107 protein-coding genes and 2 tRNA genes are annotated in these 107,160 nt (G+C 60.0%); 59 read left to right on the forward strand and 50 right to left on the reverse strand.

Annotated features, from left to right (window positions below):
- The first annotated feature begins 220 nt into the window (after positions 1 to 220).
- From WNY61_RS15530 to WNY61_RS15560, 7 genes are all read left to right on the forward strand, one after another.
- Positions 221 to 607, forward strand: a complete 387-nt coding sequence (locus WNY61_RS15530; protein ID WP_342852365.1) for a hypothetical protein — start codon at positions 221 to 223, stop codon at positions 605 to 607.
- Positions 608 to 1,413: 806 nt separating this feature from the next.
- The gene (locus WNY61_RS15535; RefSeq protein WP_342852366.1) at positions 1,414 to 2,403 is read left to right on the forward strand and encodes a DctP family TRAP transporter solute-binding subunit; all 990 of its coding nucleotides are present in this window, start codon (positions 1,414 to 1,416) and stop codon (positions 2,401 to 2,403) included.
- Positions 2,400 to 2,774, forward strand: a complete 375-nt coding sequence (locus tag WNY61_RS15540; RefSeq protein ID WP_342852367.1) for a cupin domain-containing protein — start codon at positions 2,400 to 2,402, stop codon at positions 2,772 to 2,774. The genes WNY61_RS15535 and WNY61_RS15540 overlap by 4 nt, the downstream gene beginning before the upstream one ends.
- On the forward strand, positions 2,771 to 3,244 hold the full coding sequence (locus WNY61_RS15545) for a TRAP transporter small permease (protein WP_342852368.1): 474 nt from the start codon (positions 2,771 to 2,773) through the stop codon (positions 3,242 to 3,244). Before WNY61_RS15540 ends, WNY61_RS15545 begins: the two co-directional genes overlap by 4 nt.
- On the forward strand, positions 3,241 to 4,524 hold the full coding sequence (locus WNY61_RS15550) for a TRAP transporter large permease (RefSeq protein ID WP_342852369.1): 1,284 nt from the start codon (positions 3,241 to 3,243) through the stop codon (positions 4,522 to 4,524). The genes WNY61_RS15545 and WNY61_RS15550 overlap by 4 nt, the downstream gene beginning before the upstream one ends.
- Before the next feature lie 28 nt (positions 4,525 to 4,552).
- Complete coding sequence (locus WNY61_RS15555) at positions 4,553 to 5,797, forward strand: Zn-dependent hydrolase (protein WP_342852370.1); 1,245 nt, start codon at positions 4,553 to 4,555, stop codon at positions 5,795 to 5,797.
- On the forward strand, positions 5,794 to 6,741 hold the full coding sequence (locus tag WNY61_RS15560) for an ornithine cyclodeaminase family protein (RefSeq protein WP_342852371.1): 948 nt from the start codon (positions 5,794 to 5,796) through the stop codon (positions 6,739 to 6,741). The genes WNY61_RS15555 and WNY61_RS15560 overlap by 4 nt, the downstream gene beginning before the upstream one ends.
- Here WNY61_RS15560 and WNY61_RS15565 read toward each other — a convergent pair.
- Entirely contained in the window at positions 6,723 to 7,655 is a 933-nt protein-coding gene (locus tag WNY61_RS15565) for a LysR family transcriptional regulator (RefSeq protein ID WP_342852372.1), read from the reverse strand. The genes WNY61_RS15560 and WNY61_RS15565 overlap by 19 nt on opposite strands.
- A 164-nt stretch (positions 7,656 to 7,819) precedes the next feature.
- On the opposite strand from WNY61_RS15565, the gene WNY61_RS15570 reads away from it, so the two are divergent.
- The 3 genes from WNY61_RS15570 to WNY61_RS15580 all read left to right on the forward strand — a co-directional run bounded on the left by WNY61_RS15570 (position 7,820) and on the right by WNY61_RS15580 (position 9,146).
- Positions 7,820 to 8,164, forward strand: coding sequence for a RidA family protein (locus WNY61_RS15570; RefSeq protein WP_342852373.1), 345 nt, complete (start codon positions 7,820 to 7,822; stop codon positions 8,162 to 8,164).
- Between the two features lie 107 nt (positions 8,165 to 8,271).
- The gene (locus WNY61_RS15575) at positions 8,272 to 8,886 is read left to right on the forward strand and encodes an RraA family protein (RefSeq protein WP_342852374.1); all 615 of its coding nucleotides are present in this window, start codon (positions 8,272 to 8,274) and stop codon (positions 8,884 to 8,886) included.
- 53 nt (positions 8,887 to 8,939) lie between these two features.
- On the forward strand, positions 8,940 to 9,146 hold the full coding sequence (locus WNY61_RS15580) for a hypothetical protein (RefSeq protein WP_342852375.1): 207 nt from the start codon (positions 8,940 to 8,942) through the stop codon (positions 9,144 to 9,146).
- 75 nt (positions 9,147 to 9,221) lie between these two features.
- Here WNY61_RS15580 and WNY61_RS15585 read toward each other — a convergent pair whose 3' ends face one another.
- Complete coding sequence (locus WNY61_RS15585) at positions 9,222 to 15,068, reverse strand: GEVED domain-containing protein (protein WP_342852376.1); 5,847 nt, start codon at positions 15,066 to 15,068, stop codon at positions 9,222 to 9,224.
- A gap of 354 nt (positions 15,069 to 15,422) precedes the next feature.
- Between WNY61_RS15585 and WNY61_RS15590 the strand changes: the two genes are divergently transcribed.
- On the forward strand, positions 15,423 to 15,761 hold the full coding sequence (locus tag WNY61_RS15590; protein ID WP_342852377.1) for a hypothetical protein: 339 nt from the start codon (positions 15,423 to 15,425) through the stop codon (positions 15,759 to 15,761).
- 27 nt (positions 15,762 to 15,788) lie between these two features.
- On the opposite strand, the gene WNY61_RS15595 is transcribed toward WNY61_RS15590, so the two are convergent.
- The gene (locus WNY61_RS15595) at positions 15,789 to 16,499 is read right to left on the reverse strand and encodes an endonuclease/exonuclease/phosphatase family protein (protein WP_342852378.1); all 711 of its coding nucleotides are present in this window, start codon (positions 16,497 to 16,499) and stop codon (positions 15,789 to 15,791) included.
- Positions 16,496 to 17,866, reverse strand: coding sequence for a phospholipase D-like domain-containing protein (locus WNY61_RS15600; RefSeq protein WP_342852379.1), 1,371 nt, complete (start codon positions 17,864 to 17,866; stop codon positions 16,496 to 16,498). Before WNY61_RS15600 ends, WNY61_RS15595 begins: the two co-directional genes overlap by 4 nt.
- A 240-nt stretch (positions 17,867 to 18,106) precedes the next feature.
- On the opposite strand from WNY61_RS15600, the gene WNY61_RS15605 reads away from it, so the two are divergent.
- The 6 genes from WNY61_RS15605 to WNY61_RS15630 all read left to right on the forward strand — a co-directional run bounded on the left by WNY61_RS15605 (position 18,107) and on the right by WNY61_RS15630 (position 24,514).
- Positions 18,107 to 18,610 carry a pyridoxamine 5'-phosphate oxidase family protein gene (locus WNY61_RS15605; RefSeq protein WP_342852380.1) on the forward strand — a complete coding sequence of 168 codons (504 nt, stop codon included), beginning with the start codon at positions 18,107 to 18,109 and terminating at the stop codon, positions 18,608 to 18,610.
- Between the two features lie 524 nt (positions 18,611 to 19,134).
- The gene (locus WNY61_RS15610; RefSeq protein ID WP_342852381.1) at positions 19,135 to 19,740 is read left to right on the forward strand and encodes a porin family protein; all 606 of its coding nucleotides are present in this window, start codon (positions 19,135 to 19,137) and stop codon (positions 19,738 to 19,740) included.
- 313 nt (positions 19,741 to 20,053) lie between these two features.
- Positions 20,054 to 21,424, forward strand: coding sequence for a cysteine--tRNA ligase (gene cysS / locus WNY61_RS15615; protein ID WP_342852382.1), 1,371 nt, complete (start codon positions 20,054 to 20,056; stop codon positions 21,422 to 21,424).
- Complete coding sequence (gene cimA / locus WNY61_RS15620; protein WP_342852383.1) at positions 21,421 to 23,037, forward strand: citramalate synthase; 1,617 nt, start codon at positions 21,421 to 21,423, stop codon at positions 23,035 to 23,037. The genes cysS and cimA overlap by 4 nt, the downstream gene beginning before the upstream one ends.
- Positions 23,034 to 23,753, forward strand: coding sequence for a class I SAM-dependent methyltransferase (locus WNY61_RS15625; RefSeq protein ID WP_342852384.1), 720 nt, complete (start codon positions 23,034 to 23,036; stop codon positions 23,751 to 23,753). Before cimA ends, WNY61_RS15625 begins: the two co-directional genes overlap by 4 nt.
- Positions 23,750 to 24,514 (forward strand): squalene/phytoene synthase family protein, encoded by a 765-nt coding sequence (locus WNY61_RS15630; RefSeq protein WP_342852385.1) that lies wholly within the window; start codon positions 23,750 to 23,752, stop codon positions 24,512 to 24,514. Before WNY61_RS15625 ends, WNY61_RS15630 begins: the two co-directional genes overlap by 4 nt.
- A gap of 4 nt (positions 24,515 to 24,518) precedes the next feature.
- Here WNY61_RS15630 and WNY61_RS15635 read toward each other — a convergent pair whose 3' ends face one another.
- A complete protein-coding gene (locus WNY61_RS15635) occupies positions 24,519 to 25,730 on the reverse strand; it encodes an MFS transporter (RefSeq protein ID WP_342852386.1) in 1,212 nt (403 codons plus the stop codon).
- 124 nt (positions 25,731 to 25,854) lie between these two features.
- Here WNY61_RS15635 and WNY61_RS15640 point away from each other — a divergent pair, with 124 nt between their 5' ends.
- From WNY61_RS15640 to WNY61_RS15650, 3 genes are read left to right on the forward strand one after another with little or no spacing between them, the layout of a single operon-like run.
- Entirely contained in the window at positions 25,855 to 26,601 is a 747-nt protein-coding gene (locus WNY61_RS15640; protein ID WP_342852387.1) for a precorrin-6A/cobalt-precorrin-6A reductase, read from the forward strand.
- Positions 26,598 to 27,230, forward strand: coding sequence for a DNA-3-methyladenine glycosylase 2 family protein (locus tag WNY61_RS15645; RefSeq protein WP_342852388.1), 633 nt, complete (start codon positions 26,598 to 26,600; stop codon positions 27,228 to 27,230). The genes WNY61_RS15640 and WNY61_RS15645 overlap by 4 nt, the downstream gene beginning before the upstream one ends.
- Positions 27,227 to 27,892: an alpha/beta fold hydrolase gene (locus WNY61_RS15650; protein WP_120350989.1), complete on the forward strand. Its 666-nt coding sequence runs from the start codon at positions 27,227 to 27,229 to the stop codon at positions 27,890 to 27,892. Before WNY61_RS15645 ends, WNY61_RS15650 begins: the two co-directional genes overlap by 4 nt.
- On the opposite strand, the gene WNY61_RS15655 is transcribed toward WNY61_RS15650, so the two are convergent.
- Positions 27,889 to 28,332: a VOC family protein gene (locus tag WNY61_RS15655; protein ID WP_342852389.1), complete on the reverse strand. Its 444-nt coding sequence runs from the start codon at positions 28,330 to 28,332 to the stop codon at positions 27,889 to 27,891. The genes WNY61_RS15650 and WNY61_RS15655 overlap by 4 nt on opposite strands.
- A gap of 145 nt (positions 28,333 to 28,477) precedes the next feature.
- Here WNY61_RS15655 and WNY61_RS15660 point away from each other — a divergent pair, with 145 nt between their 5' ends.
- On the forward strand, positions 28,478 to 29,062 hold the full coding sequence (locus tag WNY61_RS15660) for an HNH endonuclease (RefSeq protein ID WP_342852390.1): 585 nt from the start codon (positions 28,478 to 28,480) through the stop codon (positions 29,060 to 29,062).
- A 3-nt stretch (positions 29,063 to 29,065) separates the two neighbouring features.
- Here the strand turns inward: WNY61_RS15660 and xth are convergent, their stop codons facing one another.
- Positions 29,066 to 29,848: an exodeoxyribonuclease III gene (xth, locus tag WNY61_RS15665; RefSeq protein ID WP_342852391.1), complete on the reverse strand. Its 783-nt coding sequence runs from the start codon at positions 29,846 to 29,848 to the stop codon at positions 29,066 to 29,068.
- Positions 29,849 to 30,196: 348 nt separating this feature from the next.
- Here xth and WNY61_RS15670 point away from each other — a divergent pair, with 348 nt between their 5' ends.
- The gene (locus WNY61_RS15670; RefSeq protein WP_342852392.1) at positions 30,197 to 30,460 is read left to right on the forward strand and encodes a hypothetical protein; all 264 of its coding nucleotides are present in this window, start codon (positions 30,197 to 30,199) and stop codon (positions 30,458 to 30,460) included.
- 56 nt (positions 30,461 to 30,516) lie between these two features.
- Positions 30,517 to 31,572, forward strand: a complete 1,056-nt coding sequence (locus WNY61_RS15675) for a hypothetical protein (RefSeq protein ID WP_342852393.1) — start codon at positions 30,517 to 30,519, stop codon at positions 31,570 to 31,572.
- Positions 31,573 to 31,588: 16 nt separating this feature from the next.
- Here WNY61_RS15675 and WNY61_RS15680 read toward each other — a convergent pair whose 3' ends face one another.
- The gene (locus WNY61_RS15680; protein WP_342852394.1) at positions 31,589 to 31,912 is read right to left on the reverse strand and encodes an iron-sulfur cluster assembly accessory protein; all 324 of its coding nucleotides are present in this window, start codon (positions 31,910 to 31,912) and stop codon (positions 31,589 to 31,591) included.
- A gap of 96 nt (positions 31,913 to 32,008) precedes the next feature.
- Here WNY61_RS15680 and WNY61_RS15685 point away from each other — a divergent pair, with 96 nt between their 5' ends.
- The 8 genes from WNY61_RS15685 (at position 32,009) to WNY61_RS15720 (ending at position 39,466) form a co-directional block, all read left to right on the forward strand.
- Positions 32,009 to 33,166, forward strand: coding sequence for a deoxyguanosinetriphosphate triphosphohydrolase (locus WNY61_RS15685; RefSeq protein WP_342852395.1), 1,158 nt, complete (start codon positions 32,009 to 32,011; stop codon positions 33,164 to 33,166).
- Between the two features lie 48 nt (positions 33,167 to 33,214).
- Positions 33,215 to 33,835: a hypothetical protein gene (locus WNY61_RS15690; RefSeq protein WP_342852396.1), complete on the forward strand. Its 621-nt coding sequence runs from the start codon at positions 33,215 to 33,217 to the stop codon at positions 33,833 to 33,835.
- A 106-nt stretch (positions 33,836 to 33,941) separates the two neighbouring features.
- Positions 33,942 to 35,687 (forward strand): arginine--tRNA ligase, encoded by a 1,746-nt coding sequence (gene argS / locus WNY61_RS15695; RefSeq protein ID WP_342852397.1) that lies wholly within the window; start codon positions 33,942 to 33,944, stop codon positions 35,685 to 35,687.
- A gap of 31 nt (positions 35,688 to 35,718) precedes the next feature.
- Positions 35,719 to 36,768, forward strand: coding sequence for an SPOR domain-containing protein (locus WNY61_RS15700; RefSeq protein ID WP_342852398.1), 1,050 nt, complete (start codon positions 35,719 to 35,721; stop codon positions 36,766 to 36,768).
- A complete protein-coding gene (gene nagZ, locus WNY61_RS15705) occupies positions 36,768 to 37,775 on the forward strand; it encodes a beta-N-acetylhexosaminidase (protein ID WP_342852399.1) in 1,008 nt (335 codons plus the stop codon). Before WNY61_RS15700 ends, nagZ begins: the two co-directional genes overlap by 1 nt.
- The gene (locus WNY61_RS15710; RefSeq protein WP_007119784.1) at positions 37,768 to 38,562 is read left to right on the forward strand and encodes a ScpA family protein; all 795 of its coding nucleotides are present in this window, start codon (positions 37,768 to 37,770) and stop codon (positions 38,560 to 38,562) included. The genes nagZ and WNY61_RS15710 overlap by 8 nt, the downstream gene beginning before the upstream one ends.
- Positions 38,563 to 38,565: 3 nt before the next feature.
- Positions 38,566 to 39,222, forward strand: coding sequence for an SMC-Scp complex subunit ScpB (scpB, locus tag WNY61_RS15715; protein ID WP_007119783.1), 657 nt, complete (start codon positions 38,566 to 38,568; stop codon positions 39,220 to 39,222).
- 67 nt (positions 39,223 to 39,289) lie between these two features.
- On the forward strand, positions 39,290 to 39,466 hold the full coding sequence (locus WNY61_RS15720) for a hypothetical protein (protein WP_342852400.1): 177 nt from the start codon (positions 39,290 to 39,292) through the stop codon (positions 39,464 to 39,466).
- A 12-nt stretch (positions 39,467 to 39,478) separates the two neighbouring features.
- Here the strand turns inward: WNY61_RS15720 and WNY61_RS15725 are convergent, their stop codons facing one another.
- The 8 genes from WNY61_RS15725 to WNY61_RS15760 form a co-directional block, all read right to left on the reverse strand.
- Positions 39,479 to 40,555 carry a 2'-deoxycytidine 5'-triphosphate deaminase gene (locus WNY61_RS15725; protein ID WP_342852463.1) on the reverse strand — a complete coding sequence of 359 codons (1,077 nt, stop codon included), beginning with the start codon at positions 40,553 to 40,555 and terminating at the stop codon, positions 39,479 to 39,481.
- 79 nt (positions 40,556 to 40,634) lie between these two features.
- A tRNA-Pro gene (locus WNY61_RS15730) sits at positions 40,635 to 40,711 on the reverse strand.
- A 67-nt stretch (positions 40,712 to 40,778) separates the two neighbouring features.
- Positions 40,779 to 41,768, reverse strand: coding sequence for a MerR family transcriptional regulator (locus WNY61_RS15735; protein ID WP_342852401.1), 990 nt, complete (start codon positions 41,766 to 41,768; stop codon positions 40,779 to 40,781).
- Positions 41,769 to 41,771: 3 nt separating this feature from the next.
- A complete protein-coding gene (gene ihfA / locus WNY61_RS15740; protein WP_040701172.1) occupies positions 41,772 to 42,074 on the reverse strand; it encodes an integration host factor subunit alpha in 303 nt (100 codons plus the stop codon).
- A 109-nt stretch (positions 42,075 to 42,183) separates the two neighbouring features.
- Positions 42,184 to 43,155 (reverse strand): beta-ketoacyl-ACP synthase III, encoded by a 972-nt coding sequence (locus WNY61_RS15745; protein WP_007119778.1) that lies wholly within the window; start codon positions 43,153 to 43,155, stop codon positions 42,184 to 42,186.
- Positions 43,152 to 44,228: a phosphate acyltransferase PlsX gene (gene plsX, locus WNY61_RS15750; RefSeq protein WP_342852402.1), complete on the reverse strand. Its 1,077-nt coding sequence runs from the start codon at positions 44,226 to 44,228 to the stop codon at positions 43,152 to 43,154. The genes WNY61_RS15745 and plsX overlap by 4 nt, the downstream gene beginning before the upstream one ends.
- A gap of 50 nt (positions 44,229 to 44,278) precedes the next feature.
- The gene (rpmF, locus tag WNY61_RS15755; protein WP_007119776.1) at positions 44,279 to 44,485 is read right to left on the reverse strand and encodes a 50S ribosomal protein L32; all 207 of its coding nucleotides are present in this window, start codon (positions 44,483 to 44,485) and stop codon (positions 44,279 to 44,281) included.
- A gap of 201 nt (positions 44,486 to 44,686) precedes the next feature.
- On the reverse strand, positions 44,687 to 45,238 hold the full coding sequence (locus WNY61_RS15760; RefSeq protein WP_342852403.1) for a DUF177 domain-containing protein: 552 nt from the start codon (positions 45,236 to 45,238) through the stop codon (positions 44,687 to 44,689).
- A gap of 90 nt (positions 45,239 to 45,328) precedes the next feature.
- Between WNY61_RS15760 and WNY61_RS15765 the strand changes: the two genes are divergently transcribed.
- The 3 genes from WNY61_RS15765 (at position 45,329) to WNY61_RS15775 (ending at position 48,467) form a co-directional block, all read left to right on the forward strand.
- Entirely contained in the window at positions 45,329 to 45,793 is a 465-nt protein-coding gene (locus WNY61_RS15765; RefSeq protein WP_342852404.1) for an outer membrane protein assembly factor BamE, read from the forward strand.
- Positions 45,794 to 45,863: 70 nt separating this feature from the next.
- Entirely contained in the window at positions 45,864 to 46,586 is a 723-nt protein-coding gene (locus WNY61_RS15770; RefSeq protein WP_342852405.1) for a GNAT family N-acyltransferase, read from the forward strand.
- A 69-nt stretch (positions 46,587 to 46,655) separates the two neighbouring features.
- The gene (locus WNY61_RS15775; protein WP_342852406.1) at positions 46,656 to 48,467 is read left to right on the forward strand and encodes an ATP-binding cassette domain-containing protein; all 1,812 of its coding nucleotides are present in this window, start codon (positions 46,656 to 46,658) and stop codon (positions 48,465 to 48,467) included.
- On the opposite strand, the gene WNY61_RS15780 is transcribed toward WNY61_RS15775, so the two are convergent.
- The 3 genes from WNY61_RS15780 to tyrS all read right to left on the reverse strand — a co-directional run bounded on the left by WNY61_RS15780 (position 48,464) and on the right by tyrS (position 51,208).
- The gene (locus WNY61_RS15780; RefSeq protein WP_342852407.1) at positions 48,464 to 49,075 is read right to left on the reverse strand and encodes a hypothetical protein; all 612 of its coding nucleotides are present in this window, start codon (positions 49,073 to 49,075) and stop codon (positions 48,464 to 48,466) included. The two genes, WNY61_RS15775 and WNY61_RS15780, sit on opposite strands and share 4 nt — an antisense overlap.
- A complete protein-coding gene (locus tag WNY61_RS15785) occupies positions 49,075 to 49,830 on the reverse strand; it encodes a 3-hydroxyacyl-CoA dehydrogenase (RefSeq protein ID WP_342852408.1) in 756 nt (251 codons plus the stop codon). Before WNY61_RS15785 ends, WNY61_RS15780 begins: the two co-directional genes overlap by 1 nt.
- 127 nt (positions 49,831 to 49,957) lie before the next feature.
- A complete protein-coding gene (gene tyrS, locus WNY61_RS15790) occupies positions 49,958 to 51,208 on the reverse strand; it encodes a tyrosine--tRNA ligase (RefSeq protein ID WP_342852409.1) in 1,251 nt (416 codons plus the stop codon).
- Positions 51,209 to 51,274: 66 nt separating this feature from the next.
- On the opposite strand from tyrS, the gene WNY61_RS15795 reads away from it, so the two are divergent.
- The gene (locus WNY61_RS15795; protein ID WP_342852410.1) at positions 51,275 to 52,402 is read left to right on the forward strand and encodes an anhydro-N-acetylmuramic acid kinase; all 1,128 of its coding nucleotides are present in this window, start codon (positions 51,275 to 51,277) and stop codon (positions 52,400 to 52,402) included.
- A gap of 4 nt (positions 52,403 to 52,406) precedes the next feature.
- Here WNY61_RS15795 and WNY61_RS15800 read toward each other — a convergent pair whose 3' ends face one another.
- The 3 genes from WNY61_RS15800 to WNY61_RS15810 are packed head-to-tail and all read right to left on the reverse strand — an operon-like array spanning position 52,407 to position 55,162.
- Positions 52,407 to 52,949: a GNAT family N-acetyltransferase gene (locus WNY61_RS15800; RefSeq protein WP_342852411.1), complete on the reverse strand. Its 543-nt coding sequence runs from the start codon at positions 52,947 to 52,949 to the stop codon at positions 52,407 to 52,409.
- Complete coding sequence (eno, locus tag WNY61_RS15805) at positions 52,949 to 54,226, reverse strand: phosphopyruvate hydratase (RefSeq protein ID WP_342852412.1); 1,278 nt, start codon at positions 54,224 to 54,226, stop codon at positions 52,949 to 52,951. Before eno ends, WNY61_RS15800 begins: the two co-directional genes overlap by 1 nt.
- 33 nt (positions 54,227 to 54,259) lie before the next feature.
- Positions 54,260 to 55,162: a DMT family transporter gene (locus tag WNY61_RS15810; protein ID WP_342852413.1), complete on the reverse strand. Its 903-nt coding sequence runs from the start codon at positions 55,160 to 55,162 to the stop codon at positions 54,260 to 54,262.
- Positions 55,163 to 55,291: 129 nt separating this feature from the next.
- Between WNY61_RS15810 and WNY61_RS15815 the strand changes: the two genes are divergently transcribed.
- Positions 55,292 to 56,353 carry an AbrB family transcriptional regulator gene (locus tag WNY61_RS15815; protein WP_342852414.1) on the forward strand — a complete coding sequence of 354 codons (1,062 nt, stop codon included), beginning with the start codon at positions 55,292 to 55,294 and terminating at the stop codon, positions 56,351 to 56,353.
- Between the two features lie 10 nt (positions 56,354 to 56,363).
- Here WNY61_RS15815 and WNY61_RS15820 read toward each other — a convergent pair whose 3' ends face one another.
- Both WNY61_RS15820 and WNY61_RS15825 read right to left on the reverse strand, forming a co-directional pair.
- On the reverse strand, positions 56,364 to 57,062 hold the full coding sequence (locus tag WNY61_RS15820; RefSeq protein ID WP_342852415.1) for an NYN domain-containing protein: 699 nt from the start codon (positions 57,060 to 57,062) through the stop codon (positions 56,364 to 56,366).
- Between the two features lie 3 nt (positions 57,063 to 57,065).
- Positions 57,066 to 57,479 carry a Fur family transcriptional regulator gene (locus tag WNY61_RS15825; RefSeq protein WP_342852416.1) on the reverse strand — a complete coding sequence of 138 codons (414 nt, stop codon included), beginning with the start codon at positions 57,477 to 57,479 and terminating at the stop codon, positions 57,066 to 57,068.
- Between the two features lie 346 nt (positions 57,480 to 57,825).
- Between WNY61_RS15825 and WNY61_RS15830 the strand changes: the two genes are divergently transcribed.
- Positions 57,826 to 59,133, forward strand: coding sequence for a DEAD/DEAH box helicase (locus tag WNY61_RS15830; protein ID WP_342852417.1), 1,308 nt, complete (start codon positions 57,826 to 57,828; stop codon positions 59,131 to 59,133).
- Positions 59,134 to 59,225: 92 nt separating this feature from the next.
- Positions 59,226 to 60,113, forward strand: a complete 888-nt coding sequence (locus WNY61_RS15835) for a DMT family transporter (RefSeq protein WP_342852418.1) — start codon at positions 59,226 to 59,228, stop codon at positions 60,111 to 60,113.
- A gap of 3 nt (positions 60,114 to 60,116) precedes the next feature.
- Here WNY61_RS15835 and WNY61_RS15840 read toward each other — a convergent pair whose 3' ends face one another.
- From WNY61_RS15840 to mazG, 4 genes are all read right to left on the reverse strand, one after another.
- Positions 60,117 to 61,526, reverse strand: a complete 1,410-nt coding sequence (locus WNY61_RS15840; protein WP_342852419.1) for a YdiU family protein — start codon at positions 61,524 to 61,526, stop codon at positions 60,117 to 60,119.
- On the reverse strand, positions 61,526 to 61,975 hold the full coding sequence (locus WNY61_RS15845) for a GNAT family N-acetyltransferase (RefSeq protein ID WP_342852420.1): 450 nt from the start codon (positions 61,973 to 61,975) through the stop codon (positions 61,526 to 61,528). The genes WNY61_RS15840 and WNY61_RS15845 overlap by 1 nt, the downstream gene beginning before the upstream one ends.
- Entirely contained in the window at positions 61,972 to 62,913 is a 942-nt protein-coding gene (locus WNY61_RS15850) for a nucleoside hydrolase (protein ID WP_342852421.1), read from the reverse strand. Before WNY61_RS15850 ends, WNY61_RS15845 begins: the two co-directional genes overlap by 4 nt.
- Before the next feature lie 77 nt (positions 62,914 to 62,990).
- Positions 62,991 to 63,815, reverse strand: coding sequence for a nucleoside triphosphate pyrophosphohydrolase (mazG, locus tag WNY61_RS15855; RefSeq protein WP_342852422.1), 825 nt, complete (start codon positions 63,813 to 63,815; stop codon positions 62,991 to 62,993).
- A gap of 64 nt (positions 63,816 to 63,879) precedes the next feature.
- Between mazG and WNY61_RS15860 the strand changes: the two genes are divergently transcribed.
- The 3 genes from WNY61_RS15860 to WNY61_RS15870 all read left to right on the forward strand — a co-directional run bounded on the left by WNY61_RS15860 (position 63,880) and on the right by WNY61_RS15870 (position 66,545).
- Positions 63,880 to 65,049, forward strand: coding sequence for a M20 aminoacylase family protein (locus tag WNY61_RS15860; RefSeq protein WP_342852423.1), 1,170 nt, complete (start codon positions 63,880 to 63,882; stop codon positions 65,047 to 65,049).
- Complete coding sequence (speB, locus tag WNY61_RS15865) at positions 65,049 to 66,014, forward strand: agmatinase (protein WP_342852424.1); 966 nt, start codon at positions 65,049 to 65,051, stop codon at positions 66,012 to 66,014. The genes WNY61_RS15860 and speB overlap by 1 nt, the downstream gene beginning before the upstream one ends.
- Before the next feature lie 105 nt (positions 66,015 to 66,119).
- Positions 66,120 to 66,545: a DUF1499 domain-containing protein gene (locus tag WNY61_RS15870; RefSeq protein WP_342852425.1), complete on the forward strand. Its 426-nt coding sequence runs from the start codon at positions 66,120 to 66,122 to the stop codon at positions 66,543 to 66,545.
- Here the strand turns inward: WNY61_RS15870 and WNY61_RS15875 are convergent.
- Positions 66,483 to 66,782: a hypothetical protein gene (locus tag WNY61_RS15875; RefSeq protein WP_342852426.1), complete on the reverse strand. Its 300-nt coding sequence runs from the start codon at positions 66,780 to 66,782 to the stop codon at positions 66,483 to 66,485. The genes WNY61_RS15870 and WNY61_RS15875 overlap by 63 nt on opposite strands.
- 60 nt (positions 66,783 to 66,842) lie before the next feature.
- Between WNY61_RS15875 and prfA the strand changes: the two genes are divergently transcribed.
- From prfA to WNY61_RS15890, 3 genes are all read left to right on the forward strand, one after another.
- Positions 66,843 to 67,898: a peptide chain release factor 1 gene (gene prfA / locus WNY61_RS15880; RefSeq protein WP_342852427.1), complete on the forward strand. Its 1,056-nt coding sequence runs from the start codon at positions 66,843 to 66,845 to the stop codon at positions 67,896 to 67,898.
- Positions 67,895 to 68,737: a peptide chain release factor N(5)-glutamine methyltransferase gene (prmC, locus tag WNY61_RS15885; RefSeq protein ID WP_342852428.1), complete on the forward strand. Its 843-nt coding sequence runs from the start codon at positions 67,895 to 67,897 to the stop codon at positions 68,735 to 68,737. The genes prfA and prmC overlap by 4 nt, the downstream gene beginning before the upstream one ends.
- Positions 68,738 to 68,945: 208 nt before the next feature.
- The gene (locus tag WNY61_RS15890) at positions 68,946 to 69,569 is read left to right on the forward strand and encodes a DUF4167 domain-containing protein (RefSeq protein WP_342852429.1); all 624 of its coding nucleotides are present in this window, start codon (positions 68,946 to 68,948) and stop codon (positions 69,567 to 69,569) included.
- Positions 69,570 to 69,626: 57 nt separating this feature from the next.
- On the opposite strand, the gene WNY61_RS15895 is transcribed toward WNY61_RS15890, so the two are convergent.
- From WNY61_RS15895 to lptF, 7 genes are read right to left on the reverse strand one after another with little or no spacing between them, the layout of a single operon-like run.
- A complete protein-coding gene (locus tag WNY61_RS15895) occupies positions 69,627 to 70,205 on the reverse strand; it encodes a hypothetical protein (RefSeq protein WP_342852430.1) in 579 nt (192 codons plus the stop codon).
- A gap of 2 nt (positions 70,206 to 70,207) precedes the next feature.
- The gene (gene rsmA, locus WNY61_RS15900; RefSeq protein ID WP_342852431.1) at positions 70,208 to 71,050 is read right to left on the reverse strand and encodes a 16S rRNA (adenine(1518)-N(6)/adenine(1519)-N(6))-dimethyltransferase RsmA; all 843 of its coding nucleotides are present in this window, start codon (positions 71,048 to 71,050) and stop codon (positions 70,208 to 70,210) included.
- Positions 71,047 to 72,021 (reverse strand): 4-hydroxythreonine-4-phosphate dehydrogenase PdxA, encoded by a 975-nt coding sequence (pdxA, locus tag WNY61_RS15905; protein WP_342852432.1) that lies wholly within the window; start codon positions 72,019 to 72,021, stop codon positions 71,047 to 71,049. Before pdxA ends, rsmA begins: the two co-directional genes overlap by 4 nt.
- Entirely contained in the window at positions 72,018 to 73,256 is a 1,239-nt protein-coding gene (locus tag WNY61_RS15910; protein WP_342852433.1) for a peptidylprolyl isomerase, read from the reverse strand. The genes pdxA and WNY61_RS15910 overlap by 4 nt, the downstream gene beginning before the upstream one ends.
- Positions 73,244 to 75,394: an LPS assembly protein LptD gene (gene lptD, locus WNY61_RS15915; RefSeq protein ID WP_342852434.1), complete on the reverse strand. Its 2,151-nt coding sequence runs from the start codon at positions 75,392 to 75,394 to the stop codon at positions 73,244 to 73,246. The genes WNY61_RS15910 and lptD overlap by 13 nt, the downstream gene beginning before the upstream one ends.
- Position 75,395: 1 nt before the next feature.
- Positions 75,396 to 76,493 (reverse strand): LPS export ABC transporter permease LptG, encoded by a 1,098-nt coding sequence (lptG, locus tag WNY61_RS15920; RefSeq protein WP_342852435.1) that lies wholly within the window; start codon positions 76,491 to 76,493, stop codon positions 75,396 to 75,398.
- Positions 76,490 to 77,623, reverse strand: coding sequence for an LPS export ABC transporter permease LptF (gene lptF / locus WNY61_RS15925; protein WP_342852436.1), 1,134 nt, complete (start codon positions 77,621 to 77,623; stop codon positions 76,490 to 76,492). The genes lptG and lptF overlap by 4 nt, the downstream gene beginning before the upstream one ends.
- Before the next feature lie 130 nt (positions 77,624 to 77,753).
- On the opposite strand from lptF, the gene WNY61_RS15930 reads away from it, so the two are divergent.
- The gene (locus WNY61_RS15930) at positions 77,754 to 79,226 is read left to right on the forward strand and encodes a leucyl aminopeptidase (protein ID WP_342852437.1); all 1,473 of its coding nucleotides are present in this window, start codon (positions 77,754 to 77,756) and stop codon (positions 79,224 to 79,226) included.
- Positions 79,227 to 79,233: 7 nt separating this feature from the next.
- On the forward strand, positions 79,234 to 79,692 hold the full coding sequence (locus tag WNY61_RS15935) for a DNA polymerase III subunit chi (protein WP_342852438.1): 459 nt from the start codon (positions 79,234 to 79,236) through the stop codon (positions 79,690 to 79,692).
- A 52-nt stretch (positions 79,693 to 79,744) separates the two neighbouring features.
- Here the strand turns inward: WNY61_RS15935 and WNY61_RS15940 are convergent, their stop codons facing one another.
- The 4 genes from WNY61_RS15940 to WNY61_RS15955 form a co-directional block, all read right to left on the reverse strand.
- The gene (locus WNY61_RS15940; RefSeq protein WP_342852439.1) at positions 79,745 to 80,191 is read right to left on the reverse strand and encodes a hypothetical protein; all 447 of its coding nucleotides are present in this window, start codon (positions 80,189 to 80,191) and stop codon (positions 79,745 to 79,747) included.
- 149 nt (positions 80,192 to 80,340) lie between these two features.
- A complete protein-coding gene (locus WNY61_RS15945) occupies positions 80,341 to 80,922 on the reverse strand; it encodes a TIGR02281 family clan AA aspartic protease (protein ID WP_342852440.1) in 582 nt (193 codons plus the stop codon).
- A 45-nt stretch (positions 80,923 to 80,967) separates the two neighbouring features.
- On the reverse strand, positions 80,968 to 81,606 hold the full coding sequence (locus WNY61_RS15950; RefSeq protein WP_007119735.1) for a MarC family protein: 639 nt from the start codon (positions 81,604 to 81,606) through the stop codon (positions 80,968 to 80,970).
- Between the two features lie 91 nt (positions 81,607 to 81,697).
- Positions 81,698 to 83,560 carry an ABC-F family ATP-binding cassette domain-containing protein gene (locus tag WNY61_RS15955; RefSeq protein ID WP_342852441.1) on the reverse strand — a complete coding sequence of 621 codons (1,863 nt, stop codon included), beginning with the start codon at positions 83,558 to 83,560 and terminating at the stop codon, positions 81,698 to 81,700.
- A 106-nt stretch (positions 83,561 to 83,666) separates the two neighbouring features.
- Between WNY61_RS15955 and ndk the strand changes: the two genes are divergently transcribed.
- Positions 83,667 to 84,089 (forward strand): nucleoside-diphosphate kinase, encoded by a 423-nt coding sequence (gene ndk, locus WNY61_RS15960; protein WP_342852442.1) that lies wholly within the window; start codon positions 83,667 to 83,669, stop codon positions 84,087 to 84,089.
- A gap of 57 nt (positions 84,090 to 84,146) precedes the next feature.
- On the opposite strand, the gene WNY61_RS15965 is transcribed toward ndk, so the two are convergent.
- Together WNY61_RS15965 and WNY61_RS15970 are read right to left on the reverse strand one after the other, a co-directional pair.
- The gene (locus WNY61_RS15965) at positions 84,147 to 84,569 is read right to left on the reverse strand and encodes a DUF4112 domain-containing protein (RefSeq protein WP_007119732.1); all 423 of its coding nucleotides are present in this window, start codon (positions 84,567 to 84,569) and stop codon (positions 84,147 to 84,149) included.
- 366 nt (positions 84,570 to 84,935) lie between these two features.
- The gene (locus WNY61_RS15970) at positions 84,936 to 85,850 is read right to left on the reverse strand and encodes an MBL fold metallo-hydrolase (RefSeq protein ID WP_342852443.1); all 915 of its coding nucleotides are present in this window, start codon (positions 85,848 to 85,850) and stop codon (positions 84,936 to 84,938) included.
- A gap of 44 nt (positions 85,851 to 85,894) precedes the next feature.
- Between WNY61_RS15970 and WNY61_RS15975 the strand changes: the two genes are divergently transcribed.
- Together WNY61_RS15975 and WNY61_RS15980 are read left to right on the forward strand one after the other, a co-directional pair.
- A complete protein-coding gene (locus WNY61_RS15975; RefSeq protein ID WP_342852444.1) occupies positions 85,895 to 87,217 on the forward strand; it encodes an ATP-binding protein in 1,323 nt (440 codons plus the stop codon).
- A 69-nt stretch (positions 87,218 to 87,286) separates the two neighbouring features.
- Complete coding sequence (locus WNY61_RS15980; RefSeq protein ID WP_342852445.1) at positions 87,287 to 87,736, forward strand: DUF4442 domain-containing protein; 450 nt, start codon at positions 87,287 to 87,289, stop codon at positions 87,734 to 87,736.
- 199 nt (positions 87,737 to 87,935) lie between these two features.
- Here WNY61_RS15980 and purU read toward each other — a convergent pair whose 3' ends face one another.
- The 7 genes from purU to WNY61_RS16015 all read right to left on the reverse strand — a co-directional run bounded on the left by purU (position 87,936) and on the right by WNY61_RS16015 (position 94,619).
- Entirely contained in the window at positions 87,936 to 88,820 is an 885-nt protein-coding gene (purU, locus tag WNY61_RS15985) for a formyltetrahydrofolate deformylase (protein ID WP_342852446.1), read from the reverse strand.
- A gap of 22 nt (positions 88,821 to 88,842) precedes the next feature.
- Positions 88,843 to 89,730, reverse strand: a complete 888-nt coding sequence (folD, locus tag WNY61_RS15990) for a bifunctional methylenetetrahydrofolate dehydrogenase/methenyltetrahydrofolate cyclohydrolase FolD (protein ID WP_342852447.1) — start codon at positions 89,728 to 89,730, stop codon at positions 88,843 to 88,845.
- Positions 89,727 to 90,653, reverse strand: coding sequence for an FAD-binding protein (locus WNY61_RS15995; RefSeq protein ID WP_342852448.1), 927 nt, complete (start codon positions 90,651 to 90,653; stop codon positions 89,727 to 89,729). The genes folD and WNY61_RS15995 overlap by 4 nt, the downstream gene beginning before the upstream one ends.
- 2 nt (positions 90,654 to 90,655) lie before the next feature.
- Positions 90,656 to 91,417 (reverse strand): electron transfer flavoprotein subunit beta/FixA family protein, encoded by a 762-nt coding sequence (locus WNY61_RS16000; protein ID WP_342852449.1) that lies wholly within the window; start codon positions 91,415 to 91,417, stop codon positions 90,656 to 90,658.
- Between the two features lie 71 nt (positions 91,418 to 91,488).
- Positions 91,489 to 92,538: a betaine/proline/choline family ABC transporter ATP-binding protein gene (locus WNY61_RS16005; RefSeq protein ID WP_342852450.1), complete on the reverse strand. Its 1,050-nt coding sequence runs from the start codon at positions 92,536 to 92,538 to the stop codon at positions 91,489 to 91,491.
- 7 nt (positions 92,539 to 92,545) lie between these two features.
- Positions 92,546 to 93,574, reverse strand: a complete 1,029-nt coding sequence (locus tag WNY61_RS16010; protein WP_342852451.1) for an ABC transporter permease subunit — start codon at positions 93,572 to 93,574, stop codon at positions 92,546 to 92,548.
- 82 nt (positions 93,575 to 93,656) lie between these two features.
- On the reverse strand, positions 93,657 to 94,619 hold the full coding sequence (locus WNY61_RS16015) for an ABC transporter substrate-binding protein (protein ID WP_342852452.1): 963 nt from the start codon (positions 94,617 to 94,619) through the stop codon (positions 93,657 to 93,659).
- 160 nt (positions 94,620 to 94,779) lie between these two features.
- Here WNY61_RS16015 and WNY61_RS16020 point away from each other — a divergent pair, with 160 nt between their 5' ends.
- From WNY61_RS16020 to WNY61_RS16050, 7 genes are all read left to right on the forward strand, one after another.
- Entirely contained in the window at positions 94,780 to 95,757 is a 978-nt protein-coding gene (locus tag WNY61_RS16020; RefSeq protein ID WP_342852453.1) for a LysR family transcriptional regulator, read from the forward strand.
- A 183-nt stretch (positions 95,758 to 95,940) separates the two neighbouring features.
- Positions 95,941 to 98,379: an FAD-dependent oxidoreductase gene (locus WNY61_RS16025; protein WP_342852454.1), complete on the forward strand. Its 2,439-nt coding sequence runs from the start codon at positions 95,941 to 95,943 to the stop codon at positions 98,377 to 98,379.
- A 116-nt stretch (positions 98,380 to 98,495) separates the two neighbouring features.
- Positions 98,496 to 99,509, forward strand: a complete 1,014-nt coding sequence (locus WNY61_RS16030) for a D-cysteine desulfhydrase (protein WP_342852455.1) — start codon at positions 98,496 to 98,498, stop codon at positions 99,507 to 99,509.
- Positions 99,510 to 99,524: 15 nt separating this feature from the next.
- Positions 99,525 to 100,718 carry an aminotransferase class I/II-fold pyridoxal phosphate-dependent enzyme gene (locus WNY61_RS16035; protein ID WP_342852456.1) on the forward strand — a complete coding sequence of 398 codons (1,194 nt, stop codon included), beginning with the start codon at positions 99,525 to 99,527 and terminating at the stop codon, positions 100,716 to 100,718.
- A complete protein-coding gene (locus WNY61_RS16040) occupies positions 100,715 to 101,416 on the forward strand; it encodes an amino acid racemase (RefSeq protein ID WP_342852457.1) in 702 nt (233 codons plus the stop codon). Before WNY61_RS16035 ends, WNY61_RS16040 begins: the two co-directional genes overlap by 4 nt.
- 4 nt (positions 101,417 to 101,420) lie before the next feature.
- The gene (gene hisD / locus WNY61_RS16045; protein ID WP_342852458.1) at positions 101,421 to 102,698 is read left to right on the forward strand and encodes a histidinol dehydrogenase; all 1,278 of its coding nucleotides are present in this window, start codon (positions 101,421 to 101,423) and stop codon (positions 102,696 to 102,698) included.
- Between the two features lie 25 nt (positions 102,699 to 102,723).
- Complete coding sequence (locus WNY61_RS16050) at positions 102,724 to 103,710, forward strand: putative sulfate exporter family transporter (RefSeq protein WP_342852459.1); 987 nt, start codon at positions 102,724 to 102,726, stop codon at positions 103,708 to 103,710.
- A gap of 343 nt (positions 103,711 to 104,053) precedes the next feature.
- Here WNY61_RS16050 and WNY61_RS16055 read toward each other — a convergent pair.
- Positions 104,054 to 104,130, reverse strand: a tRNA-Ile gene (locus WNY61_RS16055).
- 127 nt (positions 104,131 to 104,257) lie between these two features.
- Between WNY61_RS16055 and purM the strand changes: the two genes are divergently transcribed.
- The 3 genes from purM (at position 104,258) to rnd (ending at position 107,134) form a co-directional block, all read left to right on the forward strand.
- A complete protein-coding gene (purM, locus tag WNY61_RS16060; protein WP_342852460.1) occupies positions 104,258 to 105,304 on the forward strand; it encodes a phosphoribosylformylglycinamidine cyclo-ligase in 1,047 nt (348 codons plus the stop codon).
- Positions 105,301 to 105,897, forward strand: coding sequence for a phosphoribosylglycinamide formyltransferase (gene purN, locus WNY61_RS16065; RefSeq protein WP_342852461.1), 597 nt, complete (start codon positions 105,301 to 105,303; stop codon positions 105,895 to 105,897). Before purM ends, purN begins: the two co-directional genes overlap by 4 nt.
- Before the next feature lie 79 nt (positions 105,898 to 105,976).
- Positions 105,977 to 107,134 carry a ribonuclease D gene (rnd, locus tag WNY61_RS16070; protein WP_342852462.1) on the forward strand — a complete coding sequence of 386 codons (1,158 nt, stop codon included), beginning with the start codon at positions 105,977 to 105,979 and terminating at the stop codon, positions 107,132 to 107,134.
- The last annotated feature ends 26 nt before the right edge of the window (positions 107,135 to 107,160 follow it).

Genomic DNA, 107,160 nt, shown 5'->3' on the forward strand with positions numbered 1-107,160 from the left:
TTCGGCGACAAGTCGCGGCTCGTCGTCGGTGAGCGGAAAAGTTCCCTTCGGTTGCATTTTACCTCTGCTCGCCCCCACAACGGGGTAGAAAACTTAAGTATCAAATTTCTTATGTTGACTTGCGTCCCCGAGGGTTCTGCGAGCAATGCATTTTAATAAGTCCTTTCCATATCTATTTACATCGTATCTGCGGATCTTGAGAAGAATATGCACAACAAAAATGATCATCGCGACGTTTATGTTGGCGAGCTCTACACAAGTCGCAGCTCAAAATGAGCCAACGCTTGTCGCGCGACTTTCGACCGTTGACGAGATGATCGATTTCGAAATCGAGGATATTGCGGGCCTTGAAATTAGTCTTGATGGCAAAGACAGCGCAATTTCACTTTCTCTCGGCACCGATGCGAAGCAGGCTCTCGCAGAATTAACAAGACGTAATTTGAATCGAAAAATGACGTTCACTGTATGCGAAAAAGAAATCTTCCACGCTATTATTAACGCTACCATCAATTCTGGCTTGATTTACGCTACGTCAATAGAATCGAATGTTTTATCAATGTCAAAAGTGCTAAGCGGCGAAATAAGTTGCGTTGAGTATCTCCGGTAGCGAACGGCCCGGACCGGCCATTCGTGCCTGCGCAACGAAGGACCGCATCCCGCCCTTCGAACTGGTGACCTTCGAGATCGCAGCGCAAATGGAGCGCCAGCTCTGGGATATCGTGCTCCGGCGCCCTGAAAGCATCGTCGCGATAGAACAGAGGCCGACCATGCACTAACAATCAAATCGGACCATTTGATGGGGGCAAACCAAGAATGCCTGACCGATTTCGACCGTGTCCCGCGCGAGGTGCGCGCCATTTCCGGCATTACGAACAGCGAAACCTCAATCCTACTGAGTTCAGCATAGCGCTGTGGGCACGACTTGGCCTAAGGCAAAGTTAGCGTATCGAACAAAACCAAGGCATGCGTTCCCAGAAACCGGACGGCGGGTAGATCCGCACTCCTGACATCCGACCCTTTTCTAACTTAGCAGGTCCAGCGAATGTTTCCTTCGACGGGCCCCCGCCGCGGAAGCGCTAACGCTCGTGAATGGTAAGGGTCGGGGCAGTGGGCAGCATCGGTCTTAATCCTGTCCTAAGCATACCCAAAAACCATGCTTATCAAAGCAAGGCTACTCCCACATCTCTACCATGCCGGCAAAGAAGTGCGGAACCACGGAAGGCGCTAGGGCAATCCCAATACCTACAGTAATTAGTCTCTGACCCTTTTACCAATGACCGCAGGCGCACCTGAAGCGGGCCTCCGGGGCGGGCATTCAGAAAAGCTGTTCCAACTATAGGCTCCACCTATTTGCGCGGAATCCGCGATCGGTATTTCCTCTGCTGCAATCAGTACACAACAGGAAAGACTAAAATGAAATCACCCAGCACTCTGATCAAAGGCGGCCTACTGGCTGCCAGCCTCGCGGCTTTTGCGCCAGTTGCCGCGTTGGCCGCCGACGTGTCGATCCGCCTTGGCCACGTCCTGCCGGAGAGCCACAGCTGGCACACAGCTGCAACTGGGTTCGCAGATGAGGTCAACAGCCGCACCGAGGGCCGCGTCGCAATTGAGGTCTTCCCGTCCGGCCAACTTGGCAGCGAAAAAGAAGTGATCGAGGGCCTACAATTCGGCTCGGTTCAGGCCGGACTGATCGGCTCAGGGTCGTTTCAAGGGATCGAGCCGCGTATGGGGATTATCGAGATGCCCTACGCATGGGGCGCCCGCGAACAGGCGTTTGCCGCGCTCGACGGCGATCTGGGTGTCGCGCTGGCCGATATGATGGACGACAAAGGCATCAAGGTTCTGGGGTGGTGGGAAAATGGCTTCCGCAACATTACCAACAATGTCCGCCCAATCGAAAAGCCCGAAGACCTCGCTGGTTTGAAAATCCGCGTCACACCCGACAAGGTGCGGCTAGCCACGTTTGAAGGTCTGGGTGCGGAGCCTGCACCCCTGTCTTTTGGCGAGCTTTACTCCGCGCTGCAACAAGGCCTATTTGACGCGCAGGAAAACCCGCTTGCGATCATCTACTCGGCCTCCTTTTTCGAAGTTCAGAAGTACGTCTCGCTGTCTGAGCACATCTGGGGTGCCGCGACGCTGACCATGTCGAGCGCGACGTGGGATGAAATCTCGCCTGAGGATCAGACTATAGTGATGGAGGCCGCCACTACCTGGGGTCTGAAGCAGCGCGATATGGTTGCCGCCGCGAATGACGAGTTGATTGCGCAGCTTGAAGCAAAGGGCATGGCGTTCAACGAGGTCGACAAAGCGGCCTTTATCGCAGCCGTCGCGCCGATCTGGGAAAGCCAGAAGGACGTCTATGGCGAAGATCTTCTGAACATCCTCGATCAGTACCGCAAATGACCCTGCGGCCTGAGATCACAGAAGTTGCATCGGTGGAGCCGGTGCAACTTTTCGACTTCACCCAAAAGGTGCTGTTTTCACCTGCGGCACGCGGCGAGGGCTTTATCAAGCTTTCCGTAACCACCGGCCGGAAGGGGGCGAAGTCCACCGCGCACAGCCATCCCCGTGACGAGGTTACGCTCACACTTAAAGGAGAAGCGATCCTACGGGCAGGGGGCGAGGAATTCCACATGACCGAAGGCACCGCCGTGCGCTTGCCGCCGGGGCTTAACCACACGGTCGAAGTGATCTCGGAGGAATGGGTTGTTGTGGCCGCATATTGCGATGAATGCATGCTCTGCCGCGGCCCAGAAGGATTTTTGAAGCCATGACACTTGAGACCGGGTCGCTGAGAGCGGCCATTCTTATCGACCGCGCCGCCCGTTGGTTTGGCGCAGCACTGGTGGCGACGTTTGCGGCGCTGGTCGTTTATGTCGTGATCTCACGCTACCTGTTCTCGTCTACGCCACGCTGGGCCGAAGAATTGCCCCGCCTAGCGCTGGTGTGGCTGACCTTCGTGGGGGCGATCTCGGGTTTCGTGCGCGGCTCGCATTTTCGCGCAGGGTTGCTTGATCTGGTCACCATGCCACCGATGCTGCGTCGTGGACTGGCCGTTCTAGCTTGGCTGGCGAGCTTTGTTTTTCTTGCGGTGTTCATCTGGACCGGCTGGAAACTGACCGCAATCACATGGTCGCATCAGACAACCGCGCTCTCGCTTCCCGTAGGGCTGTTTTATCTCTCCTTGCCGGTCTGCTGTGGTCTGGCCCTTTTGGGTCTCGTCTTGAAAGGGGGCAGGACATGAGCGTTGCGCTTGCACTTCTGCTCGTAGTCTTCGTGGTACTGGTACTGCTGGATGCCCCGATTGCCGTTGCCTTGGGCCTGTCGTCGATGTTTTACCTGCTGATTGCCGATGCTGCGCCGATGATTGTTGTGGCCCAGCGGGCCGTGGCAGGGATCAACAGCTTTACGCTGCTGGCAATCCCACTGTTCCTCCTTGCCGGGCTGTTAATGGTCCATGGCGGGCTCGCACCCCGGATCATCGCGCTTTGTTCGGCGCTCATCGGGCGGCGCACTGGCGGGCTGGCGATGGTCATGATCATTGCATGCATGATGTTCGGCTCGCTTTCCGGGTCTGGCGTGGCTGACGTGGTGGCGATCGGGACGATGATGCTGCCTGCAATGCGCGACCAAGGCTATGCGCCAGGGTTCAGCGCGGCGGCTCTGGGCTGCGCGGGATCTCTCGGCACCGTGATACCGCCCTCAATCGTGCTGATTGTCTATGGCACCGCCACCAACAGCTCAATCGGCCAACTTTTCGTGGCCGCGATCATACCCGGCATCCTTCTGGGCCTCGGGCTGATGCTGGTCGCCTGGTGGATTTCGCGCCGCAATGGATGGCAGGGCGGAGAACCATTTTCTTGGGGTGAACTTGGCCGTGCCGCAAAGGGCTCGATCCTCGCGATGCTAGCACCGATCATCATTGTCGGTGGGATCCGACTGGGGATATTTACCCCCACCGAAGCCGCTGGCATCGGCGTGGCCTATGCGCTTTTTGTCGGCATTTTTGTCTATCGCGCGCTGAGCCTCAAGATGCTGGCCCAACTCTTGCGTGAGACTACGGAAATGACCGGTGTGATCTTGCTGGTGATTGCCGCGGCCTCGGTCTTTGGCTGGATCCTCGCTGCCGAACAGGTGCCGCAGATGGCTGTTGCAGGGATCACGCAGGCGACCGAAAGCGGCACTGTTGCCCTGTTGATGATGATGGCGGTCTTGTTGATCCTTGGCACGTTCATGGAAAGCATCGCGATCATCTTGATCCTCGCGCCGGTCTTCCTGCCAATCCTTGGCCACTACGGTATCGACCCCGTCTACTTTGGCATTCTGCTGACCATCAACCTTGCCATCGGCGCGAACACCCCACCGCTTGGCATTGACCTGATGGCCGCCTGTCGTGTTGGGGAAATCCCACTCAGCGACTCGTTTAAATACCTCGTGCCGCTGCTTGGTGTGATGGTCGGCGTGCTCCTGCTGCTTGTCCTGTTTCCTGCATTAATTACCGATCTTCCGGGCCTCCTGTTCTGATCCCGGCTCTCAAGAAAGAAAGTTTCCCATGTCAATAACTCCCGATACCCGCGCTGACCTCGATCGGTTCTGGTCGACCATTGAAGCCTCGGCAGAGATCGGCAAGGGCCGCCCGGGCGGGTTGTCGCGCCTGACGCTGAGCGATGACGACCAAGCCATGCGCGACCTGTTCCGAAAATGGTGCGCAGATGCGGGGCTTTCGGTCGAAGTGGACGCCGCGGGCAACATCTTTGGCCGCCGCGATGGCACTGACAATGACCTGCCGCCAATTCTGATCGGCAGCCATCTGGACACCCAGATCAACGGAGGACGGTTCGATGGGATCGCAGGGGTGCTGGCCGGGCTGGAAGTGATCCGCAGCCTCAACGATGCTGGTCATGTCACCAAACGCCCCATCGTTGTTGTCGACTGGACAAATGAGGAAGGCGCGCGGTTCTCGCCACCGATGGTCGCGTCGGGCTGTTTCATCGGAAAATATGACATCGACTGGGTGCATGATTTGATCGGCGACGATGGCGCGCGCTTTGGGGATGAGCTGGAGCGGATCGGCTACAAAGGCGAGCGGCACTGCAAGGCAGGCGAGATCGACGCCTATTTCGAGCTGCATATCGAGCAGGGGCCGATCCTTGACGCGGAAAATCGACAGGTGGGCATTGTCACTGGCGGTTACCCTGTGCGCGGCATGCGGGCGTCGTTCAAGGGCCAGACCGCGCATACCGGACCGACACCGATGGACCTGCGTAAAAACGCACTGGCCGCGGGCGCGCGCTGGCTGACGGCAGTAGATGACATTGGCTGGGATTTCGCGGTGCATGATGGCAAGGCCACAGCCGCGCGGCTGACCGCCTGGCCTAATAAACCGGGTATCCTTTCGGACACCGCCGAAGCGGTTTGCGATGTCCGGCATCCCGATCCGATCACGACCCGTGCGATGGCAGAAAAGATGCGCCGTGCGCTTTATGAATCAGCCGCGCGCTGTGGCTGCGAGGCGCAGATCGAAGATGAATGGGAATGGGGCGGCGACATCTTCGATCACGAGATAATTGAAGACCTCCGCAATGAGGCGATACGTATGGAGTTCAACTGGCGCGACATCGAAAGTCAGGCGGGCCATGACGCCTACTTCTTGGCCACCCACTGCCCGACGGCGATGATCTTTACGCCTTGCGAAAACGGCATCACCCACAACAACGAGGAAAACTGCACCCCGGAGAGCTTTGTCGCTGGGCTCAATATCCTGTTGCACGCGGTCGTTAAACGGGCCGACAGATGACCGCCCTGATTGGTCACGCGGCGCTGGAAACGGCGTTGGACTGGACTGCGCTGATCGCGGAATTGCGCTGCTGGTACAAGGAAGGGCGCGTTGAGGCACCAGAGCGGCAGGTGCTGCGCATCCCCCAGCCAGATGGCAGCGAGGCATCGCTGCTCATCATGCCCGCCTGGGTGCCAGGAGAGAGCATCGGCGTGAAGGTGGTGACCTTCTTTCCCGCCAACGCTACCAAGGGTCAGCCTACGATCAACGCGGGCTACCTATTGTTCGATGGCGAAACCGGCCAGATGAAAGCGGCGCTTGATGGCGACGCGCTGACCGCGCGACGCACGGCGGCGGCCTCGGCCTTGGCTGCGGATTATCTTGCGCGGCGCGATGCAAAGCGGCTGCTCGTGGTCGGAACAGGACAACTCGCGGCGGCAGTTGCGCAGGCCCACGCCGCGGTGCGCCCCTATGAGGCGATAACGATCTGGGGCCGCAGTCTGGACAGGGCGGCAAAGGTGGCGTGGGAGTTGGCGCAGATGGGTCTGCCCGCGACGGCGAGCGATGATCTGGAAGCCGCTTGCCGCGCGGCGGACGTGGTCAGTACCGTCACCGCCTCTACTCGGCCGTTGGTTCAGGGCGCATGGCTAAAGCCGGGGTGTCACCTTGACCTGATCGGCGCGTTCAAGAGCGACATGCGTGAAAGCGACGATATGGCCGTGATGCAGGCGCAAATCTTTGTTGATCGGCGCGACGGGGCCAGCCTTGCTGGCGATCTTGCCCAGCCCTTGGCCGAGGCCAAGATCGCGATCATAGACCTGCTCGCCGACCTTCAAGAGTTGTGCCAAGGCAGTCATCCTGGACGGCGCGACAGTCAAGCGCATACCGTCTTCAAATCAGCGGGCATGGCGCTCCAAGATCTCGCGTCTGCAAATCTTGCGGCCTCTCAGGCCATGTCAGGGTAAAGCGCCAGCAGTTCTTCAACCGTCTGTACGAATTTTCGCTCCGACGAAGACAGTTTCTCTGTCGGGGCGTGGACAAGATAGACATCCGCCCCAAGCGGTTCATCGGTGATTTTTAACGGCCACAGGTCGCCCCGGCGAATGTCTTCCTTTGTCGTGGCAAGTGGCAGAATGCCGATGCCCATGCCCGCCACGATCATACGGCGCACCTCTTCGATACTGGTACTTAACCCATTAATCCGGTTCCCCAGCCGCGTGCCTTCACGCAGCACCGACATCGGCTCAAGACCCATGCCCTCGGTCGCGCAAGCGAATGAGATGAAGGGCTCGCGTTGAAGATCGCGCAGTTCCAGTTCTTCCTGTCCAAACAGCGGGTGCTCTGCGCCGCAGAAGACGCGGAATTCTTCTCGGAACAATCGGATCGAGCGCAGGTTGACCAATGGCTTTGCCAGCAGGCAGAAGCCCAACGTCGCGCGCCCTTGCTGGATCAGGCGCACAATGGACTGACTGTTCTGGATCTCACTTTGAAAGATTACCGAGGGGTGACGCTGGTGAAACAGCCGCATTGCCTCATCGATCAGCGGTGAAACGAGGTTTGAGATGATCTGATAGCGGACCTGTCCGCGCTCTTCGTCCTCGGCATCGCGCACCAATAGCGAGATCCGCTCGGCACTGTGAAAGATGTCCCGGCACTCCTGAAAAATTTTGTCCCCGCGTGTTGTCAGCTCGAAATGGCGGCTGTCGCGGAAGACCAACTGGCAGTCAAGCTGCGCCTCCAGTTTCTGGAGTGCATTGCTGACCGAAGGCTGGCTAAGACCCAGCCGCTTGGCGGCCCTCGTTATGCTCTGCTCCTTCGCGATCATGTAGAACATGCGGAGAAGGTTCCAGTTGAGGTCGGCTTGGAGGAGGCTGTCCATTATGTGGGTCCGAAGTGAACGACGATGTGAAACACTGCCTGTTTATCCAGCGGATCCAAAATAGCAAAGGACTATAGTTGTCATCGGTCTGAGCTATACCCCACGTCTGTGCGGACTGCCCGGGCCCGGATATGGTCACCGAAACATCATCTGAAAGGAAACTCATGACCATCAAACGCCTTCACCCCGGCCCCCGCATGAGCCAAGCCGTCATTCACAATGGAACCGTTTATCTCGCCGGTCAGGTCGGCACTGCCGGTGCTGATGTCGCGACCCAGACCCAAGACTGCCTGGACGCCATCGACCGCCTTCTGGAGGAGGTGGGGAGCAGCAAATCCAACCTGTTGCAGGTCATCATTTGGCTGGCCGACATGGCTGATTTTAAGGTGATGAATGGCGTCTACGACGCTTGGATCGACCCGGCCAACCCGGCTGCCCGGGCTTGTGGCGAAGCCAAGCTGGCCACGCCCGACTACAAGGTGGAATTCATCGTCACCGCGGCGGTCTGATCTGCCTCTTGGCCGGGGGGGCTATGCCAGTCATAACTCCCGGCTATTTGCTCACTGCTCTCTCCTGCGGCTTCATTCGAGGAAGCTGAAACACGTCAGGACAGGGCATGCCATCAACACTCGACCTCCGAGATATAGAAACCGCCACGCTGGGTCATTTCCTTGAATCCGGTTTTATGGCGCCGTCCATACAGGGGGTGTTGTCCAATGCGCGGTCCTTTGGTCCGGCGCTGACCGTGCGAATGCAAGGCGACGACGGTGCGCCCCTCGTTGAGGCGCTTTCCGAGGCCAAGCCTGGCCAGGTGATCGTCATCGACCGCTGCGGTGATCTGCGCCACGCTTGCTGGGGTGCCGTGACCACTGCCGCCGCGCAAGCCCAAGGCGTTGTTGGCACAGTTATCGACGGTTTTATGACCGACCGCTCCGCTATCCTAGCCGCAGATTACCCGGTCTGGTGCCGGGGCCGATCTCCAGTCACCACCAAGCCGCGCGGCCTCGGCGGAGACGTTAACGTCACTGTCAACTGCGGCGGCGTCGCCGTGCGCCCCGGCGATGTTGTGCTGGCCGATGAAAGTGGGGTCGTCGTGCTCGATCCTGCACAGGTCGCCGGTCATGTGGCGCGCGCCCGGCAGTTGCAGGCTGACGAGATCACTGTACTGGCCCGCCTGAAGGCAGGGGAGACGCTCGCTGAGATTACACACAAGACCAAGCAACCCGCGTAGAACCGGAAAACCGGCATGCATTTCCACCGCTCACATACGACAGAGAGAAACATATGACTTCATTTACTTCCAAGGTCGTCACCGGTCTGACCGCGCTGGCAGCTGGTACCACGATGACGCTGGCCACCCCCGCGCTGGCCGATAAGGCGTCCAATACGCTCAACGTGGCCTTCGCCGCCGAGCCTGAGCCGCTCGACACCTACAAGATCGCTGGCCGCCAAGGTCTGATCCCATATCGCTGGATTGAGAGAAATTGTTAGGGGCAAAAAATGATCTGCCCCTAACCGTTTTTCACATGCACAAGACAACCATGAACGCGCCTTTATGAGTCTTGCTCACGGGGTAACCTGCACCTTGAACCACACGCTTCCTTCGGCTCCTGCGCCATGCGTTCCGCTGCAATCCCACCTTAGGGGCCCCATATACCCTGGAACGTTTGCAGTGGGGTCTGCCACGTCGCAGACCAGCGAGGGGCTTACAATCTGGGGTGTGGTTATTGCCTCTGCTAACTGTGTATAGGGTGGCGTTCGGTCATGGATGGTGATGGCGGATGCATTCCTCTGACTTGGGTTCACGAGGGTGATGCGATAGATAAGTACATCGCCAGGCGACGCTTGATTTGAGTAACCTTCGTCCGTGTCTTGAGTTTCGTTCTGAACAGTTTTTACCAAGACGAGCTGACTGCCTCCGACTTCGACGGTCACGCGGTCCGTATCTGTCAAAACATGCGAAACCGTGGTACCGGAAAAGTCAGTTACGGCTTGAACCTCATAGGTCACAGTAATGCCCGGGGGAAGGCCGCCGCCCGCGGATACTCTCGAAATCAGACAGAGCTCATCACCTGCCTGAACAGAAATAGGGACGGTGAGCGGTGTGTCGGGTGCGCCGTCGCAATCGTTGTCCAAAAAGAGTGCAATTGAGAATGCGCCGACCGCTGGTTCAGAAATATTCTCAACCGTGAAGGTGGCAGTTCCGGTTGAGCTCGCCCGATAAAGATGGGGAAGTAGCGTGATTTGGCCAGCACCGATGCGTGCATCCCGATCCTCGCTTAGGGTTGGAAGTGGAACGATACCCAATATGAGCCCGCTGTAATCCGTATCCGGAGCGGGAGTAAAGCTGAATGAGCCGTCATGTGGGTCGCTGTTGACCAGACTTGGCAATGCGCCCGGCGTCTCGGAAATTGCCCGCCAACCCTCTGGCGGCACCGTGGAAACGGTCAGAGTACCGGTGTAATCCGGCGCGAGCCGATAGGCCCATTGTCCGTCGGCACCGATCTGCGGATTGGCCAAAAGCGCGCCGCTATCGTCCAGCAGAAGAATGCTACCTGCATTGGTCCCAACCTCATTTCCAGTTGCCAACCCATCATGCGCAACGCCGCCGCGGCCATCATCTTGGATCAACCGGCCAGAGATCTCCCCTCCCGTAGTGGCAAGCGTGATCGTGACGCTGGCTTCGTCATCATCGGCGATGCCGTCCCGCAGATCGTCCTGCGCCAACCCAACATTTGGATCACTGTCGAGATCCGGAAGGGAACTACTCACGATCTCGACAACGTTTGTGTAGTTGCCACCCGAGGTTACACGTACCCGTATGGTGAGGGTTTCAGTCGCGCCCGGCAAAATTTCATCGACAAACCAAAGGCCTGTGCTTGGATCAAAATAATCTCCGGTCTGAGGGGCAGTGTCGCTGATATAGGCAAAACCCGCCGGAATGCTTTCGATGACCTTGACCCCAGAAGGTGAGCCGGGCCCGTCATTTGTCACGCTGATCACCCAATCAATGATATCGCCTTCGACCGCGGTTGTGACGGGGGAGGTGGTCCCCGCCCGAAACGCTTGTTTGGTGATCGATAGGTCAGAAAATTGCGGGTCGAACCCGAAATCGTAGGACACTGTAAACGCACCAGAATCTGCTTTGACCCCGACAAGGGGGTTTGACGTTCCGATTTGCGCGCCGGCGGGAAGGTCTGCGTCGTTCACATCCACCTCTAATCGGTAAGTGGCGCCAGCCGGCAAGCCAACGAAAGCAAAAGTGCCATCCGGATCCGTATCGACAGTGCTGATGAAGCTATCGTCACTCAGATCATTCGGCGTCGCATTGTCAGAGTACAGATCAACCCGAATGCCCCCCCCCAAATTTACTTCCGACCCGTCTTTTATGTCCGAAGCGTCTTGGTCGACGTAGATATTGCCGCCAAAGCCGGACAGTGCAAAAGGGGTGCCGCCCCGGCACGACGTGCCATCGCTGAAACCACCCTCATCTGTCCCTGTCGCCAATCTCAATCTATTGCCTGTCGAGGTGTCGATTAGGTATATTGAGTTTGATACCTCTTCATAAGCAAACATCTGGCCGTTTTCGTCGAAGAAGACCGCAGACCAAATGCCTGCGTAAACGCTGGGTCCAAACTCCACCAAAGTGGTGAAGCCGGCGATACCGTTGTTCGCGAAGGCGCGAAACAAGCTGCCCGTGTCTTCGTTGATGCCGTAGATGAAGCCATCCAACGGATTGACGGCGAAATCGGACACGGTGACCGGTTGTGAAAGGGTAAGTTGCCCGGCATCGAGAGGGTTGTTCGGGTCCGTCAGGTCCAGCAACTGCCATGTGACATCGTCAGCTTCGTACACCATGATGCCGTTGGGAAGAATATCGCCTGCATCCTCGGCGCGCTCCGCGCTGCCTGGAAATTGGGGCATTTCGACAAAATTTCCGGTGCCATCCACGCGCCAAAGTTCGTCTTTTCCGGACCGAACACCGTAAATATAGCCATCACTTTCATTGTACCCCCAGCCGGCTTCCACCCGGCGCGGCGCTGTCCCAACCGTTTGGGATGACATGGAATACTCTGAACCCGTGTCGGTAAATCGCAGCTTGCTTAGTCGCGTCGGATCGTCGGACAGCAAGTATAAGCCACTGTCGCATGAGACCGGAGGCACATCGTTTGATATCGACAGCACGTAGTCCTCGACCTCTCCGTCAAGTGCGACGGGAACGACGCCTTCGGTTGTTGACCATCGGAACCGGGCGAATGTCGGGGTCAGAACGGCAGTTCCGGGCACAACCACGTCAAATCGGATCTCGCCATTAAGCGTGTTGTCTTTATCGCCTGCGCTGCCATCCTGAAGATCTGATGCGATCTGTTCAGAGGCGTCGAACACACCGTTGCCGTTAAAATCGATCCACGCTTGAAGATATGCCACACCACCTGTCAGACTTCCGACACCGCCAGTCACCTCATTGACGAAAACCGATATTTCGGTGGTGCCGCCCGCATAGAGTTGGGGCAAGGTAACCCCATCTTCATCGTCGTTACCGTCGAGATCATCACCTGACGCGTCCGGGCTCGCTTGAGAGGCCGCCTCGGGATCGGGAGAGAGAGTACCTAAATAAGTGCCTGCAATGCCGGTTTCAGCGATGATATGCAAAGGGTCGCCATAGCTCGCCGGGGCATCACCACGATCGACCAAAGGCGCCGCGCCGATGTTGATCGGGTAATCTTCAACTTCTCCATCCAGCGAAATATCTGCCACGCCAACGACCGGGGTGGTAGACCATCGAAACCGCGCAAAGGTCTGATCCAATACCGCATCACCCGGCACGATTGCTTCAAACTGAATTAGGCCATCACCAGCGACCGCATCTCCGCCCGTACCGTCGTCTTGTAAATCGCGCGCGATCTCTTCGGCCGTGGCAAGCGCCATGACATCGTTACCGTCGTAGTCGATCCAAGCCGTCAAGAAACCGCCGTCGCCTTGCACGCGTGCTTCGATTGTTGCGGGGAAACCTTGGACAAGCAGGGGGATATCTACGCCATCGTCATTGTCAGAACTGGCGTCATCCGCGTTCCCCGGTCCTGCATCGCTCGTAACGGCATCGCCTAAGTAGACACTCGGCTCTTGCCCCATCGTATGCAGTGCGTCCCCATAGATTGATGGGGCATCGGTGAAGTCGGCGCAGGCCTGAATGTCCGTTAGCTGCAGCGAACCTGCGAAATTTGCACTGTTATTTTTGCGCGTCCCATGATCGATTACGATCCGATCAATCGGGGCACCAAACCCGACTACTACGGCAAAGTTCTCTGGGAAAGCGGCGTTCGAGAATGTGCTGTTACGCTCTGCCAGGACTGAACCGTCTACGTTGGCCAAACGCAACATGGGCGCTGAAAGTGAACCATCTGCAACAGCAGGCTGCATGCGGACACCGTTACGTTCGCCGTAAATCGTTACAGATTCATCAAGATCCAGACTTGTGACATCGATAAGAACCGAACTCATGGGGCTATCAAAATTCACGTCCAAAGTGGCATATTGCTGGGTCAAAACGCCAACGGTTCCGGTAGAATAAACAACCTGTGCGGTTCCGATTTCTGCCGGACGGAAAACACTTGCATCTGCGTTTGCCGTCGCGGTGACCGTACCGCTGACGCCGTACCGTGAGAAAGCAGCTGTTGCGCCAATCGCTGCAGGACTGTCAGATGTCCAGTCGACGACAGAGAACCGCGTACCAGAACAGACTGGAAGCGTTTCGGTAGGCACTGCAGTCACGTTTACGCTGACGCTGTCTGTATCGGCGCCACCTTCGTCGCTGGAGTTGGCAGCGTCCGCGGTTATCGTGCCTCCCGCTGCTGTTGAGACATAGGCGTCGAACTCGATCGCGCCGAATCCAAGGCCGTTCAAGTTAGGCAGGGGAAGGAGCGAGAATGTGCCGTTCGTTGGTTCGGTGGCGGGGCGGATATCCTCGCCTGAGATAACTTGAAAATTTGCGGTGCCAGAAATTTCCGGCGGCAGGGTAACGGTTGTTTGTACATTCGTCATAGGGCTCAGAGATGTGTTCACATAGCTGATACGGTAGGTGAGCGTGGCACCTTGCGGAATGTCGCCGCCCGAATAGGGGGTGCCATTCACTGCAGAGATTGCGATCAACACAAATAGATCGTCAGGCCCCGCAGGTGAAACGGCAGATGTTCCGGCGACCCAATAGCGCCAAGGGTTATCGTTCCCGGCTGCGGCACCTTCAGCTGAATCCCCGCCGTGACCCTCTGCATTGAAATAGCCGATGTTTTCGGTGTCAGTGATCTTTACTTCCATCACGGCGAAATAGGTTTCACCCTGTGCGATCCCCCCGAACGCGTAGCGCACCGCATTTGTGTCACTTGGCAGAGCCGTCGCACTGCTACTATTTAGGTTAAAGCCAGATGTCGTTTCGGTGCAGACTTCGAAGGAATTGACGCCCGGATCCAACGTTTCGGGAAAAACGGAACCGTCGCCCGTGGCAGGCCCATCTGGCCCCACCAGTAACGGGTCATTCGCTTCGCAGGAACCGGGATAACTAATGCGGTTCCATGGGCCGGTAGTGCCGTAGCGGTCCCAATCCGACCCAGATTCGGGGCCGGCAACGGGGCTGCCCGACCGAAAAGGCGTCGCACCACGACCGCCTGTTACCGATGTTTCCTCTTGCGTGGAAAAACCGTTTGGATCGATTGTGCCACCCGAGCCAAAGGCGTTGATCTGAACCGCATCCCATTTGTTATGAACCCGTGCCGTGCCGGCGCCACCAACACTGGGCCAAGGACTGCCATTTGTGGGATTAACAAGATATCCATTTTCCAACGTTGCGATATCCGAACCGTTCGCAAACAATTGAGTATCCGAGCGCGTAGAGTAAAAAATGCCAGTGTCGCCATAGATATAGGCCAGACCCGCGTTGCAATCGGCAATCGAAAAACCTGCGGCTTGACACTGCGCAGTATCAGATGGGGACCATCCGTTGGGTGAAATATCAAACGTCTGCTGTCCTTTCGGACCCCATCCCTTTGACACGCCGGACCCTGTAGAGGCGCGGGCAGGGCGCGCGTCTAGCGGCGCGCCTGTGGCGTCTGTAATGTAAGTGGAGGTGACTTCGGTGCCTGCGGGAACATATAGCGTGGCATACCCCCCCGGACCATCGAGCGTACCTTCGGCTATGACTGGAAAGTCGGCGATTACAGCGACTGTATCACCCGCCGAAAGCGGGGCCAGACCCGCCGCGACATTATCCGCAATCTGCTGCCGGCTGGCATCCGTTAATGAGATTCCGCCACCGCCCAGCCAAGCGCCGTGCGATAGGACCATTGTCGAGAAGCATAGCCAAAAGAACGCGCCCAAGACTGCCTTATAGCTCTTGTAGAAAAATCTAGCCAAATCCATAACTTACTCTCATTCAATCAGCGTTAAGGCTGTCATCGGGCACCTTTTGCGTCAATCGGGGCAAGGGGAGCGTGGGCATATGCTTTCGGCTAATGGGCATAGCCTTTGGATAAATTTCTTAACCTTGCGGGGTTAACTATCAATTAATGGCAATCAGGGCGGAGGTCCGAACCCGTTTGGTTTTTAGGCCAGAGAGTGCAGATTTCGCGATATCGGCCTTCGAAGACAAAGCTGAGCAGTCGGTTTGCGCGGCGCGATTGAGCGTTCGTCTGGGGAACCAATAGGCGGCGAATACGGGCATTAACCAAAAATAAACCCTTGTCTCCTTATCGTTTTGAAGAAGAGGAGCATTTTATGAAATACACTTTATTGATCGGGCTGCTTCCGCTTTGGTTAGCGGGTTGCATAGAGCCGCCGGCGTCTCCGATGGAGTTCGCCGCGCGAAAGGCGGCTGCGGCGGAACTGACCGCGAAACAATGCGCAGGGCAGGCCGGTGGCTATGATAGTGTTCGCAAACTGAGGCAAGACGCCAACCAGAGTGTAGCTACGGCACGTGGGCTAGGCGCGACTGACGCCACCATCGCCAAAGCCCGCGCGGATGTACGGACCGTATTTGACATGCAAGTCGCCTTCACCGACCAGCAGCAAGCCTGCAACGCAATGGTCGGAGAACTGGCTTGGGCAACCGGTTAAATCCGAATTGCCGGACAGGCGATCATGTTAGTGATGTGCGACGTCAAGCCAGATTGGCAGATGGTCAGACGCACGCCGCGTCTGGGGGGTTTCCACAACGCCGCCCTGTAACACGGTAAGATGCTGATCCAACGCGATCCGGTCCAGATGAGCAACAGGCATCCGCGCATGATAACTTTTTCCGGGCGCGTGAATGGTAAAGCGTTTTGCCAGCCGTCCAAGCCCCACTTTTTGCGACCATTCATTAAGGTCACCTGCAATCAGCGTGGGGCAGGCGGCGCAGGCATCCAGATGGGAGATCATCGCGCTTAGTTGCTCCTTTCGCGACGGTCGCAAAAGGCCAAGATGCGAAGCAATCACACGCAACTGCCGTGCGCCGATATGCAAGTCGGCCACCATCGCTCCGCGCGGTTCCACGCCCGGCAGGGTAAGGTGCTCAACCCGGTCAATTTTGGCCGAAGGGCGGACCAGAACGGCATTGCCATGCCAGCCAATGCTCACGTCACTCGGCGTCGGTACAGCACGCAAACCGGTCTCTTTTTCGATCCGATCAAGCGGCAACGCTGAGGGGCGCGGCGCGCGGCGACGGTCGGCTTCTTGGAGGACCACCACATCGGCGTGCAGGCTGTGGATGATGCGCATAATCCGCTCAGGATCGCGCCGTCGGTCGGTGCCCATGGCCTTGCGGATGTTATAGCTGACAATGCGCAGCGATTGTGGAGCAACGGCAGGGATCATAGCACCGGGGCTCCAAGGCGAAACAGCCCTTCGGCCACTTTGCGGACCATACCGGTGGGCGGCTTTTCCATGGCACAGTGCTCTGACAGATGCTCGAACCAGTCATGTAGCTTTGCCACCGAGCCTGCATCATAAACAAACAACGTCACTTCGAAATTCAGCAACATGCTGCGCACATCGAAATTGGCAGAGCCAACCAGTCCCATATCATCGATTATCCCAGCTTTTGCGTGGATCATGCCTGGCTGATAATACAGCACCTGGCCGCCAGCCTCATGCAGATCGCGTAAATAGGCCCCACGGGCGAAATCGGCAAGACGCTGGTTGGATCGTTCGGGCACCAGAACACGCACATCTACCCCGCGCCGTGCGGCCGTGGTTAATGCAGCCCCGAGCGCTTCAGTCGGCACAAAGTAGGGGGTGACCAACCAGATCCGCGCCTCGGCCAGATGCAGCGCGCGGATCAAACCATCATGCAGCGGGTCTTCGGCGATATCGGGGCCAGAGGGGACCAATTGCACCGTCGCCGTACCGCCCGTGCCAGCCGCAACCGACGGCGCAGGCTCAAGCGTTTCGCCGCTAGCCACCTCCCAATCAGAGCGGAAGACATCCCCAAAGCTTTGCACCGCGCGTCCCTCAAGCAGATAGGCCAGATCGGCCCAGCCATCTTCGCGCGCCACGGGGCCGAGGTAGTGCGCCCCAATATTCATGCCCCCGGAAAAGACACGCGCGTCATCGGCTATGATCATTTTGCGGTGGTTGCGCAGGTTTAAATGGCCCGAGCCCGGCACCTGCAGCAGCGGGGAGTAAAATCGGACCTCGCCCCCCGCGTTCCGCAGACGGCGCAGGGCAGACGCGGGCCCGCGCAGGGTGCCAAGACGGTCCATCAGCAAACGGACCTTCACCCCCGCCTTAGCCCGTTCGGTCAGCGCATCGACAAAAATCCGCCCAGTCTCATCGTTTGCGACGATGTAAAACAGCACATCCAGCCGTTCCTCCGCCCCTTGAATCAGCGCTATGACCGCTTCGTGAGCAGCAGTCGGATCGCCCAAAAGCCGCAGGTCTTGCCCGTGGGCGGCGGCCGGTAAGCCGAAATACTGCATCGTCGCATCGAGTGTATGCACCGGGCGGGGCGGGGGGCCGCCAGTGTCACCCTTGAGAAAATGCACAGGAGAATAGCGTGAGGATTGTTTGCGAAAGCCAAGACCTAGAAACAGTGGCACCGCGACCCACGGAAGGGCGATGATGAACAAAAGCCACGCCGCGGTCGATTGTGGCGTGCGGCGCTGCTGCAAGATCACGATTGCCGCCAATAGCGTCAGCACCACGATAATAACAATTTCTAGATGTGTGGTGATCCAAGACATGAGGTCCGGCCTGCTCCTTATCGCTGCCAAGACAAGCAGATAACCCTTTCGGCCTTAACAGCAAGCCTCGTCGCTCTTCGCCTCCTTCTGAATGTTTAATGTTGCCCTCAGCTGTCGTTTGCACGGCTCTGTTTATGTTTTGCTTTGGGCATGCCCGCAAACCGTGTTGGTCCGCATCGGTACGATAATGACTGCCCCGAGCGAGACCTCTATAGACTCAAATGCTGCGTCGGGCGCGTGATGGACACCGTTGCAGTTTCGCATTTAGATTGTGCCATGGGATACAAATTCGACCCGCACGCTTTGCTATCAGAACCGCTCATGGCGAACCTTTGCACGTCAGGCAACGAGGGGCCACGCAACGCGCCAGTCTGGTTCCTATGGGAAGATGAGGCGATCTGGATGTTGGGGTCGAAGAACGGCAGCTCGGTGAGCCGCCTGAAGGCAGATCCAAGATGCGCAGTGGAAATCGTGCATTTCGACAATGAGGCTGGCATCCTGCTACACCTTGGCCTGCGGGGACGGGCCTCCATTGAGTCGATGAACGCCATGCGGTTCAGGCGGCTCCTTGCAAAGTATCTCGGACCGGACGAGGAGTGCTGGAACCCGTGGTTCATTCAGAACGTGGCAGCGATTGACGACCAAGATGGGCGCATAATCAAGCTCACCCCTGCAACAACCTATACCAACAACGTTTCTTACTTCCGCACGGGTCCAGCCCTGGCGTGGCCGTCGGAGGAGTAGGACCCGACTTTCCAAGTGCGTTTCGATCATACCGGCACGCGAAGCAGCCTCTCGCGACGATTGCGGAAAGTTTTTTCGGTCAGTTTCATCTCGGGAGTGTCAAACTGCCCATAAGGGTTTGCGGACGCCCCTCTTTTTTTTGCCATGCCATGCCGGGCTATCTGCATCGTACCACTTATGGGGAAGTCACTGGCGCAGTGAGCAAAAGGTTCTAACCCCCTTGCGCGGATGGGGACTTGATAGTGGCGCTCAAAAACAACCAAGAACGAAGCCGCGGCAGTTAGAATGTATATTGTATTCTTAACTATCTGATATATATTCTTAATTACTGGATGGTCTCTGGGTCGCAAAGCAATTTACACATAACTTAAGCGGCGGTTGGCCGACCCTTTGTTGCAAATGTGCGACAATCAGCGCATCGCAAATCTGTGAAGTGCTTTTCCTGAAACCGAATACTAGATGAGGCGTTGCTTGAGTGACCCTGCGGCGAGGATCGCAGGTCACCTGTATTTAAGGAGCAGAACATGAAACGCACGACAAAAATCGCCAGCATCGCCTTGATCGCATCCAGCGCATTCGCTGGTGCAGCTGCAGCTGGCTCGTTGGAAAACACCACTGTTGAGGCACCGGTTTTCACACCAGCACCAATGCCGGCACCTGTGGCTGTTGATGGCAACTGGACAGGCTTCTACACCGGTCTTCAAGTAGGCAAGACCGACATCGACAGCGACAGCGGCACGCTTGACGGTGACGACACTTCTTACGGTTTCCACGCCGGTTACGACTATGACTTCGGTAAGTTCGTACTGGGTGGTGAACTCGACTATGACAAAACCGACATCGATCTGGGCGGCGGCGCAGGCGACGTGGATTCCGTAGCCCGTGCGAAAGTGAAAGCCGGTTACGACTTCGGCAACACACTGGTTTACGCAACAGCTGGTGCGGCCCGTGCCGACACAAGTGTTGGTGACGAAACTGGCCCCTTCGCCGGTCTGGGTGTCACATACAAAGTGACCGACCGTTACACTGTCGGTGGCGAAGTTCTGCAGCACAAATTTGATGACGTAGGCGGCACAGGCGACGATCTGGACGCGACCACGATCTCCCTGCGCGGTTCCATGCGCTTCTAAATCGTTTAAGCGAGGTTTCTCGCTTGGATTTGGCCGGCTTCCAAAAGGAGGCCGGCCTTTTTTATGCGCGCATGTCGCATGGCTGATTGTTGCACAAGCGGCTCGCATGCCCGTCGCGTGCTGTTTAAAGCTTATCCAGCAAAGTGCTTGGCGCAGGGCGGCGCGCTTGCTACAAGCCTGTCATGAACACCGCAACGCTTATTATCTGCTGCATTACCCGCTGAGACATTCTCGCGGGCCGCTGTTCACGTCATTCCCATTTTGACAAAACTATGCCAAGCCCGCGTCACACCCGCGCAAGGACGCCTGCCCAATGACCCGTGACCTGACGATCAAGCTGCACAACACCGCCACCCGGAAGAGAGAGGATTTCACGCCGATTGATGCGGACAACGTGCAGATGTATGTCTGTGGCCCCACCGTCTATGACCGGGCGCATCTGGGCAACGCGCGGCCTGTGATCGTGTTTGACGTACTCTATCGTCTATTGCGCCACGTCTATGGCAGCGATCACGTCACCTATGTGCGCAACTTCACGGATGTCGACGACAAGATAAATGCCCGCGCCGCGACAAGCGGGCGCAGCATCGGTGAGATCACCGCCGAGACGACGCAGTGGTATCTTGACGATATGGCCGCAGTCGGTGCGCTGGAGCCTGATCATATGCCCCGCGCCACGCAATACATCCCGCAGATGGTCGCGATGATCCGCGGCTTGATCGATGAGGGTTACGCCTATGAGGCCGAGGGCCATGTGCTGTTCCGGGTGCGCAAATATGCCGAATACGGCGCGCTTTCAGGCCGCTCGGTCGATGATATGATCGCAGGCGCGCGGGTTGAGGTGGCGCCCTACAAAGAAGACCCAATGGATTTCGTGCTGTGGAAACCTTCGGATGAGGGCACGCCGGGCTGGCCATCACCTTGGGGGCAGGGGCGTCCGGGCTGGCACATTGAATGCTCGGCCATGGCGCATGATCTTCTAGGCGCGCGGTTCGACATCCACGGCGGCGGCATCGACCTGCAATTCCCGCACCATGAGAATGAGATCGCCCAGTCGAAATGTGCAGGCCACGGCTTTGCCAACTACTGGCTGCACAACGAGATGTTGCAGGTTGAGGGCAAGAAGATGTCCAAGTCTTTGGGCAATTTCTTTACCGTGCGTGATCTGCTGGACCAAGGCGTGCAGGGCGAGGTGATCCGTTTCGTGATGCTCTCGACCCATTACCGCAAGCCGATGGACTGGACAGAGAAGAAGCGCGAGGAGGCCGAGAAGACCCTGCGCAAATGGTATCTTCAGGCCGCCGAAGCTGAAGCCGCACCGCCAAGCACGGAACTGGTGGCGCTGCTGGCGGATGACCTCAACACTCATGGGGCGCTGACCGAATGCCACCGTCTGTCAAACGCGAACGATACGGCGGGCCTGCGCGGGGCGTTGATGCTTCTGGGATTGATGGGCGACCTGATCCCCGAATGGGCGGCGGTGCAGGCGCTGGACCTCAGCGACATCGAGGCCTTCCTCAGCGATGCGCGTGCCACGGCGATGGAGACGAAGAACTTTGCCGAGGTGGACCGGATCAAATCGGCGCTGACCTCCGCGGGCATCGAAGTGCAGATGAGCAAAGACGGCGTGAAGCTAACCCCACCGCCGGGTTTCGACCGGAGCCAGTTGGAGGGGGTATTGTGACCCGCGAACGCCTCACCCTCTACGACACTACTTTGCGTGATGGGCAGCAGACCCAAGGCGTGCAGTTCTCCACCGATGAAAAGCGCCAGATCGCCGAGGCGCTCGACACGCTCGGGGTAGACTATATCGAAGGCGGCTGGCCCGGTGCCAACCCCACCGACAGCGCCTTTTTCGAGGCCGCTCCGCAGACGAAGGCACGCCTCACTGCCTTTGGCATGACCAAACGTGCTGGCATGTCGGCCGAGAATGACTACGTGCTGGCCGCCGTGCTCAACGCCGGGACGCAATCGGTCTGTATCGTCGGCAAGACCCATGATTTTCATGTCAAAACCGCCCTTGGCATTACGCTGGAGGAAAACACCGACAACATCGTTAAGTCCGTCGCGCATCTCGTCGCACAGGGGCGCGAGGCGTTGTTTGACGCAGAGCACTTCTTTGACGGCTATAAGGCCAACCCGGACTACGCGCTTGAGGCGATCCGCTCGGCCTATGACGCAGGTGCGCGCTGGATCGTTCTCTGCGACACCAATGGCGGCACGCTGCCCGCTGAGATCGGCGAAATCACAAAGGCCGTGATCGCCGCGGGCATCCCGGGCGACCGGCTGGGCATCCACACCCACGACGACACTGAAAACGCCGTGGCCTGCACGCTGGCCGCCGTCGACGCGGGCGCGCGGCAGATCCAAGGCACGCTTAACGGGTTGGGGGAGCGTTGCGGCAATGCCAACCTGACCACCCTGATCCCGATCTTACTGCTGAAAGAACCATACGCCAGCCAGTTCGAGATTGGCGTCACCCGCGCCGCGCTGAAAGGGCTGACGCGGACAAGCCGAATGCTGGATGAGATCCTCAACCGGGTGCCGATGAAACAGGCAGGGTTCGTGGGCTCTTCGGCCTTTGCGCATAAGGCTGGGCTCCATGCCAGCGCCATCGCCAAAGACCCCAGCACCTATGAACATATCGACCCGGCACTGGTCGGCAATACCCGCATCATCCCGATGTCGAACCAAGCCGGACAGTCCAATCTGCGCAAACGTCTCAGCGATGCCGGTCTGGCCGTAGCCAAAGGGGATCCAGCGCTTGGGCAGATCTTGGAGGTCGTGAAGGACCGTGAGGCGCAGGGCTATGCCTATGACACCGCGCAGGCGAGTTTCGAGCTGCTCGCGCGGGAGGTGATGGGCCAGTTGCCGCATCTTTTCGAAGTCGAACGCTACCGCGTCACGGTCGAACGCCGCCGCAACACCAAAGGCTGCATGGTCAGCCTGTCGGAGGCGGTCGTGGTCGTCGAAGTCGATGGCGAAAAGCGTCTGTCGGTCTCGGAATCGCTCGACGCGGATGGCTCGGATCGTGGCCCGGTCAACGCGCTTTCCAAAGCTCTGGTCAAAGACTTGGGCAAATACAGCAGTCTGCTGGATGACATGCGTCTGGTTGACTTCAAAGTGCGCATCACCCAAGGCGGCACCGAAGCCACCACCCGGGTCATCATCGACAGCGAAGACGGGCAGGGGCGGCGCTGGTCCACTGTGGGCGTCAGCGCCAACATACTCGACGCCTCCTTCGAGGCACTGCTAGATGCGATACGATGGAAATTGATCCGGGACCGCGCCCAATGACAGACGACATGACCGCCTTTTTCACCCTGCACCGTGATCTCCCGCGCGAGGGGCCGGGGGAGCCTTTGGACGTGAACTGGGCCGTGGAGCAGGTCGACCTGCCTGCGCGTGCCGAGATCGCCGATGTCGCCTGCGGCCCCGGTAGTGACATCGGCGCACTCCGCGCGGCGATCCCGCAGGGGCATGTTACAGCACTCGATAAAACAGCTCATTTCGTCGATACCGCCCGAGGGCGTTTCGTGGCGGATGGCAATGTCACCCTGCTACGCGCCGATATGGCCGCCATCGCCAATGAATATGATCTGATCTGGTGTGCGGGTGCGGTCTATTTCCTTGGCGTGACGGAAGCGCTGACCAGCTGGCGCAAATCGCTCCGAAAGGGGGGCGTTGTGGCCTTTTCTGAGCCTTGCTGGCTGACGGACACTCCGTCGGATGAGGCCCGCGCGCACTGGGCCGACTATCCCGCAATGAGCAACGCGGACGGCATCGCCGACCGGGTCCGCGCAGCGGGCTATGAGGTGGTTGCAACCCGTGTGCTGTCCGATGAGGCTTGGGAGAATTACTACACCCCGCTGGAGGCGCGCATCGAAAAGCTACGGCCCGGCGCGGAAGAAGAATTGACGAAGATGCTTGATGCCACTGAGGCGGAAATCGCCTGTTGGCGCGCACACCGCGAAGAATTCGGCTACCTGCTGACCGTGGCCCGCCCCGCATGACATTCGACGCCGACCTAAACGCCTGCGCCGCCATGGTAGAGCGCGCCGATCCGTGGCGTTTTCGCGCAGCGATGGCCGCGCCTGTGGAAGCGCGCAAGCTCCTGTTCCCGCTCTATGCGTTTAATGTCGAGGTTGCCCGCGCGCCATGGGTCACCCAAGAGGCGATGATCGCCGAGATGCGCCTGCAATGGTGGCGCGACGCGCTGGAGGAGATCGCCAAGGGCGGTCCTGTCAGACGGCATGAGGTCACCACGCCGCTGGCACGCGCCATCGCGCCCGAGGACGCAGAAATGCTGGATGAACTCGTCGCCGCGCGGCGGTGGGATATCTACAAAGACCCGTTTGAGGATGCAGGCCACTTCGAGAGCTACATCGACCAGACCGCCGGTCATTTAATGTGGGTCGCCGCGCGTCGCCTTGGCGGGACAGATGAGGCGGTGGTGCGCGATGCGGCCTATGCCACCGGGATTGCCGCGTGGCTCTGCGCCATACCGAACTTGGAGGAGGCGGGCCGTGTGCCGCTTCTCGATGGCACAGCTGAGGGGGTGTCGGCCCTCGCGTCGGGCGCGTTGCAGCGTTTGAAATCAGCCCGCGCTGGCCGGGGGAAGATCCCCGCGCAAGCCTGCGCAGCCCTGCTTCCTGCCGCCCATGCCGGTCCGGTATTAAAGGCCGCTGTCACAGACCCGCAAAAGGTCTCCGAAGCCGCGCTGCCTGACCCGCGCCGCCATTTCGCGCTGCGGGCCATGGTCTCGCGCTGGTAGGCGCTTAGCCCAGCTGCGTCTCTCTGCGGCTGCGCAGCACCAGCCAGATCAGCGACCCACCGGCCAGCACCAAGAACGGCACCATGGCAAAGTTCACCGCCGCCCAGCCTTCTTGGGCCGTGCCGCCCGAGCAGTTCATCAAACCGCCCGATGCCAGCGAGGCGACGGTTACACCACCAAAGACCAACAGATCATTCAAACCCTGCATCCGCCCGCGCTCATGCGGCTCATGCGCGCCCGCAAGCATCGTGGTCGCACCGATAAAGCCAAAGTTCCAGCCCAGCCCCAAGAGGATCAGCGCAATGTAAAAGTTGCCCAGCTCCACCCCTTGCAGCGCCACCAGACCAGCAGCGCCAAGGATCGCAATGCCAAGGCCCATGATCCGCTCTACCCCAAACCGGTTGATCAGATGCCCGGTAAAAAACGACGGCGCGAACATCGCCAACACATGGCCGGTGACCACATAGCCCGCGTTGTCTTGGCTATAACCGCAGCCAACGACGGCCAGCGGGGTCGAGGTCATCACAAGGTTCATCAGCGCGTAAGACACCATGGCGCAGATCACCGCGACAGCGATGCGCGGCGTGCTCAGCAATTCCCACCGGCTGCGGCCCTTGGGCGCGTCATGCGCCGGGATCGGCGGTTTGGGGATGTCTATGAATAGAAACAGCAACGCGCCGATCACATTCACCGCCACCACGGCCAGATAGGTGCCAAGGAAGGGCACCACGAGGCTGCCCGATGTTGCCGTGGCAAGCTGCGGCCCGATGATGGCCGAGACGAGCCCGCCCGCCATGACATAGGAAATCGCCTTGGGCCGGAAATCATCCGACGCGGTATCGGCGGCGGCGAAGCGGTAAAACCCCTGCGCCGACATGTAGATACCGGTGAGTAGGGAGCCGACCAGAAAGACTGGGAAAGACGCCAGATAAAGCCCATAGGCCGCGACCGCGCCGCCCAGAGCGCCGCCCGCTGTGCCCAGAAAGAACCCCGCCTTCCGGCCATATCGTTGCATGATGGCCGAAACCGGCGTGGCCGAGAGCATGGAGCCCAGCACGATCATCGAGATAGGCAGCGTGGCCAGACAGACATTGGTCGCCAGCGACTGACCGGCAAGGCCACCCACGAGGAAAATCATCGGCATCTGCGCACCAAGAAAGGCCTGTGCCGCCACCAGCACCGCTACGTTGCGCCGGGCGCGTCTGTCGTCGATCATGTCTGAATTCCTCACTTCCCGCCAAGGGGTAGCCCTGCCGATGGGTAAGGGCAAGCCCAGGCCCGTTTTTTGCGCCCCCCGATCCCGCTTGCGCCTGACGCCAAGCTCGCCGATGATCGCGCCGATGACCGCCCCTGACCGCCCTTCGCTGAACCTTCTTCTGCTCGCTGGCACTGCCGAGGCGCGGCAGCTTGGCGTCACCTTGGCTGAGGCCGGTCACCGGGTCACCGCATGGCTGACGGAACCGCCGCGCGGCAGCAATCCGATGCCAATGGCGTTTGAGATGCGCGACCCTGAAGACACCACCGCTCTGCGGCGCGACATGGCGGGTTTTGACGCGGTGCTTGACCTCAGCCATGGGTTCGACGCGGTCTTGAGCCACGCAGGCTTTACCGCCGCCACGGCTTTGGGCAAGCCCTTTGTCAGCTTCGCGCGCCCCGGCTGGGCTTTGGATGATCCGCTGTTGCAATCGGCGAGCGATGTGTCCGCAGCCGCCCGTGCCGTGCCGCTCGGAGCCCGCGTCTTTGCCGCGACCGGTTGGGCCAGCCTGCCGCAGTTTCTGCCCTTTAAGGGCGCGCGCCTCATGCTCCGCCAAACAAGCCGCCATGACCGGCCTTCGCCCTATGCATTCGTCGATCTGATCTTCGGCGATCCGCCCTTTACCGCAGCGGCTGAGACCGCGCTGTTTCGTGACCTTGGCGTCGACCTGCTGATCTGCCGCAACCTTGGAGGAGAAGCCAGCCGCCCGAAGGTCGACGCCGCACGCGCACTTGGCCTGCCGGTGATCCTCATCGAAAGGCCGCGCCTGCCAGAGGGGGCGCACTGCCTGACCGACCTTGACGCGATGATGGACTGGGTGGCGCATCTGTGAGCCTCTCCGCTCCGATCACCTGTGGCGCCGATGTGGCCGAGGGGGCCGCGTGGCTGGCCGAGGCCGAGCCGCGTTTTGCTATGGCGCTCACCCGAACCGGGCCATTGCCACTGCGTCTGCGCCCGCCGGGATTTGCCGGGCTACTCGACATCATCGTTGGGCAGCAGGTCAGCGTAGCCTCCGCCCGGGCCATTTATGCGCGGCTGGTTGAGGCGGGGCTGCATCAGCCGGAGAATGTTCTGCGCGTCGGCGACAGCGGGCTGCGCGCCGCGGGGCTGAGCCGTCCCAAGGTGCGCTATGTCTTGGCCTTGGCCGAACGGGAGTTCGATTTTAACGCGCTGCATAGCCTGCCCGATGACGACGCCATCGCCAGGCTTGTCGACATGCCGGGGATCGGGCCGTGGACCGCGCAGGTCTATGTGATGTTCTGCCTTGGGCGGCGCGATGTGTTTCCCAGCGGCGATCTCGCGCTTCAAGAAGCCGCGCGGGGGCTGTTTGATCTGCCCGCCCGCCCAACGCCGAAAGACCTCTCCGCCATGGCCGCCGCATGGTCACCTTGGCGGTCGGTTGCGGCGCGACTGCTCTTTGCCTACTACCGGGTGTTGAAACAAAAGGAAGGATTATCATGACACGGGTTTTGAACGCCGAGCGCCGCGAGCCGGTCTCTGGCACCACACGGTCGGTTGTGGTGTTCCTGCATGGCTACGGCGCCAATGGCGCTGACCTGCTGGGCCTCGCCGATCCGCTGAGCGAGCATTTGCCAGACACGCTGTTTGTCGCCCCCGACGCGCCCGAGGCTTGCGCAGGTGCGCCGATGGGGTTCCAGTGGTTCCCGATCCCATGGATCGACGGATCGTCCGAAGAGGAATCAATGCGCGGCATGATGAGCGCGGTTGAAGACCTCGACGCCTTTCTCGACGCGCTGATGGTGGACGAAGACGTGCTGCCCGAACAGGTCGTGCTCTTTGGCTTTTCCCAAGGCACGATGATGTCACTGCATGTCGCCCCCCGGCGCGAGGATGCGGTGGCGGGTATCGTTGCCTTCTCGGGCCGTTTGCTCAACCCCGAGGCGCTGGCCGAAGAGGCGCGGGTGAAGCCGCCGGTGCTGCTGGTGCATGGGGACGCCGATGATGTGGTGGCGCCGCAGTCCCTGCCGCAGGCCGCCGAAGCGCTTCAAGAAGCCGGGTGGCAGGATGTTTATGCCCATGTCATGAAAGGCACCGGCCATGGCATCGCGCCGGATGGCTTGAGTGTCGCACTCGCCTTCATGCGGGACAAACTGGGGCTTTAACCCTTCATCTCATCCCAGAGCCACGGTTCGGCGAACTCAACCGAATTGTCAGCGGGGTCGCGCACATAGAGCGAGCGCGCCCCGTTGGGCCAGTCAAAGCTGGTGTCGATCTCGACCCCGGCGGCGCGCAGACGCGTTTCCATCGCGGCGATCTCTGCCCGGTTCATTGCAAAGCACACATGCCCCGGACCCCGCGCCCCATGGGGCGGAACCGGCATCTTCGGATTGCCGGGAGGCTGGGCCGTGGCGGTGGGGTTGAAGACCAACAGGACCGAGGGGCCGAGCGCAAAGAACATATGCCGCCCCGGCACTTCCTGAAAAAGCTGCAAACCCAAGATGTCGCGGTAAAACTCCCGCGCCGCATCCAGATCATCGACATATACGGCGGCTTCGAGCAGGGCGCGCGGAGCGGAGGCATCGGGCAGGGGGCTTTTGATCATGCCACAAGGTTAACAAACTGTGCCCATCTGTCACGCCTCTGTCGTAATCTTTGGGCAAAATCGGCGACATCTAGTGGTTCACCTTTGTCTTGCCAGAGAGAAACCGCGAGATATAGTGAAAGAAACGGGCAGAGGACGCGACCAGATGGACGGCGATTTCAGGGCCGAATTCACCCGCCACCCGGCGGCACTCAAACATCACCCCGCGCTGGTGCTCAACGCGGATTATAGACCTTTATCCTATTACCCGCTGTCGCTTTGGCCTTGGCAGGAAGCGGTAAAGGCCAAATGGCTCGACCGGGTCGAGATCGTCGCCGAATATGACGAGGTGGTGCGCAGCCCCTCTACGGTGATTAGGATACCTTCGGTTGTCGTTCTCAAAGACTATGTCAAACCTCAAAAGCGCGTGGCCTTCACGCGCTTTAATTTATTTCTGAGGGATGAATTCCGCTGCCAATACTGCGGTGCGAAAGGCGATCTGACCTTCGACCATGTGGTGCCGCGCGCCGCCGGGGGGGTGACGAGTTGGCAAAACGTGGTGGCGGCCTGTAGCCCTTGCAACCTGCGCAAAGGGTCGCGGCCCTTGCACCGTACCGGGCTTTGCTTGTGCAAACCGCCGCGCCAGCCCGCCGCCGAGGAACTGCGCAACATGGGACGTAAATTCCCGCCTGGGCATTTGCACGAAAGCTGGATGGATTTTCTCTATTGGGATGCCGAGCTTCAGGCCTGAGCCTTAGATATCCAGTTCGACCCAGATCGGCACATGATCCGACGGCTTGTCACGTCCGCGCACGTCGCGGTCGATCTGGCAATCGCGCAGCCGGTCCGCCACGGTCGGTGACAGCAGAAAATGATCGATGCGAATGCCGTTGTTTCGGTTCCACGCGCCTGCCTGATAATCCCAGAATGAGTAATGCCCCGGCCCTTGGGTCCGCGCGCGGAAAGCATCCGTTAGCCCGAGGTTCACCAGCTGCCGCCAAGCCGCGCGGGATTCAGGGCGAAACAGTGCGTCTTCGCGCCAGCTATCGGGTTTGGCGGCGTCCTCGGCCTGCGGGATGATGTTGTAGTCGCCTGCCATGAGAAATGGTGTTTCTTCGGCCAAGAGCGCCTCGGCGCGGGCTTGAAGACGTGCCATCCAAGCCAGTTTGTAATCATATTTCGGGCCGGGCACCGGGTTGCCATTGGGCAGGTACAACCCACAGACACGCAGCGCCATATCGTCACCGACCACGGTTGCCTCGATCCAACGCGCCTGATCGTCCTCATCGTCACCGGGCAGACCACGGGTTACGTCTTCCAACGGCAGTTTCGACAAGATCGCCACGCCGTTAAACGATTTCTGGCCGTGAGTTTCGACATTATAGCCGCGCTCTTCGAGCATCTCGCGGGGGAAAGCTTCGTCAACTGACTTGATCTCTTGCAGCACCACAACGTCCGGCTGTGCCTCATCCAACCACTCTGGAAGCGCCGCCGCTCGGGCCTTGATACCGTTGATGTTGAAACTTGCGATCTTCATGCCGGGCCCCCTTAAGACGTTGACCTGCTATCGCCCAATCGGCGCTCCGGGGCAAGGGGAAGGCGTACGCGCTTAGGGTGATTCTATCACCATACACTCCCCTATATCGGGAACTTGCACCTGCAGGTCACTGACTTTGTCATGAAGCGGCCCTGTGGAAGAAACAAAATTTACGACGCAGGTCGTGGCAAAAAACGATCAATGAGGCAGAACTGTGGCGTGCCCTTAATGTGGATAAGTATTGCAGTACAATAAGTTACCTGAAAATCGCTTGGCGAAACACTTTTAAGATGCATCAGTAGAGGAACTACACCTACAGATTGTAAACCCACTAAAAAGGACGCCGACATGACCGCGATTTTTAATGCAGCCGCCGCCCCCGTAACAGCGCAGGAGACCGACAACAACCTGATGAGCCTCGGTACGGGAGTTGGTCTTTTTACCACTGGCCTCAATCGTATTGGCAGCGACATGGTGATGGGCGAGGGGACTGAAATGTTCACCACCGGACTACAGCAAGATACTGGCTGCATCGCGCAGGGCGGAGGGGTTGGCCTCTTCACGACTGGGCTTGCTTCAGCCGAGGCGCAAGTGCTGACCTTTGGTGCCTGAAACCTGATCAAGCGGGCGGTTCGGCCGCCCGCTGTTCTTAACCCGGAGGCGGACTTATGACCAACATCGTTTTGCTCAGACCTGACACCAGCGACGCGCCAACGCGCACAGCGAGATTGATCCGCGCCTTTGCAAGCGAGCGCCGCGCGCAGGGCGATGTCTTTTGGCTAAAAGAGAACGCAGAATTGCTGGGGGTTCTGGCAAGCACGGGCTGCGTGTTGAACCCCGACGCGCTGGAGCCGCTCTGCGAATTCCATGCAAATTGCCGTGAAATGCTGCGTGATTTCCCACAGTATTACCGTTTTTTTCTGTCGATCTGCCTCGACCTTGAAGACCTTGGTTTGCCAATGACACAAGGTATCGCGCTATGCGAAGATGTTGCCCGCGCAGGCCTAAAGGATGCGGAACTGTCTGATCTGCAGCGCGCCGAAGCGCGGCGCCTGCTGCGCCGGCGGGGGGTCGGGCAAGAGGTCAGTGACGGCGCGCTCGGGGCGCGGCTGCGCGATTTCATTGCGCGCAGCGCCACATTTGCCGTGCCCAACCGCAAGGCCGCGTATGAGCTGACCCATATTGTCTATTACCTATCCGACTATGGTCGTTGCGACCCGGAACTGCCCTCAGAAGCGCAGCTAAGTCTACAATTCACCGGGCTGCTTGCTTTCCTAGACCAAGATATGGATCTTCTCGCCGAAGTTTGCGCCGCGTTGCGGTTCGCCGGGGCGTACCCCAATCCGCTATGGGAAAAGTCCGTCACTGCGTGCAATCGCGCCCACCTAATCCAAGCTGATCTGAACGCCCCACTGCAAGATGACGCGCATGAATGGCTGGTCACCGGTTGGGCTGCGCATATCGCAGGCGGCCCGCTGCACGCGCAGCATATCCCCGAAGGAGGGTTGCGGTTTTATTCCGTTCCCAAGGTGCAAGGCGCGCTGCGTCCTTTGGCGGAATGTCTAAGCGATATGGGGGCCCAACGAAGTGCCGACTGGGGGCATATGCGACCGCATGTTCTGTCTTATCTCGGGCCAGACAGCCACGCGATCCTGCTAGAGACCGAACGTTCAAGCCCATATTTTGAGCAGTTCTTTGAAGGGTTTGCCCGGGCGCGCGGATAGACGTGCCCGGAAAGGCTTACATCGAAAATGACGTGCCGCAGCCGCAGGCCGCCGTAGCGTTGGGGTTTTCAATCGTGAACCGCGCGCCGATCAGCTCTTCGGTGAAATCGATCACTGCATCCGCCAGAAACGGCAGCGACACACTATCAACCACCACTTTTTGACCGCTGCCTTCCAGCACGAGGTCATCATCGGCAGGCGCGTCCAATGCGATTTCATACTGAAATCCCGAGCAGCCGCCGCCTTCGACAGCGATGCGCAGGGCTTTGCCTTCCTCGGCGGCCCCGATCTCGGCGAGGCGTTCAAAGGCGCGGGAGGTGACTTTGGGGGGCAGGTTCATCTGCAGGCTCCGATGCATCGGTTTTCTTTCGCGTTCCTCTAACATATAGAAACCACAAGGACAGGTCACAAGGACCGCGAGAGAGGACCAGCCGCAATGCGCGCAGAATTCGCCTCGGATCCGGACACCGCCAAGGGACGGTTGGTGCCGGAGGAGGAAAGCACGTTTCGCTCCTGCTATCAGCGGGACCGAGACCGGATCATCCACGCCTCCGCCTTCCGGCGGCTCAAACACAAGACTCAGGTCTTTGTGGAGCATGAGGGCGATTATTTCCGCACCCGTCTGACCCACTCGATCGAGGTGGCCCAGGTGGCGCGCACCATCGCGGGCGCGCTGCGCTTGAATGGTGAGCTGACCGAGGCAGTGGCGCTGGCCCATGATCTGGGCCACACGCCCTTTGGCCACACCGGCGAGGACGCGCTGCATAAGCTGATGGCGCCCTACGGCGGGTTTGACCACAACGCGCAGGCGATCAAGATCGTCACCACGCTAGAGCGGCACTATGCCGAATTCGACGGGCTGAACCTGACGTGGGACACGCTCGAAGGAATTGCCAAACACAATGGGCCCGTCACCGGAGAGGTGCCCCATGCGCTGGCAGACTACAACGCACGGCATGATTTGGAACTGCACACCCACGCCAGCGCCGAGGCGCAGGTGGCGGCACTTTCCGATGACATTGCCTATAACAACCACGACCTACACGATGGTCTGCGGGCGGGGCTATTCACCGAAGACGAGATTGCAGAGCTCCCCATGGTGGGCGCGGCCTATGCGGAAGTCGACAGGCTTTACCCCGACACAGACAGCTACCGCCGCCGCCATGAGGCGCTGCGTCGGGTCTTTGGCGTGATGGTCGGTGATGTGATCGAAACCTCGGCCAAGCTGCTCAAAGAATCGGGCGCGACATCCGCCGATGACATCCGTCATCTGGGCCGCCCGGTGATCCGTTTCTCCAATCCCGTTTGGCAGGATCTGCGCGAAATCCGAAAGTTTCTTTTTACGCGGATGTATCGCGCGCCGTCGGTGATGGAGAACCGCGAGAAGGTGACCAAAGTGGTCGAAGACCTGTTCCCGTTGTTTTTGTCTCAGCCAAACCTTTTACCCCGCCATTGGGCAACGGCAATTGAGGCCGCAGAGGATGAAACCACGCTGGCGCGGATGGTCTCGGACTACATCGCAGGCATGACGGACCGTTTTGCGTTGCAAGAACACGCGCGTCTCTTTGGCAGTGACTTGCGCAGCTTCCGCTAATCTTTGCGGCATGGTAGCCTGCCCACTGTGATCTATAGGTGACATGACATGATACAAACCCCCGTTCTGCCGGAAAGCTTGGCCGGTGACGCGACCTTCGCGATCCTTTCGGCAGGCCAGGCGCCCGGCCCATCGGTGGCCAAACGCGCGGCGAAGATGGGGGCTGAGGTCGTTGTGCTGGACCGCGATCCCAGCGTCTTGGCAGACCTCATGAGCCAATCGGCAGAGCGTGTCGGCGGGTTGGCCCTATCCGGCGATCTTGTCAGTCGGTTTGAGCCCCTGCACCGCAACTGGGGCGCCACGCCGCTTCAGATGGTGCTCAACCTGATGCCGCTTGACCCCGAGGACTGCGCCCAAGGAATTGATGCGCAGATCCGTGGGCTTTCTGCGCTGGTGCGCGCTTTGGGTCGTGGATTGGTGGCCGGGCAGGGGTCTGTTGTAACGGTCCTGTCGCGACCTAGTCAGCCTTTGGCTCTCGCTGGTTACGGAATGATCGGCGCCGTTGAAAGCGCCAATGCCGCGCTTGATAAGGTCTTTGGCCCGCGGGGGCTGCACTTTCACCTGATCACCGTGCCCGAAGGGCAGGCCGGACTGGCCGCAGACACCGCGCTTTACCTTGGGTCTGAGGCTGGCCGACGGCTCCGAAGTGGGCGTTTGGACCTCGGCTGACCGTGCCGCTTCAAACGCCACCCCCTCACATGGGCTTTCGCGGCCCGCCGCTTCATTGACTGCACCCCCGCACATGATAAACGGGCGGGGAACAAGGATACCCGACATGAACCTATTTGCCGAAATTCGCCATCTCATCATTGCGACACTGGAACAGATGGTCGCGCAGGACGCCCTGCCTGCGACCCTGAACTTTGACCCGATCACCGCAGAGCCGCCACGCGACCCTGCGCATGGTGATATGGCGACCAATGCCGCAATGGTACTGGCCAAGCCCGCAGGTCTGAAACCACGCGACATCGCCGAAGCGCTGGCCGCACAGCTGCAAAATGACCCGCGCATCACCTCTGCCGAAGTGGCCGGTCCGGGCTTTATCAACCTGCGTCTTGCGCCGTCGGTCTGGCAGAATGTGGCGCGGCAAGTGTTGAGCCAAGGCACGGACTTTGGCCGAGCAATCCTTGGCGCCGGTCAGCGGGTAAACGTGGAATATGTTTCGGCCAACCCCACGGGTCCGCTGCACGTGGGCCACACCCGTGGCGCGGTCTTTGGCGATGCTCTGGCCAGCCTGCTCGATTTCGCAGGCTACGACGTGACGCGCGAATACTACATCAACGACGGCGGTGCGCAGGTCGATGTGCTGGCGCGGTCCGTGTACCTGCGTTACCTCGAAGCCAATGGCAAAGAGGTGGCCTTCCCCGATGGCACATACCCCGGTGACTACCTAATTCCACTGGGCGAAGCGCTGTCTAAGATGTACGGTGACAAGCTGGTCGACCAACCCGAAAGCGAATGGCTCGACGACATCCGCGAGTTTGCTAGCGATGCGATGATGAACCTGATCCGCGAAGATTTGGCATCGCTGGGCGTCGAAATGGATGTCTTCTACAGCGAAAAGTCACTCTACGGCACGGGCCAAATCGAGGCGGCAATTGCGTCACTCGAAGCCAAAGGGCTGATCTACGAAGGCGTTCTGGAACCGCCAAAGGGCAAGAAGCCCGAAGATTGGGAACCGCGCGAACAGACGCTGTTCAAATCCACAGAACACGGCGATGACGTGGATCGCCCCGTCAAGAAATCCGACGGATCGTGGACCTATTTCGCTCCCGATATCGCCTATCACTACGATAAAGTCAGCCGCGACTTTGACATGTTGATCGACGTCTTCGGCGCGGATCATGGCGGCTACGTCAAGCGGATGAAGGCAGCTGTCTCGGCGCTGAGCGACGGTCACGTGCCGCTCGACATCAAGCTGACGCAGCTGGTGAAGCTCTATAAAAATGGCGAGCCGTTCAAGATGTCCAAACGGGCAGGGACCTTTGTGACCCTGCGCGATGTGGTCGATCAAGTTGGCCCGGATGTGACCCGTTTCGTCATGCTAACCCGCAAGAACGACGCGATGCTCGACTTTGACTTCGACAAGGTGCTGGAACAAAGCCGCGAAAACCCGGTGTTCTATGTGCAATACGCCCATGCGCGGGTGGCTTCGATTCTGCGCAAGGCCCAAGAGGCTGGGATTGAGGTTGCCGACGCCACGCTGAGGGATGCGGATCTGACCAAGCTTGACCATGATGCCGAGCTTGGCCTGCTGCGCAAACTGGCCGAATGGCCGCGTCTGGTGGAAACCGCCGCGCGCAGCAATGAACCGCACCGGGTGGCCTTCTACCTCTACGAATTGGCGTCCGATTTCCACAGTCTTTACCACCTTGGCCGCTCCGAAGACGGGCTGCGTGCGTTGCAAGAAGGGGACGCTGCCACGTCGCAGGCAAAAATCGCCCTGTCGCGTGCCGTTGCGATTGTAATTGCGGCGGGGCTTGGTATTCTTGGGGTCACACCGGCGCAGGAGATGCGGTAACCGCACCAGCGCGCCGAAAACAGGCAACCCCATGACCAGACCCGCGTGGCGATGTATCACGCCGGGCAAAGAGGCAGAGATGGCAGATTTTACGTCTTCTTCGACGACGGCGGGCTATGCGCCCGATTCCGCGCATAGCTATGCAGTGGGCGCCACGCCCAAGACACTGACAACGCTCACCAATATCGCGGGCGCCGTGGTTTCCTTGGCGCTCGTCGCTGGGATTGGTGTCTGGGGCTATAAGCTACTTGTACGCGATGTGACCGGCATTCCGGTGGTTCGCGCGATCGAAGGCGAAATGCGTGTCCGTCCCGAAGAACCGGGCGGCGAATTGGCCCGCCATCAGGGGCTGTCGGTGAACGTCGTCGCCGCCGAAGGCAGCGCCGGACGGCCCGCCGAACAGCTCCGCCTCGCGCCGCGTCAGATGGAATTGCAAGACGAAGACCAACCCGTGCAAGTGGCAATGGTTGCTCCAAAGACACAAGACGACGTGACTCAAGCCGTCGCCCGCGACACGGACGGCGACCTGATCGACGCCTCTGCCGCGATCCGCTCGGGCAATGTTCAAGACCTGGTGGCGCAGTTGACCAATGGCGTCGCCCCGCTGACCGGCGCTTCGGCTGATCCAGTAGACGCCGCCGTCGCCATGGCGCTTGCTGATACGTCGGTTCAGCCCAAAGTGGTCAAAGCTGTTCTTAACGCCCCCGGCGTGCGTAACTCACTACGCCCGCGCCGCCGCCCTGCCGGGGCCGCCGTGGTGACACCCGCCGCCGTGCAAAGCAATCCAGTCGCAGCCGCCAGCCAAGAGGTTGACCCCGCAGCCCTGCCTGCAGGCACCCGCATGGCGCAACTTGGCGCCTTTGACAGCCCCGAGGTTGCCCGCGAACAATGGGACCGTCTTCAAGGCCGTTTCGGCGCGTACCTCGAAGGTAAAAACCGCGTTGTTCAGAAAGCGACCAGCGGCGGACGGGTCTTCTATCGCCTGCGCGCGATGGGCTTTGACGACATCGCAGACGCGCGGCGTTTCTGCTCGGCTCTCGTGGCCGAGAACGCGGACTGCATTCCGGTGGTGATGCGCTGATGCGTCCCTTTGGGGCCACGATCCTCGACGCTGCGGGCCTTGAGCTTAGCGTCGAGGAAAAAGCGTTCTTTCGTGACGTGCGGCCCTTCGGCTTCATCCTTTTTGGGCGCAACATCGATAGCCCAGACCAGCTCCGCGCGCTTTGCGATGAAATGCGCGAGGCGGCGGGCCACGACGCCGTGATCACAATCGACCAAGAGGGGGGCCGCGTGCAACGCATGCGCGAGCCACACTGGCGCGATTGGATGCCGCCACTTGAAATGGCAGAGCGCGCCGGGGATCAGTCCACCAAAGCCTTTTATTTGATGTACCGGATCATCGCGCACGAATTGCACAGCGTCGGGATCGACAGCAACTGCGCGCCATTGATCGACGTGGCCTCTGCACAGACCCACCGGTTCCTGCGCAACCGTTGCTATGGCGACACCCCGGGACAAGTGGCCGCGATTGGCCGCGCCGTATCTGATGCATTGCTGGCCGGTGGCGTGTTGCCTGTGATGAAACACATGCCCGGCCATGGCCGCGCCACGCTTGACAGCCACCACAACCTGCCCCGGGTCGATGCACGGCGGATTGATCTGGAGGCGGTTGATTTTGCCCCGTTCCGCAGCCTGCAAGACCTACCGATGGGCATGACCGCGCATCTGGTCTATGACGCGCTTGCCGATACGCCTGCAACCCTGTCGCCTGAGGTGATGCGCCTCATTCGCGAAGATATCGGCTTCGATAATTTGATCATGACCGACGACATCTCGATGAAAGCGCTGCAAATGACCCCGGCGGAGAGCACCCGCGCGGCCCTTGCCGCTGGCTGTGATGTGGCCCTATTCTGCAACGGCTCGCTGGACGAACGCCGCGCCGTGGCCGCAGCTGCAGGCGAGATGACCCCTGCTGCCCAGACCCGTGCCCTGCGCGCGATGGATGCGCGGCAATCCCCCGATGACGTTGACATCGACGCCCTCAGCGCCCAGCTTGAGACGCTTCTGGGCGGGACTTTACATGGCTGATACAGCATTCGAGGAAGACAGGGGCGGGGCTGGCGGCTCCGTTGCTGACCGGCTGGCTGCCGAGGCGTTCATCATTGATGTTGAGGGCTATGAGGGGCCGCTTGATCTACTGCTGTCGCTTAGCCGTACCCAAAAGGTCGATCTGCGCAAAGTGTCGGTGCTGCAACTCGCACGGCAGTATCTGGCCTTTGTCGAGCGTGCTAAAGAGCTGCGTCTGGAACTGGCCGCTGACTACCTCGTCATGGCGGCATGGCTGGCGTTTCTTAAATCGCGCCTGCTGCTGCCGCCCGACCCAAGAGAAGAAGGCCCCTCAGGCGAAGAGATGGCCGCGCATCTGGCGTATCAATTGGAACGCCTGCAAGCCATGCGGGACGCCGCCGCACGGCTGATGGCACGCGATCAACTCGGCCGAGATTTCTTTGCCCGTGGTCAGACCCATGAAATCACCCGCGTCAAAAAGGTGACCTATACCGCCACCCTGCTGGACCTCATGCAAGGCTATGCGCGCACCCGCACCCGCGATGATTTCCGGCCCTTCGTGATGGACCGCGACAAAGTATTCACCATGGAAGAAGCGCTTGAACGGATGCGCGGGCTGATCGGCTATGCGGGCGATTGGGGCGATCTGAACAGCTATCTGCCCGAAGGCTGGGAAACCGACCCTGAACGCCGCCGCTCTGCCACAGCAGCGACCTTTGCGGCTTCACTCCAACTGGTCAAGGAGGGGCAAATGGAAATCCGCCAAAAAGAGATTTTCGCCCCCATCCAACTGCGCAAGAAGGATTGATGCGTGTCGGAAGACGTTAAAACAAAAGAGAAAAAGCTGTTCGACGCGCCATCCTTGGCCGAACAGGAACGCATGATCGAAGCAGTGCTTTTCGCAAGCTCTGAGCCGATCACGCTGCGCGAATTGGAAGACCGCCTGCCGCGTGGTTCAGACGTGGGTGAAGCGATGGCTTTCCTACGGCACCGCTACCAAGGGCGCGGTGTGCAGGTGATGAAGGTGGGCGATGCCTACGCCTTTCGCACCGCGCCCGATCTTGGCTTTCTCATGCACCGAGAAACGGTTGAGACCCGCAAACTCAGCCGCGCGGCGATCGAGACGCTGGCGATCATCGCTTACCACCAGCCCGTAACCCGTGCGGAAATCGAAGAGATTCGCGGCGTTGCGGTCTCTCGTGGGACGGTGGATCAATTGCTTGAGATGGAGTGGATCCGCTTTGGCCGCCGCAAGATGACGCCGGGCCGCCCGGTGACTTTTGTTGTGACGCAAGAGTTCCTCGATCACTTCGGTCTAGAGAGTGCGCGCGATCTGCCGGGTCTCAAGGAACTGCGCTCTGCCGGGCTGTTGGAAAACCGTCCGCCATCTGGGCTTCTTCCGACTGTCGGCGATGGCGAGGATGAGCCGGAAACCACCGAGGGCCAGAGCGAGCTTTTTGAAGATTAAGGGGCCGGGGGGTGACATACGCCCCGTGGCACCTACATCAGACGGGCTGATCCGAGGGAGAGGACCGATGAAACCGATCGTTAACATGGTCATACGTCAGGTGATGCGCCGTTTGGTGTCGCGCGGTATTAGCGCGGGCACGCGGCGTGCAGGCAAGCGGGGATCGGGCAAAGGTGGCGCGTTCAACGCGCGCACTGCGCAGCAGGGTATCCGGCTGCTGCGGCGGTTCTTTCGGTCGAAGTAAGCCTCCGCGCCCTTAGGCTGAGCGGAAATGTTTCGACAGCTTCAAACCCTGACCCTGGTAATTCGAGGCGATGTCGGCCCCGTAAAGCTGGCTGGGGATTTGCGCCATATGTTCATAGACCAAGCGGCCCACAACCTGACCATGCTCTAGCACGAAAGGCGCCTCATGGCAGCGGACTTCCAGCACGCCGCGTGAACCGGTACCGCCCGCCTCGGCATGTCCAAAGCCGGGATCGAAGAAGCCCGCATAATGCACACGGAATTCACCCACCATCGCTAAATAGGGCGCCATTTCAGCAGCATAGGCGGGGGGGATCGTCACGGCCTCGCGGCTAACCAGAATGTAGAAAGCACCGGGATCAAGGATGATCTGCCCATTGGTGCTGTGCACCTCTTCCCAATAATCCGCCGGTGCGTAGTGGCCGATTTTATCCAGATCGATCACCCCGGTATGCGGCTTGGCGCGGTAGCCAACGAGGCTGGTGCCGGGTAGGCGCAGATCGACGGAAAAGCCCAAGCCTTCGTCGATCACGGCTGTGCCATCTACCAAGGGGGTTTTATCATGCAGCGCACGCAGGGCGTCATCATTCAGCGTCGCGTCGCCGCTGCCGAAGCGGATCTGGTTCAACCGCATGCCGGGGCGCACAAGCACGGAAAAGGAGCGGGGGCAGATCTCGGCATAGAGCGGGCCTGTATAGCCCGGCGCGATCCGGTCAAATTCGGTCCCACCGTCGGTGATGGTGCGCGTTAATAGATCGAGCCGCCCGGTGGAGCTTTTGGCATTAGCAACCGCAGAGACATTTTCAGACAGCGCGAGTGTTTCCATCAAAGGCACGACATAGACGCAGCCTTTTTCCAACACGGCCCCATCGCTAAGGTCCACGCGGTGCATCTCGAACTCTTCCAACCGATCAGCGACTTTGGCCCCGTGGCCGGCAAGGAAGGACGCTCGCACGCGATACGCGACTGTGCCGAGGCGTAGGTCGAGGCTTGCAGGCTGGATTTGGGCAGTGGTCACGGCAGGATCAGCGGCAATGGCGCCACTTTCGATCATCGCTGCAATCTGCTGGTTGGGGAGCACCCCGTTCATCGCATTGGGCATCAAGCGGGGCCTTTTTAAATGACAAACGCCCGCGCGTTACCGGCGCGGGCGTTTTGTTGTAGTCGGTTGGTCGGGCTAGCAGGACTCGAACCTGCGACCTTCCGTCCCCCAGACGGACGCGCTACCAGGCTGCGCCATAGCCCGACTACGTGGGCTTCATACCCGATCTCGCAGAGGGTGCAAGAGGGAATTGCCGATCTTTCCATCGCGATCAGTAATTACTTTCGAAGCCAGGTTCGGCGGCCATGCGGACGCGCATCTCAGCTAAATCAAGGAGCAATCCGGCGACACGAGGCTGCACCTCGCGCGGCAGGTAATGCACACGGGTGGCCACGCTCAACAGCCCTGGCCGGGCTGGAAAATCGGCTTCGGGGGTGAAGTCTGGCAGGTCGATGATCGCGGGTCTGGGCGTGTCGTCAATCTCTTCGATCTCCGCCTCAAAGGGCGCTTCATCCGCGTCATTCTCAGAACCTGCGTCGTCCTGTACTTTCGGACTTGGGGCGAGGGGGCGCTTCAAGAAATCGGGCAAGCTTTCATTTGTAGCCGGCCCTGCAACTGGCTCTTCCTGAACGGCCTCAGCTTCTTCGTTGGAAGGGGGCACCTCAAGATGCGGCGCGTCGGGGGTTGTGCTGTCAGACGGGGCCAACGGATCGGGCGTGGCGCGGGGGTGATCATCCGCAGGTGGCACGGGCGCGGGGCGCGGGGGCACGTCTGGGGTGGTCTCAGGCGTCTCTGATCCTGCGACAGGTGTCTCACTTTCCGGCTGATGCTCAGTAACATTCGCGTCTTCCGCCTGCACTTCGGCTTCGGCCGTGTCTGGCGCAGCAGCGAGTTCCGCTTTCGAGCCAAAGCTCAAAACGACACCGGTTTCGGGGCGAATAATCTTAGGTTTGGGCGCGGGCCGAGGCTCAAGAAAATCTAATTCATCCAGCGGTGCCGAGAGGGACGAGACATGGGTCATCCCTTCTTCGCGAAGGATCTTTTGCACGCCTTTGATCGTGAGCCCATCATCATGGAGAAGCTTTTTGATCCCCCCCAACAGCAGCATATCCGCCGGACGGTAGTAACGCCGTCCGCCAGCCCGTTTGATGGGCTTTACCTGCGTGAACTTGCTCTCCCAGAACCGCAGAACGTGGGCCTGGATGCCGAGCCAGTCAGCGACTTCGGAGATGGTGCGAAAAGCGTCCGGCGATTTGACCATGGGTCAGGACTTGTTGCCTTCGGCAACCCGGTCTTTCATCAAATGCGAGGGGCGGAACGTCAGCACGCGGCGCGGGTTGATCGGAACCTCTTCGCCAGTCTTCGGATTGCGCCCTACGCGCGCGGTCTTGTCCCGCACCGAGAAGGTCCCGAAGGAAGAGATTTTCACCTGCTCACCCTCGACCAAAGCGTCTGACATATGCTCAAGCACCGCTTCAACCAATTGGGCGCTCTCATTGCGTGAAAGACCGACTTCCCGAAATACAGCTTCGCTTAAATCCATGCGCGTCAATGTCTTATTAGGCATTATATCCCCCATGCTTTCCAACAACATATGCTGCTCAGAAATTTAGAGTCAACATCAATGCCCGGGTCGAACGCGATTCGGCGGAAATTTTCTACGTTAGCTCAGGGACTTACCAGCGCAGGACAACAGAACCCCATGCCAGACCACCGCCTATGGCTTCGGTGACGATCAGATCACCCTCTTTAATCTGGCCGCGCTCACGGCCCACAGACAGGGCCAGCGGGATCGAGGCCGCAGAGGTGTTGCCGTGGTCCTGTACGGTCACAACCACACGCTCCATCGGCAGGTTCAATTTCTTGGCGGTACCTTGGATAATGCGGATATTGGCCTGATGCGGTACGATCCAATCCACGTCCTCGGCGCTGACACCGGCCCGCTCCATCGCGGTATTGGCGGTGGCGGCGAGTTTTTCTACAGCGTGACGGAAGACTTGGTTGCCCTGCATCCGCAGATAGCCTGTCGTGCCAGTCGAAACACCACCGTCGACGTACAGAAGTTCACGGTAGCGCCCATCGGAATTGAGGTCAGTGGCCAGAATACCGCGGTCCTCGGGGCTGCCGTTGCTCTCCTGTGCCTCAAGCAACAGTGCGCCAGCACCGTCGCCAAAGAGTACGCAAGTAGAGCGATCGGTCCAGTCCATGATTCGGCTAAAGGTCTCGGCCCCGATGACCAGCACACGGCGTGCTTGCCCCGAAACGATCAGCGCATTGGCGTTGGCCAGCGCATAGACAAAGCCCGCGCATACCGCTTGAACATCAAAGGCGAATCCGCTGGTCATACCCAATTCAGCCTGCACCATCGTTGCGGCGGATGGGAATGTCAGGTCAGGAGTAGAGGTCGCGACGATAATCGCATCCACGTCATCTGCCTCACGGCCCGCATCCTCAAGCGCTTTGCGGGCGGCTGCACTGGCCATGGAGGAGGTGTTTTCGCCTTCTGCAGCAAAATGGCGGCGTTCAATGCCCGAGCGCGAGCGAATCCATTCGTCATTCGTGTCCAGCGTCGCTTCAAATTCAGCATTCTCGACGACACGGGCGGGCAGGTAGTGGCCACAACCAGTGACAACGGCGCGCAGGCTCATTTGATGGACTCCTCAGCAGGCAGCGTCGCGGCTACGCGGGCGGCCAGCTTGTCATTGAATTTATTCTGCGACAACTGAGCCGCGAGTTTGATCGCAGCAGAGATGCCGGTTGCATCGGCAGAGCCGTGCGATTTCACCACCGTGCCGTTCAGGCCCAGAAAGACGCCCCCGTTCACACGGCGCGGGTCAATCTTTTTGCTGAGTCGGCGCAGCGACGTATAGGCCAGCAGCGATGCCAGACGCGACAGGGGCGAATATTTAAACGCCTCGCGCAGTCTGTTGCCAATCATGTTGGCAGTGCCTTCGCCAGTCTTGATCGCGACATTACCGGTAAATCCGTCGGTCACAATAACATCGGCCCGGTTGCCCGAAATATCGCCACCTTCAACAAAGCCGACGAATTCGAACCCGGTCGTATCACCCTGCGCACGAATCAGATCGTAAGCTTCTTTGAGTTCCGTGCGGCCCTTATGCTCTTCGGTGCCGACGTTCAGCAGACCGACGCGGGGGCGCTCCAGATCCATACCGTTGCGGGCATAAGAGGTTCCCATCAAGGCGAAGCGCAACAGATCATCGGCATCGGCGCGGACATCAGCGCCCACGTCGAGCATCACGTTGAAGCCCTGAGGATTGGAAGACGGATAGAGCACGGCAATCGCAGGGCGGTTCACGCCCGGCAATTTACGTAGCCGTATCATCGACATCGCCATCAGCGCGCCGGTATTGCCGCAGGAAACAGCCACAGCCGCCTCGCCGCTGCGCACGGATTCGATGGCAGACCACATGGAGCTGTCTTTGCCGGTACGCACAACCTGACTGGGCTTGTCGTTCATGGTGACGACATCCGTGGCGTGACGTATCTCGCAACGGCCCGACAGCTCGCCACGTTTGGCGACCAAAGGCTCCAGCTGATCACGGGGACCATGCAGGATAAAACCAATGTCGGGATTTGCTGTCGCGGAAAGCGCGCACCCGGCAACAACTGCTGCCGGGCCTTCGTCACCCCCCATCGCGTCGACCGAGATCAGGGTGTGTCCGGCTTTCGCGTTATGTTGATCGGGCTGGGCCGTCATCAGTGCGAATGCCTCACTGCCTTAGAGAAAACCTTGGAAACAGCGGCAGCTTAAGCTGCGTCGTCTTCCAGGTCTACTTCTTCGGTCAGGGCGACAACTTCTGCGTCGTCATAGTGACCGCAAGCGGCGCAGATGTGGTGCGGACGCTTCAGTTCACCACAGTTCGAACATTCGTTCGGGTTCGCTGCTGTGAGCGAATCGTGGGCGCGACGGTTGTTGCGACGCGATTTGGATACTTTATTCTGTTGGACAGCCATGTCTGGTGCCTTTGCCTTCGGGGTTGCTGACCTGCATAGAGCATGCCGCAACCGTGTTTCAATTCGGACCCCGTTTCGGGCGTGACGACGCTTTAGGGCCGCAGCCGCGCAATGTCCAACCTTAATTCGGGTGAGGGCGGCAAAATAACGCGAAAGCGCCGTGATGCAACCCAGTATTTCCGCGGTTTTCCGCCCGTTTTCTTAGGTTTCGTCTTTCTTTAGCGCATCGCGCAACGCACCCAGCCCCGCAAAGGGTCGGGCGTCTTCATCGGTCATCGGCTTTTGGCCCGGCTCTGCATGGACCATCTGGCCCAGTTCAACTTCGCCCTTGCGGGGATATTCCGGGACTTCCAGCGCCAGCGCTTCAATCATGATCTGCGCAGGATCAATCCACTGGCCCAAAGGCTCGGTGGTGTCGTCATCGGGCATCTCAACCTCTTCCTCATCGGGAAGTTCGAAATCATGCACGAAACGGCGTTTTATATTCACGTCAATGCGTGTGGTCACCGGCTCGAGCGTGACCACGCAGGGCTGCACCACGGTGGCACCCAGCTTACCGTCAAGCTGCCAGTCTTGCTTGCCCAGTGGCTTGATCTTGCCGACAAAGCTGAGCTTGCGCAGGGCGGAAAGTTCCAGCTCCTTAGCGATCTGAGTTAAATTATCCGTCTCGGGGCGCAGATCAAAGCCGTTTGGCTCCGTCTGTGACAGGTCTGCGACCCGTAGAGCGGTTGGCGTAGGTGATTTGCGCGACATGAGATCCGACTTTCGTTTCTTGTACACTTGGGGTGCGTTAGTGTATGCGAAATAAAAGCCATAATCCGTCAGGGCAAGAGGGCAGACCAAATGCGCAACACGAAACAGACCGGCAAGACAAGCCTCCGGATCGCAGGGCTGGGCCTTGCACTGCTTCTGACAGCCTGCAGCCCGCAGTATGAGAACCACGGTTATGTGCCGCCCGAAGATCAGCTAGAACAGGTCGTCGTTGGCAGCGACACCAAGGAAAGCGTCGCCCAAAAGATCGGTGTGCCCACCGCCTCGGGTGTTTTGAGCGATGATAGTTACTATTACGTTAAGATGCGCAAACGGGCTCTTGGCTTTATGGCGCCCAAAGAGATTGAGCGCGAAGTGGTTACCGTCAGCTTTAACGAAGCGGGGGTCGTTTCTAATGTCGAACGGTTCGGGTTAGAGCGTGGGCATGTGGTGCCATTGTCGCGCCGCGTGACGACATCGCCCGTCGCTGACAATACGTTCCTGCGTCAGCTTCTGGGTAACCTTGGCCGCTTTAGCCCGACGGCATTCGGCAGCTAAGTTATTTACCGCATGCCCCGGCGGTCGATCGGCGGGGCAGGGCTGCAGGCAACCGAAGGCGACCTCGCAAATGACCCAAGCGCCTCCGGGCCGATATCTGACGCGCGAAGCCACATCGCCCGCCGATATCACCCGCGCGCAGATCTTGCGCGCTCAGTGTTTTCAAACTGACGTTCAGCCTGACATTGATGCTTTCGATGCCAAGGCCCGCCATTTTTTGGTTGAAGAGCGCGCCAGCGGGGCTCTCGTCTGCTGCTTTCGCCTGAGCCTATTTTACGGCGCGGCCCTTAGGCAAAGCTACGCGGCGCAATTCTATGACTTAACCAACCTCGAAACAATCGCAGGCGCTTTGCTAGAGCTAGGCCGCTTTTGCGTCCATCCAGACTGGCATGACCCTGACATTCAGCGCCTTGCGTGGGGGCGGTTGGCGCAAGAGGTGGACCGCAACAAAGTGGCGCTACTATTTGGTTGCTCCTCATTTGCAGGAACCGATCCCACAGCTTACCGCGACGCCTTTGCTCACCTAAAAGACCAGCATCTCGCCCCAGCAAAGTTGCGACCCATTGTCAGAGCTCAGGACATCCACCCCTTCGCGCGCGACACACATACCGCCGATCCTCGCCGGGCACGCCAGCAGATCCCGCCGCTGCTGCGCAGCTATCTGGCGATGGGGGGCTGGGTCAGTGATCATGCGGTGATCGACCGGCAGATGAACACGCTGCATGTCTTTACCGGGCTTGAGATTGCCGCGATCCCGCCCAACCGCGCGCGGCTGCTGCGCGCCTTGGCCTAAAGCGGGCAAAACACAGGGCCATCGCCAAGGGACATTGACCTTACCCGTGCCGAGAGATAGCAGGCGGGCATGGCACGCGCACCCCTTTTACAACTCACCGACATTTCGCTGACCTTTGGCGGCGATCCTGTTTTCGAAGACCTCTCGCTGGTGGTTCAGGCCGGCGACCGGCTGGCATTGGTCGGCCGCAACGGCTCGGGCAAATCCACACTGATGAAGGTCATGGCCGGACTTGTTGAGCCGGACAGCGGGGCGGTTATTGCCGGGCCCGGTGTGTCGGTCGGCTATATGGAGCAGGAGCCGGATCTGTCGGGCTTCGAGACGCTGGGCGACTTCGCGGCGCATGGGCTCGATCCCGGCGAGATGTATAAAGTCGAGCGCGCAGGCGAGGGGCTAAAGTTTGACCCCGCGCGCCCTGTGGCGACGGCCTCGGGCGGCGAACGTCGCCGTGCGGCACTGGCGCGGCTGATGGCCGAAGAGCCGGAATTGATGCTGCTGGACGAGCCAACAAACCACCTAGATATCGAAGCGATTGCATGGCTCGAAGCCGAGCTTAAGGGCACCCGCACGGCCTTTGTCATCATCAGCCACGACCGCGCCTTCCTGCGCGAACTGACCCGCGCCACCCTTTGGATCGACCGCGGCGCTGTGCGCCGTCAAGAGATCGGTTTTGAGGGATTTGAAGCATGGCGCGATCAGATCTGGGAAGAAGAGGACATGCAGCGCCACAAGCTCAACCGCAAGATCAAGTCAGAGGCCCGTTGGGCTGTTGAGGGCATCTCGGCCCGGCGCAAGCGTAACCAAGGACGCGTCCGCGCGCTGCAAGAACTGCGGGCCGAACGGTCGTCCCAGATCACCCGGCAGGGTACTGCTGCCATGGCGCTGGAAGCTGGTCCCAAGTCGGGCCGCAAGGTGATCGAAGCGACAGGTGTAGCCAAGAAATTCGGCGACAAACAGATCCTGCGCGATTTCTCGATCACCGTGCAACGCGGCGACCGAATCGCATTGGTGGGGCCGAACGGTGTGGGCAAAACCACGCTGCTCAACATGCTGATCGGCAAGGAACAACCGGATCAAGGCGAGATCAAACTTGGCACCAATCTGGAACTTGCGCTTTTCGATCAGGCGCGCGCGCAGCTCGATGGTAATATGACGCTGTGGGAAAGCCTGACAGGCGATCCGGACATGCGCGTCTCGGGCAAAGCCGATCAGGTGCTGGTGCGCGGCCAGCCGAAACATGTGGTGGGCTACCTTAAGGAATTTCTATTTGACGAGGCGCAGGCCCGCGCACCGGTTCGTTCGCTTTCGGGTGGTGAAAAGGCGCGGCTGCTACTGGCCAAGATCATGGCGCGGTCGTCCAACCTCTTGGTGCTCGATGAGCCGACCAACGATCTGGATGTCGAAACGCTGGACTTGATGCAGGAGCTGTTGGGCACCTATGACGGCACCGTGCTGTTGGTGAGCCACGACCGCGACTTCCTTGACCGTGTGGCCGCCACCACCATCGCCATGGAAGGCGACGGCCGTGCCACGGTCTATGCAGGCGGCTGGACTGACTATCTAGCGCAGCGCGGGCAGGATGATTTTTCGGATAGCGTGGTGAAGGCCAAACCGGGCAAAGGCGAGGCTAAGGCCGAGAAAAGGCAATCTGCTTCGGGCATCAGCTTTACCGAGAAGCACCGGCTTGAAGCTTTGCCGGGGGAGATCGAGCGCCTTGAAGCCGAGATTGCCAAACTCGAAGAACTGCTAGGCGACGCTGAATTGTTCACCCGCGAGCCAGCGAAGTTCCAAAAGGCCAGTGACGCGCTTCTGCAACGGCATGAGAAACTCGCCGATGCTGAGGAAGAGTGGATGGCGCTTGAGGAGAAGGCGCAGGGCTAGACCTGCGCCTTCTCCAACGCGATTTGCGGACGGTAACCAGCGCGGAAGGCCGTGACGACACTAGGCGGCGTGAGTAAGGTCACGCGGCCCTGCGGACGCTTTTGCGCTGTCTGGTACCCCTCTGGCGCGTAAGGATAGAACGCATCGCCCGAGAGCACGCCGTTCTTGCCCTCGTGATCTAAGATGAAACTGCCATCAGGTAGGTCGTGCGCCTCCACATCCGCATGGCGGCGCTGCTGAAAAATACGCGGCACTGCGCGTTCAGCGTGAAGTTGGCGGTCCAAGGCCGCAGCCGGACCCGGCACATCGCAACACGCCCGAAACCGTCGATATTCCGCGCCCCGGCATTCTGCGCAAGGTCGGTGACCGGCGGCAAAGGCCACAGCTTCATCGAGAAAGAACAGCTCGGTATAGCGGCCCGGGGCCATCAGCTGTCGCCGACGCCCTTTGAAACTTAGCACACAGCAAACCCAGTTCTGATGCGCCCAGCGTCTTTTGGGGTGCAGACCGTCTTCATCGTGCAGGATACCGCGGTTGCCCATAAACCCACCCCGTGCGGGATGGGCAATGATCTCGCCAGTAGGCTGGACGCGGTTCTGCAGCGGCATCAGCGCATCCTGAGCGCCCCGTCGAGGCGGATCACTTCGCCGTTAAGATATTCCATCTCAACGATGAACCCGGCCAGCCGACCGTACTCCGACGGATCGCCGAGGCGGGCAGGGTTGGGCACATCCTTGGCAAGGTCGACCTGAACCTCTTCGGGAAGGCCCGCCAGCATCGGCGTTTTGAAAATGCCCGGCGCGATGGTCATCACACGAATGCCGTCCTTCGCCAGATCGCGCGCCATGGGCAGTGTCATGCCCACAATCCCGCCCTTTGAGGCAGCATAGGCGGCTTGGCCCTTTTGCCCATCGAAAGCGGCGATGGAAGCGGTGTTAATGATGACCCCGCGCGCGCCATCGTCTTCGGGGTTGTTCTTGGCCATGGCCACGGCCGCAAGCCGCGCCACGTTGAAACTGCCGACAAGGTTGATGTCTATGGTGCGCTGGAATGCGTCCAGGGGGTGCGGCCCATCGCGGCCTGTAGTCTTGATCCCAAGGGCGATCCCGGCGCAGTTCACCGCTGCGGTGATCCAGCCCATCTTGTCTTGGGCATAATCCACCGCTTCTTGGACAGACGTCTCATCCGTCACGTCGGTCATAACGAAATGCCCACCGATCTCTTTCGCGACAGATTCGCCGCGGTCGGCGTCACGATCCAGCAGGGTGACTTGCGCGCCTTGCGAGGCAAAATACCGCGCCGTGGCTTCGCCAAGCCCCGAGGCACCCCCGGTGATGATGGCGGCTGTGCTGTCTAGTTTCATGGTGGATCCCCCCGATATGAACGCTTGTTCAGTTCAACACGAAGTCTCGCCCCATGCAAGCCATGCTTGCTGAGACAGGTGTTGAGAAGGAGGAGATTGGGGGCCGTAAGGCAGCCCCCATTAACCTTTAGCCGATCTGCACCAAAGCATGGCGCTTCTTGCCAGCGCTCAGCTTGATCGGAGACGACAGCGCGCCCGCATCAAGCATCATGCCCGCATCCGTCAGCGGCTGATCATCAATCCGCGCGCCATTTTCGGAAATCAAGCGCTTGGCCTCTTTGCCGGAGCCAGCAAGGCCAGATTTCACGATCAGCTGCACGATAGAGATGCCATCGCCCACTTCCGCTGCCGAGAGGGTCAGGGTGGGCAGGTCATCGCCCACGCCGCCCTTTTCAAAGACTTCGCGCGCCGTGGCTTCGGCATTGCGCGCAGCCTCTTCGCCGTGCAGCAGGCCGGTGACCTCATTGGCCAAACGCACTTTCGCTTCGTTGATCTCGGACCCCGCAAGCGCGCCCAGACGGTCGCATTCGTCGACCGGCAGCTCAGTATAAAGCTTGAGGAAACGGCCCACATCGGCATCGGTGCAATTGCGCCAGAACTGCCAGAACTCATAAGGGCTCAGCATATCGCCGTTCAACCAAACAGCACCACCCGCCGATTTGCCCATCTTCTTGCCGTCGCTGGTGGTCAAGAGCGGCGAAGTCAGGCCGTAAACCTCTCCGTCGATCACGCGGCGCGTTAGGTCTATCCCGTTGACGATATTGCCCCACTGATCAGAGCCACCCATCTGCAAGATGCAGCCATAGCGGCGGTGTAGCTCCATGAAGTCATAGGCCTGTAGAATCATGTAGTTAAATTCGAGGAACGACAGCGATTGCTCGCGATCCAGGCGCGATTTCACACTCTCGAAGCTGAGCATCCGGTTGATCGAGAAATGCCGCCCGATGTCACGCAGGAAATCAAGGTAATTTAGGTTATCCAGCCATTCAGCGTTGTTGAGCATCAGCGCATCACTCGCGCCCTCGCCATAATCAAGGTAGCGGGCAAAGACCTGACGGATGCCTTCGATGTTGTCGTCAATCGCCTCGGGCGTGAGCAGGGGGCGCTCATCCGAGCGGAACGACGGATCGCCCACCTTTGTCGTGCCGCCGCCCATCAGGGTGATCGGCTTGCCGCCGCATTTCTGCAGCCAACGCAGCATCATGATATTAACCAGATGACCGACGTGCAGTGACTTGGCCGTGGCGTCATAGCCTACATAGGCCGGCGCCGCGCCTTTCATGAGGGCTTCGTCCAACCCTTGATAATCGGTGCAATCGGCCAGAAAGCCGCGCTGCATCATCGTGTGGATGAACTCCGATTTGGGATGGTATGTCATGGTGACTTGCCTCAAAACTGTGTTGCGCGGCAATCTATATGCGCACGAGCGGCAAAGGAAAAGGCCATGAATAGGGTCCTGCACAGGCAACATGTCGGAACCGGTGTGGTGACAGCGTTGGGAATGATGTCGGGCACCTCGTTAGACGGGGTGGACGCGGCTATCTTGCGCACCGACGGGCATGACATTACCAGCTTTGGCAAAAGCGCCTACCGCAGCTATTCGGCCGAGGATCGCCGGGTGATTGCCGCCGGATTCGGCAAATGGCACGGGGCCGAGGTTGAGGCGGCGGCGCAGGCGGTCGAGGCCGCGCATCTGGCACTGTTGGATGATCTGTTGAAGGATGAGCCTGCCGTTGAGCTTGTCGGCTTCCACGGCCAGACCCTTGCCCATGCGCCCCGGATGCAGGGCACGCTGCAAGTGGGGGACGGGGCGCTATTGGCGCGAGAAATCGGTTTGCCCGTGGTCTGGGATTTCCGCAGCGCCGATGTGAAATTGGGCGGCGAAGGCGCGCCCTTGGCGCCGTTCTTTCACCATGCCTGTGCGCGCTATTCAGGAAAGACCGCACCGGTGGCCTTTCTGAACCTCGGCGGCGTGGGCAACCTGACATGGGTTGACCCGCGTATTGCGCGGCCCGAGCAAGAGGGCGCGCTCTTGGCCTTTGATACCGGTCCGGCGAATGCCCCAATTAATGATTTGATGCAGGCCCGGCTTGGCCTCGACTTCGATGAAGGCGGCAAGCTGGCGGCGCGGGGCAGGGTGGAGCATGGCGCTTTGGAACTCTTCCTCGCTGAGCCTTACTTCGCGCGTATGCCGCCCAAGTCCCTCGACCGGAATGACTTTGCGGAAATGGTGGCCTTGGTCGGTGAACTGTCTGACGCCGATGCCTGTGCCACCCTCACCGCCATGTGCGCCGCTGGGGTGGCCGAGGCGATGCAGCACTGCCCGGCCCCGCCCGAGCGGGTCTATGTCACCGGGGGCGGGCGGCATAACCCGGTTCTGATGCGCATGTTGGATGTCAGCCTTGATTCCCCGGTGGCGGCAGTCGAAGAGATCGGTCTTGATGGCGACATGCTAGAGGCGCAGGCCTTTGCCTATCTCGCCGTCCGCGTGGCGCGCAAATTGCCGACGTCCTGCCCCGGCACGACAGGCGTGCGCGCAGCTGTAGGCGGTGGCACTGTCAGCCGGGTATAACTGTTCAGGTGGATAAAGCGTTTGCTGGCGCGTCGCTTAACGGTAGTTCATAGAAACAAATCGCTTCGCGTGTAAAATCTGGCATCGGCTGATAGGGACCACGCTCAACAAACCCCAACGATGCATAGAGCGCGCGGGCGGGCGCGAAGGCGATGGAGGTGTCGAGATAGACCTTTTCAAACCCATCCGCGCGCGCCTGATCAACTAGCCTTTGACAGATTGCACGGCCCGCACCTGTGCCACGGGCGGCATCGGTCACAAAGACCCTTTTAATCTCGCTCTCTGTATCGCTCAGCGCGTGGGACATGCCGCAGCCCAAAGGTTCGCCATCACGCTCGGCCAGCAGGATGATCCCACGCGGGCGGGCGTGTTCCTCTGCCAGACGGCCCATCAACGCGCTGTATTTTTCCTCAGGGTAAAACGTCTCGACAATCCGCTGCTCGGTGGGGCCGAAGTTGTAGAGGAAGTCGCGGTAGGCCCAGCAGAGATCAACCACCGCCGCAAGATCCGCAGCGGTGGTGACAGGGCGAATGGCGATCTCAGACATCAGCCGCGCAGGATCGATCGGCCCGCGTATTGTGCGGTCTCGCCCAGCATTTCCTCAATACGGATCAACTGGTTGTACTTCGCCAGTCTGTCGGAACGCGCCAGCGACCCGGTCTTGATCTGGCCGCAGTTGGTCGCCACGGCAAGGTCTGCGATGGTGGCGTCCTCAGTCTCGCCCGAGCGGTGCGACATGACGTTGGTGTACCCCGCGCGATGCGCGATATCGACGGCTTTCAGCGTCTCTGTCAGTGTGCCAATCTGGTTGACCTTGACCAGCATCGAGTTTGCGCAGCCGCGCTTGATACCGTCAGACAGACGCGCAGGGTTGGTCACGAAAAGATCGTCGCCGACCAGCTGCACCTTGTTGCCCAACACTTCGGTCAGGGCTTTCCAGCCGTCCCAGTCATCCTCGGCCATGCCGTCTTCGATGGAGATGATCGGGTAGTCGTTCACAAGGGCCGCCAGATAGTCGGCGTTCTCTTCACTCGATAGGGTTTTGCCCTCGCCGGAGAGGACATATTTGCCGTCTTTGTAATACTCGGTCGCCGCGCAATCAAGCGCGAGGTACATGTCTTCGCCGGGCTTGTAGCCCGCTTTTTCGATCGACTTAAGGATGAAATCAAGCGCATCGCGGGAAGAGCTGATGTTGGGGGCAAAGCCACCTTCATCGCCGATCCCGGTCGAGAGACCCGCATCGGAAAGCTCTTTCTTCAGCGTGTGAAAAACTTCGGCACCCATGCGCACGGCCTCGCGGATATTGTCCGCAGCGACCGGCATGATCATGAATTCCTGAATGTCGATCGGGTTGTCGGCATGTTCGCCGCCGTTGATGATATTCATCATCGGCACCGGCAGGACGCGGGCGGTGGTGCCACCAACATAGCGGTAGAGCGGCTGTGTGCAGTAATCTGCGGCGGCCTTGGCGGCGGCCATCGACACGCCCAAGATAGCATTCGCGCCCAAGCGGGATTTGTTCTCGGTCCCGTCGAGTTCGATCATCATCTCGTCGATCTCGACCTGCTCGGTCGCGTCGATCCCCACCAGCGCTTCGGCGATTTCACCGTTCACGGCGGCGCAGGCTTCCAACACACCTTTGCCCATGTAGCGGGACTTGTCGCCATCGCGGCGCTCGTTCGCTTCATAGGCGCCTGTGGAGGCACCGGAGGGAACCGCTGCGCGGCCCATTGTGCCGTCTTCGAGGATAACGTCGACTTCGACCGTCGGGTTGCCCCGGCTGTCGAGGATTTCGCGGGCGTGGATGTCGATGATCGTGCTCATGGGCTTTGTCCTCATGTTCCGGTTTGGGGCGGTTTACCCCGGCAGGCCCGGCTTGGAAAGGCCGCGGCGCGGCCGGGGAGTGATTTTGCGTTCACGCAAGAGGGTGTAGACGCCCGAGGCGATGATGATCGCGGCACCGACTAGCGTCAGCGTATCGGGGGATTCGTCAAAAACCATGATCCCCACGACCAGCGCAAAGAGCATCCGCATGTAGCGAAACGGTGTGACAAAGCTAACCTCACCCACCCGCATCGCAGCAACGATGGCATAATAGGCCAACACGCCAATCACCATCGCCGCGCCTAGATAGATCATCTCTGCCCCACCGGGCATTTCGGCGGGGGTGCCAGCGGCGAGCATTAAGATCAGACCTGCCGGGACCAGTACAATGAAGGCGAGAAAGCTTAGTTGCATGGAGCTGATGCTGCGGGGGACTTTGCGCGTGGCCAGATCGCGCAGGGCAAGGCCGATAACACCGGCTACGGCGAAAAGTGACAGCGCGTTAAACCCCTCCAACCCGGGGCGCACGATGAGCAGCACGCCGAGGAAGCCGACAACAATCGCGCTCCAACGCCGCCAACCGACCGGCTCGCCCAAGAACAGCGCCGCACCAAGTGTCACGGCCAGCGGTGTAGCTTGCAGGATCGCAGAGGCCGAAGAGAGCGGTGTCAGCACGATTGCGGTGACGAAGCACAGTGTGCCCAGCACCTCACCCACAGCGCGCAGCAGAATGGGGCCGGTTAGCATATCAGCAGAAAATAACCGTCGCCCCTGAATGCGCAGGGCCACGGCAAAGATTGCCCCGCCGCCCGCACCTAAAAGGGCAATGATCTGACCCACAGGGAGCGCATCGCTCGTCAGTTTGATGAACATGTCCTCAATGGCAAAACCGGCCATGGCCAGCACCATCAGCATTGCGCCGCGCAAATTGTCCATGATCTCGTCCTTTCACCCGCGGTATTGCCAGCCGCGCATGAACCTTTTGCGAACAAAGGGCAAGAGCACAGAATGCGCGTCATGCGTGTGGCTCTGGCGCCCGCTGCGACGCGATGCTAGCCCTATGGCATGAGATGGCCGACCCGTTCCCTTGCCCCGCGCGACACAGTGCTAACCCTTGGGGTTGGCACGCTCGGCGCGCTGCTGTTTTGGTGGCTTAACGCGCCCGTCTATATGCTGCTGGGGCCGGTGATCGCGGTAAGTGGTCTTGGGCTCGCCGGTGTGCGCACGGCAGTCGATCCGCGCCTGCGGGACGCCTGTTTTGTGGTCTTGGGCATCGCCGTAGGTGCAGGCTTTAACCAAGATGCGGTCAACGCCATGGTGCGCTGGCCGCTGGCCTTTGTCTTTATGACCGGGGTGATCTGGGGGATTATGGCCGCCTGTCGCTGGATGCTGGCGCGGTATTTTGGCTTTGACGCGCGTTCAGCGCTCTTGGCCTCGGCCCCGGGGCATCTGAGTTTTGTCATGGCGATTGCCAGCGATGGTGGCTCGGACGTGGCGCGGATTTCGATCACGCAGTCGGTCCGGCTTTTGGCGCTGACCATTGTTGTGCCCTTTGCTGCGCTGCTGATGGGCGTCGACATGACTGGTAATATCGCCCCGGTGGGCGCGGGAATGAGCGTTATTACTATCGTGGTGATGATTTCCGCTGCTGTCGTGGTCGGGCTGATCTTCACCCGTCTTTCGGTGCCAGCACCACTGCTGATGGGGGCAATGGTCGTCTCTGCCATCGCACATTTGACCAAGCTGGAAACCGGTGTCTTGCCTGGCTGGCTGACCCTCATCGCCTATCTGGTGCTGGGCAGTCTAATCGGCACGCGGTTTTCGGGTATCACGCCTGCACGGTTTGTCAGCGGACTTGGTGCAGGGCTGGCGATTACCGGCGTTGCTGTCGGGCTTGCGGGTCTGGGCGCTGTGCCTGTGGCGTGGGCGCTTGGCATGCCGCTCGGTCATGTGCTGGTGGCGTTTGCACCCGGAGGGCTTGAAACGATGATCGCGCTTGGTGCTGTGCTGGCTGTCGTGCCGGGATTTGTCGCCGCCTGCCACATTATGCGGCTGGTCGTGCTTAGCGTGCTGTTGCCCGCCATGCTCGCCCGCGTGTCCCGACGCGAAAAGCGTCCCGCCGAGTGATACGCAGGCGTTAGGGTTTCAGGCGCACCATCAACCGGTTGCCGGTCTTGCGCGTCTCCAGTGCTTTCAGGTCCGCCGCCAAGGCGCTCAGCTTGCCATGGCCGTATGTCCGGCTGTCAAAATCCGGATGCGCTGCCTGAATGGTCTGGCCGATCTGACCGAGGTTGTACCAATCGTCCTCGGTGTCGATCTTGTCCATCGCCGCTTTGAACAGGGGCAGGGCGTCGGCCACCTTGGCGCTGGCGCGTGACGTTGTGTCCGGCTCTGCTCCGTCGAGGTTTTCGATCAGAATGAAACGGTTGTAGACGTTGCGCAGCGAATCATGGGTCTTCTTTTCGCCGATGCCGATGACCGTTACCCCATCTTCGCGTAGGCGGTTCACCAGCGCGGTGAAGTCACTGTCGGACGAGACGATCACGATGATATCGAAGCGGCGGCTGTGCAGAATGTCCATCGCCTGAATGACCAGCCCGATGTCGCTGGCGTTCTTGCCCTTGGTGTTCGCGGTCTCTTGATGGGCCACCAGACCGAGCTCACGGATGGGGGCTTTCCAACCTTTAAGGTGGTCATTCGACCAATCGCCATAAACGCGGCGCAGGGCGGGCTCGCCAATCGTTGTGACCTCGCGCATAATGGCAGCGGCATGTTTGGCCGGAACATTGTCGGCGTCGATCAATACGGCCAGCAGGGGGCGGTCACGTTCGCTCATGGGTCATCCTTTTTTAATCGGCACACCGTAAAGCTCCATGCGGTGACCTTGCAGTTTGTAACCCAGCTTGCGCGCAATCCGTTCCTGAAGCTCTTCGATTTCTGCATCGACGAATTCGATCACCTCGCCGGAGTTCACGTCGATCAGGTGGTCGTGATGTTCGCGCTGCGCATCCTCATAGCGCGCCCGGCCATCGCCGAATTCCAATTTGTCGAGGATGCCCGCCTCTTCGAACAGCTTGACCGTGCGGTAGACCGTGGCGATCGAGATGCCGTTGTCGATCACAGTGGCGCGGGCCAGCAGCTCTTCGGCATCGGGATGGTCGTCGCTGTCGTGAATCACCTGCGCGATGACCCGGCGTTGCCCTGTCATGCGCAGGCCCATGGCCTCGCACCGTTTGATGATCGGGTTGCGCATCGTTTCGCCCTTCGTCCGTCGGACCACGTTCCTAACATTCTAGCGCGGCCAGACGCCACCGCAATTGAACCGCGACGGTTGACTTTTGCCCGCGCACAGCCCATGTGGGGGTCAAGCGAAGCCTTCTGCCGCGTGAGCAGTATCAGCGCCAAGTCCCGAAGGGGCCACTGGATGCTGACGACAAGGCCCGCCGATGTTCCCAAAATCACGCGTGGGGCCAAGCGCAACAGACGGGTGTGTGGCATGTGGCCAACGCCCGCGATCTGGCTTGCGCGACCCCGTGGCGCTCAGACTTGGGCGCGGCGACTAAGGATGGCGCGCGCCTTGCGTGCCGGAAAGTGAACGAATGAGCGATTTTGACATGATGGGCCTGCCGAAGAAACTGGTGGCCCGGTTGAATGAAATGGGTCTGAAAGATCCAACCCCGATCCAACGCCAAGCAATCCCCCAAGCCATGAATGGCCGCGACGTGATGGGCCTTGCCCAGACCGGCACCGGCAAGACGGCGGCTTTTGGTGTGCCGCTTATCGCGCAGATGATGGAGCTTGAAGGCCGCCCCGCACCGCGCTCCGTGCGCGGTCTGGTCTTGGCCCCGACTCGCGAGCTGGCGCAACAGATCGCCGTGAACCTGCGCGGCTATGCCGAAGGCACGCCGATCAAAGTGGCAATGGTTGTTGGCGGCCAATCGATCAACACCCAGATCAAGCGTCTGGAGCGCGGTGTCGATCTGTTGATCGCGACACCCGGCCGTCTGCTGGACCTGCTGGATCGCCGCGCAGTCAAGCTCGACACGACGACCTTCCTCGTGCTCGATGAGGCGGACCAGATGCTCGACATGGGCTTTATCCATGACCTGCGCAAAATCTCTAACCTGATCCCTAAAGAGCGTCAGACGATGCTGTTCTCGGCGACCATGCCCAAGCTGATGAATGAGATCGCCAACAGCTATCTCAACAGCCCGATCCGCATCGAAGTCTCGCCTCCGGGCAAGGCGGCGGACAAGGTGACCCAAGAGGTGCACTTCATCGCCAAGGCCGAGAAGACCGAACTGCTGAAAGAACTGCTGGCCAAACACAAAGGCGAGCGCGCATTGGTCTTTGGCCGCACGAAACATGGCTCGGAAAAGCTGATGAAGACGTTGGTCAAAGCCGGTTTCGACGCCGCCTCGATCCACGGCAACAAAAGCCAAGGTCAGCGTGACCGCGCTATTGCGGGCTTTAAGGGCGGTGACATTACCGTGCTTGTGGCCACCGATGTGGCAGCCCGTGGTCTGGATATCCCGGATGTGAAGCACGTCTATAACTTCGAGCTGCCCAACGTGCCCGACAACTATGTGCACCGAATTGGCCGGACCGCGCGGGCGGGCAAAGACGGCGCTGCCGTGGCCTTCTGTGCACCGGATGAAATGGGCGAGTTGAAGGCGATCCAAAAGACTATGGGGATTTCGATTCCTGTTGCCTCGGGCCGTCCTTGGGAAGTGATTGATGAGCCGTCCAAACCCAAAGGCCGTGGCCGTGGGCGCGGTGGCCGTCCGGGTGGCGGCGGTGGTCGTCCCGGTGGCGGAGGCGGTGAAGCTGCTGGCAAACCAAGCGGTGGCCGTCGTCGTCGGCGCGGTGGTGGCGGCGGGAAGCCGGGCGGCCAACAGGCAGCCTAAGCCGACGCTTAGAAGTTGAACAATCCAATGGCGCGCTGTGAAAACCACGGCGCGCCATTGACTTATCCGGGCCGGATGGCGCTTCTGGCGGAATGGAACGCAAATTGCACATCGATGGTTTTGGCGCTGTGGCCTTGGTGCTCTTTGCGCTAAATTTGGGCTTTAACCAAGTTGTAATCAAAGTAAGCACTGGCGGGTTCAACCCTGTCTTTCTGGCCGGATTGCGGTCACTCGGCGCCGTGTTTTTGCTGCTGATCTGGATGCGGCTTCGGGGTGTGAGCCTGTCGCTGCCGCGCTCTGCGCTGATGGGCGGGCTGGCCGCGGGGGCCTTTTTCACGCTTGAGTTTGTCTGCCTCTTCCTCGCGTTGGATCTGACCACGGTCAGTCGCGCGTCGATCTTGCTTTATTCCATGCCGGTCTGGCTCGGTATCGCGGCGCATCTTTGGCTGCCCGGCGAGCGGCTGAGCGGGGCGCGTCTGTTTGGCATGGGGCTGGCCATGGGCGGTGTCGCTCTGGCGCTGAGCGATGGCGGGGCCGAGGGCGCAAACTGGCTGGGCGATCTGCTGGCACTGCTCGCCGCCTTTTGCTGGGCCGGGATTGCGCTTTGCGTTCGAATTACACCGCTTTCCAAAGTGCCACCCGCGCAGCAGTTGATGATGCAACTGATTATCTCAGCGCCGGTGCTTTTGCTGCTCGCGCCGCTCTTTGGCCCCTTATTGCGCGGGGTGGAGCCGGTGCATTTGGCCGGTCTCGCCTATCAGATCATCGCAGTGGCGAGCTTTGGGTTTCTGGCGTGGTTTTGGCTGCTAACGGTTTATCCTGCGGCCTCTGTGGCGTCCTTCAGCTTCCTCTCGCCCGTCTTTGCGGTGCTCCTGGGCTGGCTGATCCTGTCTGAAGAGATTGGGCCTACGGTTTGGCTCGCCCTGCTACTGGTCGCGGCAGGGATCTACCTGATCAACCGCAAACCCCGAGCGCGCTAGGCTTCAGGTGCCGCAGAATGTCGCCGGGACGATCTCATCTTCGGTCGGCGGGCGCTGCAACTCTGGGTCGGTCTCGTCAAAGGGCGTCGACAATGCTTTCATCAACCGCTCGAACGGGGCCATGTCGCCCGCAACGGCGGCTACGATCATCTGCTCGATCCGGTGGTTGCGCGGGATCACGGCGGGGTTTGCCGCTTGCATGACCGCCTTCGGGTCCGGCTCATCCTTGATCCGAGCGCGCCAGTGTTCGGCCCATGTGTCAAAGGCGTCGCGGTTGGTGAACTGATCACGTGCTTGATCGGTGCCCAGAGCACGGAACGTGTTGGTAAAATCCGCGCCGTCCGTTTGCATCAGGCTTAGCAGTTCATTGATCAGATCGACATCCTCGGGCCGAGGGTTAGAGATGCCAGCCTTGGCCGCGAAACGGCGAAGCCATGCGGCTTCGATCAATTCGGGCATATCGTGAACGATCTCGGTAGCTTCATCAACGGCGGTCTCTTTGTCGTCCATCTGCTGCAAGAGCGAGGTCGCCAGCTGCGCCATGTTCCAAACCACGATCTGCGGCTGGTTGCCGTAAGCATAGCGGCCTTGCCGATCGATAGAACTGAACACGCGGCCCTGATGAAACGCGTCCATAAATGCGCAGGGGCCATAGTCGATCGTCTCGCCGGAAATGCTGCAATTGTCGGTGTTCATCACGCCGTGGATGAAACCAAAGGACATCCACCGCGCCACCAATTCCGCCTGCGCGGCACAGACCGCGCGCAACAGGCCAAGTGGGCCATCCGCATCCGGGTAATGCCGCGCGATGGCATAATCCGTCAGGGTCTTGAGCGCCTCAACCTCGCCGCGATGGGCAAAGACCTGAAAGGTGCCGACACGCAGATGGCTGGCGGCAACGCGCGTGACAATAGCACCGGGCAGGTGGCCCGTTTCGCGCAAGATCGGCTCGCCTGTGGCGACAGCGGCCAATGCCCGTGTCGTCGGCACGCCAAGCGCATACATTGCCTCGCTGACCAGATATTCACGCAGCACCGGCCCCATCCACGCGCGGCCGTCGCCCCTGCGTGAATAGGGCGTCGGGCCCGCGCCTTTGAGTTGAATATCCCGGCGCGTGCCATCGCTGCTGATGACTTCACCCAGCAAGATTGCACGGCCATCGCCAAGCTGTGGATTGAAGTTGCCGAACTGATGCCCGGCATAAAGCTGCGCCAGAGGGGTCGCGCCTTCGGGCACTTCGTTGCCCCCGAAAACCTGCGCCTGCACCTGTACGTCGTCGCCCTTGATCCCCAGTTCTGCGGCCAATTTAGCATTCCATGCCAATACCTTAGGTTCTTTCACCGGCGTCGGGTTCAGCCGGGAGAAGAACCCCTCAGGCAAGGCGGCATAGCTGTTATCAAAGGGAATACGCATCACAGTTTCCGAGACATAAGCATATGATCCTCGCGGGGGCGGAAACCCGCGCGGGTGTAGACTTTGAGCGCCGCCTTATTGGTGCGGTCAACTTCGAGATGTATGGCCTTTAACCCGCCCGCAGCCAGTGCGCGCGGCAGAGCAATCAGCGTTTCCGAAGCGATCCCACGCCCCCGCACGCCGGGACGGACGTAGATTTCATCAATGATGGCGTCCAGCCCGCCGAATTCAACTGACCAGCCGAAACAGATCACCACATACCCAATCGGCGCACGAGGGGGGCCGATCAGATAGGCCGCCCCGTGAGGGCTCCCTTCAAGCAAGGGCGCAAGACCGGTCCTGCGTTGGTCATCACTCATCTCAATGCCCGCTTCGGCGTGGAATGCTGTCACCAGCCCAACCAACTTGTCGAGATGTTCGGGGATGCCAAGGGTAAGATGTGCGCTCATAGACGAGCCAGCCTTTCGGTGAGCAGGGCAAAGAAACCGTCAGCGTCGAGGTCTCCCACAAAAAGCGCGTTGGGCGCGCGGTCGGTTACCCCCCACCAGTCGGCCACGGTCATGCCCATGGTCAGTTCTGACTGGGTTTCGATCTCGACGTTGATGTGGCGGCCTTTGAAAAGGTCGGGATTTATCAGATAGGCGGTGACGCAGGGGTCGTGCAGCGGCGCGCCTTCGGAGCCGTATTTCTCTTTATCGAACCGCTCGAAGAAATCGGTCATCTCGGCCACAGCGACACCCACCGGCGTGCCAATCGCGCGGAAGGCATCGTTGCGCGGTTTGGTGACCAGCGCCTTATGCGTCACATCGAGCGGCATCACGACGATGGGGATGCCGGATTTAAAAACGATATCAGCGGCATGCGGGTCGACATAAATGTTGAACTCCGCCGTGGGGGTGATGTTGCCCCCCTCGAAATAGCCGCCGCCCATCAGCACGATCTCTTGCACCTTCTCGGCGATATCGGGCGCCTTTTGCAGCGCCGTCGCGATATTGGTGAGCGGCCCCAAAGGGCAGAGGGTCACGCTGCCTGCGGGATGGGCGCGGACCTGCTCGATGATGAAATCCACGCCATGCCCCTCGGCCAGCGGCATGGTGGGGTCGGGCAGGTCGGGGCCATCAAGGCCGGTCTTGCCGTGCACATGTTCCGCCGTTACCAACGCACGCCCCAGCGGGCGGTCGCATCCGGCAAAGACCTTTACATCCCGGTGCCCCGCCAATTCGCAAACGATGCGGGCGTTTTTCGAGGTCAGGTCCAGCGGCACGTTGCCCGCGACACATGTGATGCCCAGAACGTCGATCTCTTCGGGGCTGGCCAGCGCAAGGAGGATCGCGACGGCGTCGTCTTGTCCGGGGTCGGTGTCGATGATGATTTTGCGCGGGGTCATGGGCTTACTTTCGTCAAATTGCTTGGGGCAGAGCCTTGCCGGAGGCTCATGTCTTTGTCCAGCCGCAGACCCGGCGATTAGCCGCGTTCCGCCAGTTTCACGGCATCCCAAAGCGCATCCATCTCGGCCAGATCACTGTCCTGCGGGGTTTTGCCCATGGCCGCGAGCCGCGTTTCGATCCCCTCAAACCGGCGGGTGAATTTGGCGTTTGCAGCGCGCAGAGCGGCTTCGGGGTCAAGCCCAAGGTGGCGGCCGAGATTGGCCATGACAAACAGCAGATCGCCGTATTCCTCCTCTACTTCCGTCTGCGACAGCTCGTCCTTCGCTTCTACCAATTCAGCAGCTTCTTCGGTGATTTTGTCGAGCACCTGTGTCGTTTCAGGCCAATCAAACCCCACCCGCGCTGCGCGTTTTTGCAGCTTCATCGCCCGAAGAAGGGCGGGCAGGCCAATCGCTACCCCATCCAACGTGCCACCCTGCGCTTTGCCCGCCCGCTCAGCAGCTTTGATCTTTTCCCAATCCACAGTCTGCTGTTCAGCGCTTTTGTCGCGGGATTCGTCGCCAAAGACATGCGGGTGCCGCGCCACCATCTTGTCGCTGATGTTGCGCACCACAGATTGAAAGGTGAAATGCCCCGCTTCTTCACCCATGGCTGTATGATAGACCGATTGCAGCAGCAGATCGCCCAGCTCGCCCTCCAATTCCACCCAATCGCGACGGGCGATGGCATCGGCGACTTCATAAGCCTCTTCGATGGTATAGGGGGCGATGCTGTCGAAATCCTGTTCGATGTCCCACGGACAACCGGTTTCAGGATCGCGCAGGCGGCGCATGATTTCCAGCAGTCGTTCGATCCCTGCGTCGGAATCGTGAATGAGATCGGCTTTTGTATCGTCCGGCATTGCAGGCCCCGTATGTCTGGTGTCAGATGCACCCTGACCAAACCCACCCCAAGGAGTCCAGCCCATGCCCGTGGTTAACCGCATCAATGCCTTTGCGGAGGATATGACTGCATGGCGGCGTCATTTGCACACGATCCCTGAGCTGGACTTGGAATGTCATGAAACAGCAGCTTTTGTGGCGGAACGGCTACGGGAATTTGGCGTTGATGAAATACACGATGGGATCGCGACGACCGGTTTGGTTGCAATCATCAACGGGCAGGGCGAAGGGCCGACAATTGGCCTGCGCGCCGACATGGACGCGCTGCCCATTCATGAAGCGACGGGCAAGGACTACGCCAGCACCCGCATCGGCAAGATGCACGCCTGCGGGCATGACGGACATACGACGATGCTGCTGGGGGCCGCGCGCTATTTGGCTGAGACGCGGAATTTCTCGGGCCGCGTGGCGCTGATCTTTCAACCCGCTGAAGAGGCCAGCGGCGGCGCTGGTATCATGGTAGAAGAAGGCATCATGGAGCGGTTCGACATCGCGCAGGTCTACGGCATCCATAACATGCCAGGTTTGGAAAAGGGCGCGTTTTTCACCACGCCGGGGCCGTTCATGGCAGCGGTGGATGAGTTTCACGTTCACATAAAGGGCAAGGGCGGCCACGGCGCGATGCCCCATGATACCCGCGACCCCGTCGTCGCAGCCTGCGGCATCGCGACGGCGATCCAGACCATCGTCAGCCGCAACCATCTCGCCACGCAGGATTTGGTGGTCTCGGTCACGCAAATTCATACTGGCTCAACCGACAACGTGATTCCGGAAACCGCTTATATAAACGGCACCGTGCGCACCTTTGACCGCGAAGTGCAGGCCATGGTGATCCGCCGGATGCAGCAAATCGTTGACGGGCAGGCGGCAAGCTATGACGTCTCTGCCGAACTGGTCTATGAGGTGGGCTACCCCGCCACGGTCAATGATCCGGCGAAGACAGATACCGCCATCGCGGCCGCAGGCGAAGTGGTGGGCGAGGCCCGTGTGCACGGCGACTGTGGTCCTGATATGGGCGCGGAAGATTTCAGCTTTATGCTCGAAAAACGCCCCGGGGCCTATCTGTTCCTCGGCGCAGGCGAGGGCGCGGGGCTGCACCACGCGGAATATGACTTCAACGACGAGATCGCGCCCATTGGCGCATCCTTTTTCGCCCGTATCGTTGAACGGGCACAGCCAGCAGGAGGCAAATAATGGCACTGGAAGACGCGGCCAAGCAGATGGATATGGCCTTTACCCGCGAGGACCTCAAAGGGCCAAGCTATGAGTTGACCTTCGGCGGGGCGACGTCCTTCTTGCGCCGCAAATACACCAAGGATCTGACCGGCGTGGACATCGCGGTAACCGGCGTGCCCTTTGATCAAGCGGTGACAAATCGCCCCGGCACGCGCCTCGGCCCCCGGGCCATCCGCGAGGCAAGCACACTGCAAGCGCCCGACGCGCCCTATGGCTGGGATTTCGATGTGCTGAGCGAGTTTGCCATCGCGGACTATGGCGATCTGGCGTTTGATTATGGCCATGTCAGCCAGTTTCCCGCCGCACTGACCGCGCATATCAAGACCATTCTGGACGCAGGCGCGGCCTCGGTCGTACTGGGCGGGGATCATTATATCTCGTTCCCGATCCTTAAGGCCTATGCCGAAAAATACGGTCCGATCAGCCTGTTACAGTTCGATGCTCATACCGATACATGGGCTGACGACGACATGGACCGGATCGACCACGGCACCATGTTCTACAAGGCGGTGAAGTCCGGCATCGTCGATCCAGCGACCAGCGTGCAGGTCGGCATCCGCACCACCAACGAAGATACGATGGGCGTCAACATCATCGACGCGCGTGAGGTGCATGAGAAGGGGCCGCAGGCGACTGTGGCCAAAATCAAGGAGATCCTTGGCGATCGGCCATGCTACCTGACGTTCGACATTGACGCGCTGGACCCGGCCTTTGCCCCCGGAACTGGCACGCCGGTTTGGGGCGGTCTGACCTCTGCGCAGACCTCGATCATGCTGCGCGATCTGGCGGGGATAAACATCATGGGCGGCGATGTGGTTGAGGTCTCTCCGCCCTTCGACACCACCGGGGCCACGGCGATTGCGGGCGCACATGTCGCGACCGAGATCTTGTCGCTGCTTGGTCACCGAATGAGAACGGCGTGAGCCTCAGCCCTACATTGATCAGACGGCTCTCAGAAATGAGGGCCGCCAACCACACCGCGACACCTTCCGTCGCGCCATCCTGTCGACCTTCGAAAGGTGCTTAAAATGCTGTTTTGGATCATCGTGATCGCCCTCGTCGCTCTGGTGGCCTATGTCCGGCTTGCCCCTATTGAAGCCGCGCGTTGGCATGTGCAGGCCGAGGGGCAAAAGATGGGCAAGACCCAAGCGGCCAATAGCTATATCTGGCGTGCCCCGGTCGAAGGCGACGAAGCCGAAACATTGGCTAAGCTCGACCGTGCAATCATGCAGACCCCGCGTACCGAAGTCGTCGCAGGCTCACTGGCCGAGGGCCAGGTCACTTACGTGACCCGTACCAAGCTGATGGGCTATCCCGACTTCACCACCATCGGCGTCTACGGCGCAGGTCCGCGTTATATTGAGGTCTATGGCCGCTCGCGGTTTGGGCGGTCAGATCTGGGCGTCAACGCCAAGCGGGTCAATGCTTGGCTCGCTCAGGTTGAGGCGCGATGACAGGCAGCCTTGCTGCACCTCGCGCCACATTGGCACGTTAAGCGACATCTGGCATTGCGCCATAAACATGCGCCCTCCGACCTGAAGGCAAATCGTTTCACCCAGTTCCACACGGTCGCCGGTGCTGTTGGTGCAATAGCAATCAATCGTCTTGCCGCCCGGCGCTTTGACATCCGCAAATGCAGGGTACAGGGCCGTCAGGGCCAGCAGGCAGGTGAGCGGCAAGATGTGTTTCATAGCCCATGATAGCATAAGCCGCCTCTTGACCAAAGCATTTGCATAAGCGACAGGAACCCCATGATCCCGATGCACCGCCTCGCGCAAATCTCGCAACGTTTCCAGTTTCTGGAGGCCAGCATGTCTGCGGGCTCCGATGGGGCCGATTTTGCTGCTCTCGCCAAAGAATACAGTGATTTGAAGCCCGTGGTGGATCAAATCGACCTTTACCAGCAGCTTCAGCGCGACCTTGAAGAAGCCCAAAAGATGCTGAAAGACCCCGAGATGGCCGAGCTTGCGCGCGAGGAATTGCCGCGTCTACGCGCCCGACTGCCCGAGGTTGAAGGCGCGCTGCAATTGGCGCTGCTGCCGCGCGACGCGGCCGATGCGAAACCCGCGATGCTAGAGATCCGCCCCGGCACCGGCGGCGACGAAGCGGCCCTATTCGCCGCCGACTTGCTGCGCATGTATCAGCGCTACGCCGAGGCGCGCGGCTGGGGGTTTGACCTGATCGAAAGCCAGATGACCGAGTTGGGCGGCGTCAAAGAAGTCGTGGCCCATATCACTGGCCAAAACGTTTTTGCCCGCCTGAAATTTGAAAGCGGCGTGCACCGCGTGCAGCGCGTGCCCTCAACCGAAAGCGGCGGGCGCATTCATACCTCAGCGGCAACCGTGGCGGTCCTGCCCGAGGCAGAGGATGTGGATATTGAGATCAACGCAAACGACTTGCGGATCGACACAATGCGGTCCTCGGGCGCGGGTGGGCAGCACGTGAACACCACCGATTCTGCCGTGCGCATCACGCATATCCCGACCGGGATCGTGGTCACCTCGTCCGAGAAGTCCCAGCACCGCAACCGCGACAAGGCGATGCAGGTGCTCAAAGCGCGGCTCTATGACATGGAGCGTGGCCGGATCGACAGTGAGCGTTCGGCAGACCGCGCGGCGCAGGTGGGATCGGGTGACAGGTCCGAGCGGATTCGCACCTATAATTTCCCGCAAGGGCGCATGACCGACCACCGGATCAATCTCACACTTTACCGGCTTGAAGCCGTGATGCAGGGCGATCTGGATGAAATCATCGACGCGCTGACCGCCGACGCCCAAGCACGGCAACTGTCGGAGATGGAGGGGTGAGCCCGCAAACCGCCGCCCAAGCCATGGCCGCTGCCGCTGGACGGCTGCGCGCGGCAGGCGTGCCCGACCCGGCGCGGGATGCGCGGCTTTTGCTGGCCCACGCCGCCGCCGTGGATGCCGCGCGGGTGACGCTGATTGCGCCCGAAGAGATCGCGCCTGACGTGGCCGAGCGGTTTGAACAACTGATCGCGCTGCGTGCCGTTCGCGTGCCTGTCTCGCAATTGATCGGGCGGCGGGCGTTTTACGGGCGGGATTTCAACATCAGCCGCGATGTACTTGATCCACGGCCAGAGACAGAGACGCTTGTTGATCTTGCGCTCGGCAGCCATTTCGACCGTATCTTAGACCTTGGCACTGGATCGGGCTGTATCCTCGTGACCCTGTTGGCCGAACGGGCACAGGCCACGGGGCTGGGTGTGGACCTATCAGAAGCCGCCTGCCTACAGGCCAGCGCCAATGCGGTGCAGCACGGCGTGGCAGAACGTGCTGATATTCGTCAGTCTGATTGGTTCAGCGCGGTCGAAGGGCGATTTGATCTGATTCTATCGAACCCGCCATATCTTGCCGCCGAGGAAATGGCCGATGTCTCGCCCGAATTGCGCCAGCATGAGCCGGAAATGGCGCTGACCGACGGTCAAGACGGGCTGAGCATCTACCGCATCATCGCCACTGAGGCGCAGGGCTATCTGACACCCGAAGGGCGCGTCATGGTCGAAATCGGCTGGCAACAGGGGGAGGCGGTACAAGATATCTTTAACAAAGCGGGCTGGGGCCGGGTGACGCTGGCGCATGATCTGGATGGCCGCCCACGAGTGGTTTGCGCAGATAAACCGGCGTGAAATCGCGAAAATTCGGGTCTTTAGCAGGTCGGATCGCAATTTCTTCTTGCTCAAGGCTTTCTGGCATGGTTAGTCAGAGGTGTTGCAGCGGTGGATGCTTTTGGCGGTCCCGCGCGGCATTATGCCCAACATATCGCTTAAGCCGGGACGATGACGTGCTTTGCACCCCCGGTAAACGACACACAGCACACAAGGCTGACATCATTCCATGAATTCTCCCAGATCACGCTCCCGGTCGAAGAACAATCGTAAACGCTCCCCACATGGTGGCGGCGGCGGCAATGTCGTCAATCGGGTGTTCGACAGCTCCGGTCCTGAGGGTAAGGTGCGCGGCACGCCGCAGCAGGTTATCGAGAAATATAACCAGCTGGCCCGCGACGCGCAGCTTAGCAATGACCGCGTGGCGGCTGAGAACTTTCAACAGCACGCCGAGCATTACTTACGTCTGCTGAGCGAAGCACAGCGCGAGGTTGACCAGCGCCGCGAGGAGCAGGAACGCCAGAACCGTGAGCGTCAGGCCGAGCGCGACCGCGAACGTGCCGAGCGTCAGGAACGCGAAGCACAGCAAGGCGGCCAGCCGCAGGGCGATCAGCCGCAAGCGGAACAGCAGCCTGCGCAGGACAGCGCGCCTGAGCAGCAGCAACCACAGCAACAGCAGCAGCCAGCTGAGGCAGAGACAAACAGCGATGAGAGCACGCTGGTTGAGACGCCTGAGAGCAAGCCCAAGCCGAAACGCGCCCCGCGCCGCAAGCCCAAGCCGAAAGCGGCAGAGGCGCAGCCGCAGGACAATGGCAGCGACGGCAACGGCGACACTGCCAAGGCCGCAGAATAAAAAAAAAGCCCCGCAAATTGCGGGGCTTTTTCGTTACGGGGGAAGGGCCGGGATGCCTTAATCTTCCATCCCTGCCTGCACATATCTGACCCGCCCATTGCGCCGCAAAACCTCTTCGCGCGGCTCCCAGTCATAGCGCGGATCGCTCATGACAGGGGACCAGAACAGCACGCCGCTCTGCCGCCAAGGATCAAGCACGATCCCCGCCTGCATCGGTGCCCCTGCGGCCGAGATGATGGCGGTGGAATGGTCAATCAGCAGCCGCGTGTCGCCATTGGCAATGGCGCGGTGCATGTCGAGCGTGGCAAATCCTTCGGCCAGCAGCCGTTTCTCCAGATCCTCTGCCCAATGCCAACACAGACCGCGTGGCTTGCTGCCGTTGTTGACCTTCACGTTATGGATCAGCGGCGGATCGGTGATCTGATAGGCAATCGCCAGTTCATGCGTATGACGGTAGGTGATCTGCGCTGCACGGGCAGCCTCTGCGGGGTCCACGTTGGGAGAGAGCCCGCTAATGGCACGGGTCAGCGCCGCGATATCGGCCTCCGTTCCCGGCGGCGGCGGGCCGTTGCGGGGAAGGACACAGGCGGAAAGCCCCATCAGCAGTGCGCAGACGAGCAATAGACGGTAGAACATTTTCATCCTTTGGCAATTTCCCGGGCAAGGGCGCAAAAGCCCTCCAGCGGCACCTGCTCGGCCCGGTCAGTAGGTTTCAGCCCGGCGGCGGTCAGCCGGTCTTCGATATCGGACGCTGCCCCTTTAAGGGCCGAGCGCAGCATCTTGCGACGTTGGTTAAACGCCATGGCAACCACACGGCTTAGCACGGCAGGATCAGCCGGATAGCGCGGCTCGGGCAGGGCGGTCAGATGCACCACGCTTGACGATACTTTGGGCGGCGGCGTGAAAGCCCCGGGCGGCAGTTGCATGACGATGCGCGCATCGCTGCGCCATTGCGCCAGCACGGCCAATCGCCCATAGGCTTTGGAGCCGGGCGTCGCGACGATCCGCTCGGCCACTTCGCGTTGGAACATCAGTGTCAGGCTCTGCCAGAACGGCGGCCATGTGGGTGGGGTCAGCCAGCGGACCAACAGTTCGGTCCCGACATTATAGGGCAGGTTGGCGGCCACGCGGATCGGCGGGGTCAGATGGCTCAGCGGGTCGATCTCCAGCGCATCGCCTTCGATCACTGTCAGGCGTCCGGGGTAGTGTTCCGCCACTTCGGCCAGCGCCGGCAGGCAGCGGCGGTCTTTCTCAATCGCCAGCACATGACGCGCGCCTTCGGCCAGCAGACCACGGGTCAAACCACCGGGGCCGGGACCAATCTCAAGCACGTCGCAATCAGCCATATCCCCCGCTTGCCGCGCGATCTTGGCCGTGAGGTTCAGATCCAAAAGGAAGTTCTGGCCCAGCGATTTCCGTGCGGCCAGCTCGTGGGTGTTGATCACCTCGCGCAGCGGCGGTAGATTGTCGATAGTACTCATGTTTTCTGGTCCATCTGCCACGCCAGTTTGATCGCTTCAATCATGCTGGTCGGATTGGCGCGCCCTTGGCCCGCGATGTCGAAAGCTGTTCCGTGATCGGGCGAGGTGCGCACGAAGGGCAATCCCAGCGTCACATTAACGCCCCGGTCGAAGTCCAGCGTCTTGATCGGGATCAGCGCTTGGTCGTGATACATCGCCACCGCTGCGTCATAGCCAGCGCGGGCGCGGGCATGGAACATCGTATCGGCGGGCAGCGGCCCGGCCAGCGCGTAGCCTTCGCCTTGCATCTCAAGGATCAACGGCGCGATCCAGTCGATCTCTTGCCGCCCCATGCTACCGCCTTCGCCCGCGTGGGGGTTCAGGCCAGCGACAGCAATGCGGGGGCGGGTGATGCCAAAGCGGCTCTGCATTTCCTGCGCCGTGATCTCAATCGTGCGGCGCAGGCCCGCGGGGGTCAGTGCATGGGGCACCTGATCGAGTGCGATGTGAATGGTGGCGGGCACGACGCGCAATTGGTCGGAGGCCAGCATCATCACCACATCCTCGACGCCTGCCAGTGCGGCAAGGTATTCGGTATGACCGGGATAGGCGAAATTCGCGCCGTCCTGCAGGGCTTTCTTGTGGATAGGTGCGGTGCAGATGGCGCAAGCGGCCCCGGTCTGCACCAGATCGACCGCGCGGGCGATCACGTCAATCACCCCCTGCGCATGGCCGGGCTGCGGCACACCGGCGAGGGCGGTGCTTTCGAAAGCATGAGACAGCACAGGCAGCGCATCGGTGCTCGGTGCGCCTGCATCTTCGGGGCTATCGATCAAACGGTGCGGCACATCCTCGGGCAGGTGACGCGGGTCGCCAATCCAGAACATCGGGATGTCAGACGAAAGCGCCGCCCAAGCACGGGCGGCGATTTCGGGGCCGATCCCGGCGGGTTCACCGCAGGTGATGGCCACCGGCCGGGACGGGCGGCTCATTGGCGGGTGATGCGGGCTTCGGCGCGGGCTTGCTCCAGCAGTTGCGTCGCAAAACCCTCAAGCTTGCGCTGACGGATCGAGCTGACCACCGCGTCGCGGTCCACGTCCGCATTGGCCGCCGTCGTGCGGTTGCACAGCATCAGGAACACCAGCGTTTGCCCATCGGCACGCGTGAGCGTGGTGGAAACTTCACCGGGATCGAGCTTTGCCAATTCAATGGCCACGTCCTGCGGAATTTCACCTGGCGCCTTGGTGCCACGGTCGAGCACATTCGCGGGCTGACCCTTGGCCACACCGTATAGATCATCGCATTGGTCGACCTGACCCCGAAGTTGCGCCGCGCGGGTCAAAGCCGCCTCAGAGCGGCCACCGGGGATGTAATAGGCGGCATAGTCGATTTGCGAATACTCAACGCTCGGCTTGCCGGTCTCTTCGATGCCACGCAACTGGAACAGGGCCACAGCGTTCGGGATCGGCAGCGGTGCTGTCACCTCACCCGGCGAGAGCGCCAGAAGGATAGGCCGCAGGCTGACTGGGAGGTTCTCAAGCGGTGTCCAAGGCATCTTGCCGCCGCGTTCGCGTGAGGCGGTGGCGGAATACTGGCTCGCATAGGATGAAAACTCTGCCTCGGAGCTGCTCTGCGCGATCCGCTCGGCCAAGGCGTTTACCTGATCGGCGTTCTGGGGTGGCGCGGGAATGATGATCTCTGACAAAAGGACCCGCAAACCGTTGTTGCCCCGGCTGCTGCCGAGGGCGCGCTCTACCTCTTCGTCGGTGATGTTCACCCGGCCATTATAGCGCGCGCGGATCAGGTCGCGCCATGCAGCGCTGATGACGATAAAATCGCGAAACGTCTCTTCGGAGATCTGCGCTTGACCAAGCACCTTCAGAAACTCATCGGTGGACAAATCCGCACGGCCAGCGAATTCGGTCATGCCTGCCCGTATGCCATCAGGGGTCACTTCAAGGCCTGCTTGCTCAAGGATCTGCCCACGCAGCCGGTCTTCGATCAAACTGTCGATCACGCTGTTGGTATCCGTCCCCGGCGCGCCGATCAGCTGCATAAAGCGCTGGCGCTGCTGAACTTCGTAGCCCGTAATCGCCTCATCATTCACACGGGCCACAGGCGCAAAGAGGTTCTGCGCCGCTGCGGATTGCCCGATAACCAAAGCAAGGGCGAGCGCGGCAGTCCCACGGAGCCCGGCACGGACTGTCTGTTTCGTTACTTCCCACATGAGCGTACGTATCTTTCTGTTCCGGTGTTGGCGGCAAAGCCCCTGAGGCCGATGTTAAAACCGATATCCGTTGAGGGCTCAACACTTGTTGAGGATGAATAACTGCGGCTGACGGAAAGGTCGACCTGCACGCATTCATTGTTGTAGCTCAGGCCAAGTCCCGCCGTCGCCGCGCGTTCATCGGCAAGGTCAAAGCGCCAATCGGCTGAGGCTTGCCATTGGTTATTGATCGAAAAACTGCCGTCAAAGGTGATCTCTGACACATCTTCATCGCGGCCTTCATCGAGGTCTTCTTGAAGCCAGACATAGCTGCCTGAAATCTGCCCGCGCTTGAATTCCCAAACGCCGCGCATTTCGGCCTTGGCGACCTCAAAATCGTCGTCGACCAAACCGCGACCAATAATCGCCAACCCGTTGTCGCTGCGCAGCTGTCCGGCCAACAGAAAGTCCGAATAGGTGCCCTGCAACCCCGAGCTGAAGGTGAAATCATCATCCACCTTGGCGCGGATTACCTGACCGAAGGAAAAACTGGCATCAAGGCCCGTGGGATTGAGACGCGCCCAGTTCACCCCGAAGGCCGCAACCGCACCGCGCTCGCGTCGATCGGGCCGGGGAAAGCGGCTGAGCGACAAAAGGTTGCCCTCGTCATACTCGACCAAAGTGCTTTCCTCGTTCGGAATGTTCAGTCGATCGCCACCAGTCCAGCCCAATTGAACAATAGGTTCAAGCTGTTGCACGACGCCACTCACTTCGCGGCGCTGCATGGGGTAGCGCATCGATACAGAGGTGTGCGGCACGAGGTCATAGTGCCGTTCGGTGTAAAAGGCGTCTTGGGCGATGTTGAACAGACCAAAGCTCGCCCCTGCCTGCAAATCGGTTACCAGTCCGTTGTTAAAGGTAAAGCGCCGCATCCAATCGGCCTCGACGTTGATCCGCGACACATCGCGCCCATCAGCTTCGCCATCGCCATCGCCGTCGGTGCTTAGGTCAGAAGTCCGGCGGTGGCTATGGGCCTCCAGAGACAGCTGAACTTCGCCGCCAATCGATGTCGGGAAATATCGTCGTTGATATTCGCCATCCAAAACAAGATTGGGCAGCAAATCATTGTCCTCGCCATCTCGTAGCGATTGATAATTCAGCAAGCTTGCCCGGACATATTGGTCCCGCCGCGCGCGGCTGACGGTCAACTCACTGGTCAAGCGGTCTTTGTCCGAGTAGCCGTAATCGCTAAGATAGGACGTGTCGCTGGTGGTTTCGATGTCGAAATACAGCTTGTAGTCGCGTCGCAGATCAAAGGTGCCGGTGCCAAACAGATAGCCGCGCGTCTCATCTGGTTCCAGATCATCGCGTGTGATTGCACCGTTAAACTCAATCCGCCCCGCAACAAACGCCTGTCGATACCGAAATTCCATCGTGCGCGTCTCTGATGACAGATAAGGCGTGAGCGTGAGGTCGCGGTGATCACCTATCTTAATAAAATAGGGCAGTTTTAGCCCAACATCCAACTGCGACGAAGAGCGGATGGTGGGTGTCAGAAAGCCTGTGGCGCGGTCCAATGTGGGATCAGGCAGGCGCAGCCGGGGTAGGTAGAAGATCGGTACATTCTTGATGCGGAATTGCGCTTCGTCAAAGTAAAGCTGCTGCGCCAGTTGGTCATGCACCACCCGTTTGGCGCGGATCTGCCAAAGCGGCGTTTCGCCATCTTCGCAAACTTTACAGGATGTTACGGCGGCTTTGTAAAGTTGGCTGTAGCGCCCTTCGACCCGGTTGATCTGCACTGCGGCAAGCTGCAATTGCTGCTCAAGGATCATCCGCGCACCGCGCAGCAGCCCCGATTGCAGCCCCGCGTCAAGCGACGCCGCATCGGCGAGGATCGTGGTGTTCTCACCCTCTGACAGGACAATCGGCCCTTCAATGCTGAGCGCGCCAGTGGCCTGATCATAGCGGATTGCCGTCGCGCGCAGCCGCGTCTCGCCCTGAAAGGCTTCGACATTTCCTTGCGCGACCAAGACCTTATCGCGGGTGATGAACACCTGATCGGCCACAAGAACGGCGGGCCGGTCCGCGGCTGGGGCCGTTTGCCCATTTAGGGAAAGGGGCGCAACACAAAGCGCAAGTCCAACCAGAGCCGCGCGCATGTCAGCCATCCTCCGCGTGCAAAAGCAGGCCTAATGCCAGAAAAATCGCAGCCACGGGTGGTGCCCAAGCGGCGAGGGTCACGGGGATCTGGCCGTTCTCACCAAGGATCTGTGCGAAACTGCGAATGAAATACAAACCGAACCCCAGCAAAATTGAGGCCAGTACAGCAACGCCTGTCCCCCCAAAGCGGGTATGGCGCATGGTGAATGCGCTCGCAACCAGAACCATGGCGACCAGAAAGAAGGGCCGCGCCAATTCGGCCTGCAGCCAGACCTCATGCTGGCGCGTGCTGAACCCCGCCTGTTCCAACTGGCGAATGAATTCGGGCAGCTCATAGATGGAAACGGCGGACACCCGGCCGATGCTCTCGCGGATCCGCTCTACGGTGAGGGATGAGGGGATGGTCAGTGTCTCATGCTCTTCTGCCGCACCTTCGGCGTTGACCCCGGCTTCCAGCGGCCAGATCTTTGCCCCGGTCAACTGCCAGTCGCCCCCGCTCAGCTGCGCGCTCTCGGCTTCAATCCGGCGGATCGGGCCTTTCTCGGCATCATAGCTGATGATCGTCACGTTATAGAGGACGGATGCATCGCTGTTGGTGCGCCACGCGCGAATAACCGACTGACCTTCCTCCGTCCCTTGCCGCAGCCACAACCCTTCGTCACTTACCGAAAGAGCCGAGCTGCCGTTCGATCGGTATTTCTGCGTCAGCTGCTCCGAACGTTCGGTGGTGGCGGCCACAATGGGGTTAAGCACGGCCACCGCCAGCGTCCCAATAATCAGCGCCACCACCACCGGCGCCACCAGCGCACGCAGGGCAGAGCGCCCCGCCGCGCGGGTCACCACCAGTTCCGAGGACCGCGCCAGACCGATAAACAGCGCCACTGTGGCGAGGATCATGATCAGCGGCAGGATCATATTGATCGTCTGCGGCATATTCAGCAGTGTCATGCCCAGCACCTGATCCCAGCCGACATCGTCGTCAGCAAAACGCCGCGCCTGATCCACGCCATCAACAAGCATCACCAAGGCGGCAAGCACTGCCGTGATCACCATAAAGCTCGTGAAAAAGCGACGTGCGAAGTAGAAATGCAGGATCATGTGGTCGCCCCCTTGCCACCCAGACGGCGCCTGATCCAGCGCGGGTGCGCCGCTTGCCAAAGCATTGCCAGCGTCAAGACGGCCCCAATAAGCGAGGGCAGATAGGCCAGCGGCCAAAGCGCTGCGGTCTCACGTATCTGCACCACCAAAGTCCCCCGCAGCCCGTCAATCGCGATGAGCAGACCAAAGGCGATCACCGCCTCGCGCCATACGCCAAAGCGCGAGAAGCCGCCAAGGATCAACGTGGCAAAGCCGATCATCGCGGCGACGACACAAAAGAGCGGTTGGGCGAGGCGACTGTGCAGTTCTTCGGCGATGATCCCCGGCGAGGTGTCAAGCTGAGCAGCAATCCCGGCCCAGTCCCACAGTAAGTCTGGGGTCACCATTGAACTGACCGACTGATCAATTGCATCATCAGTGCTGACCAAAGGGGAAATATCGAAAGAAAAGTCGCGGAACTTGGCCGTGGCCAGCCGGTTCTGCTCGGTATCCAGCCGCTGCGCCATGCCGTTAAGCATAATCAGCGTGGTGTTGTCTCCATTGCGCGCCAGATAGGCTTCGGCGGCGGTATAGATCACCCCCTCATCGGCCTTGCGGCGATCCGACAGGAAAACATCGCGCAGCACGCCGTCGTTATCGATGGCGCGGGTATAGAAGGTAACCTCGTCAGAGGGATGCAGAAAGGTTCCCTCGGTCAACAACTGGGCGGTGAGATTGCGCGAGATTTCGGCCTCGCGTTGTTTTAGCTGACCCTGTGCCATGGGAACCAGAAAATGGCTTAGCGCCGTCATCATCAACCCCACGCAAAGCCCGAAAACAAACACTGGCCGCGCCAACCGCCACGGACCAGAGCCTGCGGCCTGAAGCACGGTCAACTCAGATTCGCCCGACATGCGGTTGGTGACATAGACCGAGGCGGCAAAGGTCGCGATTGGCAGGACGGTGACGATGAGCTTGGGCAGGCCAAGGGCCGTGAACTCCAAAAACACCAGTGCAGATTGGCCATCGCCGATCAGCCTGTCGAACAGAACCACTGCGCGGTTGATCCAGAACAGGGCCACCAGCACCAGCGCGAAAAAGCCGAACATCACCAGAAGTTGCGACAGCATGTAGCGGTCAATTCGTGCCACTCTGATCCCCCGAGATGCTCTGACGGCGTTTGGAGAGATCCTAAAGCAATTCGCGGGGCGGGAAAACTGCTATCTGGCCATGCGCGGCGCGGCGCGCTAGGTCTGGGCAAAATCAAACATGAGGCATCCCATGACCGATCTGACTCCCATCACTTTTGCTGAGACTGACATAGACCGTATCGCGGAGCATTCAGGACGGATCGCGGTGTTTCTTGAGCCAGAGGGGCGGCTTGATGCCGGGGCGCGGCGGGTGAACCGACTGACCAAGGGCGCGTTGCAGCGGCTGGTGGAGAGTGATCGTTTTACCAAACTTAAACCCGGTGATGCGCTCAGCATGGGTTTCCCCGCTGGCATGGCGGCAGAGGCGGTCGACGTGGTGCATATGCCGCGCCGCGCCGAGGTGATGACCGCACGCAAGGCAGGCGCCGCTTTGGCCAAATACCGCGGCGACAGCGATCTGTTAATGCTCGCTGCAGGCACGCGCCGGGTGGCTGATGTGGCTTTCGGTCTGGCGATGCGGGACTATGGGTTTGAGGATCACAAATCCGCCCCGAAGCCGCGCAAGGGCAGCGTTGAGGTGATGTGCTCCAAGCCCGATGACGCGTGTGAGGAGGCAGCGCCGCTGATGGCGGTTGCCGAAGGCGCGTTTATGACGCGCGATTTGACGAACGCGCCCGCCAACATCCTGACCACCACCAACTTTGCCGAGCGTCTGGCCGAGATGGAAAGCTTGGGGCTAAAAGTTGAAGTATTGGATGAGGAAGAACTTGCAAGCCTCGGAATGAGAACGCTTTTGTCGGTTGGTCAGGGCTCCGATAGCCCCTCCAAAGTTGTCGTGATGCGGTGGGACGGCGGCGCGGGGGGCAACGCTCCGCTGGCGCTGGTTGGCAAGGGCGTGGTTTTTGACACTGGCGGTATCAGCCTCAAACCCGGCGCGGGCATGGAAGACATGACCATGGACATGGGCGGCGCGGGCGTCGTCTCCGGCGTGATGCGCACGCTGGCGCTGCGCAAGGCCAAAGCGAACGTCGTGGGGCTGGTGGGCATCGTCGAAAACATGCCCTCGGGCAATGCGACCCGTCCGGGCGATGTGATTACCACTATGAAGGGCGACACGGTTGAGGTCATCAACACCGACGCCGAGGGGCGTTTGGTGCTCTGCGATGTGATGTGGTACGCACAGGACCGCTTCAAACCTGCGGCGATGATCGATCTGGCCACGCTGACCGGTGCGGTCATTATCGGGCTGGGTCATGAAAACGCGGGCGTCTTCTCAAACGACGATGAGCTGTGCAACGCGTTCCTAAAAGCAGCTGAGAACGAAGGCGAAGGCGCCTGGCGGATGCCTTTGGGCCAAGGCTATGACGATCAGTTGAAAAGCCGCATCGCCGATATGAAAAACATCGGCGGGCGTCCGGCGGGGTCGATCACGGCTGCACAATTCCTCAAGCGTTTCGTGAAAGACGAGACGCCATGGATCCACCTGGACATCGCCGGCGTCGCCTCCATGAAGTCCGAAACCACGCTGGCACCTGCAGGCGCGACAGGCTGGGGCGTGGCGGCGCTGAACCGTCTGGTCGCCGACCGTTTCGAGAAGGGCTGAGTTGGATATGGGGGCGGCTTACTTCTACCACCTGACCCAGCGACCTCTGGTCGAGACGCTGACGATGCTGCTGGAAAAGTCGCTCGCCAACGGTTGGCACGTGGCCCTGCGTGGGACGGACCGGGAAGGACTGCAAGCGCTGGACCGGGCGCTTTGGACATATTCCGAAGACAGTTTTCTGCCGCATGGCATGGCGGGCGGACCGCAGGACGCGGATCAACCGGTGCTTTTGACTTTGGAAGATGGCACCCCCAATCGCGCGGACTGTTTGATGGCCGTGCATGGGGCCGATGTCACCGCCGAGGAGATTGCAGCGCTAGAACGGGTCTGCGTGTTGTTCGACGGGCATGATCCGATGGCGTTGGATCAGGCGCGGGGCCTGTGGAAGCGGCTGAAATCCGAAGGAGCTTCGGCGCAGTATTGGTCGGAAGAAAGTGGTCGCTGGGAAAAGAAAGCTGAAACTTGAGTACCAGCGAAGCAGGGGCAGGGGCCAAACGACCCCCGCCTCAAATTGCGGTTTAGGCCGCTTTGTCTAGCGCGGGTTTCGCGACAGAGGCGGCGTTGCTCGCCTTGGCATTCTGCGCTTCCGGCTCAACCTTGCTCGCGTAGGACTTGGCGGACTCGACGGCGCTGTTGTTCACCGGCGCGATGGTGTCGAGCAGGGCACGGGTGCGTACACTGTCAACGTTACGCTGTGCCGCTGCGCGGGCGAAGGCTTCGTTCTCAGCGTCCGAAGCTTTGGGGGCCGCCTCTGCCGGTTTTGCTTGAGCAGTGGCCTGCAGCGATTGAGACTTAGTGGTCTCCTGCGCGGCAGCGCTGTTTTGCGTGGTCTTGGGTTCGCCGGCAGGCTTTGTTTCAGCCTGCTGGGCGTCGTTTTGATTTTCCTCGGGGGCCGGAGCAGGCTCAGACGCCGGGGGTTTGCTTTGTTGGTAGGAGGAAGACCCCCCTAGAATACTTGACAGCATAGCAGCATGTTCTCCAAAATCAGGTACAGTTATGCCCTGCAGATATCTGAGCAAAAGGGCGAAAACCTGTCCAATTCACGGCAAATGCGGCGTCATTTTGCGGCGAATTACATTCTTTCTGCACAATCGGGGTATGGCCAGACCTAATTTCAGCGGCTTAGTCGCAGCTCGCCTCCGCTGATTTCAATGCGGCCCCAGCGTTGCAGATACCCCATGCCCAAAAGCGATTGGCTCATCACGCCGTCATTTACGACCGCTGGCACATTGCGATCAACTGCATGGCCAACCACCACCTGATCTAATCGAACGAATGCAGTGCGCGTTTCGCCATTGGCGGTGCCAGCCCTGCCAAGGTAATCAAGCTCATCAGGGTTAATGCCAATCCGCGCAGCATCAGATTTGGTTAGAACGATATCGGACGCGCCCGTGTCGACGACAAAACGCACCGGTGCGCCATTGATCTGGGCCGTGAGATAGTAATGACCATCGCGCCCGCGCGGCAGGATGATCTCGCCCGCATCGCTGATGCTGAGTTGCTGGCGCGCGCTGTCGCGGGTGATGTCCTGCCACAGCCCCACGCCCGCAGCGGCACCGACAAAGATCAGCCCCCAAACGGCCGCCTGTTGCAGGGACTTGTTGATGTTGGGACGGTTCTGAAGGAAGAACCAGCCCGCCAACATGGTCAGCAAGACAATGAGGTAGATCAGATGTGCTGTGTCGATGTCGGCCATGAATGCGCTCCCTTATCAGAGATATAGGAACGCAAAGCGCAAATGTCAGCCGGGCATCGGGCCGGGGCCAAAGCCGAAAGCGGCCAGGCCATCGAGCACAAATTGAACCGAAAGGGCCGCGAGCAGCATGCCGAGCAGACGGGTGATGATATTAATGCCGGTCTTGCCCATCGCGCGCTCAAGTGCGCCGCTTACTTGCATGGTCAGCGCCATAACCACCAGTGTCAGCGCGGTGATCACGATGATGGTTAGCAACCCTTCGCCGCCCGGTTTCTCCCCCGTCAGCAGGATGACCGAGGCGATGGAGCCAGGGCCAGCGATCAGCGGAATAGCCATGGGAAAGACCGATGGATCGTCGTGGTCATCCTCATCCGCACGGTCCTCGCGCCGTTTGGTGCGGCGGTCAAACAGCATGTCGAGGGCGGTGATAAAGAGCAATATCCCACCCGCGACGCGGAAAGCAGGCATCGAAATCCCGATAAAGCCAAGCACTGCTTCGCCAAAGGCGGCGAAGATCAGCAGGATCAATCCAGCCACACCCACCGCGCGCCATGCGATTTTGCGCCTTTGAGCGTTGCTCATCCCACGGGTCAACGCCAAGAAGACCGGCGCGATGGCGATGGGGTCGATCACCACGAACATCGTGACGAGAGCGGTGATCATATAGGCGGTATCGAATGTCATCGGTCTTCCTTGGCGGTTCGCGTTTTGCCAGAATGCACGAGGGCCGCCCTCTAGGCGACCCCCGCGACTTTATAATTAGAACGGTATCGGATCAGGCGTTGGCCTTTTCCAGCTTCTCCTGAGCGCCCATCCAAAGTGCTTCGGCGCGGTGAAGCGCGTCCATCACCTCTGCGTATTTCTTGTTCCAGACCTCAAGCTCGCCGGTTTTGGCGTCTTCATAGAGTGCGGGGTCGGCCAGCTTTTTAGCCAATTTGTCGCGCATCTCGTTGATCTTTTCCATCCGCGCTTCGGCCTTGCGAACCTCGCTCCGGAGCGCCAGCACCTCGTCACGGCTGGCGCGTTTGGCTTTGGGTGCTTCTTTGGGCTTGGCAGGGTTCTTGCTGACGGGCTTTTCCGGCGTCAGCAGCATCTTCCGGTAGGCTTCGAGATCATCCTCATAGGGTTTGACGGTGCCATTCGACACCAGCCAAAGCCGGTCGGCCACGAGCGACAGCAAGTGCATGTCGTGGCTCACAAGGATCACGGCGCCTGAGTAGCGCGTCAGCGCCTCGACCAGCGCTTCGCGCGATTCGATGTCGAGGTGGTTGGTCGGCTCATCGAGGATCAGCAGATGCGGCGCGTGGAGCGTCGCCAAGAGCAGCGACAATCGCGCCTTTTGCCCGCCCGACAGGCGACCCACTTCGGTCTCGGCCTGTTCGGGGCCAAGGCCAAAGCCCGCCAATTGCGCGCGCAGTTTTGACTGCAGCACACCTGGGCGGGCGGCGATCATATGCTGTAGCGGCGTCTCTTCGACGATCAACTCATCCACTTGGTGCTGGGCAAAGAAGCCCACACGCAGTTTGCTGGAGTTGATTTGCTTGCCCGCCATCAGCGGCAGCCGGTCTGACAGCAGCTTGGCCAGCGTCGATTTACCCTGACCGTTCTTGCCCAACAGAGCGATGCGGTCGTCTTGGTCAATGCGCAGGTTCAGGCGCGTCAGCACCGGGTTGTCCTCGGTATAGCCGACCGAGCCGTTCTCGATGTTGATAATCGGCGGCGACAGTTCTTCGGGCTCGGGGAAGGTGAAGACCTTACGCGCCACATCCTCGGGCGCGGTGATCATGTCCATCTTCTCGATCATCTTCAGACGTGATTGGGCCTGTTTGGCCTTTGATGCCTTGGCCTTAAAGCGGTCGACAAAGCTTTGCATGTGATCGCGGCGGGCCTGCTGTTTCTTGGCCATCGCCGCCTGCAACGCGCGTTTCTCGGCGCGCTGGCGGGCGAATTGGTCATAGGGGCCTTGGTAGTAGGTCAACTTGCGATCTTCGAGGTGCAGGATACCGCCGACGGCACGGTTCAGCAGGCCACGGTCGTGGCTGATGATCAGCACCGTATGGGGGTATTTCGCCAGATAGCTCTCCAGCCACAACGCGCCTTCTAGGTCGAGGTAGTTCGTCGGCTCGTCGAGGAGCAGCAGATCAGGCTGGGCAAAAAGCACCGCCGCCAGCGCCACACGCATCCGCCAACCGCCCGAAAAGGCAGAGCAGGGCATCTGTTGTTCTTCATCGTCAAAGCCCAGACCCTTGAGGATCGACGCCGCGCGGCCTTCGGCGGACCAAGCGTCGATATCGGCCAGACGGGTCTGGATGTCGGCGATGCGGGTCGGGTCTTCGGCGGTTTCGGCCTCTAGCATCAGCCGGGCACGCTCCACATCGGCAGCCAGCACCGTGTCGATCAGCGTGGTCTCGGAGGACGGCACCTCCTGCGCCACGCCGCCGATCTTGGCGCGGGACGGCAGAGAGAACTCTCCGCTATCGAGCGACAGTTCGCCACGGATGATCTTGAACAGCGTGGTCTTGCCCGCGCCATTGCGCCCGACGATGCCCACTTTGTGGCCCTCGGGGATCACGGCGGAGGCTTCCTCAAACAGAGGGCGACCTTCGACGGAGTAGTTGATTTCTGAAATGCGTAACATGCACGCCGTTTGGAGCAACCTGAGCAGAAGGTCAATCGCGGCTTTTCATGTGCATGACCCCATGCTAGGGAGCGCGCAAATCAACACCCGCTATGGAGTACAGCCAATGGCCCTCGAACGCACTTTCTCGATCATCAAGCCCGACGCAACCCGCCGCAACCTGACCGGTGCCATCGTCAAGAAATTCGAAGACGCTGGTCTGCGCGTTGTCGCACAAAAGCGCATCCATTTGACCAAAGCGCAGGCGGGCGAGTTCTACAAGGTACACGCCGAGCGTCCCTTCTATGACGAACTGTGCGAATTCATGGCCTCCGCGCCGATCGTTGCTCAGGTTCTTGAAGGCGAAGGCGCCATCGCGAAAAACCGCGAAGTCATGGGCGCAACCAACCCCGCAGATGCCGAAGCTGGCACCATCCGCGCAGAATTTGCTGAAAGCGTTGGCGAAAACTCCGTTCACGGTTCCGACGCACCGGAAACCGCAGCGGTTGAAATCGCGTACTTCTTCTCCGGTCTTGAACTGGTTGGCTAAGCCACCGTTCTCCGGACAAAAAAAGGGTCGCCTTCGGGCGGCCCTTTTGCGTTTAGATCAGTTGTTAAGTGTCGGATGATGCGAGGACATGCGCCCTTCGACGTCGCCCGTCGGCGGCGCTTTGGCAGCTTGATCTTTCAGATGGCGCTCCAGCAGATCGACGTTGCGCAGTTTGGATTTCCAGCCAATATCGAACAGATCACCCACGAGCGGGACCGAGCCGATCACATAGTCGATGCCTGTGTTTACCAACATCTTGGCCAAAACACCCTTGGGTGCGCCCATGCGGTGCGATTCCTTTAAAATATAGGCAGCTGGCAACAGCGCCAACGTATCGCCGACAACGGGCACAAAGCCCAAAATCGAATCCCACCCCATACGCACGCCAACGACCGGCAATTTGAACGCACTGTCCATGCTCACCGCCAAACGGCGGAGGCGGGCGAGGTCGGCTTCGTGGGAGGGGGTGTGCGGTTCCATGGGCGTCCTTGCGTGTCCTGCTATAGAGCGCAAACGCCGTGTCAGGGGTCAAAGTTCCCTAAAGTACCGTCCCCGTCCGGTGTGCTGCTGGGCGCAACTCAGAGGCTGGCGTAGTCTGTGATCAGAGGCGTGGGCCGCTGCGGCGGTTGGGCCGAGATGCCTTTCGGAGTCTGCTCAGGTTTGGGTTTTTGCGGTTGCGGCGTTCTGTCTAGTCGGGCCATCGGGTAGCTCCTTTGCTGCTCGCTGGGGTTCGATGTCTCTTACCCCTGCAACCAACTTGGGCGCGGTTCAGGTCCATAAAGGGGCCGGATTACGCCCAAAATGGGGCATTTGTTGCGATTTTGCGACGGAATCCCCGGTTTTCGCCTATGTGTTGAGGCCAAAAAGCGCATCGGCCTGCAACGCACCTTGAGGTGCGACGCGCCCTCGGCCTGTCAAATCGACCAAATGCGCTAACACATTTCGCGTGGCAGCGCCCAGCAAAGCGGGCGGCGTTTCGGTATATATTACGCGGGCCAGATCCTCGGCTGTGGCGGGGCCGTCGTGAAGCGCTTGGAGGATCGAGGCCTCCCGCGCGCGGCGATGGTCGACCAGCCAATTGAGGCGCGCATTGGGATCGAAAACCGGCGCGCCGTGGCCGGGGTAGAACACCCGCCATTCCCGCGCGGTCAGTTTTTCGCAGGACGCCATGAAATCCGTCAGATCACCATCGGGGGGAGAGACCAGAGAGGTCGCCCAGCCCATAACGTGATCTGCGGTCAGACAGGCGTCCCCCCAAGCCAAGCAGAGGTGATTGCCAATATGGCCCGGCGTGTGCAACGCCTCTAGCGCCCAGCCATCGCCACGCAGTACATGGCCATCGGCCAAAGTGTGATCAGGCGAAAAGTCGTGATCGACACCCTCACCGCCGCCCATTAGCCCCGCTTGCGCCAAATCTTGCATGATCGGTGAACGCCCGGATGTGCCGTCACCAAAGGCCCAGATCTCTGCTCCTGTGCGCTCTGCCAAGGGACGCGCCAGCGGTGAATGATCGAGATGCGTATGGGTCACGATGATATGGCTGACCCGTTGGCCGGGTTCCAGCGCGTTCAGGATCGCCTCAAGATGTGCGGGATGATCGGGGCCGGGGTCGATCACAGCGATATCACTGCCGCCCAGCAGGTAGGTATTGGTGCCACGATAGGTCATCGGCGAGGGGTTTGGCGCGACAATCCGGCGCAGACCGGGCTCCAAAATTTTGGCAACTCCGATCTCGGGGTCAAAGTCATTGGGTGGCAGCATGGTTTCACCTTTCGCAGGGGCAGGGGGCTGGCTAAGGTCTAGCCATGAATTTTGCTTGGCTCAAACGATATGTGCCGCGCGGCATCTACGGACGCGCCGCGCTGATCCTGCTGCTGCCGGTGGTGGTTTTGCAGTTGGTCGTTGTGGTGATTTTTGCCCAGCGACATTTCGAAGGCGTTACCAACCAGATGACCGACACCGTCCTGCGTGAGCTGGAACTGGTGATGCTGGCCGTTGGCACCGCACCCGATCTGCAATCGGCCCCAATGGCGGTTGAGGCACGCGCCGGGCCGCTTGATTTCGTTGTGACCCCAGCCAACCGGCCCCTTCCAGAAGTCGACAAGATGCTGTGGTACGATTACTCGGGCCGGGTGCTGATCCCACGGCTTAGAAGCCAGATGGACGGGATTGAGGCGGTGGACCTCAGCGATGATGATTTTGTCGTGCTTTATGTGGAAACCGTTCACGGCCCGTTGCGTATTCAGTTTGAGCGGCGGCGCATCTCAGCTTCCAACCCGCATCAGCTTTTCGTCTATACGGTTTTCTTTGGCGTATTGCTTAGCGTCATCGCATCAATCTACCTGCGCAACCAGCTGCGCCCGATCAAGCGCTTGGCCCGCGCTGCCGAAGCTTTTGGCCGGGGGCGCCATGAACCCTATACCCCCACAGGCGCGGTCGAAGTGCGCGCGGCAGGCAATGCCTTTGTGGACATGCGCGCGCGGATTGAGCGGCAGATTGAGCAGCGTACGCTGATGTTGTCGGGGGTAAGCCATGACCTGCGCACACCGCTCACGCGGATGCGCCTTGGTCTGTCGATGATCGATGAAGAGGACGCAGCACCGCTTTTGGCCGATGTCGATGATATGCAGCGGATGCTGGATGAGTTCTTGAACTTTGCTAAGGGCGCCGCCGAAGGGGAGCCCGAGAAGGTGGAGCCCCATAAATTCGTGCAGACCATCGTCGAAGACGCGCAACGCGGCGGCCGCAATGTGACACTGCTCCCGCCTGAAGGCAGCGGCGAGGGCAGGGTGAAGCTGCGCAAAGTGGCCATGCGCCGGGCGGTCGATAACCTGATCTCTAACGCGGTACGTTATGGCACACAGGCCGAAGTCTCGGTCATGCTGAGCGACCGCACCCTGCGCATTCGCGTCGAAGATGACGGCCCCGGCATCCCACAAGAACGTCGCGATGAAGCGACGCGCCCGTTTTCGCGGCTTGATCCGGCCCGCAATCAAGACAAGGGTGGCGGCGTGGGACTTGGCCTTGCCATTGCCACCGACATCGCCCGTGCTCATGGCGGGGTGCTACGGCTGGGCGAAGCGCAACGGCTGGGCGGGTTGCGCGCGGATATCGTTATTGCGCGGTGACCCGGCGGCAGGATTGTATGGCACGCTGTCCTTCGCCAATGTAGTTCAAACCTTAGACGGAGCGGACCCATGACCCCCTACGACATGATCAAAGCCCATCTCGACACAGCTGTGCCCTTTGCGGGTCATGTCGGGGTGAAACTTCTAGAGCTTGGCGACGGGACAGCCAGCGCTGAATTGGTGCAGCGGCATGAAACCTCCAACCACATCGGCACCCAGCATGCTGGCGCGATGTTTACATTGGGCGAGGCGGCATCAGGGGCGGCCATGGCAGGGGCCATCGCGCCGGTGATCATGGACATGAGGCCCGTTGCAGCCATGGGGCAGATCGCGTTCAAAAAGATTGCAGAAGGCACGTTGACCGCCCATGCCAAAACCTCGCGCCCCGGCGCTGAACTGCTATCGGCCTTGCAAGAGGACGGTAAGGTCGCTTTTGACGTAACTGTCGATATCCGCAACGAGGCGGACGAGACGGTGGTTGAGATGACGATGAACTGGCATGTCAGCGCAAAACGGTAAAGGGGAGGAGACGGGCCGCTGGTTTTTCTAAGGCCGGCAGCCCAGTTCAGTCAGAAGTCGAACGCCTGAACAGCGAGAGCCGCGGCACGCCCCCTTCACAGCTGATATTCTGTGTCGGTCTAAGCACAAAGTCTTTCACGGCTAGCCGCGATCAGTCATTCGAAAGACTAGGCCCAAACCGCCCCTTTTTGGGTCCCCGTTACCCCATGCGCTTTGAGCTGTAGCTGCCGGGCGATGCGGGGAACACGACTGTCTTATTGCCGTTCAAAAAGACCCGATGATGCGCATGGGCATGGATCGCCCGTGCCAGCACGCCCGATTCAACATCTCGGCCAAGGGACACATAGTCAGAGGCGCTTTGCGCTTGGGTGATGCGAACGATGTCTTGTTCAATGATTGGTCCTTCGTCGAGATCGGCCGTCACATAATGGGATGTGGCACCAATAAGCTTAACGCCGCGTTCATAGGCCTGCTTGTAGGGGTTCGCCCCTTTGAAGGAAGGGAGGAAGGAGTGGTGAATGTTGATAATCCGACCGCTCATCTTTTGACACATCGCGTCAGATAGGATCTGCATGTAGCGAGCCAGCACGATCAGTTCAGCGCCGGTGTCTTCGACCACTTCCATGATCCGAGCCTCTGCCTCGGGCTTGTTTTCCTTAGTCACCTTGATCTGGTGAAAGGGAATGTCATGGTTCACCACAACCTTTTGGTAATCCATGTGGTTAGAGATCACGGCCACGATCTCAATCGGAAGCGCACCGATGCGCACACGGTAGAGCAGGTCGTTCAGGCAATGACCGAAGCGTGACACCATAACGACGACCTTCATCGTCGTGTCCTTATCGTGGAACTTATAGTCCATGCCGAAAGGCTCAGCGATTTTGGCAAAGCCTTCGCGCAGGTCTTCAAGCGAGGTGCCGGTTTCAGCATCCGCACTGACGCGCATGAAAAACTGGCCATTATCGGGATCGTCGAACTGTGCACTGTCGGTGATATTGCAGCCGTTCTCAGCAATATATTTTGCAATTGCGGCAACGATCCCGCGTTGGGAGGGACAGGTAACGGTCAGGCAAAACTTGGTCATGAGATGGTCCTTAGAGATTATGTTATGCAGCATGAGAAGCCGCATTTTCTGATCCGATAGCACGGGCAGCTTGAAGTGTATTGGACAATAGACACGCAATCGTCATCGGTCCGACGCCGCCCGGCACGGGTGTGATTGCCGCCGCGCGCTCCGCCGCCTCAGCAGAGACATCGCCAACAATACGGCTGCTGCCGTCCGGCTGGCTCACGCGGTTAATGCCGACGTCGATTACCACCGCACCTGGTTTAATCCAATCCGGCTGAACCAGATCCGGCACGCCTGCGGCAACAACTAAAATATCGGCTTGCCGCGCCAGCGCTGCTGGATCGCGGGTGAACTTATGAGCAACCAGCACCGAGCAATCCTGCTGCAGCAAAAGTTGAACCATTGGCCGCCCAACAATGGATGAGCAGCCAATCACGCAAGCGGTAAGCCCGCGTAGGTTGCCGATTTCCTCTTCGAGCAACATGAGACAGCCTTGCGGGGTACATGGCACCAGCGCCGGTTGTCCGGTCGCCAATCGCCCAGCATTGACCGGGTGGAAGCCATCGACGTCCTTGTCGGGAGAGATCGCTGCCAGCACGCGCGCGCGGTCAATCTGCGGGGGTAGGGGCAGTTGCACGAGAATACCATCTGTCTGCGGGTCGTCATTCAACCTAGCGATCAGGGTGAGCAGTTCGGCTTCGGGGGTGCTTTCGGGCAGGTCATGCAGTTCAGACCGCAGACCGGCTTCTTCACAAGCACGCACCTTGGCGCGCACATAGATGCCGCTGGCTGGGTCGGACCCAACCAGCACCACCGCAAGGCCCGGCACCCGGCCATCGCGGCTGTGCATCACTTGGACCGCGCTGGCCACATCTGCCCGCAGACGTGCTGCGCGGGCACGCCCGTCGATCAAGCGCGTTTTCATCCCAACTGCTCCGTCAATTCAGGCACCGCATCAAATAGGTCGGCAACAAGCCCGTAGTCCGCGACCTGAAAGATCGGCGCTTCCTCGTCTTTGTTGATCGCCACGATCACCTTACTGTCCTTCATCCCGGCGAGGTGCTGGATCGCGCCGGAGATACCGCAGGCGATATAGAGATCGGGGGCCACCACCTTGCCGGTTTGGCCGACCTGCCAGTCGTTGGGGGCGAAACCGCTGTCGACCGCCGCACGCGACGCGCCAACAGCCGCGCCCAATGTATCAGCCAATCCAGAGATCAGCGCGAAATCCTCTTCCGAGCCCACACCCCGTCCGCCTGAGACAACCACGGAGGCCGAGGTCAGTTCTGGCCGATCAGATTTCGCCACCCGATCCTCTATCCAGCGGCTCGGACCTGCGGCGATGTCGGCAGTAAGGGTTTCAACCGGCGCGGCATCATTCGCCTGGCCGGCGGCGTCAAACCCCGCGGTGCGGATGGTGAGCACTTTAATCGGGTCTGTAGATTGCACCTTTTGCACAGCATTTCCCGCATAGATCGGACGACGGAAGGTTTCTGCATCGATCACCTCGATGACATCGGGGATGATCATCACGTCAAGCAGTGCGGCCAAGCGCGGCAAGACATTGCGCCATTCGGTAGTCGCCGGTGCCGCGATGTGGCTGTAGCCCGCTGCGATAGACTGCACGAGTGCTGCGGCAGGTTCAGCCAGCCCGTGCGTCAATGCGTCATCATCGGCCAGCAGGACTTTCGAAACACCAGCGATCTGCGCGGCGGCCGCGGTGGCCGCAGGTGCGCCGAGGATCAGAAGGGTGATCTCTCCCAATGGCGCAAGCGCCGTCACGGTTTTGGCAGTGGCATCAAGCGCCAATGCGCCGTCGGTGGTTTCTGCAATCAGTAGAACGGACATCGTCAGAGCACTCCCGCTTCGGTTTTCAGTTTTTCGACAAGTTCCGCGACCGAGTGGACCTTGACCCCGGCCTTGCGTGCCGCGGGCTCCTCGGTTTCTAAGACCTTCAGCCGCGGCATGATGTCGACACCCAGATCAGCAGGGGTCTTCTCTTCCAACGGCTTTTTCTTGGCCTTCATGATGTTCGGCAGGGAAGCATAGCGCGGCTCGTTCAGACGCAGATCAGCCGTAACGATGGCAGGCAAATCGACCTCGATGGTCTGCAGACCGCCATCAACCTCACGGGTGACCCGCGCCCGCCCATCTGCGACCGTCAATTCGGACGCAAAGGTCGCTTGGCCCCAGCCCAAAAGCGCCGCGAGCATCTGGCCGGTGGCACCCATGTCATTGTCGATCGCCTGTTTTCCAGCGATCACCAACTGCGGTGCTTCGCTATCAATCACAGCCTTAAGAAGCTTGGCCACAGTCAACGGTTCAATATCGGTGTGCACATCCTCAGCAGCGTTGATCAGGATCGCCCGATCGGCGCCCATTGCAAGGGCCGTGCGCAGCACTTCCTGCGCCTGTTTTACCCCGATAGACACCACGATGACCTCGGATGCAGCACCGCTTTCCTTAAGGCGGATCGCCTGTTCAACGGCGATTTCATCGAAAGGGTTCATGGACATTTTGACGTTGGCGAGATCGACACCGCTGCCATCTGTCTTGACGCGCACTTTGACGTTGTAGTCGATGACCCGCTTGACGGGGACGATGATCTTCATATGGCCTCTCTTTCTCGTGCTTTTTGCGCCGGCGGGGCAGGCTGGATCACCTTGCCGACAACGAAGGATTTTTAGGTATGTGTTTCGGCGTTTACCCCGTCATAGGGGATCAGCGCGGCGAGCAGCTCGCCAACCTCGATCTTACCCAGCGGTTGCCCAGCCTTACGCACGGCGATGGTGGCATCGGCTTGCCCTTTGGCTGCGCGTATGACCGCTTCTAATGTGTCGTCCCAAGCAACTTCTGCAAAGAAGATGTCGCTGGGCAGGGTTGGCATCGCGATGGTGCCGGCCCGCAAGACACGCGCGCGGTTGATGTCGCTCACGAAGGCTTCGATATAGGGGTCGGCGGGGTTCATCACGATCTCTTGCGGCGCGCCTTGCTGCACCACAGAGCCGTCTTTTAGGATAACCAGATGGTCCGCGAGTTTAAGCGCTTCGTCCAGATCGTGGGTGATGAAGATAATGGTCTTGTGAAGCTCTCGCTGCAACTCCAACAGCAGATCCTGCATGTCAGTGCGGATCAGCGGGTCGAGGGCAGAGAAGGCCTCGTCTAGCAGCATGATCTCAGTATTCGCCGTCAGGGCGCGGGCAATGCCGACGCGCTGCTGCATGCCGCCAGAAAGCTGGCGCGGATAGCGGTCCTCAAATCCGCCGAGATCGACCCGCTTGAGCCATTTGCGCGCCTCGGCTTCCCGCGTTTCTTGATCCACACCGCGCGTTTTCAGCGCCATTGCTGCGTTCTCCAGCACTGTCTTGTGAGGTAGAAGCGCGAACTTCTGAAACACCATGGACATGCTGCGCTGGCGCAGGTCGCGCAGCGCCTCATTGTCCAACTTCATCACGTCTTGACCGTCGAGCAATATCTCACCCGCTGTGGGATCAATCAGCCGGTTTAGGTGTCGGATTAGCGTCGATTTACCAGAGCCTGACAGCCCCATAATCACCGATATTTCACCCGCCTGCATGTCGATGCTAATATCGCGCAGACCCAGCACATGACCGTGTTTGGCGAGCAATTCGGGCTTGCCGATCCCCTGCTCCTTGACCATCGGCAGGACCCGTTCGGGGGTCGCACCGAAAATCTTGTAAAGGTTGCGAATTTGGATCTTGGGATAGCTCATCTTGGGCTCACTCTGTGTCATGTGCGGGGTCGATACGCAGGAGCGCCGCCTTTGAGCAGCGATCCAAGACCACCGCCAGCAGAACGATGCCAAAGCCTGCCACAAGCCCGACACCCAATTCCAGATTACGGATGCCACGAAGCACCAGCACACCCAAACCCGGCGCAGAAACGAGGGAGGCAATAACCACCATCGCAAGGCTCATCATGATGGTCTGGTTCACGCCCGCCATGATGTTGGGCAGGGCCAAGGGCAGCTGCACGCCAAAAAGCTTTTGACGGTCCGTCATCCCAAAGGCATTCGCCGCCTCGACGACATCTTGATCCACTAGCCGTATGCCAAGGTCGGTCAGCCGGATCACCGGCACGATGGCATAAAGAATGATCGCAATGCCGTATAGCTTGGGCTCGGTCACCGAAAATAGGAAGATTAGCGGGATCAGATAGACGAAACTCGGCAGAGTTTGCAGCATATCAAGCACCGGCAACATCAGTCGTTGCATCCTGTCGGACCGTGACATCAAAATGCCAGCGGGGACACCCAAAAGCACGCAAAGACCTGTACACACAAAGATAATCGCAAGGGTCTGCAGCGCGACGTCCAGATGGTCGATCAGGCCGAAGAACAAAAAGACGATGGCGACGAACACGGTCACCCCGATTTTGCGCGTGGCCCCCCACGCCGCCCACACCAACAGCGGCACGAGCACCCACCACGGCACGGTGGTAAAGACATAAAGCGCGCCTTCCAGCATCCATGACAAGGGCTGCGTAAGCGGGTCGAGAACAAGCTTCAGGCTGTCCTTGATCCCCAAGAACCCCCGCTCAACGTTCAGCGTTATATCGCGTGATTGCGGGATGGCGTTGCAGGCTTCATGCAACTTGTCGAACGAGGGAAAGGGCAGAAGCGGGCCTGTCTCTGTAACATCGTTGCTGTTCTTTTTCTGCAGCAACTGCGCCATGCTCATGGGGCCTGTGGCGGCATCGGTGTCGCACCAGGCGCGCAACCCCAGTCCATCAAAAATTTGCTCGTACATCGCTTGGCAAGACCTCTCGCTGCTTTTGATGCCCGGCCCCAGGCGTCCCGTTTGACGCAGGGCCGGGCGATGAGCCTATGGGTTATTGAAGAAGCGCTGAGAGGTTCTCGCGCGCAGCATCGTTCAGCCATTCGCCCCAGATGTCGGGGTTGTTCGACAGGAAATACACGGCGGCTTCTTCAGCGGAGGCGTTGTTGTCTTCCATCCACGCAAGGATCCCGTTCATCTTGTCATTGGTGAACGACAGGTTCGACATCAGGTCGGCGACTTCCGGCGCGCGCGCAATGAAATCCGACGTTGCTGCTGTCTTTACCGCTGCGCGGGGATAGCTGGAAATGCCGGGCTCGGTGCATTCCTTGTCGCTGTTACAGGCGTGGGTTTTCTCGTCGTAATCGCCCAGATCGACCTGCACCATCGGGTATTTGCCGAGGATAGAAGTTGGCGACCAGTAGAAACCAAACCACGGTTCCTCATCCGCATAGGCCGACGCGATGGCGGTGGCAAGTGTTTCGCCCGAACCGTGGTTGAAAACCTCGATTCCCTTGCCGTCCATGTCGATCACCGTGTTCATGGCATCATTGACGGTGCGGCAGGCCCAACCATCGGGGCAGTTGTCAAAACGGCCGCCCGCCAGTTCGGGATTTGCAAGAATGCCATCAAGCGTCGCCGCCTCGGGATTTGCGTCGACCACATATTGCGGGACAAACCAGCCTTCGATGCCGCCGTCAGACAGCACATCGGCGAGTTCAACAAGCTTACCTGCCTCGACCATCTTGCTGTAGGCCGGGGCCGTGTTAACCCAAAGTTCTGTCAAAATATCCGGAGTTCCGGTTTCCGCCACGGCCGTAAGCGCCGTTGGTGTCGACGACGGCACCAAGGTCACGTCGCAACCGTAACCTTCTTCCATCAGAAATTTGGCAACCGCAGTTACGACATTAGCCGAAGCCCAGTCCATCTGTGTGATGCTGACTTCACCGCAGTCTTGGGCGGAAGCAGTTCCCGCGAAACCCAGGGTGCAGGCGGAGGCTAAAAGTAGATGTTTCATATATTCTCCCGTTGGTGGCTTTTAAGTTTTTTATGTGGGCTGAGGCTTCCACGTTTTTTTGCAACCGCAGAAGACCAAATGGCTCCTAAGAAGATTTGATATTTATACTTTCAAAAAATGCGATTAGTTAACGCGGCGTCAGCAAGAATAGGACGCCGCTATGTCTCGAACCAAAGCCGCCAGAGATATCAGCCTGAAATCGCTCGAACTGTTTCAGGTCTGTGCCAAGGAAGGATCCCTCCAAGCCGCAGCGCGAGAAGCCGGTTTGACGGTAAGTACCGTGTCGCACCACCTGCGCAGTTTGGAAGATCATCTAGGCGTGGAGCTGTTTAACCACGCCCGGCGCCCGATGGTTTTGACACCCAAGGGTCAGGTCTTTTCTCGCAAAATCGATGAGGCGTTGCGTACGATTCGCAGGGCCAAAGCCGAAGCGTCCGCAGGCAGCGTCGCCGATGCCAGTTTTCTGAGAATTGGTGCGATCGAGGACTTTGAGAGCGATATCGTGCCGCATCTTGCGGTCTCCCTCACGAGGGTGATGCCGACCTGCGATTTTATGTACCACACAGGGGTAAGCCACGATTTGATCGGTATGCTGCGCAACCGCCAGCTTGATCTCGGCATATGCACCGCGCCGGGCGAGACGATCAGCGATCTTCAAGAGCGTCCTCTCCTGCGTGACCCCTTTATCGTTGTGCTTCCGCGCCTCGCGCAGCAATCACTCTCAGATATTATGGAGGGCACGTCAAAACTGCCCTTTCTTCGGTTTTCTAGCAACCTGATGATTGCCCGCCAGATTGATTCTCAGCTGAGGCGGCTCGGGGTATCATCCCCTCATCGGTTTGAATGCAGCAACAACCAGACCCTCATGGCAATGGTTGCGGCCAGTGCGGGCTGGACGATCACCACGCCGCTCCTCTTTTCCCGTGCCAAGCGGTTTCACAACGACCTGCGCATGCACCGCTTTCCCGGAAAGGCCTTTGCGCGCAGGCTTGCGCTGATGACAACGCCTGACTGTTCACGCTCTGTCATTGAATTGGTCGACAACAAGGTGCGCGAGTTGATCCTGCGCCATGCGATCGAGCCGTTGCAGGAAAGCGACCCGTGGCTGGCGGATAGTTTCAGGCTGTTAGAACCGTGAGGCAGAGCCATTGATATCCGTCCCCGGCCGATCCCTTACACTGCCATCACTTTGAGCAGCTTTCTGTACGCTCAATCAAACTATCGAAATTATCTTTGGAATTTTTCGAATATCGAAATGAGCGTTTGCTGTTTTACGGTGTCTCTGCCCCTCTGATACCAACATTTATCGGAGGCATCCCCCATGAAATCTCGGACCAAAGTCGTTGTAATTGGCGGCGGCATCGCCGGTTGCTCGACGCTCTATCATCTCACACAAGAAGGGTGGAGCGACGTCGTTCTGGTTGAGCGGGACGAGCTTACCTCCGGCACCACGTGGCACTCCGCCGCGCAGGTTACGAATTTCGGCGGCAACCAAACAATGGTGGGGCTCAAGACCCATTCGATCAACCTCTACAAACGCCTTTCCGAAGACCCCGAATATCCGATCAACTACCACCACGCCGACGGCGGCATCCGGTTGGCCAATACCGAAGCGCAAATGCAGGGCTATCGCCATTTCGCCTCGATGGCGCGCGGTATGGACGTTGATCTGGAAGTCATCGACGCCGAAGAATGCGCCCGCCGCCACCCGCTGATCTCAACCGAGAACCTGCTGGGCGGGCTTTGGGATCCGCTCGACGGTGACATTGATCCGGCCCAGCTCTGTCAGGCCTTGGCTTTCCACGCCCGCAAGGCCGGGGCCGAGGTCTACCGCAACACGCCAGTCACCGCGCTGACGCAGCATAAGGACGACACCTGGACGGTTCACACCAAACATGGCGACATCGATTGCGATATCGTGGTCAACGCTTGCGGTTACCGGGTGAATGAGGTCGGCAGCATGATGGGTGTGCACCACCCCGTCGCCTCGATGGAGCACCAGTATTTTCTGACCGAAGACATCCCAGCCATCGTCGAGGCCGGTCACCGGATGCCGCTGCTGCGCTGTCCGATCTCGGACTATTACAGCCGCCAAGAAAAGAACGGCCTGCTGGTCGGTTTCTATGAGCAGGACTGCAAAACTTGGGGAATGGACGGGATCGACCCCAATTTCGTCAACGCCCTTTGCCCGGACGACCTTGAGCGTGTCATGGACGTGCTCGAAGGCGCCTTTGAGCGCATGCCCGCGCTGGCCGAAACCGGCATCCGCTCCATCGTCAACGGTCCGATCACCTATACCATCGACGGCGCGCCGCTCGTTGGCCCAATCCCCGGCAAGCGCAATGCCTTTTGCATCATCGGCCTGCGTGCAGGTCTGGGCGAGGGCGGCGGCCACGGTTGGCTGCTGGCCCAGCAAATCGTCCATGGCGAGGCGCAGTATGACACCTGGGTCATCGACCCGCGCCGTTTCACCGGGCATGCCAATGTGGAACTGACGGCTCTCAAGGCCATCGAAGACTACCAGAACGAATTCCGCTTCCACTTCCCGCATGAGCATCGCCCCGCAGCGCGCCCTGCCAAAACCACGCCCCTGACGCCCGTCATGGCCGCCGAGGGTGCTGAATTTACCGTAGTCAACGGCTGGGAGCGGGTCGACTACATCAAGCCGTCACCCGATTTCCACCCGACCCTCAGCTTTAACTTCGACGAGGCATTCGACGTGGTCGCGGCGGAAGTAAAAAACGTGCAGGAGAATGTCGGCCTCTGCGAAGTCAACGGCTTCAACCGGTTCGAGATCACCGGCAGCGATCGCCACAGTTTCCTTGACCGGATGTTCTGCGGCGCAGTCTCAAAACGTGACGGACGTGTGGGCCTAGGCTATCTGCTGAACCACCACGGCATGGTCAAAGGCGAGGCCACAGTGGCCAACTTGCCCGCCTCGGACCGCGGCCCGCAGCGGGTCTGGTACGGGTCGGCAGCCGCCAGCGAATACCACGACATGGACTGGCTTAAACTGCATCTGCGCGACGACGAGGATGTGCAGATCCGCAGCCTGACCAATGACCAAACGATCCTCGTGCTCGCCGGGCCAAAGGCACGCGACGTGCTTAGCGCCTGTTCGCGCGGCGATTGGTCGAAAGAGGCCTTCCCATGGCTCAGCGTGCGCGAATGTTTCATCGGCTTTGTCCCCGCCACGGTGCTGGGTGTCAGCTTCTCAGGCGAGTTGGCCTATGAAATTCACGTGCCGAACAATGCGCTCTATGCGGCCTATCTGGCCCTGCGAGAGGCTGGGGAGGCACATGGGATGAAGCTGTTCGGTGCCCGGGCTGTTGACGCGATGCGGTTGGAAAAAGGTTTCATGCACTGGAAAGCTGATCTGCTGACCGAATTTGACCCTTTCGAAACCGCGCTCGACCGTTTTGTAAAACCCGAAAAGCCCGCCGATTTCATTGGCAAGGCCGCGCTGCACAAGCGCATGGAAGAAGGCCCGCGCAAAAAGCTGGTAACGCTCAAGGTCGACGCGACCCATGCCCCGGCCCATGGCGGCGCCTCACTGATGCAGGACGGGAAGGTCGTCGGCACCGTGACCTCAGGCGACTGGGGACACCGGGTGGGCATGAACCTCGCCTATGCCTTTGTCGATCCGGCGCTGGCCACGGCCGGCACGCAAATCCCGCTTGATCTCTATGGGGAAATGGTCGGCACCGAGGTCATCGACCCCTCGCCTTATGATCCTTCCTATGCGTTGATGCGCGGATAACACGACTGGCAGGGGCCGAAGCGAATCCGGCCCCGGTCTGGCAAACAGAACATTCAGCGGCAGTCCGCCCCCTACGCGGCTGCCGCCCACATCAAAGCTAAGATTGAGGATCATCCATGCACCTTTCCCGTTTCCCCCGCGTCCACCTTGCCCACTTGCCAACACCCCTTGAGCATATGAAGCGGCTGTCAAAAGAACTCGGCACCGAAATCTGGATCAAACGTGACGACTGCACCGGGCTGTCGACGGGCGGCAACAAGACCCGCAAGCTGGAATTCCTGATGGCCGAGGCCATCGAGCAAGGCGCCGACATGGTGATGACCCAAGGCGCCACCCAGACCAACCACGGCCGCCAGACCGCCGCTGCGGCGGCCAAGCTAGGCCTTGCCTGTCACATCCTGCTGGAAGACCGGACCGGCTATGATGACGCCAACTACAACACCAATGGCAACGTGCTGCTGGACCATCTGCACGGCGCGACGACTGAGAAGTTCCCCGGGGGCCACGACATGCCCGGCGAGATGGAAAAGGCCGCCGAAAAGAAGCGCGCCGAGGGCCATAAGGTTTACGTCATTCCCGGCGGCGGCTCGAACCCAACGGGCGCTTTGGGCTATGTGAACTGTGCGTTTGAGCTGCTGAACCAAGTGAACACCTCCGGCATGAAGATCGACCGGCTGGTTCACGGCACCGGCTCGTCGGGCACGCAGGCGGGACTTGTCACAGGCATGTGCGCGATGAATGCCCAGATCCCCATTCTCGGCATCGGCACCCGCGCACCGCAGCCCAAGCAGGAGCAGATGGTCTATGATCTGGCCTGCAAAACCGCCGACAAGCTGGGCTGCGCGGGCGTGGTCAAACGCGAAGATGTGATGGCCAACACCGATTATGTGGGCGACGGCTACGGCTTGCCCACCGACAGCGGCATTGAGGCGATCCAGATGTTTGCCGAGCTCGAAGGCATCCTGCTTGACCCATGCTATTCCGCGAAGGGGGCCGCTGGTCTGATCGATCTCGCTCGTAAGGGAGAGTTCAAGGACGAGCGTGTGGTATTCCTCCACACCGGTGGGGCGGCAGCGCTTGGCGGCTATGACTTCGCCTTCGACATGTCCAACCGTTGGGTCAATCTGTAAGAGAGGACGGCTTCCGTGGCGCGCAATTTTACCGGCAGTTTCACCCAGCAAGAGGGTCTTTCCGAAAGCGCCATCGCAGCCGCGGTTGCGGTGCTACAGTCGGGTCGCTTGCACCGGTATAACCTCGCACCGGGTGAGGCCGGTGAAGTGGCCCAGCTTGAGGCTGAATACCGTGATTGGCAGGGCAGCAAATTTTGCCTTGCCGTCACCTCGGGCGGGCAAGCGTTGCAAATCGCCTTGCGCGCCTGCGATGTGGCGCCGGGCGACAAGGTGCTGACCAACGCCTATACGCTGGCCCCGGTGCCCGGCGCGATCCGGGCGGTGGGCGCTGAGGCGGTGCTGGTCGAGATCGACGAAAACCTAAGGCTCGACCTTGATGACCTAGGCGCCAAAATCGCCAGTTCCGGTGCGCGGGTGCTGTTGCTGTCGCACATGCGCGGGCACCTGTGTGACATGGACCGGCTGAAGGCGATCTGCGATGCGGCGCAGGTGACCGTTATTGAGGATTGCGCCCATACGATGGGGGCGCGCTGGAACGGCACGCGGTCGGGTAATTTCGGCAAAGTGGCCTGTTTCTCGACCCAGACCTACAAACACATGAACTCCGGCGAAGGCGGGTTTCTGACCACCGACGGCGCCGCAATCGCCGCCCGCGCGACGATCTTGTCGGGCAGCTACATGCTCTATGAGCGCCACGGGGCCGGGCCGGACCCTGAGGCCTTCGCCGATGCGCGCTATGACATGCCCAATTGCTCGGCCCGGATGGATGCGTTGCGTGCCGCGATTCTGCGCCCGCAGCTTGCCGAACTTGACACAAACCTCGCCCGCTGGAACGCCCGCTATGCGCGGGTAGAGAAGGGGCTGAAAGCGCAGGACGGCGTGGCAACGATCCAGCTGCCAACCGCCGAAGCGCACGTGGGTTCCTCCATCCAGTTCCGCCTGCCGGATTTCTCCGCCGCACAGTGCCGTGCCATGCTGGATGCTGCTGCGGCGCGGGGCGTGGAGCTTAAATGGTTCGGCGCGAAAGAGCCTGCAGGCTTCACCTCGGCGCATCCATCCTGGCGCTATGTTCCAGCGCAGGACATGCCCGAGACAGACCGCATCATGGCGACGCTTTTCGACATGCGCTTGCCGCTGAGTTTTTCGGAAGAAGACTGCGCGCTGATCGCCGAGTTGATCTGCGACGCGGTGGATGAGGTGGCATCATGAGCCGCCCAGTCGTCGGCGTATTGGGGGGCATGGGGCCGGAAGCGACGATCCTGTTGCAACAGCGTGTACTTGCCACGGTCGACGCAAAAGACGACGCCGACCATCTGCCACTTTTGATCGACATGAACCCGCAGGTGCCCTCCCGCATCGCCCATCTGATTGAGGGCACAGGGGAAGATCCCGCTCCGGCACTTGCTGCAATGGCGCAGCGGCTGGAACGGGCAGGGGCCACGGCCCTTGCCATGCCTTGCAACACGGCACATCACTACGCGCCGGCGATTGAGGCGGCGGTTTCTATCCCATTCCTGAATATGGTGACCCTGTCGGTCGACCGCGCGGCGGGGCAACTCTCCCCTGGTGCTTCTGTCGGCATTCTTGCCTCTCCTGCCGTGCGCATGGCCGGGGTGTTTGACGCCGCCCTTGACCGCGCCGGGCTGAACGCCCTTTGGCCCGCAGATGCCGATCGCATGCTGGCCGCGATCCGGCTGATTAAGGCGCAGGGGATCACCCCGCAGGCGCAGCAGACGCTTTCAGAGGCGGCGACCGAATTGACCACGCAGGGGGCCGAGCTTCTGTTCATCGCCTGCTCAGAGTTTTCGCTTCTAGCTCCCGCTTTGTCAGCCCCCGTTCCGATCCTCGACACGATCGACGTATTGGCCGAGGCGATCCATCACCATTCCCAAATCCAACCGAGGTAAGCCCATGGCGATCACGTATCTAAAGCAAGTCGAGACCCGCCCGGCGGTTGAGGGCAAAGACATCCGCGGCGTGGTTGCACAGATGCTCGCCAAAATCGAAGAGGACGGTGAGACGGCCGTACGGGATTATGCCCGGGACCTCGACGGCTGGACCGGGGATATCGCGGTGTCTGCAGCAGAACGGGCCGCCGCCTGTGCGCGGGTGCCACAAGACCTAAAAGAAGATATCCGCTTCGCCCATGCCAATATCCGTCGCTTTGCCGAAGCGCAGAAGGCGACGATGGGAGATTGCGAAATTGAAGTCATGCCGGGGCTGATTGCGGGCCAAAAGCAAATCCCCGTCTCTAGCGCGGGCTGCTATGTGCCCGGCGGACGCTACAGCCATATCGCCAGCGCTTTGATGACGATCACCACCGCCAAGGTCGCGGGCGTGCCGCATATCACCGCTTGCTCGCCCACGCGCCCCGGGATCGGCATTCCTGATCCGATCATCTTTGCGATGGACCTTTGCGGGGCGGACTTGATCCTGAACCTCGGGGGGGTGCAGGGGGTCGCTGCCATGTCGATGGGGCTGTTTGGCGGTGTGCCTGCCGATATCCTCGTCGGTCCCGGTAACAGCTATGTGGCAGAGGCCAAGCGCATGTTGTTCGGCGCTGTGGGGATCGACATGTTCGCCGGGCCAACCGATTCACTGGTGGTCGCCGATCACAGCGCAGACCCTGAAACGGTAGCATGGGATTTGGTCAGTCAGGCCGAGCACGGGGCCGACAGCCCGGTTTGGCTGGTCACAACCGACCGCAAACTGGCACAAGCCGTCTTGCAGCGGGCGCCCGAAATGATCGACAGTCTGCCGGAGCCGAACGCCAGTGCCGCGCGCGTGGCTTGGGCAGAGCGCGCCGAGGTGGTCTTGTGCGATACCCGCGAGGAGGCGGCCCAAGTGGCCGACCGCTACGCGCCGGAACACCTTCAGGTGCAGGCCGAAGACCTTGACTGGTGGCTCAACCGCCTCTCGGCCTATGGCTCATTGTTTCTGGGGGAGGAGACGACGGTTGCTTTCGGCGACAAAACCTCTGGTCCGAACCATGTGCTGCCGACCAGCGGGGCTGCGCGCTATACCGGTGGCCTTTCCGTGCACAAGTTTACCAAGACCGTGACATGGCAACGCTGTAACGCGGACGCCTCGCATGAACTGGCGTTGCGCACTGCGCGCATCAGCCGAATGGAGGGGATGGAAGGCCATGCCCGTTCTGCCGAACTCCGGCTGAAGCACCAACCGGCTTGACCCCAAGCCGCGCTTAGGAAAAATAATGCTACTGACTGCTAAATCCCGCATCTCCCCCTATGCCGGGGGGCTGCTGCTTGCGAGTGTCATCGCGGTGGCCGCCACCTTCCTGTCTGATCACTACGGCGCGCCGGTCATGCTGTTCGCGCTGCTGCTTGGGATGGCGTTTCATTTCCTGTCGGAAGACGGCTCCTGCGCCATTGGGGTCGATTTCGCCGCGAAGGCGCTGCTGCGCTTTGGGGTCGGGTTGCTGGGGCTGCGGTTGGGATTGGCCGAGGTCATGAGCCTTGGCCTTACGCCTGTCATTGCCATCATCGGTTTCGTTCTGGCGACATTTGGCTGCGGGGTGGTTATGTCCCGTCTCTTTGGCCGCCGCACGGCCTTTGGCATGCTGGCTGGCGGGTCAGTCGCGATCTGTGGGGCATCTGCGGCCCTCGCGATCACTTCGGTATTGCCGCCGCATAAGGACCGCGAGCAAGACACGCTCTTTGTGGTGATCGGCGTCACTGCGTTGTCGACGATCGCGATGATCGTCTATCCGATTCTTTTCCAATCGCTGGGTCTGAGCGATATTGAAAGTGGCTTTCTGGTCGGCGCGACGATCCACGATGTCGCGCAGGTGGTGGGGGCCGGGTACTCGATCAGTGAAGAAGCCGGTGTTTTTGCCACCTACGTCAAAATCTTGCGTGTCGCGCTGCTCCCGGTGGTGATGCTGGTCGTGATGTTCAGCTTCAGAGGCGCGCAGCAGCAATCTGTCGGCGTACCGTGGTTTCTGGTGATGTTCGCAGGCTGTGCGGTTTTGGCGAATTTGGAGGTGTTGCCCGCGCCAGTGCTCGCTTTGTTGAACGAGGTATCGCGTTGGTGCTTGGTCATCGCGATTGCGGCGTTAGGTGTGAAAACCAGTCTTGCTAAGATCGTGAAGGTGAAACCGAGCTACAGCATAATTTTGATCGTGGAAACGCTGTTCCTACTGGTTGCAGCACTGGCCTTTGTGCTGGTGTTTGGAATTTAGCAAGGTGCTGCTTCAGTAGCTGAGGAAACAGTGCAATGCGCGGAATGTGAACGGCGCCTTTCGGCTACGGGATTCGCTTTTTCGTAGAACTGGGGTGCGGTCCTGGCTTCGTAAAGGGAGCAAAGGCCGGAACCGAGCAGTCGCTAGATAAACCAATCTGCGACATAAGCCCCGTCAACTGATGCGCGAAACACACCCGCTCACAATCATAGGAAGTGGTATTTCACTGCTTCGGCCTGTTTAGGGGTAGAATGAGGTGCGATTCTGATCGTTCTGCGGAAGCCAAAGCTTGGGCGATTGAACCGACTCAGCCTGTGGCGGTTCAAGCTAAGTTTATGAAACATGGTAGGCCCGGCAGGACTTGAACCCGCAACCAAAGCGTTATGAGCGCTCTGCTCTAACCAATTGAGCTACAGGCCCGCCATGGCGTTTGGGTATGATGCCGCAGCCCCAGCGTCAAGACATTAGCTGCACCAAATGATTGCAGTGGGCGGCGCAATACTCTAACTCCGCGCGCAAGGGAAAATGCGCGCCGGGGGCCATGACCATGACAAAATCCGACAACGGAATCACCTATGCCGAAGCAGGCGTGGATATTGACGCAGGCAATGCGCTTGTAGAGCGGATCAAGCCAGCGGCGAAATCCACCGCACGGCCCGGCGTTATGTCTGGCCTTGGCGGCTTTGGCGCGCTGTTCGATCTCAAAGGCGCAGGCTTCACCGATCCGGTGCTGGTTGCGGCAACGGACGGCGTGGGCACTAAGCTGCGCATCGCCATTGATACGGGCAATGTCGACAGCATCGGCATTGATCTCGTGGCCATGTGCGTCAACGATTTGGTTTGCCAGGGGGCCGAGCCGCTTTTCTTCCTCGACTATTTTGCCACTGGGAAGCTGGAGCTCGACAGCGCGGCACGGATCATCGAAGGGATTGCCAAAGGCTGTGCGGATTCGGGTTGTGCCCTGATCGGTGGCGAGACCGCTGAGATGCCGGGCATGTATCACGCGGGCGACTTTGACCTCGCGGGATTCTCCGTGGGTGCGATGGAACGCGGGACCGAACTGCCGCGCGATGTAAAGGCCGGCGATGTGCTTTTGGGTCTGCCAAGCGATGGCGTGCATTCCAACGGCTATAGTCTGGTACGCAAGATCGTTGAGCGCAGCGGTTTGGGCTGGGGCGACGATTGCCCATGGGGCGAGGGCGATCTGGGCAGTGCGCTGCTGACGCCAACCAAGCTTTACGTCAAGGGCGCCGTTGCGGCCCTGCGCGCCGATGCCGTGTCGGCGCTGGCGCATATCACGGGCGGTGGCCTGACTGAAAACCTGCCGCGCGTGTTGCCCGTGGGGTTGGCGGCTGAGATTGACCTGAACGCGTGGGATCTGCCGCCGGTCTTCAAATGGCTGGCCGCCGAAGGGGGCATGGCCGAGGCCGAGATGCTCAAGACCTTCAACGCCGGGATCGGTATGGTTGCCGTGGTTTCTGCCGACAAGGTCGACGCCGCCAAGGCCGCCTTTGCCGAGGATGGCCACGCCGCCATTGAGATTGGCCGCATCACGGCAGGCAATGGCGTCATCTACTCCGGCGCGCTGCTTTGACCAAGCGGGTTGCGATTTTCGTCTCGGGTGGCGGCTCCAACATGCGGGCGCTGGTTGAGGACATGACTGGCGACCACGCGGGGCGGCCCTGTTTGGTGTTGTCCAATAACGCGGACGCCGGCGGGATCGCTTGGGCGAGTGGGCAGGGGATCGCGACGGAAGTTGTCGATCACCGCCCCTTCGGCAAGGACCGCCCAGCCTTTGAGGCCGCGCTCAGCGCCGCGCTCGAAGCGCATGCGCCCGATATCATTTGCCTTGCCGGTTTCATGCGCAAGCTGACCGAAGGCTTTACCGATGCTTGGGCCGGGCAGATGATCAACATCCACCCCTCGCTGCTGCCGAAATACCGCGGGCTGCACACCCATGCCCGCGCGTTGGAGGCTGGTGATACCGAACACGGCTGCACCGTGCATGAGGTAACTGCCGCTTTGGACGATGGGCCGATCCTTGGCCAAGCGCGCATTCCGGTTCTGCCCGGCGACACGGCTGAAACATTAGCCCAGCGGGTACTGGTGCAAGAACACCGCCTTTACCCCGCCGTGCTGCGCCGTTTCGCCGCCGGGGAACGCCAGCCGGTCATGCTCAAGGGCTGACGCTGGTCAAAGCTTTCCGCGTGATGTACCTCTTGAGCAAAGCCCGATGACCGGGCGAGCAACTTGTCAAAGAGCATTTATGAAAACCATCACCACGACAGCCGACCTCGCGCAATTCTGTGAAGAGGCGGCCCGCTATGATTATGTGACCGTCGACACCGAATTTCTGCGCGAACGGACCTACTATTCCAAGCTCTGCCTCGTGCAGTTGGCCATGCCCGGCACGGATGACAGCAACGCCGTTCTGGTCGATCCGCTGGCCGAGGGCATCTCGCTTGAGCCGCTTTACACGCTCTTCCGCGATACGTCAGTGGTAAAGGTTTTCCACGCGGCGCGGCAGGATCTGGAAATCTTCTTTGTCGATGCCGAAGTCTTCCCCGAGCCGCTTTTCGACACGCAAGTCGCGGCGATGGTCTGCGGCTTTGGCGAACAGGTGGGCTATGAAACGCTGGTCCGCAAGATTGCACATCAGGCGCTGGACAAGACATCACGCTTTACTGATTGGTCGCGCCGTCCCCTGACCGATGCGCAAAAGACCTATGCGCTGGCGGATGTCACACACCTGCGCCAGATTTACGAATTCCTGGCCGCGAAGCTAGAGCAAACAGGCCGCGCGCGATGGGTGGCGGAAGAGCTTGAAACACTGCTCAGCCCTGACACCTATGTGACCCAGCCGCAGGACGCTTGGAAGCGCGTTAAGACCCGGACCAATTCGCCCAAGTTCCTCGCGATCGTGCAAGAACTGGCGGCTTTCCGAGAGGATTACGCCCGCACCCGCAACATCCCGCGCAATCGCGTGTTCAAAGATGACGCGCTGGTCGAATTGGCGAGCCTCAAGCCCACGAATGGCGAAGAGTTGAACCGCGCACGTTTGCTGCTGCGCGAGGCCCGCAAAGGTGAGATTGCCGAAGGCATTCTGAAAGCCATCGCCGCAGGCGTGGCGTGCAAACCGGGCGATGCGCCTCAGCCAGACCGCAAGCGCGATAAGCTACAAGTGAACCCGGCGCTGTCCGATCTTTTGCGTGTGCTGCTCAAGGCCAAGACCGAAAGTGCGGGGGTCGCCGCCAAGCTGATTGCTTCGGCCAGTGATTTGGACATGTTGTCGGCGGGCGAGCGTGACGTGCAAGCCCTGCGCGGCTGGCGGCATGAAGTGTTTGGTGCCGATGCGTTGCTGCTTTGCGAAGGCAAGATCGCCTTGGCGGCTGACGGCAATGACGTGAAGACCGTTAAGGTCTGATACGAAAAGAGCCGCCCGATTGGGGC

The sequence above is a fragment of the Sulfitobacter sp. AS92 genome, assembly GCF_038900015.1.
GTDB lineage: Bacteria > Pseudomonadota > Alphaproteobacteria > Rhodobacterales > Rhodobacteraceae > Sulfitobacter.

Excerpts from the sequence above, each read along its gene's own strand:
- WNY61_RS15580 (WP_342852375.1), top strand. The coding sequence starts at position 8,940 with ATGACTTCATTTACTTCCAAGGTCGTCACCGGTCTGACCGCGCTGGCA.
- WNY61_RS15590 (WP_342852377.1), top strand. The coding sequence starts at position 15,423 with ATGAAATACACTTTATTGATCGGGCTGCTTCCGCTTTGGTTAGCGGGT.
- WNY61_RS15700 (WP_342852398.1), top strand. The coding sequence starts at position 35,719 with ATGACCAGACCCGCGTGGCGATGTATCACGCCGGGCAAAGAGGCAGAG.
- WNY61_RS15815 (WP_342852414.1), top strand. The coding sequence starts at position 55,292 with ATGAGATGGCCGACCCGTTCCCTTGCCCCGCGCGACACAGTGCTAACC.
- WNY61_RS15950 (WP_007119735.1), bottom strand. The coding sequence starts at position 81,606 with ATGACATTCGATACCGCCTATATGATCACCGCTCTCGTCACGATGTTC.
- purU (WP_342852446.1), bottom strand. The coding sequence starts at position 88,820 with ATGACCAAGTTTTGCCTGACCGTTACCTGTCCCTCCCAACGCGGGATC.
- WNY61_RS15605 (WP_342852380.1), top strand. The coding sequence starts at position 18,107 with ATGGACACCGTTGCAGTTTCGCATTTAGATTGTGCCATGGGATACAAA.
- WNY61_RS15975 (WP_342852444.1), top strand. The coding sequence starts at position 85,895 with ATGAATTTTGCTTGGCTCAAACGATATGTGCCGCGCGGCATCTACGGA.
- WNY61_RS15725 (WP_342852463.1), bottom strand. The coding sequence starts at position 40,555 with ATGAACGGGGTGCTCCCCAACCAGCAGATTGCAGCGATGATCGAAAGT.
- folD (WP_342852447.1), bottom strand. The coding sequence starts at position 89,730 with ATGAAAACGCGCTTGATCGACGGGCGTGCCCGCGCAGCACGTCTGCGG.
- WNY61_RS15625 (WP_342852384.1), top strand. The coding sequence starts at position 23,034 with ATGACAGACGACATGACCGCCTTTTTCACCCTGCACCGTGATCTCCCG.
- rsmA (WP_342852431.1), bottom strand. The coding sequence starts at position 71,050 with ATGAGTACTATCGACAATCTACCGCCGCTGCGCGAGGTGATCAACACC.
- WNY61_RS16000 (WP_342852449.1), bottom strand. The coding sequence starts at position 91,417 with ATGAAGATCATCGTCCCCGTCAAGCGGGTCATCGACTACAACGTCAAA.
- WNY61_RS15810 (WP_342852413.1), bottom strand. The coding sequence starts at position 55,162 with ATGGACAATTTGCGCGGCGCAATGCTGATGGTGCTGGCCATGGCCGGT.
- eno (WP_342852412.1), bottom strand. The coding sequence starts at position 54,226 with ATGAGCACGATCATCGACATCCACGCCCGCGAAATCCTCGACAGCCGG.
- WNY61_RS15845 (WP_342852420.1), bottom strand. The coding sequence starts at position 61,975 with ATGAGCGCACATCTTACCCTTGGCATCCCCGAACATCTCGACAAGTTG.
- WNY61_RS15685 (WP_342852395.1), top strand. The coding sequence starts at position 32,009 with ATGCGCGCAGAATTCGCCTCGGATCCGGACACCGCCAAGGGACGGTTG.
- argS (WP_342852397.1), top strand. The coding sequence starts at position 33,942 with ATGAACCTATTTGCCGAAATTCGCCATCTCATCATTGCGACACTGGAA.
- hisD (WP_342852458.1), top strand. The coding sequence starts at position 101,421 with ATGGCGATCACGTATCTAAAGCAAGTCGAGACCCGCCCGGCGGTTGAG.
- WNY61_RS15535 (WP_342852366.1), top strand. The coding sequence starts at position 1,414 with ATGAAATCACCCAGCACTCTGATCAAAGGCGGCCTACTGGCTGCCAGC.
- WNY61_RS15545 (WP_342852368.1), top strand. The coding sequence starts at position 2,771 with ATGACACTTGAGACCGGGTCGCTGAGAGCGGCCATTCTTATCGACCGC.
- speB (WP_342852424.1), top strand. The coding sequence starts at position 65,049 with ATGGCACTGGAAGACGCGGCCAAGCAGATGGATATGGCCTTTACCCGC.
- lptG (WP_342852435.1), bottom strand. The coding sequence starts at position 76,493 with ATGATCCTGCATTTCTACTTCGCACGTCGCTTTTTCACGAGCTTTATG.
- WNY61_RS16010 (WP_342852451.1), bottom strand. The coding sequence starts at position 93,574 with ATGTACGAGCAAATTTTTGATGGACTGGGGTTGCGCGCCTGGTGCGAC.
- WNY61_RS16030 (WP_342852455.1), top strand. The coding sequence starts at position 98,496 with ATGCACCTTTCCCGTTTCCCCCGCGTCCACCTTGCCCACTTGCCAACA.
- WNY61_RS15630 (WP_342852385.1), top strand. The coding sequence starts at position 23,750 with ATGACATTCGACGCCGACCTAAACGCCTGCGCCGCCATGGTAGAGCGC.
- WNY61_RS15980 (WP_342852445.1), top strand. The coding sequence starts at position 87,287 with ATGACCCCCTACGACATGATCAAAGCCCATCTCGACACAGCTGTGCCC.
- WNY61_RS15860 (WP_342852423.1), top strand. The coding sequence starts at position 63,880 with ATGCCCGTGGTTAACCGCATCAATGCCTTTGCGGAGGATATGACTGCA.
- WNY61_RS15530 (WP_342852365.1), top strand. The coding sequence starts at position 221 with ATGATCATCGCGACGTTTATGTTGGCGAGCTCTACACAAGTCGCAGCT.
- WNY61_RS15840 (WP_342852419.1), bottom strand. The coding sequence starts at position 61,526 with ATGCGTATTCCCTTTGATAACAGCTATGCCGCCTTGCCTGAGGGGTTC.
- WNY61_RS15825 (WP_342852416.1), bottom strand. The coding sequence starts at position 57,479 with ATGCGCAACCCGATCATCAAACGGTGCGAGGCCATGGGCCTGCGCATG.
- WNY61_RS15795 (WP_342852410.1), top strand. The coding sequence starts at position 51,275 with ATGAATAGGGTCCTGCACAGGCAACATGTCGGAACCGGTGTGGTGACA.
- WNY61_RS15655 (WP_342852389.1), bottom strand. The coding sequence starts at position 28,332 with ATGATCAAAAGCCCCCTGCCCGATGCCTCCGCTCCGCGCGCCCTGCTC.
- WNY61_RS16050 (WP_342852459.1), top strand. The coding sequence starts at position 102,724 with ATGCTACTGACTGCTAAATCCCGCATCTCCCCCTATGCCGGGGGGCTG.
- WNY61_RS15995 (WP_342852448.1), bottom strand. The coding sequence starts at position 90,653 with ATGTCCGTTCTACTGATTGCAGAAACCACCGACGGCGCATTGGCGCTT.
- WNY61_RS15690 (WP_342852396.1), top strand. The coding sequence starts at position 33,215 with ATGATACAAACCCCCGTTCTGCCGGAAAGCTTGGCCGGTGACGCGACC.
- WNY61_RS15965 (WP_007119732.1), bottom strand. The coding sequence starts at position 84,569 with ATGGAACCGCACACCCCCTCCCACGAAGCCGACCTCGCCCGCCTCCGC.
- WNY61_RS15560 (WP_342852371.1), top strand. The coding sequence starts at position 5,794 with ATGACCGCCCTGATTGGTCACGCGGCGCTGGAAACGGCGTTGGACTGG.
- WNY61_RS15890 (WP_342852429.1), top strand. The coding sequence starts at position 68,946 with ATGAATTCTCCCAGATCACGCTCCCGGTCGAAGAACAATCGTAAACGC.
- ndk (WP_342852442.1), top strand. The coding sequence starts at position 83,667 with ATGGCCCTCGAACGCACTTTCTCGATCATCAAGCCCGACGCAACCCGC.
- WNY61_RS15830 (WP_342852417.1), top strand. The coding sequence starts at position 57,826 with ATGAGCGATTTTGACATGATGGGCCTGCCGAAGAAACTGGTGGCCCGG.
- WNY61_RS15575 (WP_342852374.1), top strand. The coding sequence starts at position 8,272 with ATGCCATCAACACTCGACCTCCGAGATATAGAAACCGCCACGCTGGGT.
- WNY61_RS15640 (WP_342852387.1), top strand. The coding sequence starts at position 25,855 with ATGACCGCCCCTGACCGCCCTTCGCTGAACCTTCTTCTGCTCGCTGGC.
- WNY61_RS15760 (WP_342852403.1), bottom strand. The coding sequence starts at position 45,238 with ATGTCGCGCAAATCACCTACGCCAACCGCTCTACGGGTCGCAGACCTG.
- WNY61_RS16040 (WP_342852457.1), top strand. The coding sequence starts at position 100,715 with ATGAGCCGCCCAGTCGTCGGCGTATTGGGGGGCATGGGGCCGGAAGCG.
- WNY61_RS15720 (WP_342852400.1), top strand. The coding sequence starts at position 39,290 with ATGAAACCGATCGTTAACATGGTCATACGTCAGGTGATGCGCCGTTTG.
- WNY61_RS15770 (WP_342852405.1), top strand. The coding sequence starts at position 45,864 with ATGACCCAAGCGCCTCCGGGCCGATATCTGACGCGCGAAGCCACATCG.
- nagZ (WP_342852399.1), top strand. The coding sequence starts at position 36,768 with ATGCGTCCCTTTGGGGCCACGATCCTCGACGCTGCGGGCCTTGAGCTT.
- WNY61_RS15555 (WP_342852370.1), top strand. The coding sequence starts at position 4,553 with ATGTCAATAACTCCCGATACCCGCGCTGACCTCGATCGGTTCTGGTCG.
- WNY61_RS15935 (WP_342852438.1), top strand. The coding sequence starts at position 79,234 with ATGGGGGCGGCTTACTTCTACCACCTGACCCAGCGACCTCTGGTCGAG.
- WNY61_RS15945 (WP_342852440.1), bottom strand. The coding sequence starts at position 80,922 with ATGGCCGACATCGACACAGCACATCTGATCTACCTCATTGTCTTGCTG.
- WNY61_RS15610 (WP_342852381.1), top strand. The coding sequence starts at position 19,135 with ATGAAACGCACGACAAAAATCGCCAGCATCGCCTTGATCGCATCCAGC.
- WNY61_RS15910 (WP_342852433.1), bottom strand. The coding sequence starts at position 73,256 with ATGTGGGAAGTAACGAAACAGACAGTCCGTGCCGGGCTCCGTGGGACT.
- WNY61_RS15745 (WP_007119778.1), bottom strand. The coding sequence starts at position 43,155 with ATGAGCCTGCGCGCCGTTGTCACTGGTTGTGGCCACTACCTGCCCGCC.
- WNY61_RS15895 (WP_342852430.1), bottom strand. The coding sequence starts at position 70,205 with ATGTTCTACCGTCTATTGCTCGTCTGCGCACTGCTGATGGGGCTTTCC.
- mazG (WP_342852422.1), bottom strand. The coding sequence starts at position 63,815 with ATGCCGGACGATACAAAAGCCGATCTCATTCACGATTCCGACGCAGGG.
- ihfA (WP_040701172.1), bottom strand. The coding sequence starts at position 42,074 with ATGCCTAATAAGACATTGACGCGCATGGATTTAAGCGAAGCTGTATTT.
- WNY61_RS15660 (WP_342852390.1), top strand. The coding sequence starts at position 28,478 with ATGGACGGCGATTTCAGGGCCGAATTCACCCGCCACCCGGCGGCACTC.
- WNY61_RS16020 (WP_342852453.1), top strand. The coding sequence starts at position 94,780 with ATGTCTCGAACCAAAGCCGCCAGAGATATCAGCCTGAAATCGCTCGAA.
- WNY61_RS15875 (WP_342852426.1), bottom strand. The coding sequence starts at position 66,782 with ATGAAACACATCTTGCCGCTCACCTGCCTGCTGGCCCTGACGGCCCTG.
- WNY61_RS15565 (WP_342852372.1), bottom strand. The coding sequence starts at position 7,655 with ATGGACAGCCTCCTCCAAGCCGACCTCAACTGGAACCTTCTCCGCATG.
- WNY61_RS16025 (WP_342852454.1), top strand. The coding sequence starts at position 95,941 with ATGAAATCTCGGACCAAAGTCGTTGTAATTGGCGGCGGCATCGCCGGT.
- WNY61_RS15540 (WP_342852367.1), top strand. The coding sequence starts at position 2,400 with ATGACCCTGCGGCCTGAGATCACAGAAGTTGCATCGGTGGAGCCGGTG.
- WNY61_RS15940 (WP_342852439.1), bottom strand. The coding sequence starts at position 80,191 with ATGCTGTCAAGTATTCTAGGGGGGTCTTCCTCCTACCAACAAAGCAAA.
- WNY61_RS15680 (WP_342852394.1), bottom strand. The coding sequence starts at position 31,912 with ATGAACCTGCCCCCCAAAGTCACCTCCCGCGCCTTTGAACGCCTCGCC.
- WNY61_RS15595 (WP_342852378.1), bottom strand. The coding sequence starts at position 16,499 with ATGATCCCTGCCGTTGCTCCACAATCGCTGCGCATTGTCAGCTATAAC.
- xth (WP_342852391.1), bottom strand. The coding sequence starts at position 29,848 with ATGAAGATCGCAAGTTTCAACATCAACGGTATCAAGGCCCGAGCGGCG.
- WNY61_RS15970 (WP_342852443.1), bottom strand. The coding sequence starts at position 85,850 with ATGCTGCCACCCAATGACTTTGACCCCGAGATCGGAGTTGCCAAAATT.
- WNY61_RS15850 (WP_342852421.1), bottom strand. The coding sequence starts at position 62,913 with ATGACCCCGCGCAAAATCATCATCGACACCGACCCCGGACAAGACGAC.
- WNY61_RS16005 (WP_342852450.1), bottom strand. The coding sequence starts at position 92,538 with ATGAGCTATCCCAAGATCCAAATTCGCAACCTTTACAAGATTTTCGGT.
- tyrS (WP_342852409.1), bottom strand. The coding sequence starts at position 51,208 with ATGACATACCATCCCAAATCGGAGTTCATCCACACGATGATGCAGCGC.
- WNY61_RS15670 (WP_342852392.1), top strand. The coding sequence starts at position 30,197 with ATGACCGCGATTTTTAATGCAGCCGCCGCCCCCGTAACAGCGCAGGAG.
- rnd (WP_342852462.1), top strand. The coding sequence starts at position 105,977 with ATGAAAACCATCACCACGACAGCCGACCTCGCGCAATTCTGTGAAGAG.
- WNY61_RS15785 (WP_342852408.1), bottom strand. The coding sequence starts at position 49,830 with ATGAAACTAGACAGCACAGCCGCCATCATCACCGGGGGTGCCTCGGGG.
- WNY61_RS15675 (WP_342852393.1), top strand. The coding sequence starts at position 30,517 with ATGACCAACATCGTTTTGCTCAGACCTGACACCAGCGACGCGCCAACG.
- WNY61_RS15585 (WP_342852376.1), bottom strand. The coding sequence starts at position 15,068 with ATGGATTTGGCTAGATTTTTCTACAAGAGCTATAAGGCAGTCTTGGGC.
- rpmF (WP_007119776.1), bottom strand. The coding sequence starts at position 44,485 with ATGGCTGTCCAACAGAATAAAGTATCCAAATCGCGTCGCAACAACCGT.
- WNY61_RS15635 (WP_342852386.1), bottom strand. The coding sequence starts at position 25,730 with ATGATCGACGACAGACGCGCCCGGCGCAACGTAGCGGTGCTGGTGGCG.
- WNY61_RS15930 (WP_342852437.1), top strand. The coding sequence starts at position 77,754 with ATGACCGATCTGACTCCCATCACTTTTGCTGAGACTGACATAGACCGT.
- WNY61_RS16015 (WP_342852452.1), bottom strand. The coding sequence starts at position 94,619 with ATGAAACATCTACTTTTAGCCTCCGCCTGCACCCTGGGTTTCGCGGGA.
- pdxA (WP_342852432.1), bottom strand. The coding sequence starts at position 72,021 with ATGAGCCGCCCGTCCCGGCCGGTGGCCATCACCTGCGGTGAACCCGCC.
- WNY61_RS15570 (WP_342852373.1), top strand. The coding sequence starts at position 7,820 with ATGACCATCAAACGCCTTCACCCCGGCCCCCGCATGAGCCAAGCCGTC.
- WNY61_RS15835 (WP_342852418.1), top strand. The coding sequence starts at position 59,226 with ATGGAACGCAAATTGCACATCGATGGTTTTGGCGCTGTGGCCTTGGTG.
- WNY61_RS15780 (WP_342852407.1), bottom strand. The coding sequence starts at position 49,075 with ATGCCGCTGCAGAACCGCGTCCAGCCTACTGGCGAGATCATTGCCCAT.
- cysS (WP_342852382.1), top strand. The coding sequence starts at position 20,054 with ATGACCCGTGACCTGACGATCAAGCTGCACAACACCGCCACCCGGAAG.
- WNY61_RS15800 (WP_342852411.1), bottom strand. The coding sequence starts at position 52,949 with ATGTCTGAGATCGCCATTCGCCCTGTCACCACCGCTGCGGATCTTGCG.
- purM (WP_342852460.1), top strand. The coding sequence starts at position 104,258 with ATGACAAAATCCGACAACGGAATCACCTATGCCGAAGCAGGCGTGGAT.
- WNY61_RS15710 (WP_007119784.1), top strand. The coding sequence starts at position 37,768 with ATGGCTGATACAGCATTCGAGGAAGACAGGGGCGGGGCTGGCGGCTCC.
- WNY61_RS15735 (WP_342852401.1), bottom strand. The coding sequence starts at position 41,768 with ATGGTCAAATCGCCGGACGCTTTTCGCACCATCTCCGAAGTCGCTGAC.
- WNY61_RS15650 (WP_120350989.1), top strand. The coding sequence starts at position 27,227 with ATGACACGGGTTTTGAACGCCGAGCGCCGCGAGCCGGTCTCTGGCACC.
- WNY61_RS15955 (WP_342852441.1), bottom strand. The coding sequence starts at position 83,560 with ATGTTACGCATTTCAGAAATCAACTACTCCGTCGAAGGTCGCCCTCTG.
- prfA (WP_342852427.1), top strand. The coding sequence starts at position 66,843 with ATGATCCCGATGCACCGCCTCGCGCAAATCTCGCAACGTTTCCAGTTT.
- WNY61_RS15550 (WP_342852369.1), top strand. The coding sequence starts at position 3,241 with ATGAGCGTTGCGCTTGCACTTCTGCTCGTAGTCTTCGTGGTACTGGTA.
- plsX (WP_342852402.1), bottom strand. The coding sequence starts at position 44,228 with ATGACGGCCCAGCCCGATCAACATAACGCGAAAGCCGGACACACCCTG.
- WNY61_RS15820 (WP_342852415.1), bottom strand. The coding sequence starts at position 57,062 with ATGAGCGAACGTGACCGCCCCCTGCTGGCCGTATTGATCGACGCCGAC.
- WNY61_RS15600 (WP_342852379.1), bottom strand. The coding sequence starts at position 17,866 with ATGTCTTGGATCACCACACATCTAGAAATTGTTATTATCGTGGTGCTG.
- lptD (WP_342852434.1), bottom strand. The coding sequence starts at position 75,394 with ATGCGCGCGGCTCTGGTTGGACTTGCGCTTTGTGTTGCGCCCCTTTCC.
- WNY61_RS15765 (WP_342852404.1), top strand. The coding sequence starts at position 45,329 with ATGCGCAACACGAAACAGACCGGCAAGACAAGCCTCCGGATCGCAGGG.
- WNY61_RS15775 (WP_342852406.1), top strand. The coding sequence starts at position 46,656 with ATGGCACGCGCACCCCTTTTACAACTCACCGACATTTCGCTGACCTTT.
- WNY61_RS15870 (WP_342852425.1), top strand. The coding sequence starts at position 66,120 with ATGCTGTTTTGGATCATCGTGATCGCCCTCGTCGCTCTGGTGGCCTAT.